General features: G+C 66.7%; 119 protein-coding genes, 2 tRNA genes and 3 pseudogenes (2 of these 124 cut by a window edge). 61 read left to right on the top strand and 63 right to left on the bottom strand.

From position 1 onward, the window contains the following. Both C1A30_RS28545 and C1A30_RS28540 read right to left on the bottom strand, forming a co-directional pair. Window positions 1–20, bottom strand: the start of a protein-coding gene (locus C1A30_RS28545) for an amidohydrolase family protein (protein ID WP_101951608.1). The gene continues 1762 nt to the left of window position 1, outside the view; 20 of the gene's 1782 nt are visible here — the first part of the coding sequence; its start codon is at window positions 18–20; its stop codon lies off the left edge, out of view. 29 nt (window positions 21–49) lie between these two features. Beyond that, window positions 50–994 (bottom strand): NAD-dependent epimerase/dehydratase family protein, encoded by a 945-nt coding sequence (locus C1A30_RS28540; protein ID WP_101951607.1) that lies wholly within the window; start codon window positions 992–994, stop codon window positions 50–52. A 44-nt stretch (window positions 995–1038) separates the two neighbouring features. Between C1A30_RS28540 and C1A30_RS36245 the strand changes: the two genes are divergently transcribed. The 4 genes from C1A30_RS36245 (at window position 1039) to C1A30_RS28520 (ending at window position 6436) form a co-directional block, all read left to right on the top strand. Further along, complete coding sequence (locus tag C1A30_RS36245; RefSeq protein ID WP_101951606.1) at window positions 1039–2802, top strand: hypothetical protein; 1764 nt, start codon at window positions 1039–1041, stop codon at window positions 2800–2802. Between the two features lie 24 nt (window positions 2803–2826). Beyond that, window positions 2827–5172: an EspA/EspE family type VII secretion system effector gene (locus C1A30_RS28530; RefSeq protein WP_101951605.1), complete on the top strand. Its 2346-nt coding sequence runs from the start codon at window positions 2827–2829 to the stop codon at window positions 5170–5172. Window positions 5173–5360: 188 nt separating this feature from the next. Continuing rightward, the gene (locus C1A30_RS28525; protein WP_101951604.1) at window positions 5361–6047 is read left to right on the top strand and encodes a hypothetical protein; all 687 of its coding nucleotides are present in this window, start codon (window positions 5361–5363) and stop codon (window positions 6045–6047) included. A gap of 20 nt (window positions 6048–6067) precedes the next feature. Beyond that, window positions 6068–6436: a carboxymuconolactone decarboxylase family protein gene (locus C1A30_RS28520; protein WP_101951603.1), complete on the top strand. Its 369-nt coding sequence runs from the start codon at window positions 6068–6070 to the stop codon at window positions 6434–6436. Here C1A30_RS28520 and C1A30_RS28515 read toward each other — a convergent pair. Then, window positions 6427–6499, bottom strand: a tRNA-Thr gene (locus C1A30_RS28515). The genes C1A30_RS28520 and C1A30_RS28515 overlap by 10 nt on opposite strands. A 56-nt stretch (window positions 6500–6555) precedes the next feature. After that, a complete protein-coding gene (locus C1A30_RS28510) occupies window positions 6556–7764 on the bottom strand; it encodes a DNA polymerase III subunit delta' (RefSeq protein WP_101951602.1) in 1209 nt (402 codons plus the stop codon). An 81-nt stretch (window positions 7765–7845) separates the two neighbouring features. On the opposite strand from C1A30_RS28510, the gene C1A30_RS28505 reads away from it, so the two are divergent. Next, window positions 7846–9450, top strand: coding sequence for an adenylate/guanylate cyclase domain-containing protein (locus C1A30_RS28505; protein WP_101951601.1), 1605 nt, complete (start codon window positions 7846–7848; stop codon window positions 9448–9450). On the opposite strand, the gene topA is transcribed toward C1A30_RS28505, so the two are convergent. From topA to C1A30_RS28490, 3 genes are all read right to left on the bottom strand, one after another. Beyond that, a complete protein-coding gene (topA, locus tag C1A30_RS28500) occupies window positions 9447–12269 on the bottom strand; it encodes a type I DNA topoisomerase (protein WP_101951600.1) in 2823 nt (940 codons plus the stop codon). The genes C1A30_RS28505 and topA overlap by 4 nt on opposite strands. 137 nt (window positions 12270–12406) lie before the next feature. Next, on the bottom strand, window positions 12407–12997 hold the full coding sequence (locus tag C1A30_RS28495) for a hypothetical protein (RefSeq protein ID WP_101951599.1): 591 nt from the start codon (window positions 12995–12997) through the stop codon (window positions 12407–12409). 123 nt (window positions 12998–13120) lie between these two features. After that, window positions 13121–13324 (bottom strand): cold-shock protein, encoded by a 204-nt coding sequence (locus tag C1A30_RS28490; RefSeq protein ID WP_006243848.1) that lies wholly within the window; start codon window positions 13322–13324, stop codon window positions 13121–13123. Window positions 13325–13601: 277 nt separating this feature from the next. Here C1A30_RS28490 and C1A30_RS28485 point away from each other — a divergent pair, with 277 nt between their 5' ends. Together C1A30_RS28485 and C1A30_RS28480 are read left to right on the top strand one after the other, a co-directional pair. Then, a complete protein-coding gene (locus C1A30_RS28485; protein ID WP_101951598.1) occupies window positions 13602–15941 on the top strand; it encodes a DEAD/DEAH box helicase in 2340 nt (779 codons plus the stop codon). Window positions 15942–16178: 237 nt separating this feature from the next. Continuing rightward, complete coding sequence (locus C1A30_RS28480; protein WP_101951597.1) at window positions 16179–17222, top strand: PAS domain-containing protein; 1044 nt, start codon at window positions 16179–16181, stop codon at window positions 17220–17222. Here the strand turns inward: C1A30_RS28480 and C1A30_RS36240 are convergent. From C1A30_RS36240 to ssd, 7 genes are read right to left on the bottom strand one after another with little or no spacing between them, the layout of a single operon-like run. Then, window positions 17219–17569, bottom strand: a complete 351-nt coding sequence (locus tag C1A30_RS36240; RefSeq protein ID WP_255413286.1) for an Rv3654c family TadE-like protein — start codon at window positions 17567–17569, stop codon at window positions 17219–17221. The two genes, C1A30_RS28480 and C1A30_RS36240, sit on opposite strands and share 4 nt — an antisense overlap. Continuing rightward, window positions 17556–17840 carry a TadE family type IV pilus minor pilin gene (locus tag C1A30_RS36235; protein WP_235010390.1) on the bottom strand — a complete coding sequence of 95 codons (285 nt, stop codon included), beginning with the start codon at window positions 17838–17840 and terminating at the stop codon, window positions 17556–17558. Before C1A30_RS36235 ends, C1A30_RS36240 begins: the two co-directional genes overlap by 14 nt. Before the next feature lie 41 nt (window positions 17841–17881). After that, window positions 17882–18085, bottom strand: a complete 204-nt coding sequence (locus tag C1A30_RS28470; RefSeq protein WP_101951595.1) for a DUF4244 domain-containing protein — start codon at window positions 18083–18085, stop codon at window positions 17882–17884. A 27-nt stretch (window positions 18086–18112) separates the two neighbouring features. Continuing rightward, complete coding sequence (locus tag C1A30_RS28465; RefSeq protein WP_101951594.1) at window positions 18113–18676, bottom strand: type II secretion system F family protein; 564 nt, start codon at window positions 18674–18676, stop codon at window positions 18113–18115. Next, window positions 18673–19458: a type II secretion system F family protein gene (locus C1A30_RS28460; RefSeq protein WP_101951593.1), complete on the bottom strand. Its 786-nt coding sequence runs from the start codon at window positions 19456–19458 to the stop codon at window positions 18673–18675. The genes C1A30_RS28465 and C1A30_RS28460 overlap by 4 nt, the downstream gene beginning before the upstream one ends. Continuing rightward, the gene (locus C1A30_RS28455) at window positions 19455–20621 is read right to left on the bottom strand and encodes a TadA family conjugal transfer-associated ATPase (protein ID WP_101951592.1); all 1167 of its coding nucleotides are present in this window, start codon (window positions 20619–20621) and stop codon (window positions 19455–19457) included. The genes C1A30_RS28460 and C1A30_RS28455 overlap by 4 nt, the downstream gene beginning before the upstream one ends. Further along, on the bottom strand, window positions 20618–21688 hold the full coding sequence (gene ssd / locus C1A30_RS28450; RefSeq protein WP_101951591.1) for a septum site-determining protein Ssd: 1071 nt from the start codon (window positions 21686–21688) through the stop codon (window positions 20618–20620). The genes C1A30_RS28455 and ssd overlap by 4 nt, the downstream gene beginning before the upstream one ends. 423 nt (window positions 21689–22111) lie before the next feature. Here ssd and C1A30_RS28445 point away from each other — a divergent pair, with 423 nt between their 5' ends. Then, complete coding sequence (locus C1A30_RS28445; protein WP_101951590.1) at window positions 22112–22969, top strand: HAD-IB family hydrolase; 858 nt, start codon at window positions 22112–22114, stop codon at window positions 22967–22969. Between the two features lie 428 nt (window positions 22970–23397). Here the strand turns inward: C1A30_RS28445 and C1A30_RS28435 are convergent, their stop codons facing one another. Further along, window positions 23398–24135 (bottom strand): oxidoreductase, encoded by a 738-nt coding sequence (locus C1A30_RS28435; protein WP_200828451.1) that lies wholly within the window; start codon window positions 24133–24135, stop codon window positions 23398–23400. A gap of 92 nt (window positions 24136–24227) precedes the next feature. Between C1A30_RS28435 and acs the strand changes: the two genes are divergently transcribed. Then, window positions 24228–26174: an acetate--CoA ligase gene (acs, locus tag C1A30_RS28430; protein ID WP_101951588.1), complete on the top strand. Its 1947-nt coding sequence runs from the start codon at window positions 24228–24230 to the stop codon at window positions 26172–26174. Here the strand turns inward: acs and C1A30_RS28425 are convergent, their stop codons facing one another. Next, window positions 26175–26876, bottom strand: coding sequence for a S1 family peptidase (locus tag C1A30_RS28425; protein ID WP_101951587.1), 702 nt, complete (start codon window positions 26874–26876; stop codon window positions 26175–26177). Between the two features lie 111 nt (window positions 26877–26987). Here C1A30_RS28425 and C1A30_RS28420 point away from each other — a divergent pair, with 111 nt between their 5' ends. Beyond that, a complete protein-coding gene (locus C1A30_RS28420; protein WP_067795927.1) occupies window positions 26988–27524 on the top strand; it encodes a phage holin family protein in 537 nt (178 codons plus the stop codon). Next, window positions 27524–28474, top strand: a complete 951-nt coding sequence (locus tag C1A30_RS28415; protein ID WP_101951586.1) for an alpha/beta fold hydrolase — start codon at window positions 27524–27526, stop codon at window positions 28472–28474. Before C1A30_RS28420 ends, C1A30_RS28415 begins: the two co-directional genes overlap by 1 nt. On the opposite strand, the gene marP is transcribed toward C1A30_RS28415, so the two are convergent. The 4 genes from marP to nth are packed head-to-tail and all read right to left on the bottom strand — an operon-like array spanning window position 28471 to window position 31775. Further along, window positions 28471–29664 carry an acid resistance serine protease MarP gene (marP, locus tag C1A30_RS28410; protein WP_101951585.1) on the bottom strand — a complete coding sequence of 398 codons (1194 nt, stop codon included), beginning with the start codon at window positions 29662–29664 and terminating at the stop codon, window positions 28471–28473. The two genes, C1A30_RS28415 and marP, sit on opposite strands and share 4 nt — an antisense overlap. Continuing rightward, the gene (locus tag C1A30_RS28405) at window positions 29661–30443 is read right to left on the bottom strand and encodes a CoA pyrophosphatase (protein ID WP_101951584.1); all 783 of its coding nucleotides are present in this window, start codon (window positions 30441–30443) and stop codon (window positions 29661–29663) included. The genes marP and C1A30_RS28405 overlap by 4 nt, the downstream gene beginning before the upstream one ends. Then, the gene (locus tag C1A30_RS28400) at window positions 30440–31084 is read right to left on the bottom strand and encodes a TlpA disulfide reductase family protein (protein ID WP_101952938.1); all 645 of its coding nucleotides are present in this window, start codon (window positions 31082–31084) and stop codon (window positions 30440–30442) included. Before C1A30_RS28400 ends, C1A30_RS28405 begins: the two co-directional genes overlap by 4 nt. 10 nt (window positions 31085–31094) lie before the next feature. Continuing rightward, on the bottom strand, window positions 31095–31775 hold the full coding sequence (gene nth, locus C1A30_RS28395; RefSeq protein WP_200828553.1) for an endonuclease III: 681 nt from the start codon (window positions 31773–31775) through the stop codon (window positions 31095–31097). 240 nt (window positions 31776–32015) lie between these two features. Between nth and C1A30_RS28390 the strand changes: the two genes are divergently transcribed. Next, entirely contained in the window at window positions 32016–32309 is a 294-nt protein-coding gene (locus tag C1A30_RS28390) for a hypothetical protein (RefSeq protein WP_235010238.1), read from the top strand. Window positions 32310–32438: 129 nt separating this feature from the next. Further along, window positions 32439–33113, top strand: a complete 675-nt coding sequence (gene crp, locus C1A30_RS28385) for a cAMP-activated global transcriptional regulator CRP (protein ID WP_041312815.1) — start codon at window positions 32439–32441, stop codon at window positions 33111–33113. A 48-nt stretch (window positions 33114–33161) separates the two neighbouring features. Here the strand turns inward: crp and C1A30_RS28380 are convergent, their stop codons facing one another. From C1A30_RS28380 to C1A30_RS28370, 3 genes are read right to left on the bottom strand one after another with little or no spacing between them, the layout of a single operon-like run. After that, complete coding sequence (locus C1A30_RS28380; RefSeq protein WP_101951581.1) at window positions 33162–33938, bottom strand: MBL fold metallo-hydrolase; 777 nt, start codon at window positions 33936–33938, stop codon at window positions 33162–33164. 48 nt (window positions 33939–33986) lie between these two features. After that, complete coding sequence (locus tag C1A30_RS28375; RefSeq protein ID WP_101951580.1) at window positions 33987–34442, bottom strand: RidA family protein; 456 nt, start codon at window positions 34440–34442, stop codon at window positions 33987–33989. Beyond that, entirely contained in the window at window positions 34439–34600 is a 162-nt protein-coding gene (locus C1A30_RS28370; protein ID WP_013472940.1) for a DUF4177 domain-containing protein, read from the bottom strand. Before C1A30_RS28370 ends, C1A30_RS28375 begins: the two co-directional genes overlap by 4 nt. A gap of 48 nt (window positions 34601–34648) precedes the next feature. Between C1A30_RS28370 and C1A30_RS28365 the strand changes: the two genes are divergently transcribed. Further along, a complete protein-coding gene (locus tag C1A30_RS28365; protein ID WP_101951579.1) occupies window positions 34649–35668 on the top strand; it encodes an ArsA-related P-loop ATPase in 1020 nt (339 codons plus the stop codon). After that, the gene (locus C1A30_RS28360; protein ID WP_101951578.1) at window positions 35668–36810 is read left to right on the top strand and encodes an ArsA family ATPase; all 1143 of its coding nucleotides are present in this window, start codon (window positions 35668–35670) and stop codon (window positions 36808–36810) included. The genes C1A30_RS28365 and C1A30_RS28360 overlap by 1 nt, the downstream gene beginning before the upstream one ends. Here C1A30_RS28360 and C1A30_RS28355 read toward each other — a convergent pair. Further along, complete coding sequence (locus C1A30_RS28355; protein ID WP_067795898.1) at window positions 36807–37163, bottom strand: WhiB family transcriptional regulator; 357 nt, start codon at window positions 37161–37163, stop codon at window positions 36807–36809. The genes C1A30_RS28360 and C1A30_RS28355 overlap by 4 nt on opposite strands. Before the next feature lie 302 nt (window positions 37164–37465). On the opposite strand from C1A30_RS28355, the pseudogene ponA2 reads away from it, so the two are divergent. The 11 genes and pseudogenes from ponA2 to C1A30_RS28295 all read left to right on the top strand — a co-directional run. After that, window positions 37466–39799, top strand: a pseudogene (ponA2, locus tag C1A30_RS28350) (transglycosylase/D,D-transpeptidase PonA2); the annotation flags it as partial. Between the two features lie 79 nt (window positions 39800–39878). After that, window positions 39879–40835: a metallophosphoesterase gene (locus tag C1A30_RS28345; protein WP_101951577.1), complete on the top strand. Its 957-nt coding sequence runs from the start codon at window positions 39879–39881 to the stop codon at window positions 40833–40835. After that, the gene (locus C1A30_RS28340) at window positions 40832–41938 is read left to right on the top strand and encodes a PLP-dependent cysteine synthase family protein (RefSeq protein ID WP_101951576.1); all 1107 of its coding nucleotides are present in this window, start codon (window positions 40832–40834) and stop codon (window positions 41936–41938) included. The genes C1A30_RS28345 and C1A30_RS28340 overlap by 4 nt, the downstream gene beginning before the upstream one ends. A 262-nt stretch (window positions 41939–42200) precedes the next feature. Beyond that, window positions 42201–42274 (top strand) — tRNA-Pro (locus tag C1A30_RS28330). A 223-nt stretch (window positions 42275–42497) separates the two neighbouring features. Beyond that, window positions 42498–42968 carry a hypothetical protein gene (locus tag C1A30_RS28325; RefSeq protein ID WP_101951574.1) on the top strand — a complete coding sequence of 157 codons (471 nt, stop codon included), beginning with the start codon at window positions 42498–42500 and terminating at the stop codon, window positions 42966–42968. After that, window positions 42965–43891, top strand: coding sequence for an FAD:protein FMN transferase (locus C1A30_RS28320; protein ID WP_101951573.1), 927 nt, complete (start codon window positions 42965–42967; stop codon window positions 43889–43891). Before C1A30_RS28325 ends, C1A30_RS28320 begins: the two co-directional genes overlap by 4 nt. Next, entirely contained in the window at window positions 43888–44451 is a 564-nt protein-coding gene (locus C1A30_RS28315) for a ferric reductase-like transmembrane domain-containing protein (protein ID WP_101951572.1), read from the top strand. The genes C1A30_RS28320 and C1A30_RS28315 overlap by 4 nt, the downstream gene beginning before the upstream one ends. A gap of 95 nt (window positions 44452–44546) precedes the next feature. Then, entirely contained in the window at window positions 44547–45638 is a 1092-nt protein-coding gene (locus C1A30_RS28310) for an NADH-ubiquinone oxidoreductase-F iron-sulfur binding region domain-containing protein (protein ID WP_235010237.1), read from the top strand. After that, window positions 45635–45901, top strand: a complete 267-nt coding sequence (locus C1A30_RS28305; RefSeq protein WP_101951570.1) for a ferredoxin — start codon at window positions 45635–45637, stop codon at window positions 45899–45901. The genes C1A30_RS28310 and C1A30_RS28305 overlap by 4 nt, the downstream gene beginning before the upstream one ends. Before the next feature lie 43 nt (window positions 45902–45944). Beyond that, window positions 45945–46625 carry a response regulator transcription factor gene (locus tag C1A30_RS28300; RefSeq protein WP_101952937.1) on the top strand — a complete coding sequence of 227 codons (681 nt, stop codon included), beginning with the start codon at window positions 45945–45947 and terminating at the stop codon, window positions 46623–46625. Next, the gene (locus tag C1A30_RS28295) at window positions 46622–47872 is read left to right on the top strand and encodes a HAMP domain-containing sensor histidine kinase (RefSeq protein WP_101951569.1); all 1251 of its coding nucleotides are present in this window, start codon (window positions 46622–46624) and stop codon (window positions 47870–47872) included. Before C1A30_RS28300 ends, C1A30_RS28295 begins: the two co-directional genes overlap by 4 nt. Window positions 47873–47879: 7 nt before the next feature. On the opposite strand, the gene C1A30_RS28290 is transcribed toward C1A30_RS28295, so the two are convergent. After that, window positions 47880–48119: a hypothetical protein gene (locus C1A30_RS28290; protein WP_101951568.1), complete on the bottom strand. Its 240-nt coding sequence runs from the start codon at window positions 48117–48119 to the stop codon at window positions 47880–47882. Window positions 48120–48267: 148 nt separating this feature from the next. Between C1A30_RS28290 and C1A30_RS28285 the strand changes: the two genes are divergently transcribed. Next, the gene (locus C1A30_RS28285; RefSeq protein ID WP_101951567.1) at window positions 48268–49284 is read left to right on the top strand and encodes an iron-containing redox enzyme family protein; all 1017 of its coding nucleotides are present in this window, start codon (window positions 48268–48270) and stop codon (window positions 49282–49284) included. On the opposite strand, the gene C1A30_RS28280 is transcribed toward C1A30_RS28285, so the two are convergent. Both C1A30_RS28280 and C1A30_RS28275 read right to left on the bottom strand, forming a co-directional pair. After that, on the bottom strand, window positions 49264–49482 hold the full coding sequence (locus tag C1A30_RS28280; RefSeq protein ID WP_101951566.1) for a CDGSH iron-sulfur domain-containing protein: 219 nt from the start codon (window positions 49480–49482) through the stop codon (window positions 49264–49266). The genes C1A30_RS28285 and C1A30_RS28280 overlap by 21 nt on opposite strands. Beyond that, window positions 49479–50171: a HemK2/MTQ2 family protein methyltransferase gene (locus C1A30_RS28275; protein ID WP_369974214.1), complete on the bottom strand. Its 693-nt coding sequence runs from the start codon at window positions 50169–50171 to the stop codon at window positions 49479–49481. Before C1A30_RS28275 ends, C1A30_RS28280 begins: the two co-directional genes overlap by 4 nt. A 120-nt stretch (window positions 50172–50291) precedes the next feature. On the opposite strand from C1A30_RS28275, the gene C1A30_RS28270 reads away from it, so the two are divergent. After that, on the top strand, window positions 50292–50966 hold the full coding sequence (locus tag C1A30_RS28270) for a phosphodiesterase (protein WP_101951564.1): 675 nt from the start codon (window positions 50292–50294) through the stop codon (window positions 50964–50966). Here C1A30_RS28270 and C1A30_RS35870 read toward each other — a convergent pair. After that, the gene (locus C1A30_RS35870) at window positions 50963–51100 is read right to left on the bottom strand and encodes a hypothetical protein (RefSeq protein WP_200828450.1); all 138 of its coding nucleotides are present in this window, start codon (window positions 51098–51100) and stop codon (window positions 50963–50965) included. The two genes, C1A30_RS28270 and C1A30_RS35870, sit on opposite strands and share 4 nt — an antisense overlap. Window positions 51101–51203: 103 nt before the next feature. Between C1A30_RS35870 and C1A30_RS28265 the strand changes: the two are divergent. Continuing rightward, a pseudogene (locus C1A30_RS28265) lies at window positions 51204–51787 on the top strand (hemerythrin domain-containing protein). A gap of 45 nt (window positions 51788–51832) precedes the next feature. On the opposite strand, the gene C1A30_RS28260 reads toward C1A30_RS28265, so the two are convergent. From C1A30_RS28260 to C1A30_RS28245, 4 genes are all read right to left on the bottom strand, one after another. Further along, the gene (locus tag C1A30_RS28260) at window positions 51833–52726 is read right to left on the bottom strand and encodes a manganese catalase family protein (protein ID WP_101951563.1); all 894 of its coding nucleotides are present in this window, start codon (window positions 52724–52726) and stop codon (window positions 51833–51835) included. A 74-nt stretch (window positions 52727–52800) separates the two neighbouring features. Next, window positions 52801–53787 carry an LLM class F420-dependent oxidoreductase gene (locus C1A30_RS28255; protein ID WP_101951562.1) on the bottom strand — a complete coding sequence of 329 codons (987 nt, stop codon included), beginning with the start codon at window positions 53785–53787 and terminating at the stop codon, window positions 52801–52803. A 36-nt stretch (window positions 53788–53823) separates the two neighbouring features. Then, window positions 53824–54288, bottom strand: coding sequence for a GatB/YqeY domain-containing protein (locus C1A30_RS28250; RefSeq protein WP_101951561.1), 465 nt, complete (start codon window positions 54286–54288; stop codon window positions 53824–53826). Between the two features lie 10 nt (window positions 54289–54298). Next, window positions 54299–54973, bottom strand: a complete 675-nt coding sequence (locus tag C1A30_RS28245) for an SIMPL domain-containing protein (protein ID WP_101951560.1) — start codon at window positions 54971–54973, stop codon at window positions 54299–54301. A 75-nt stretch (window positions 54974–55048) separates the two neighbouring features. On the opposite strand from C1A30_RS28245, the gene C1A30_RS28240 reads away from it, so the two are divergent. From C1A30_RS28240 to C1A30_RS28220, 5 genes are all read left to right on the top strand, one after another. Then, on the top strand, window positions 55049–56251 hold the full coding sequence (locus C1A30_RS28240; protein ID WP_200828449.1) for a hypothetical protein: 1203 nt from the start codon (window positions 55049–55051) through the stop codon (window positions 56249–56251). A gap of 1 nt (window position 56252) precedes the next feature. Beyond that, on the top strand, window positions 56253–56906 hold the full coding sequence (locus C1A30_RS28235; protein WP_101951558.1) for a DUF4129 domain-containing protein: 654 nt from the start codon (window positions 56253–56255) through the stop codon (window positions 56904–56906). Next, window positions 56903–58054 (top strand): DUF4350 domain-containing protein, encoded by a 1152-nt coding sequence (locus C1A30_RS28230; protein WP_101951557.1) that lies wholly within the window; start codon window positions 56903–56905, stop codon window positions 58052–58054. The genes C1A30_RS28235 and C1A30_RS28230 overlap by 4 nt, the downstream gene beginning before the upstream one ends. Window positions 58055–58194: 140 nt before the next feature. Further along, entirely contained in the window at window positions 58195–59118 is a 924-nt protein-coding gene (locus C1A30_RS28225; protein ID WP_101952936.1) for a MoxR family ATPase, read from the top strand. Beyond that, window positions 59118–60440: a DUF58 domain-containing protein gene (locus tag C1A30_RS28220; protein WP_101951556.1), complete on the top strand. Its 1323-nt coding sequence runs from the start codon at window positions 59118–59120 to the stop codon at window positions 60438–60440. Before C1A30_RS28225 ends, C1A30_RS28220 begins: the two co-directional genes overlap by 1 nt. Here the strand turns inward: C1A30_RS28220 and C1A30_RS28215 are convergent. Further along, on the bottom strand, window positions 60437–61429 hold the full coding sequence (locus C1A30_RS28215; protein ID WP_101951555.1) for a stage II sporulation protein M: 993 nt from the start codon (window positions 61427–61429) through the stop codon (window positions 60437–60439). The genes C1A30_RS28220 and C1A30_RS28215 overlap by 4 nt on opposite strands. A 28-nt stretch (window positions 61430–61457) precedes the next feature. Here C1A30_RS28215 and C1A30_RS28210 point away from each other — a divergent pair, with 28 nt between their 5' ends. Then, window positions 61458–62306: an RDD family protein gene (locus C1A30_RS28210; RefSeq protein WP_101951554.1), complete on the top strand. Its 849-nt coding sequence runs from the start codon at window positions 61458–61460 to the stop codon at window positions 62304–62306. Between the two features lie 7 nt (window positions 62307–62313). On the opposite strand, the gene C1A30_RS28205 is transcribed toward C1A30_RS28210, so the two are convergent. After that, window positions 62314–62808 carry a DUF1772 domain-containing protein gene (locus tag C1A30_RS28205; RefSeq protein WP_101951553.1) on the bottom strand — a complete coding sequence of 165 codons (495 nt, stop codon included), beginning with the start codon at window positions 62806–62808 and terminating at the stop codon, window positions 62314–62316. Between the two features lie 67 nt (window positions 62809–62875). After that, window positions 62876–63541 (bottom strand): DUF998 domain-containing protein, encoded by a 666-nt coding sequence (locus C1A30_RS28200; RefSeq protein ID WP_101951552.1) that lies wholly within the window; start codon window positions 63539–63541, stop codon window positions 62876–62878. 89 nt (window positions 63542–63630) lie between these two features. Here C1A30_RS28200 and C1A30_RS28195 point away from each other — a divergent pair, with 89 nt between their 5' ends. After that, the gene (locus C1A30_RS28195) at window positions 63631–64263 is read left to right on the top strand and encodes a TetR/AcrR family transcriptional regulator (protein WP_101951551.1); all 633 of its coding nucleotides are present in this window, start codon (window positions 63631–63633) and stop codon (window positions 64261–64263) included. A gap of 9 nt (window positions 64264–64272) precedes the next feature. Continuing rightward, the gene (locus C1A30_RS28190; RefSeq protein WP_101951550.1) at window positions 64273–65232 is read left to right on the top strand and encodes an AraC family transcriptional regulator; all 960 of its coding nucleotides are present in this window, start codon (window positions 64273–64275) and stop codon (window positions 65230–65232) included. A 208-nt stretch (window positions 65233–65440) separates the two neighbouring features. Here C1A30_RS28190 and C1A30_RS28185 read toward each other — a convergent pair whose 3' ends face one another. Next, window positions 65441–66619, bottom strand: coding sequence for a cation:proton antiporter (locus C1A30_RS28185; RefSeq protein ID WP_101951549.1), 1179 nt, complete (start codon window positions 66617–66619; stop codon window positions 65441–65443). Window positions 66620–66685: 66 nt separating this feature from the next. Next, on the bottom strand, window positions 66686–68017 hold the full coding sequence (locus C1A30_RS28180) for a carotenoid oxygenase family protein (protein WP_101951548.1): 1332 nt from the start codon (window positions 68015–68017) through the stop codon (window positions 66686–66688). Window positions 68018–68073: 56 nt separating this feature from the next. Between C1A30_RS28180 and C1A30_RS28175 the strand changes: the two genes are divergently transcribed. The 5 genes from C1A30_RS28175 to C1A30_RS28155 all read left to right on the top strand — a co-directional run bounded on the left by C1A30_RS28175 (window position 68074) and on the right by C1A30_RS28155 (window position 71246). Beyond that, window positions 68074–68601 (top strand): PadR family transcriptional regulator, encoded by a 528-nt coding sequence (locus C1A30_RS28175; protein WP_200828448.1) that lies wholly within the window; start codon window positions 68074–68076, stop codon window positions 68599–68601. Between the two features lie 95 nt (window positions 68602–68696). Next, window positions 68697–69071 (top strand): hypothetical protein, encoded by a 375-nt coding sequence (locus C1A30_RS28170; protein ID WP_235010236.1) that lies wholly within the window; start codon window positions 68697–68699, stop codon window positions 69069–69071. A 139-nt stretch (window positions 69072–69210) separates the two neighbouring features. Then, window positions 69211–69942 carry a PadR family transcriptional regulator gene (locus C1A30_RS28165; protein ID WP_101951546.1) on the top strand — a complete coding sequence of 244 codons (732 nt, stop codon included), beginning with the start codon at window positions 69211–69213 and terminating at the stop codon, window positions 69940–69942. Window positions 69943–69996: 54 nt separating this feature from the next. Further along, window positions 69997–70869, top strand: coding sequence for an oxidoreductase (locus C1A30_RS28160; protein WP_101951545.1), 873 nt, complete (start codon window positions 69997–69999; stop codon window positions 70867–70869). A 152-nt stretch (window positions 70870–71021) separates the two neighbouring features. Continuing rightward, window positions 71022–71246 carry a hypothetical protein gene (locus C1A30_RS28155; RefSeq protein WP_200828447.1) on the top strand — a complete coding sequence of 75 codons (225 nt, stop codon included), beginning with the start codon at window positions 71022–71024 and terminating at the stop codon, window positions 71244–71246. A 4-nt stretch (window positions 71247–71250) separates the two neighbouring features. Here C1A30_RS28155 and glpK read toward each other — a convergent pair whose 3' ends face one another. Then, a complete protein-coding gene (glpK, locus tag C1A30_RS28150) occupies window positions 71251–72798 on the bottom strand; it encodes a glycerol kinase GlpK (protein WP_200828552.1) in 1548 nt (515 codons plus the stop codon). A gap of 8 nt (window positions 72799–72806) precedes the next feature. Here glpK and C1A30_RS28145 point away from each other — a divergent pair, with 8 nt between their 5' ends. After that, entirely contained in the window at window positions 72807–73577 is a 771-nt protein-coding gene (locus tag C1A30_RS28145; protein ID WP_200828551.1) for a class I SAM-dependent methyltransferase, read from the top strand. Here C1A30_RS28145 and C1A30_RS28140 read toward each other — a convergent pair. Beyond that, window positions 73567–74367, bottom strand: coding sequence for an MBL fold metallo-hydrolase (locus C1A30_RS28140; protein ID WP_101951543.1), 801 nt, complete (start codon window positions 74365–74367; stop codon window positions 73567–73569). The two genes, C1A30_RS28145 and C1A30_RS28140, sit on opposite strands and share 11 nt — an antisense overlap. A gap of 80 nt (window positions 74368–74447) precedes the next feature. Here C1A30_RS28140 and C1A30_RS28135 point away from each other — a divergent pair, with 80 nt between their 5' ends. Together C1A30_RS28135 and C1A30_RS28130 are read left to right on the top strand one after the other, a co-directional pair. Beyond that, window positions 74448–75926 (top strand): glutamate--cysteine ligase, encoded by a 1479-nt coding sequence (locus C1A30_RS28135; protein ID WP_101951542.1) that lies wholly within the window; start codon window positions 74448–74450, stop codon window positions 75924–75926. Window positions 75927–75936: 10 nt separating this feature from the next. Next, window positions 75937–76617, top strand: a complete 681-nt coding sequence (locus C1A30_RS28130; protein WP_101951541.1) for a class I SAM-dependent methyltransferase — start codon at window positions 75937–75939, stop codon at window positions 76615–76617. On the opposite strand, the gene egtE is transcribed toward C1A30_RS28130, so the two are convergent. From egtE to C1A30_RS28070, 12 genes are all read right to left on the bottom strand, one after another. Continuing rightward, on the bottom strand, window positions 76618–77742 hold the full coding sequence (gene egtE / locus C1A30_RS28125; protein WP_101951540.1) for an ergothioneine biosynthesis PLP-dependent enzyme EgtE: 1125 nt from the start codon (window positions 77740–77742) through the stop codon (window positions 76618–76620). It lies immediately after the preceding gene. Continuing rightward, window positions 77739–78704, bottom strand: a complete 966-nt coding sequence (gene egtD / locus C1A30_RS28120; RefSeq protein ID WP_101951539.1) for an L-histidine N(alpha)-methyltransferase — start codon at window positions 78702–78704, stop codon at window positions 77739–77741. Before egtD ends, egtE begins: the two co-directional genes overlap by 4 nt. Further along, window positions 78701–79405, bottom strand: coding sequence for an ergothioneine biosynthesis protein EgtC (gene egtC, locus C1A30_RS28115; RefSeq protein ID WP_101951538.1), 705 nt, complete (start codon window positions 79403–79405; stop codon window positions 78701–78703). The genes egtD and egtC overlap by 4 nt, the downstream gene beginning before the upstream one ends. After that, on the bottom strand, window positions 79405–80691 hold the full coding sequence (gene egtB, locus C1A30_RS28110; RefSeq protein WP_101951537.1) for an ergothioneine biosynthesis protein EgtB: 1287 nt from the start codon (window positions 80689–80691) through the stop codon (window positions 79405–79407). Before egtB ends, egtC begins: the two co-directional genes overlap by 1 nt. Then, a complete protein-coding gene (gene egtA, locus C1A30_RS28105) occupies window positions 80688–81974 on the bottom strand; it encodes an ergothioneine biosynthesis glutamate--cysteine ligase EgtA (protein WP_101951536.1) in 1287 nt (428 codons plus the stop codon). Before egtA ends, egtB begins: the two co-directional genes overlap by 4 nt. Before the next feature lie 125 nt (window positions 81975–82099). Next, the gene (locus C1A30_RS28100; RefSeq protein ID WP_101951535.1) at window positions 82100–82741 is read right to left on the bottom strand and encodes a sensor domain-containing protein; all 642 of its coding nucleotides are present in this window, start codon (window positions 82739–82741) and stop codon (window positions 82100–82102) included. Between the two features lie 4 nt (window positions 82742–82745). Beyond that, window positions 82746–83174 (bottom strand): organic hydroperoxide resistance protein, encoded by a 429-nt coding sequence (locus C1A30_RS28095; RefSeq protein ID WP_200828446.1) that lies wholly within the window; start codon window positions 83172–83174, stop codon window positions 82746–82748. Window positions 83175–83255: 81 nt separating this feature from the next. Further along, on the bottom strand, window positions 83256–83660 hold the full coding sequence (locus tag C1A30_RS28090) for a hypothetical protein (protein ID WP_101951533.1): 405 nt from the start codon (window positions 83658–83660) through the stop codon (window positions 83256–83258). 44 nt (window positions 83661–83704) lie between these two features. After that, a complete protein-coding gene (locus tag C1A30_RS28085; RefSeq protein WP_101951532.1) occupies window positions 83705–83983 on the bottom strand; it encodes a hypothetical protein in 279 nt (92 codons plus the stop codon). A gap of 367 nt (window positions 83984–84350) precedes the next feature. Then, window positions 84351–85403, bottom strand: coding sequence for a DUF4185 domain-containing protein (locus C1A30_RS28080; RefSeq protein WP_235010386.1), 1053 nt, complete (start codon window positions 85401–85403; stop codon window positions 84351–84353). 106 nt (window positions 85404–85509) lie between these two features. Continuing rightward, entirely contained in the window at window positions 85510–86553 is a 1044-nt protein-coding gene (locus C1A30_RS28075) for an aspartate-semialdehyde dehydrogenase (protein ID WP_101951531.1), read from the bottom strand. Further along, the gene (locus C1A30_RS28070; RefSeq protein ID WP_101951530.1) at window positions 86553–87818 is read right to left on the bottom strand and encodes an aspartate kinase; all 1266 of its coding nucleotides are present in this window, start codon (window positions 87816–87818) and stop codon (window positions 86553–86555) included. Before C1A30_RS28070 ends, C1A30_RS28075 begins: the two co-directional genes overlap by 1 nt. Before the next feature lie 79 nt (window positions 87819–87897). Between C1A30_RS28070 and C1A30_RS28065 the strand changes: the two genes are divergently transcribed. After that, a complete protein-coding gene (locus C1A30_RS28065; RefSeq protein WP_101951529.1) occupies window positions 87898–88524 on the top strand; it encodes a nitroreductase family protein in 627 nt (208 codons plus the stop codon). Here C1A30_RS28065 and C1A30_RS28060 read toward each other — a convergent pair. Then, window positions 88484–88936 (bottom strand): hypothetical protein, encoded by a 453-nt coding sequence (locus C1A30_RS28060; RefSeq protein ID WP_101951528.1) that lies wholly within the window; start codon window positions 88934–88936, stop codon window positions 88484–88486. The genes C1A30_RS28065 and C1A30_RS28060 overlap by 41 nt on opposite strands. Window positions 88937–89049: 113 nt before the next feature. Between C1A30_RS28060 and C1A30_RS28055 the strand changes: the two genes are divergently transcribed. The 8 genes from C1A30_RS28055 (at window position 89050) to C1A30_RS28020 (ending at window position 97677) form a co-directional block, all read left to right on the top strand. Further along, window positions 89050–90303: an ammonium transporter gene (locus tag C1A30_RS28055; RefSeq protein ID WP_101951527.1), complete on the top strand. Its 1254-nt coding sequence runs from the start codon at window positions 89050–89052 to the stop codon at window positions 90301–90303. A gap of 70 nt (window positions 90304–90373) precedes the next feature. Continuing rightward, on the top strand, window positions 90374–91675 hold the full coding sequence (gene glnT, locus C1A30_RS28050; RefSeq protein ID WP_101951526.1) for a type III glutamate--ammonia ligase: 1302 nt from the start codon (window positions 90374–90376) through the stop codon (window positions 91673–91675). 17 nt (window positions 91676–91692) lie between these two features. After that, window positions 91693–92565, top strand: a complete 873-nt coding sequence (locus C1A30_RS28045; RefSeq protein WP_101951525.1) for a glutamine amidotransferase — start codon at window positions 91693–91695, stop codon at window positions 92563–92565. Continuing rightward, a complete protein-coding gene (locus C1A30_RS28040; protein ID WP_101951524.1) occupies window positions 92553–93239 on the top strand; it encodes a protein glxC in 687 nt (228 codons plus the stop codon). The genes C1A30_RS28045 and C1A30_RS28040 overlap by 13 nt, the downstream gene beginning before the upstream one ends. Next, window positions 93239–94546 carry an FMN-binding glutamate synthase family protein gene (locus C1A30_RS28035; protein ID WP_101951523.1) on the top strand — a complete coding sequence of 436 codons (1308 nt, stop codon included), beginning with the start codon at window positions 93239–93241 and terminating at the stop codon, window positions 94544–94546. Before C1A30_RS28040 ends, C1A30_RS28035 begins: the two co-directional genes overlap by 1 nt. Then, entirely contained in the window at window positions 94543–95727 is a 1185-nt protein-coding gene (locus tag C1A30_RS28030; RefSeq protein WP_101951522.1) for an FAD-binding oxidoreductase, read from the top strand. Before C1A30_RS28035 ends, C1A30_RS28030 begins: the two co-directional genes overlap by 4 nt. An 11-nt stretch (window positions 95728–95738) precedes the next feature. Beyond that, the gene (locus C1A30_RS28025; RefSeq protein WP_101951521.1) at window positions 95739–96386 is read left to right on the top strand and encodes an XRE family transcriptional regulator; all 648 of its coding nucleotides are present in this window, start codon (window positions 95739–95741) and stop codon (window positions 96384–96386) included. Between the two features lie 160 nt (window positions 96387–96546). After that, complete coding sequence (locus tag C1A30_RS28020) at window positions 96547–97677, top strand: alpha/beta hydrolase fold domain-containing protein (protein WP_369974213.1); 1131 nt, start codon at window positions 96547–96549, stop codon at window positions 97675–97677. A 35-nt stretch (window positions 97678–97712) separates the two neighbouring features. On the opposite strand, the gene C1A30_RS28015 is transcribed toward C1A30_RS28020, so the two are convergent. Beyond that, entirely contained in the window at window positions 97713–98267 is a 555-nt protein-coding gene (locus C1A30_RS28015) for a cupin domain-containing protein (protein ID WP_101951519.1), read from the bottom strand. Window positions 98268–98398: 131 nt separating this feature from the next. On the opposite strand from C1A30_RS28015, the gene C1A30_RS28010 reads away from it, so the two are divergent. Together C1A30_RS28010 and leuA are read left to right on the top strand one after the other, a co-directional pair. Further along, window positions 98399–98965 carry a TetR family transcriptional regulator gene (locus C1A30_RS28010; RefSeq protein ID WP_101951518.1) on the top strand — a complete coding sequence of 189 codons (567 nt, stop codon included), beginning with the start codon at window positions 98399–98401 and terminating at the stop codon, window positions 98963–98965. A gap of 195 nt (window positions 98966–99160) precedes the next feature. Continuing rightward, a complete protein-coding gene (leuA, locus tag C1A30_RS28005) occupies window positions 99161–100978 on the top strand; it encodes a 2-isopropylmalate synthase (RefSeq protein WP_101951517.1) in 1818 nt (605 codons plus the stop codon). On the opposite strand, the gene C1A30_RS28000 is transcribed toward leuA, so the two are convergent. The 5 genes and pseudogenes from C1A30_RS28000 to C1A30_RS27980 all read right to left on the bottom strand — a co-directional run bounded on the left by C1A30_RS28000 (window position 100975) and on the right by C1A30_RS27980 (window position 103808). Then, a complete protein-coding gene (locus C1A30_RS28000; protein WP_101951516.1) occupies window positions 100975–101541 on the bottom strand; it encodes a TetR/AcrR family transcriptional regulator in 567 nt (188 codons plus the stop codon). The two genes, leuA and C1A30_RS28000, sit on opposite strands and share 4 nt — an antisense overlap. Next, the gene (locus C1A30_RS27995) at window positions 101541–101990 is read right to left on the bottom strand and encodes a hypothetical protein (RefSeq protein WP_235010233.1); all 450 of its coding nucleotides are present in this window, start codon (window positions 101988–101990) and stop codon (window positions 101541–101543) included. Before C1A30_RS27995 ends, C1A30_RS28000 begins: the two co-directional genes overlap by 1 nt. Next, the gene (locus tag C1A30_RS27990; protein WP_142392678.1) at window positions 101983–102198 is read right to left on the bottom strand and encodes a hypothetical protein; all 216 of its coding nucleotides are present in this window, start codon (window positions 102196–102198) and stop codon (window positions 101983–101985) included. The genes C1A30_RS27995 and C1A30_RS27990 overlap by 8 nt, the downstream gene beginning before the upstream one ends. A 131-nt stretch (window positions 102199–102329) precedes the next feature. Then, a pseudogene (locus C1A30_RS27985) lies at window positions 102330–102691 on the bottom strand (VOC family protein). 82 nt (window positions 102692–102773) lie between these two features. Beyond that, window positions 102774–103808: a YncE family protein gene (locus C1A30_RS27980; RefSeq protein WP_101951514.1), complete on the bottom strand. Its 1035-nt coding sequence runs from the start codon at window positions 103806–103808 to the stop codon at window positions 102774–102776. A 187-nt stretch (window positions 103809–103995) separates the two neighbouring features. Between C1A30_RS27980 and C1A30_RS27975 the strand changes: the two genes are divergently transcribed. Further along, complete coding sequence (locus C1A30_RS27975) at window positions 103996–105246, top strand: cytochrome P450 (protein WP_101951513.1); 1251 nt, start codon at window positions 103996–103998, stop codon at window positions 105244–105246. Here the strand turns inward: C1A30_RS27975 and C1A30_RS27970 are convergent. Further along, on the bottom strand, window positions 105243–106232 hold the full coding sequence (locus C1A30_RS27970; RefSeq protein WP_101951512.1) for a DEDDh family exonuclease: 990 nt from the start codon (window positions 106230–106232) through the stop codon (window positions 105243–105245). The two genes, C1A30_RS27975 and C1A30_RS27970, sit on opposite strands and share 4 nt — an antisense overlap. 99 nt (window positions 106233–106331) lie before the next feature. Here C1A30_RS27970 and C1A30_RS27965 point away from each other — a divergent pair, with 99 nt between their 5' ends. Together C1A30_RS27965 and C1A30_RS27960 are read left to right on the top strand one after the other, a co-directional pair. Then, window positions 106332–107558 carry a Mur ligase family protein gene (locus C1A30_RS27965; protein WP_101951511.1) on the top strand — a complete coding sequence of 409 codons (1227 nt, stop codon included), beginning with the start codon at window positions 106332–106334 and terminating at the stop codon, window positions 107556–107558. Then, window positions 107551–108267, top strand: a complete 717-nt coding sequence (locus tag C1A30_RS27960) for a type 1 glutamine amidotransferase (protein WP_101951510.1) — start codon at window positions 107551–107553, stop codon at window positions 108265–108267. Before C1A30_RS27965 ends, C1A30_RS27960 begins: the two co-directional genes overlap by 8 nt. On the opposite strand, the gene C1A30_RS27955 is transcribed toward C1A30_RS27960, so the two are convergent. The 3 genes from C1A30_RS27955 to C1A30_RS27945 all read right to left on the bottom strand — a co-directional run bounded on the left by C1A30_RS27955 (window position 108264) and on the right by C1A30_RS27945 (window position 110147). After that, a complete protein-coding gene (locus C1A30_RS27955) occupies window positions 108264–109103 on the bottom strand; it encodes a hypothetical protein (RefSeq protein ID WP_101951509.1) in 840 nt (279 codons plus the stop codon). The genes C1A30_RS27960 and C1A30_RS27955 overlap by 4 nt on opposite strands. Before the next feature lie 119 nt (window positions 109104–109222). Next, complete coding sequence (gene recR, locus C1A30_RS27950; protein ID WP_067796821.1) at window positions 109223–109822, bottom strand: recombination mediator RecR; 600 nt, start codon at window positions 109820–109822, stop codon at window positions 109223–109225. Continuing rightward, the gene (locus tag C1A30_RS27945; protein WP_101951508.1) at window positions 109815–110147 is read right to left on the bottom strand and encodes a YbaB/EbfC family nucleoid-associated protein; all 333 of its coding nucleotides are present in this window, start codon (window positions 110145–110147) and stop codon (window positions 109815–109817) included. Before C1A30_RS27945 ends, recR begins: the two co-directional genes overlap by 8 nt. 146 nt (window positions 110148–110293) lie before the next feature. Here C1A30_RS27945 and C1A30_RS27940 point away from each other — a divergent pair, with 146 nt between their 5' ends. Continuing rightward, on the top strand, window positions 110294–111019 hold the full coding sequence (locus C1A30_RS27940; protein WP_101952930.1) for an Rv3717 family N-acetylmuramoyl-L-alanine amidase: 726 nt from the start codon (window positions 110294–110296) through the stop codon (window positions 111017–111019). Here the strand turns inward: C1A30_RS27940 and C1A30_RS27935 are convergent. Beyond that, entirely contained in the window at window positions 111016–111456 is a 441-nt protein-coding gene (locus C1A30_RS27935) for an SRPBCC family protein (RefSeq protein WP_101951507.1), read from the bottom strand. The genes C1A30_RS27940 and C1A30_RS27935 overlap by 4 nt on opposite strands. A gap of 64 nt (window positions 111457–111520) precedes the next feature. Here C1A30_RS27935 and C1A30_RS27930 point away from each other — a divergent pair, with 64 nt between their 5' ends. After that, window positions 111521–111591, top strand: the start of a protein-coding gene (locus C1A30_RS27930; RefSeq protein ID WP_101951506.1) for an FAD-binding oxidoreductase. Its footprint extends 1309 nt past the window's final position; the window shows 71 of its 1380 coding nt (coding positions 1–71); the start codon lies at window positions 111521–111523; the stop codon falls past the right edge of the window.

Genomic DNA, 111591 nt, shown 5'->3' with positions numbered 1-111591 from the left:
ACGATGACGTCGTAGGACATGACGCCACCCTACGATAGAAAGTGAGCGCTTACAATCTTTCTTCGGATCGGAAGTACTCGACGGTCTTGGCGACGCCCTCGGCGATGGCGACCTGCGGGGCCCACCCCAACACCTGCTTCGCGCGACTGATGTCCAGGCTGGACCGCTTGAGTTCGCCCAGTCGCGGAGGGTGAAACTCCGGCTCGTCGGGTGCACCCGCGGCCGCGGCGACCAACGAATGCAGTTGCCGCACCGACGTTTCCACACCCGTGCCGACGTTGAACCGCTGCCCGCCGCCGGCCTCGCCGGAGGCCTTGACGAACGCGTCGACCACGTCGTCGACGAACACGTAGTCGCGGGTGTCGGTGCCGTCGCCGAAGATTTTGGTCGGTCGGCCCGCCAGCAGAGCCCGAGAGAAGATGGCGACCACCCCGGCCTCGCCGTGCGGGTCCTGGCGCGGGCCGTACACATTGCCCGGCGCGATGTGCGAGCACTCCAGGCCGTAGAGGTTGCGGAACATGTTCAGGTACACCTCGCCGGCCACCTTGCCCGCGGCGTACGGCGATGCGGGGTCGGTCGGGATGGTCTCCGGCGTCGGGAAGGTCGTCGGCGTGCCGTAGATCGAGCCGCCGGACGACGTGTGCACGATCTTGCGGACGCCGGCCTGCCGGGCGGCCTCGGCCAGGCGCACGGTGCCGACCACGTTGACCGTCGAGTCGAACTGGGGGTCGGTCACCGAACGACGCACATCGATCTGGGCGGCCAGGTGAAAGACCACCTCGGGTTTGGTCTCGGCGAGCAACCCGATCAGGTCGGCGCTGGTGATATCGGCCTTGGCGAACTCGAACCCGTCGTGCCGCTCGGCCAAGACGATGTTCTCGCTGCGGCCCGAGCTGAGATCGTCGACACCGACGACGCTGTGCCCATCCGCGAGAAGGCGGTCTACCAGCGTCGATCCGATGAAACCTGCCGCTCCCGTGACCAGTGTGCGCATCGGCTCACCATACCGAGGACCGCTGTCCGTACTCTCGACGAGCGATGAACTGGGTCGCCCGTACCGCCGCCGTGCTGATCGCGGTGCAGTTCGTCGTCCGGGCGGTGTTGGCCTTCCAGGGCTACTTCTACTGGGACGACCTGATCCTGGTCGGCCGGGCGGGCACGCAGGGTCTGCTGTCGCCGGGGTATCTGTTCGACGACCACGACGGGCATGTCATGCCGGGCGCTTTCCTGGTGGCCGGCGGCATCACCCGGCTGGCGCCGCTGAACTGGATCGGGCCGGCCATCAGCCTGGTGGTGTTGCAGCTGCTGGCCTCGCTGGCATTGCTGCGGGCGCTGCATGTGATCCTCGGTTGGCGGCCCGTGCTGTTGCTGCCGTTGACGTTCGCGTTGTTCACCCCGCTGTCGGTGCCCGCGTTCGCCTGGTGGGCGGCGGGGTTGAACTCGCTGCCGATGCTGGCCGCGCTGGCGTGGGTGTGCGCGGACGCGGTGCAACTGGTGCGTACCGGTAGCCGGCGGTATGCGGTGACGGGACTGCTGGTCTACTTCGGCGGGTTGTTGTTCTTCGAGAAGGCGGCGGTGATTCCGTTCGTGGCCTTCGCGATTGCGGCGCTGTACTTCCACGTCACGTCGACGTATTCGGTGCGCGACGTGTGGCGGCGCGGCCTGCGGCTGTGGGCCTCGGCGTTGGCGGTGACCGTGGCGTGGATCGGTGTCTACCTGCTGGTGGTGGATCAGAAGCGGTGGAGCGGCGACGTCGCGATGACGTGGGACCTGTTGCGCCGCTCGGTGACTCACGGGATCGTGCCGGGTTTGGTTGGCGGCCCGTGGGATTGGCAGCGGTGGGCGCCAGCGTCGCCGTGGGCGACGCCGGGTGTTGCGGTGATGGTGCTGGGCTGGGTGGCGCTGGCGGTGGCGGTGGTGGTGTCGGTGGCGCGCAAGCGGCGGATCGGTGCGGTGTGGCTGGTGGCGGTCGGCTATGCGGTCGCGTGCCAGGTTCCGATTTACCTGATGCGCTCGTCGCGGTTCACCGCGCTCGAATTGGCGCAGACGTTGCGGTATCTGCCCGACCTGGCGGTGGTGCTGGCGCTGCTGTTGGCGGTGGGGCTGTGCGCGCCGAATCGGGACTGGTCGACGCGGCTGGATGCGTCGCGGGGCAGGACGGTGGTAGTCGCCATGGCCACAGTGCTTTTCGTGGGTAGCAGCTTGTATTCGACGGCGACGTTCCTGACCAGTTGGCGGGACAATCCGGCGCAGCCGTACCTGCGGAACGCGCAGGCCGGGTTGGCGGCGGCGCACGAACAGTCCAGTGCGCCGATGCTCGACCAGGAAGTCGACCCGTTGGTGTTGCAGCGGGTGGCGTATCCGGAGAACTTGGCGAGTCACATGTTCGCGCTGTTGTCGAACCGGCCGGAATTTGCGGGCGCGACAACGGATTTGCGGATGCTGGATGCGAGCGGGCACGTCGTCCCGGCGAAAGTCACGTGGGTGCGCTCGATCGTGCCGGGACCGGCGCCGAATTGCGGGTATCTGGTGCAACCGGACTTTCCGGTGACGATGAAACTTGACGGTCCGCTGCTGCCTGCGGACTGGACGGCGGAGATCAACTACCTGGCCAACAGTGACGGGTCGCTGACGATGGCGTTGTCGGAGGGGACCGAGACGAAGGTGCCGGTGCATCCGGGACTGAATCGGGTGTTCGTCCGGCTGCCGGGGGCGGGTGACGTGGTCAAGGTGCGCGCGAACACGGCGGCGCTGTCGGTGTGCGTGGCGGCGGGCCCGGTCGGATTTGTGGCACCGAGGTAGTCGGGGGGTTGGGATAATGGGTAGGTGAGTGTGCTCAACGCGTTTTTGTCGACGTGGTCGAATGCGCGGCAGACCTTCGGTGAGGGCACTCCGGCCACCGGTGAGCAGTACGACAACAGCGCAGCGTTGCGCGGGTTGAAGTCGACGGTGGACTCCGCGGCGCCCGGGTCGAAGTGGACCGGTGGTGCGGCCAACGCCTACGGCACGGCCAACACCGAACACGCCCGAGTCTTTGAACAGCTCGCCGGCCTCGATCAGCGGTTGGCGTCCCATGTCGGCGAATCAGCACAAGTGGTGGCCGCCGGGCGACGCGATCTGGAATCGGTGCGCAAATGGGTCATCGACGCCGCGGCCAGCACCCCGCAGGGCCAGGCCGGTGAACAGATGCGGCTGGCCATCGTGCAGAAAGGCATCGCCCAAGTCCAACAGATCGTGCAGCGCTCCAACGGCGAACTCAACACCATCGGCGGCAAGATCCGCGGCCTGGACCCCGAATACCAAGCCCTGGGCAACCAAAAATTCGCTAAAGAAGGCCCCGCATTCGCCACCGGCCAGGGCGAGGACGACAAAGAGAAGAAGTCGCCGGACGAGGTCGGCAAGGAAGACTCCGAGGCGCTGCAGAACGGGCAACTCACACCCGAGCAACATCAGCGGCTGGTCGAGAACACCACGCTGAACCCGGAACAACAAGCCGCACTCAACAACGGGAACCTCACGCTGCCGCCGGAGCAGATGTCCTATCTGCAAGGCTTCTCACGCGCGTTCGGGGACAAGACGCCGGCGGAGATCAAAGCGGTCATGGACAAAGCCGGTCCCGATGGTGGCCGGGTCGCCGACGTATTCCAACTCGCGTCCAACCCGAACATCAAGACGGGGCTTCCTGGCACGGAGCCGCCGTCGACCACCAATCCGGCAAGCGGCGGGAAATACGCACTGCCAGAAGGCATTCAGAAGGTGCTGGACGGACCGGTGTTGACCCCGTTGGGTTACGGAGAACCGACCCACAATCCCGACGGTTCGATCGGTCTCCCCGAGTTGAAGACAGCTTCGACGCCGGTGGCGGGGTTAAACGATCTGGCTGATGTGATCCAACGTGGGAACCGCGACCTCCAAGTCGGTAGCGCATTGGATTCCGGCATGTTTGAGAAGAGTCGGCAGTTACTCGAGCAATCGAACGGTTGGCCTGTGCCCGGAAATGATCCGATGGCCGACCGGCCGCGTTGGTATCACCAAATGGTCGATCCGACACTGCAGAATATGTTCAATGCGGTCAACTCCGACGACATGGTGATTCACGACGTGGTGACTGGGTCGGGCGGTGAGAAGTTCTTGAACAACCTCACGCAGCACCAGTGGCAGGATGACGGGCTGGCGGCGGGCGGTCTCTTCGATTGGGTAGGCGAATCAGCGGCTCATGATTCAACTGGGCGCGCCGCCTCTACGGCGCACGCCTTGGCGGAATACACGAGCAGTCACTCCAACCAATTGTTGAATCTTCCCGACGCCCAAGGGCAGTCGCTCGGACAGGTTAATCCCGAACTGACACGCGACTGGGCGCGGGCGTTCTCGCCGTACATGGACGACATGGTCGGTATGGACACAGGTGACAGTAATGGTCGATTCGCGCCCCTCGATCCAGATGGAGGCAATCTCGAACCAGTCAACACCCGACACCTGATGAGCGTTCTCAACTCAGATCACCCTTCCCTAGATCAGCCAGTAGATTCCAACGCCCCGAAGACAGCCAGCCAAATCGCAATGGAGAGTTCACAAGCGCACATGAACAAGATGTTCGACATGGCGGCGCACTCAGTGACCGATAGCACACCAGGCGAGAACAACTACGCGATGAAGGCGGCCGGAAAGCTTCAGGCGGCTATGGATCTCGGTTCCTATGACGAGCGATTCGACGCGACGCACGACGCTGCGACCGCCGCCCACGAGTCTTACGAATTACGTTCGAAATTGTGGGATCTCGGCAAGGATCTGGCCGGCGAATTTCCAGGAGGCTCCGCTGCCGGCGGAATCGCCAACCTCGGCAAGGACTTCTTCATCGGCTCAGAACCAGTCATGCCGGGAGTCGACAACGTCCACGCCCGCGATATGTTTCCAGTCCAGATGCACATGGCCGCCGCATTGGTGGCCGACGGCGCAGGCGACCCTTACTTGCGTGCCCAACTCCAAGAACGGCTTGTCAACGGCCAGTTCAATGTTCCCGAGCAGGGGGGAGACAACCGTTATCCGGAGTTCTACGGAGCCATCACCAGCTATCTCGCAACGGTCGGCCACGACAACGTTCTCAACACAATGACCGACGAGTACTGGCGGGCGTATTCGGGTGCGATCACGAATGCGACGCCGCCGCAGTGAGGTTCACACGCATCATTCTGGTGGCCGCTCTCGTTGCCCTCGGCGGTTGCGGCGTGCCCGCTCAAACGCCAACCCCTCAGACCTCATCTCGACCCGATCAGTTGTTCCCCAATTGGCCCCCTCTACTGAACAATTTCCGCTTCCACTGGACGGCAGAACCAGGAATCGACGTCACCACTGGTCCCGCAATGGTCGTGCGGGCCTACCTCGAGTCCTATGGCGTCGCAGAACTGACCCTCAACGCCGAAAACGGATATCCGGGTTTCGACCGAGCGACGCCCGAGAACCTTCCGAGGGTCGGGAACTACCTGTTCCAACTGGTCAATGTCCGCCCGTTGGGTTATCCCAGTAAATCTGCCCCGGCAGATGCTGTTCCATATTTCGGTTTCGAGGCGCTGCACTTCTTGGAGCTCACCCCCGTGGGGAACGGCTACCGCGCAATCGTGTGCAGTGGGGATTACGCCAAGTTCGTCGCGAGTAAGACCCGGCCCGGGAAATTCATTTCCGTCGTCAGCGATAAGGATGGTCAACCGTACGCGCGAGGATCTAGCGGCGTCTTCGTAAATCAAGTCGAGTTGACGCAGCACGATCCCCGAGTCGGTGCGAATCCTCCTGCACCACAGACTGTTCCACAGATCGGCCCCCTACCCGCGCCGGACCAGGACGTCTTCGGCAATTGGTTCATCACGGGCGCGGACGGCTCGTTCTGGGGCCCGAAGAACGACCCCAAATCGTTCCGACACGACTTGGAGGCACGCTGTGAAGCGGCCATGCCGACGCCCGCAGCAGAACGCATCGCCATGATGACCGGCTTCAAAGACCAACCGCCACCTCACGGCGAAGCGATACCGGGATGGCCCGCCAAAGCTCAATAAGCCATGCCAGTCTGGACGGCATGACAGACGTGCGTACACAAGGTCTTCAGGTCTTCCGCGAGCTGCTCCCCGGCGTGCTGCAGGACGACGACCTCCGCGACGGCAAGTTCGCCGACGAGCTACTCGAGATCGGCATCGACAACATCTTCGGTCGTCTGTGGACCCGCGAAGGCTTGAGCCGCCGCGACCGCAGCCTCGTCACGCTCGGCATCCTCATCGCGTTGCGCGCGACCGACGAACTCAAGTTCCACGTCCAGATCGCCCGCACCAACGGACTGAGCGAAGAGGAGATCGCCGAAGTCATCTACCACGCCAGCGGGTACGCCGGCTTCCCCGCCGCCAGCACTGCCCGCGCAGTCGCCCGCGAGGCGCTCAACGGAGCCACCTAGGAGAATCGAACTCCTGACCTGCTCATTACGAGTGAGCCGCTCTACCGACTGAGCTAAGGTGGCGTGCCCGGTCTAGCCAGGCGGGACGAGTCTACGGCAGGCCGATGGCGCAGCCCAACTCAGTTCCGCAGCGCCTGCCCGACCGTGGCCACCATCGCGTCGACCGCGAACTTGGGCTTCACATTCGCCGCCAGCGCCTCCCGGCACTCCAGCACCGCCTCGATGCATCGCAGCAGGTTGTCCGGTGACGCGTGCGCGGCCATCGCCTCGATCCGATCCGCCATATCCGGATGATTCGCCTGGACCGCGCCCGCACCGGACGACACCAGCAGCGCGTCACGGAAGTACGTCGCCAGATCGATCAGCGCCCGGTCCAGCGCGTCCCGCGACGCCCGCGTCTGCCGCGACTTCTGCCGTTTCTCAAGGTCTTTGATCGCACCGGTGGCACCGCGCAGCGTGCCCGCCGTGCCCTTGCCGGTGCCGCCTGCCCCCAGCGCCGTGCGCAATTCCTCGGTCTCCGCCTCGTTGCGCCCCTCGGTCAGCGCCCGCGCTTCGGCCTCGGCGGTGGCCACCAACTCCTCGGCCGCCGCATACGCCCGCGACGGCGTCGCCGCGTCCCGGGCCAACATCAGTGCGCGCTGCCTGCGGTCCCGCGCCTGCTCATCGGTGGCCAACCGGCGCGCCCGCCCGACGTGGCCGCCGCTGACCGAGGCCGCCCAGCGCGCCTGGTCCTCCGGCAACCCATCCGTGTCGATCAGCACCTGGGCGATCGCATCGACCGGCGGCGTCACCAACGCCACATGCCGACACCGCGAGCGCAGCGTGATCGCGATGTCCTCAGGATCCACCGACGGCGCGCACAGCAGGAACACCGTCGACGGCGGTGGCTCCTCGACCACTTTCAGCAGCGCGTTCGCCGCGCCCTCCGTCAGCCGGTCGGCATCCTCGACCACCACGATTTGCCAGCGCCCCGTCCCGGGCCGCCGCGAGGCGATCTGCACGATGTTGCGCATCTCGTCGACGCCGATCGACAGGCCCTCGGGGATGATCCGCCGCACGTCGGCGTGGGTGCCTGCCATCGTCGTCGTACACGCGCGGCATTCACCGCAGCCCGGCACACCGTCGGACGTGCACTGCAAAGCCGCCGCAAAGCACAGCGCCGCGATCGAACGGCCCGATCCGGGCGGCCCGGTGATCAGCCACGCGTGTGTCATGGTCCCGGTGGCCGACGGATTGTGAGCTGAATCACCGCGCGCAGCCTGCGCCGCAGCTACCAACTCCGTTTCCACGGCGTCCTGACCCACCAGACGCGAAAACACCCCGGTCATCGAGATAACAGTAATGCTGCGAACCGACACGTCCGTCCCACAGCACCCTTTTCCGTCCGTACAGCCCGATACGGTTGACCTGTGACCTCCGATGCCATCCCGATTGGGCGAATCAGCGCATTCGTCCGCTGGGCGGCGCGCACGCCGTGGCCGGTGTTCACCCTGGGCATGCTGCAGAGCGACATCATCGGCGCGCTGTTCGTGCTCGGCTTCCTGCGCTTCGGCCTGCCGCCCGAGGACCGGATCCAACTTCAGGACCTGCCCGCCTTCAACCTGGCGGTGTTCCTGGGCTACCTGTTCTTGTCGTTCACCGTCGGCTCCTACCTGAGCCTGCGGCTGCTCATCCCGGTGATGCGGTGGCAACGCCGCGACACCCTGCTCGGCGACTCCGACCCCACCAGCACCGAACTGGCACGGGCCCGCGCGCTGAAGATGCCCTTCTACCGGACCGTCATCAGCGTCACCAACTGGTGCCTGGGCTCGATCGTCTTCATCGTCGCCAGCTGGCCGGTGGCCAGCAAGTCGGCGCCGGTCGTCGCCGTCGCCACCGGCCTCGGCGCCACCGCGACGGCGATCATCGGCTACCTACAGTCCGAACGCGTGCTGCGGCCCGTTGCCGTGGCGGCCCTACGCGGCGGGGTGCCGGAGAACTTCCGCGCACCGGGCGTCATCCAGCGCCAGGTGCTCACCTGGGTGTTGTCCACCGCCGTTCCGGTGCTGGCCATCGTGCTCGCGTTGGTGGCCAGCAAGTTCCAGATCCTCACCGCATCCGCCGACCGCCTCACCACGCCGATCCTGCTGCTGGCCATCGCCGCATTGGTGATCGGCCTGTTCGGCACCGTCCTGGTGGCCATGTCCATCGCCGACCCGCTGCGCCAATTGCGTTGGGCGCTGGGCGAAGTGCAGCGCGGTAACTACAACGCGCACATGCAGATCTACGACGCCAGCGAGCTCGGTTTGCTGCAGGCCGGCTTCAACGACATGGTCCGCGACCTGGCCGAGCGGCAACGGCTGCGCGACCTGTTCGGCCGCTACGTCGGTGAAGACGTGGCCCGCCGCGCCCTGGAGCGCGGTACCGAACTCGGCGGCCAGGAGCGCGACGCCGCCGTGCTTTTCGTCGACCTGGTCGGCTCCACCCACCTCGCGTCCACCATCCCGGCATCCGAAGTGGTCAACCTGCTCAACGAGTTCTTCCGCGTCGTCGTCGACACCGTCAACCGGCACGGCGGCTTCGTCAACAAGTTCCAGGGCGACGCGGCGCTCTGCATCTTCGGCGCGCCCATCGAACATCCCGACGCTTGCGGCGCCGCACTGGCCGCATCGCGCGAACTGCACGACGAACTCATCACCGTCCTCGGCGAGACCGAATTCGGCATCGGCGTCTCGGCTGGCCGTGCCATCGCCGGCCACATCGGCGCACAGGCGCGCTTCGAGTACACCGTGATCGGCGACCCGGTGAACGAGGCCGCCCGACTCACCGAGTTGGCCAAGCTCGAACCCGGCCACGTGCTCGCGTCGGCCATCGCCGTGAGCGGGGCGCTCGACGCCGAGGCGCTGTGCTGGGACGTCGGCGAGATCGTCGAACTTCGCGGCCGCACCGTGCCCACGCAGTTGGCCCGACCACTGAACCTGGTGTCGCCCAACGCAGCCGACGACGTCGACGAGGTCTCCAGCGACGCGCGCTAGCTCTTCTTCGCCCTGCCTGATGTCGCCGACTTCGCGGCTCCGGCCTTCTTGGTTGGCGCCTTCTTCTTCGCAGCGGCCTTCTTGGTCCGCTTGACCGGGCCCCGTGCGCGGCGGTCGGCCAGCAGTTCGGCGGCGCGCTCGTCGGTGATCGACAGCACGTCGTCGCCCTTGCGAAGGCTCGCGTTCGTCTCGCCGTCGGTGACATACGGCCCGAATCGCCCGTCCTTGATCACCATCGGCTTGCCCGTCGCCGGATCACTGCCGAGCTCACGCAGCGGCGGCGCTGCAGCCCGTTGTCCGCCACGGCGTTTCGGTTCCGCGTAGATCTTCAGCGCCTCGTCGAGCGTGATGTCGAACATCTGCTCCTCGGTCGCCAGTGAGCGAGAGTCGGTGCCGCGCTTGAGATATGGGCCGTAGCGACCGTTCTGCGCGGTGATCTCTTCTCCGGTGTTCGGATCGACGCCGACCACCCGCGGCAGCGACAGCAGCCGCAACGCATCGTCGAGCGTCACCGTCTCCAGATCCATCGACCGCAGCAACGAACCGGTACGCGGCTTGGGGCCGGTCGGCTTCTTGCCCTTCTTCGCGGTCGAACCTGCGCCGTCGTCCGGTTCGTCCGGCTCCGGCAGCACCTCGGTGACATACGGGCCGTACCGGCCATCCTTCGCGACGACCTCGTGGCCCGTGGCCGGGTCGATCCCCAGCGAACGACCCTCTTGCGGTGTGGCGAAAAGCTTTTCGGCCAGCTCCAGCGTCAACTCGTCGGGGGTGAGCTCGTCTTTCAGATTCGCCCGCTGCGGCTTGAGCTCGCCGTCCTCACCGGCGACCATGCGCTCCAGATACGCGCCGTTCTTGCCGACCCGAACATAAATGGGCCGACCCTGCTCGTCGTCAAAAAGCTTGATGGAGTTGACTTCTCGGGCGTCGATGCCTTCGAGGTTCACGCCGACGAGCTTCTTCAGCCCGCCCGACCTGGCGATCGAGTCCTGCACACCGTGCTCGCCGCCGAAGTAGAAGTTGTTGAGCCAGTTGGTCCGTCGCTCGTTACCCGCGGCGATCTCGTCGAGTTCGTCCTCCATGGCGGCGGTGAAGCCGTAGTCGACGAGCCGGCTGAAGTGCTGCTCCAGCAGCCCGATCACCGCGAACGCCACCCACGACGGCACCAGCGCGCTGCCCTTCTTGTGGACGTAACCGCGGTCCTGGATGGTCTTGATGATCGACGAATACGTCGACGGTCGCCCGATGCCGAGGTCTTCCAGCGCCTTGATCAGCGACGCCTCGGTGTAGCGGGCGGGCGGCGAGGTCGTGTGCCCGTCGGCCGTCAGTTCCTTGGCGTCGACGCGCTGGCCCTGGTGCAGGTTCGGCAGCCGGCTCTCGGCGTCGTCGGCCTCGCCGCCTGCCTGATCGTCGATGCTCTCGACGTACGCCTTGAGGAAGCCCGCGAACGTGATGGTGCGGCCACTCGCGCTGAACACCACCTGTTGGCCATCGGAGGACTGACCGGAGATCCGCAGCGACAGCGTCGTGCCGCGCGCATCGGCCATCTGCGAGGCGACCGTGCGCTGCCAAATCAGTTCGTAGAGCCGGAACTCGTCGTTGTCGAGCTGGCTGTGCAGCTGACCCGGCGTGGAGAACACGTCGCCCGCGGGCCGGATCGCCTCGTGGGCTTCTTGCGCGTTCTTCACCTTGCGGGTGTATTGGCGCGGGGTCGGATGCACGTACTCCTCGCCGTACAGCTGGCGCGCCTGGTTGCGTGCGGCGTTGATCGCCGACTCCGACAGCGTGGTCGAGTCGGTACGCATATAAGTGATGTAGCCGTTCTCGTAGAGCCGCTGCGCGATGCTCATCGTGCGCTCCGAGCTGAACCGCAGCTTGCGGCCCGCCTCCTGCTGCAGCGTCGAGGTCATGAACGGCGCGTACGGCCGGCGGGTGTACGGCTTCTGCTCCACCGACGACACGGCCAGCTGCGCGCCCCGCAGGCCGGCCGCCAGCGCGCCCGCGCTGGACTCGGTGAGCACCAGCACCTCGTCGGGCTTCTTGAGCTCGCCGAGCGAGTCGAAATCGCGCCCGGTGGCCACCCGACGGCCGTCGACGGAGTTCAGCTTGGCGGTGAACCTGGGCGGCTGCGCCTGCGGGTCCGAGACGCTGGCGTCGAGTTCGGCGGTGACGTCCCAGTAGCCCGCGCTGCGAAACGCCATCCGTTCGCGCTCGCGGGAGACGATGATCCGGGTCGCCACGGACTGCACGCGCCCGGCCGACAGCTTCGGCGCGACCTTCTTCCACAGCACCGGACTGACCTCGTAGCCGTACAGCCGGTCCAGGATGCGCCGGGTCTCCTGCGCGTCGACCAGGTCGTTGTCCAGGTCGCGCGGATCCTCCGCGGCGGCGCGGATGGCCGGTTCGGTGATCTCGTGGAACACCATCCGCTTGACCGGGATTCTCGGCTTCAGCGTCTCGAGCAGGTGCCAGGCGATGGCCTCGCCCTCGCGGTCGCCGTCCGTGGCCAGATAGAGCTCGTCAACGTCCTTGAGCAGGTCTTTCAGCTCCGCGACGGTGCTCTTCTTCTCCGGGCTGATGATGTAGAGCGGTTCGAAGTTGTCCTCGACGTTGACGCCGAGCCGGGCCCACGGCTCCGATTTGTACTTCGCGGGCACGTCGGCGGCGTTTCGCGGCAGGTCACGGATGTGTCCGCGGGACGACTCGACGATGTAATTGGAGCCCAGGTAACCGGCGATTTTCCGCGCCTTGGTAGGCGACTCGACAATGACGAGCCGCCTCACGCTGCCGTTGCGGCCGCTTCCGCGGTCCCCCTCAGCCACCTCTGTTTACGCTCCACTTCATCCTGTTGCAACGGGCCCAAGATATATAACGCCTCGGTCATATCCAGACCCGCTGGCAACTGACAATTTCGCACCCCGCGCCATCCGACGCAAACTGACCCCCTTGTCGAGGCGCGTCACAGACGGGGCCATTGTTCAAACGCCTCGACGCTCCCCGGTGGTTCCCCTACGTTCTCTACCAGGCGCGATAGCCGTCGGCGGCCACTGATCCGCAGGGCCGGATGCGTCCCCCTGGTGCCGATCAATGTGGGGGCTATCCCTACCCGCATCATGGCCGACGCCAGGGCCGCGTGCGTGTCCGGCGCGTGCGGGTCCAGGCCCAGCAAGTACCGGTCGGCTTCGGGGGTGCCCGCTGCCAGTGTCCAGGCCCGCAATTCGCGGGGCCCCGGCAGCCAGTAGGGCGGCACGGTCTTGACGGCTCCGAGGGTCCAGTCCCGCGCGATCACCATCAGACGAGGGTCCGCCGCGGTACGGACGAGCGGCGTGTTCTCGTCGGTGCGCCCGATCTCTGCCTGCAGGCCGGCCTCGGTGATCATCTCCGCGAGGCCCTCGGCTCGCCACAGCTGGTCGACGACGACCGATAGACGCGCTGCCCGCTCTGCGCCACTGCCGACCAGGACCACCTGGCCCGGCGCAGCGAGGATTCCGGTCAGGTCGGCGACCGCGGGCGGCACCGACTCTGCCGAGAAGAACGACAGCTGGCTCACGTCACCGACAGTAAGCCAGTGGTGCGGCACAGATGTGTCGCCGGGCCGCGCACGGCCCCAAAACGAAAACACCCCGCGCCGTCCGGTAGTGGATGACGCGGGGAGTTGTTCAGTTTCGCTTGCTCAGACGGCCCGAACACCCGTGGCCTGCGGCCCCTTGGGGCTTTGGCCTACTTCGAACTCAACCTTCTGGTTCTCCTCCAGGGTGCGGAATCCGCTGCCCTGAATCTCCGTGTAATGAACGAACACGTCCGCAGAGCCGTCCTCCGGGGCGATAAAGCCGAAGCCCTTCTCCGCGTTGAACCACTTCACAGTTCCCTGTGGCATTTCCTTGATCTTTCCTTTTCTTTTTTCCGGGTGCGGTCCACCGTGTTTCGGTACACCGGGCCCGTTCCGACCGCTTCACCTTCGCGGAGTAATCGGAACTGACCCGACCTACATTCCTCGCAGGAACCGCGATCGCAACGTCGATCCTGCGAGTGCTAATACACGAACACAGAAGCTGCGACCGCGCTAAGTCAATCATGTTCCGAGCTGGTGCGACAGTCTCGGCGGGATCGAGTGGGGAACAATTCACTTACGTAGGTGTTTCGGGAGGCGGTCTGTGTCAAATCCGAGCTCGGATTTCGGGCGCGCTCTGCTCGCCTGTGCGATCGAGGGCACGGCTCCCGATGAACAACCGTTACGGCACGTCGCAGACCTGCCGGCACGTCGGGGACAACCCCGGGCGTGGCCGCAGTGGGCCGACCCAGATGTCGTGCGGGCGTTCGTTGATCGGGGTATCGAGACGCTCTGGTCGCATCAACTCGCCGCGGCGAATTTTGCGCGCGACGGACGGCATGTCGTGCTCAGCACCGGCACCGCGTCGGGTAAATCGTTGGCCTACCAATTGCCGATATTGACGGCGCTGAAAGAAAACTCGCGCGCGCGGGCGCTTTATCTGTCGCCGACGAAAGCGCTCGGCCACGACCAATTACGGACGGCGGTGGCACTCACCGAAGCCGTCCCGGGATTAGCGGATGTCGCACCGAGTTCGTATGACGGCGACAGTCCCAGCGAGGTGCGGCGTTTCGCCCGCGAACGGTCGCGGTGGATTTTCTCCAACCCGGACATGATCCATTTGTCGCTGCTCCGCAACCACGCGCGGTGGGCGGTGTTCCTGCGCAACCTCCAATTCATAGTCGTCGACGAATGTCATTACTACCGCGGTATTTTCGGTTCCAACGTGGCGATGGTGCTGCGGCGCCTGCTGCGGCTGTGCACGCGGTATTCGGCCACCTCCTCGATGCCGACGGTGATCTTCGCCAGCGCCACCACATCGCAGCCCGCGGCCACCGCGTCGGAGCTCATCGGGCAGGCCGTCGCGGAGGTCACCGACGACGGTTCGCCGCACGGCGCACGCACGGTCGCGCTGTGGGAGCCCGCGTTGCGCGAGGACATCTTCGGTGAGAACGGCGCGCCGGTGCGACGTTCGGCCGGCGCCGAGGCCGCGCGGGTGATGGCCGATCTAATCGCCGAGGGCGCAAGGACGTTGACGTTCGTGCGTTCGCGGCGTGGCGCGGAGTTGACCGCATTGGGTGCGCGCGCCCGACTCGAGGACGTCGCTCCCGACCTCGCCGACCGGGTGGCGTCCTACCGCGCCGGCTATCTGGCCGAGGACCGCCGCGTGCTGGAACGCAAACTGGCCGACGGGGAATTGCGGGGCATGGCCACCACGAATGCCCTGGAATTGGGCGTGGACATCGCCGGTCTGGATGCGGTGGTGCTGGCGGGCTTTCCCGGTACGGTCGCATCGTTCTGGCAGCAGGCCGGCCGCTCCGGACGGCGCGGACAGAGCGCGTTGATCGTGCTGATCGCCCGCGACGACCCGCTCGACACCTATCTCGTCCATCACCCCGCTGCGCTGCTGGACAAGCCGATCGAGCGTGTGGTCATCGATCCGGGTAACCCGTATGTGCTTGGCCCACAACTGCTTTGCGCCGCAGCTGAACTGCCGCTGACCGAGGCCGAAGTGCGCATGTGGAACGCCGAGGCAGTGGCGGAGACACTCGTCGACGACGGTCTGCTGCGTCGCAGGCCCAGCGGCTACTTCCCCGCGCCGGGCATCGATCCGCATCCCGCGGTGGACATCCGCGGTTCGTCGGGCGGCCAGATCGCGATCCTGGAGGCCGACACCGGCCGACTGCTCGGCAGTGCCGGCGTCGGCCAGGCGCCTGCCTCGGTCCATCCCGGTGCGGTGTATTTGCATCAGGGTGAGAGTTATGTCGTCGACTCCCTGGATTTCGAGGACGGGGTGGCGTTCGTCCACGCCGAGGACCCCGGCTACACGACGTTCGCGCGCGAACTCACCGACATCGTCGTCACCGGACCGGGTGAGCGAAATACGTACGGCCCGGTGACAGTTGGCGTCGTGCCGGTATCGGTGACCAATACCGTCATCGGCTATCTGCGCCGTCGCCTGGACGGTGAGGTGATCGACTTCGTCGAACTCGACATGCCCACCCGCACCCTGGACACCATGGCGGTGATGTGCACCATCACCCCGGAGGCGTTGCAGCACAATGGGATCGAGTTGCTGCAAGTCCCGGGGGCGCTGCACGCCGCTGAACACGCGGCGATCGGCCTGCTGCCGTTGGTCGCCAGCTGCGATCGCGGCGACATCGGCGGATTGTCGACGGCGGTGGGTCCGGTGGGAGAGCTTCCGACGATCTTCGTCTATGACGGCTATCCGGGTGGCGCGGGCTTCGCCGACCGCGGGTTCCGCAAGATCGACACGTGGTGGGCGGCGACGGCGGCGGCAATCGAGGCATGTGAATGCCCGTTGGGCTGCCCATCGTGTGTTCAGTCGCCGAAGTGTGGCAACGGCAACGACCCGCTCGACAAGGCGGGCGCAGTGCGGGTCCTGCGCCTGGTGCTCGACGAACTGCACCGACCCCGGCTATGAGCATGGGGGCGACCCACCCCTCGACGGTCGCCCCCACGGGCCGATGGCCCGACAACTCGATCCGTTCCCAGGCCCCGAAGTAGGACGCAGACGCAAACTACCTCGTGAGCGAGGCTAGCTGCAACATTTTGACGAGCGCCCACCGCCCGGTCACGCCCTTTCAGCTGGACGGCCTTGCGGATTCCGTAGCCCGCCTCGCCCGCCGGGCCCCCGATGGCCCAGCGGTAAAATGCCGCTATGACCCACGACTGGCTGCTCGTGGAGACACTTGGCAGCGAGCCCGCCGTGGTGGCAGAAGGCCCTCGGACCAAGAATCTCATCCCGATCAGCGCGTTCTTGAGACGCAACCCCCACCTGATGGCCGTTCAGTCGGCCATCGGTGAAACCGTGCGCGCCGGCCTCGGGCTGAGCAGCATCACGCCGAAGAACGACCGCGTGATTCGTACTGAAGTGATCAAGATGTCCGACGGAGTGATCCACGGTGTCCACCTGTGGATCGGTCCGCCGGACCTCGATCCGCCCGAACGGCCGATACCCGGACCGCTGATCTGGGACCTCGAGACGGGCATCGCCACCGACACCCGCGAGTCGCTGTGGAACAGCGGATGGGACCCCGACCGGACGCCGACGCAGGGCAGGGCGTTCGCCGACGATCTGCCGCGCCGTGAGCTCAATCCGAGCGAAGCGAAGGTGCTGTGCATGGCGATCAAGCCCGAAGTCGGCACGACGTTCGCCAGCACCTGGGACATCAGCGATTTCAATCGTGAGCCGATCACCATTGGATTCGTGTCGCGGGTGGTGCAGGAAAGCCAGGATGACGGCACCGAGAAGCTGATCTGCCGAGCGATGAATTGGCGCAGCATTCCCGAGGATTCTGATGCGCCACGCGACCAGCTGGCGCAGCGCATCCTCGACGGTCTGGCGCAACCCGGCGTGCACCGGTGCCTGGTCGATCTGCAGAATTGGACGCTGTTGAAGTGGCTGGACGACCCGGCGCCGTTCTTCGACTGGCGCGCCACCATGACCGGCAACCGCGCCGTGCATCCGGCCGACCGCGGCCGAATGCTGGAGATGACAGGTGATTTCGTTCCAACGGGCACCGCGTCGGGTGTCCTTCGGATGGTGGCCAACGGCGGCGGATGGACACCGGTTCACGTGACAGTCAATAGGATTCAGCTCGACAACGACGTCTACGCGGGCCTGGCGACGCTGCGTGTCCCCACCGAGACGGAAATCGCCGCCGCCAAACTGGTCGACATCGGCGACACCGCCAGGCGTTAAGCCTCGGCCGGGCCCGCTTTCGCGGTGGCACGGGCCGGGCCCACACCGAACCTGCCCAACGGCACCGCCGCGGCGACGGTGACGACGACGTCGAGGTCTTCGACCACGCATCCGGTCATGGTCGTGCCCATGGCGTCCGTGAGCGCGGCGGCGCGGGCGCACGCCGTGTCCGCACCGTCCGCGAGATGCGCCGCGGCGGCCAACGCCGCCAGGTCAGCCGCCGCCTGAGCCCGGTGCCGCGCGACCACCGCCGCGCCGACGTAGACGCCACCCGCGGTGAGCGCCAACAGGATTGCCATCACCGCGACCGCGATCAGGCTCGCTGATCCACGTTCAGCCCATGCCAGGTTCGGCCGCGGCGACCGCCTCCGCCGCGATGCTGACAGCCGGCAACATCGGCGACCGGGCCGTGACGGTGACGACGACGTGCCCACCGTCGCGCCGTATCCGCACGACCGCCCCGTCCGGTGCAATGCGTTGCGCCGCAACGGTGGCCGACTGATCACCGCGCGCGGCGAGGCGGGCCGCCTCGCGCGCGGCGTCGATGCACCGCACCTGCATCGAGACAGCGGTGAGCCCCGCGACGCACAACACCAGCACAACCACCAGCGCAGCGATAGCGAAGGCCGCTTCGACCGTGACGCCGCCCGACTCATCGCCTAGACGTTGGTGTTCAACGCCCTGGTGATGATGTTGGTCAACGCGCTGACAATCGAGTCGCCGGTGATCACCGTGTACAGGATCGCCCCGAACGCCGCCGCGGCGATGGTCCCGATCGCGTACTCGACCGTCGACATCCCGTCGTCGGCGACTGCCAGCAGCGTCAACCGGCCCCACAGCGTGCGAATCTTGTCCCCTGCCATGCTGTTTCCTCTCACTTCCGTCGGCGGTCACACGATCCCCGACCGCAACACGTCACCGGCCAACCCGGCGACCACGGGCACGATGCCCAAACACACGAACGCGGGCAGATAGCACAGGCCCAGCGGACCGGCGATCAACACCGAGGCCCGCTCGGCGGCGGCGTTCGCCGCGGCAGAAGCCTGATGGCGTGACTGGTCTGCCAACTCCGCGACGCCCTGCGCGAGCGCGGTGCCCGACGACGCGGAGCGCCGAGCCAACCGCATCAGCGCGTCCGCGCCACGGCTGTCGGCGCCTGTCCACGCCGCCGCCGGCTCGGCGCCCAACGCCAACAGATCAGCGGCACGGTTGAGCAGTCGCGCCAACGGGGCGGGCGCCGACGCCGCGGTGGCCGACGCCGCCGTCGACACCGCCATCCCCGAACGCAGGCACGCCGCGAACACGTCGAAACTGGACGCGGTGGCCAACGGATCGTCGACGATCTGCGCCGCCCGACGTCGCGGGCTGACGGGAGCGGCCCGTGCCCGCATCAGCGGCCGCGAATCGGCACCCAACATCAACGCGGCCGCCAAAAGCAGAGCAGCCCAACTCATCTCAACACCCGCGCAGTGATGTGATCCGACCACAGCAGGCCGCTGCACGCGAGCGTGACGCCGACGGCCAGCAACCAGCCTCCCACGGTGCTGGAGAACAGGAAGCCCAGCGGCTGTGCGCCGATCAGCTCGCCGAGTCCGACACCGAGCACCGGCAGCCCGGCGAGCACGGCGGCGGTGGTCCGCGCGCCTGTCATTCCGGCGTCGACATCGATGAGGAATCGTTCCCGCGCGACGATGTCCCGCTGGGCGGTCTGCATCAGCGTCGCGATGGACAGACCATGGTCCTGCGCCAGTTGCCAGCAGACGGCCAACCGTTCCCAATGCGCAGGCAGCAACGATCCGTCGGACACGCCGCGGAGGCCCGCGGCGACGTCGGCGCCGAGCCGACCGCGCGCCGCCACCGCGCGCAGCGACTCCGAGACCGGGCCGTCGACCTCTGTGGCCGCGACACCGAACGCGGCGACCGGGTGGGCACCGACGCGCAGTTCAGCGACGAGAACATCCAGCGCTCCCTGCAATGCACGCGATTCGGTGGCACGGCGGCCCGCACGTATCCGCCGTCGTCGGCGCACCCAAAACGTCACCCCGATGACAGCACAGGCCGCGACGGCGCCGACCGGCAACATCACCGCGAGCGCCACGCCGGCCACCACCGCGCCGGGAAGCACCAGTGACCGGCGTCGACGCGATTGCCGAAGGCCAACCGCTTCGCACCTGCCGTCCGGGGCCGCCGGTGCCACAAGCAGGGCAAGCGCGAGCGCCAGCGCCGCGCCACTCACAGCACTCCCCTTTCGCGCACCAGCGACACCAATGCCTCTTGGCCGCAACCAAATCCGTTGTCGATGTGCCACGCCGTCACGACGCGGACGCGGTCGTCACTGCCGCGTCGCAGCACTGAAATCTCGGTCAGCTTGCGCCCCCCATCAGGAGCCCGGCTGACGTGTAATACCACCTGCACGGCCGCGGCCAACTGGCTGTGCAACGCCGCACGGTCCAGACCGCCGAGGGCGGCCAAGGCCTCGAGTCGCGCAGGCACCTCCGACGGGCTGTTGGCGTGCACTGTGCCCGCGCCGCCGTCGTGGCCGGTGTTGAGCGCGGCGAGCAAGTCCGCCACCTCAGCGCCGCGCACCTCCCCGACGACGATCCGGTCGGGCCGCATCCGCAACGCCTGTCTGACCAGGTCCCGGACCGTCACCTCACCCACGCCCTCGACGTTGGCGGCGCGCGCGACGAGCTTGACCAGATGCGGATGCGCGGGCGCGAGTTCGGCGGCGTCCTCCACACAGACGATGCGTTCGGTGCGGGCGACGGCGCCCAGCACGGCCGATAGGAGTGTGGTCTTGCCTGCACCCGTTCCGCCGGAGATCAGGAACGCCAACCGTGCCGCGATGATGTTCTCCAGCAGCGAGCGAGCCTCGGTGGCGATGGCGCCGAGGCGAGTCAGCGCGGCGAGATCCTGGGTGGCCGGGCGCAGCACCCGCAGCGACACACAGGTTCCGCCCGCCGCGATCGGCGGCAGTACCGCATGCAGTCGGACGCTGAACTTCCCGGTGCCCAGCCCCGTCAATTGGCCGTCGACCCAGGGTTGCGCCTCGTCGAGGCGCCTGCCCGCCGACAGCGCGAGGCGCTGCGCCAGCCTGCGCACAGCGGCTTCGTCGGGGAAGCGAATCGAACTGCGCCGCAATCCGTTTCCGTCGTCGACCCAGACCGCGTCGGGCGCGGTGACGAGCACGTCGGTGGTGCCCTCGGCGCGCAACAACGGTTCCAGAATGCCTGCGCCGGTCAATTCGGTCTGCAGGACGCGCAGGCTGCTCAGCACCTCGCTGTCACCAACCACCCCGCCGGATTCCGCCCGGATCGCGGCGGCCACCACGTTGGGCCGCAACGGACCGGACTCCGCGGCCAGGCGCTCGCGGACCCGGTCGACCAACGAGGCGCTCATGCCGCCGACACCCTGCGCTGGTGCAGCACCGCGAGAACCCGCCGCGCCGCCGCGGCCAGAGGCGATCGTCGTCGCAGGCGCAGCCCGCCGCGTTCGAGCGCATCGGCCACCCGGGGTTCCGCCCGCATCGTCGCCAACAACGGCAACTCGACGATCTCCGCCACATCGCGCGGTCTCAGGCCGCCCGGTGACGGTCCCCGAACGACGACGCCCGCGTTGGGATTCGCCGTCGACACCCATGGACCGATCGCCGCGGCGGCAGCGCACGACCGCACGTCCGCCGGGGTGACCACGACGACGAGATCGGCCGCGTCCAGCACCGCCTCCACAGCACCGGTCGACCGCCGCGGCAGGTCGCAGATCACCGTCGCGCCGCCGCGACTGCCCGCATCGAGCACTGCGCTCAGCGGCACGGCGTCGATATCGATCCCGGCGCGTCCACCGGACAGCACGCGCACCCCGTGGCGTTGCGGCAAGGCATCCCGCAACGCCGAGTAGTTCAGCCGGCCGCCTTGCAACGCCAGCTCGGGCCAACGCAGCCCCGACTCGCGTTCGCAGCCCAACACCAGATCGATTCCGCCGCCCCACGGGTCCGCGTCGACCAGCAGCGCATCGGAGTCGGCGCCGGCCGACTGGGCCAACGCGGTCGAGAACACCGATGCGCCTGCCCCGCCACGCCCCGCGATCACCCCGATGATGGCGCCACGTCGGGCGTCGTCTCGACAGTCTTCGGCGGCGTCGGCCAGTTGGGCCATCAGCTCACCGTCGCCGCCGGGCAGCGTGACGACCTGAGCTGCGCCCACGGCGAGCGCGGCGTGATAGTCGCCCGGGTGGGGGTCGGCACCGACCACCAGCACCACGCGGCCGCGCCGGGGCAGAGCACGCTGTGCGCACCTGCGGGCGGCGGGCGCATCGAGCACGACCGCGCCGGCACCCGACCATGCGTTGCGTCCGGACGGGTCGGCGGCGTGCACGACGGGCAGGCCGACGGCGGCCGCGACGCGGTCGACGTCGTCTCGTAGCGAAGGATCGGCGACCAGCGCCAAGACCCCGGTGGTTGCGGTCATGGCCTCAGGCTGCTGCCGGTGACCGACAGCCCGCTACCGGCGCGACGGCATCTGTGGATGAAAGCGAGTCTGTGGACAACCTGACAAACCAATTGGTATGTCCGGTGAAAATCGCATTCCGCAACTACTCAACGCGAAGGTGTTGTCCCATTTGCGAAAGAACCCCACAAAAAGGGACGACCCCCGCCAGGGGGGGAGGAGGCGGAGGTCGTCGTGTATCAGCCCCGGGGGGTCGGGCTGATGCACACCCGGCATAAGCCGAGTAATGCTCACTATACACACGGCACTGCGGGCGGGCGCAAGTGCTGCTTGCCAGAGAAAGCACAAGACAGCAGGAAGAGTGCAGTTACCGGCACGTGTCGTGAACTGCCAGTTTGTACACTCTGTCGCCAATTGTCACGCACCGCCCCCTATGCTGGCGGTGTGACCGCATCCGAGCAGGCGGCCGACCGGGCGATTGCACCGCAGACGACACCGACGCCCGGCAAACCAATTCGGACGGCCGCCTTCTTCGACCTCGACAAGACGGTCATTGCCAAATCCAGCACCCTGGCCTTCAGCAAACCTTTCTTCGACCAAGGGCTAATCAATCGGCGCGCAGTTCTCAAGTCGACTTACGCGCAGTTCCTATTCCTGATGTCGGGCGCCGATCACGATCAAATGGATCGAATGCGGTCGTACATCACCAATATGTGCGCCGGCTGGGATGTCGAACAGGTCAAGTCGATCGTCAACGAGACGCTGCACGACATCGTCGACCCGCTGGTGTTCGCCGAGGCCGCCGAGTTGATCGCCGATCACAAGCTGTGCGGCCGCGACGTGGTCGTGGTCTCGGCATCTGGTGAGGAGATCGTCGCGCCGATCGCGCGGGCGCTGGGCGCGACGCATGCCATGGCCACTCGGATGGTGGTCGAGGACGGCCGCTACACCGGGGAGATCGCGTTCTACTGCTACGGCGAGGGCAAGGTCGAAGCCATCCGGGCGCTGGCTGCCCGGGAGGGCTATGCGCTCGAGCATTGCTATGCCTACTCCGACTCGATCACCGATCTGCCGATGCTCACCACCGTCGGCCACCCATGCGTGGTGAACCCCGACCGCGCGCTGCGCAAAGAGGCCGCGGCCCGCAACTGGCCAGTGGTCAACTTCTCCAGACCGGTGTCGCTGCGCGATCGCATCCCGGCGCCGTCGGGAGCCGCCGTCGCAACCACCGCTGCGGTCGGGGTGAGCGCCCTCGCCGCGGGCGCGCTGACGTACTCGCTTCTGCGTCGCTTCGCATTCTGACCAACGCGACTTCGGAGTAGCGAAGTCAGTAGCTGACGGCCCGGTGTAACGATCGCGAGACACCGGCAATTGGGCCTTGATGTGACGAGTGTCACGGGGTACAAAGGAAGCACGGAAGCCAGGGGCGGCCAAGACCGAGCCGGAAGAGAAGGCTCGATCTCCCAAACCCGGCCTCCCAGCACGGATCCCGGCACCCACGCGGAGCACATACCGCGGAATAGGTAAAAGTGTTGCGGGCCTGCGTGATTGCGAAGAGCGGACGGCCACGACGACCCTTTGGGTGGGGTTGCAGTCGTAGCGCATCGCACGGACGCCGAGGCCACCCACGCAACCCACAAAGCACGCTTGGTAACCGGAGTCCGTGCTAGCGGGCGGCGAGCCGAATCAGTTCGGAGCGTCGCCCGCTTCGCGTTGCTGAGCCGGTTGACTCACGCCTGAGCCTTTGCGATCGCCAACGCTTCTCGCGCGCCGGCGTGCAGCGCTTCGGCGCTCAACACCAGCCATGCCGTCAGGCCGTCCGGCGTGCCCGACGCGAAGCCTCGCGCCGCCGCCCGGTAGTCCCCGGAACGCTGCATCCAATACATCTCGGGTACCCCGAGGCCGTGCGGATCGAGCCCACTGGCGATCGTCACCAGCCGTGAGACCGCCCGCGCGACCACGCCGTCGGCCGTGCCGAACGGCGCCAGTGTCAGCAACTCCCCGTGCACCACCGCGGCCAACACCGGGGCGGGGACCATCGTTCCGCCGGTGACGATGTCTGCCAACAGCGCCAGCCGCTGACCGACCTCGGCGTCGCCGCGCGGCCTGCCGAGCCTGTCCTCGTCGGCCAGGTCGGCCGCCGCCAATGCGTGGAGCCGCGCGATGGCCTGCAGCGGCGCCCGCTGCCACACGCCCACCAACGAGCTCTCCCCGCCCTCCAGGGCCTCCGCCACCCGCAACGCGCCTGCCAGCACGGGATCGGCCGCACCGTCTTCGGACAGTGTCAGTGGCCCGCCGTCGAGTACCGACGATGCGCGGGCGGCCCGCAGCGCGGCCTCCGCGGCGGTCGCGGGCCAGCCACGCAAGTTGACCCGATGGCGGTGCGCGCGGCCCAGCGCCTCACGGGCTTCGTCACCCGCGGCGGCCACCCCGGGCAGCTCGGCCAACGGGGCCAGCGGATCGGTCACGGCAGCACAGGCTACCGAACACGGTCGGCCACACATCGAGCGCGACCGCAACCCACCGTCGGCGCAACAGCCCGGTGACTAGGCTCACAGATATGTCCGACGCGCACACCGAAGTTCAGTCCGTCTACCCGCCCTCACCAGAGTTCGCCGCTGCCGCAAATGCCACCGAGGAGATGTACCGCGAGGCCGAACAAGATCGGCTGGCGTTCTGGGCGAAACAGGCCAACCGGTTGTCCTGGGCCACGCCGTTCGACGAGGTGCTCGACTGGTCGGGCGCGCCTTTCGCGAAGTGGTTCGTCGGCGGCAAGCTCAACGTGGCCTACAACTGCGTCGACCGCCATGTCGAGGCGGGCAACGGCGATCGGGTGGCGATCCGATGGGAGGGTGAGCCCGGCGACAGCCGCGAGATCACGTATGCCGACCTGCTCGCCGAGGTGAGCAAGGCCGCCAACACGCTGACCGACCTCGGACTGGTCGCCGGCGATCGGGTGGCCATCTACATGCCGATGCTGCCGGAGGCGATCGTCGCGATGCTGGCCTGCGCCCGCCTCGGCGTGCTGCATTCGGTGGTGTTCGCCGGCTTCTCGTCGGCGGCGCTGGCGGCCCGCATCGAAGACGCCGAAGCCAGGCTGGTGATCACCTCCGACGGCCAGTACCGGCGCGGCCAAGCGGTGTCGCTCAAGGAGTCGGTCGACGAGGCCGTCAAGGGACAAGACTCCGTCGAGCACGTACTTGTGGTGCGCCGCACCGGAATTGACACACCATGGACCGACGGCCGCGATCTGTGGTGGCATGACACCGTCGAGAACGCCTCCGCCGAGCACACTCCTGAGGCGTTCGATTCCGAGCACCCGTTGTTCCTGCTGTACACGTCAGGCACCACCGGCAAGCCGAAGGGCATCATGCACACCTCCGGCGGCTTCCTGACGCAGGCCTCTTACACGCACTACTACGTCTTCGACATCAAGCCCGAGACCGACGTGTTTTGGTGCACAGCGGATATCGGTTGGGTCACCGGACACACCTACATCGTCTACGGCCCGCTGTCGAACGGCGCCACCCAGGTGGTGTACGAGGGAACCCCGAACTCGCCCAACGAGCACCGGCATTTCGAGATCATCGAAAAGTACGGTGTCACTATCTATTACACCGCCCCGACATTGATCCGGATGTTCATGAAGTGGGGCCGCGAGATCCCCGATGCCCACGATCTGTCCAGCCTGCGACTGCTCGGCAGCGTGGGTGAGCCGATCAACCCCGAGGCGTGGCGGTGGTATCGGGATGTCTTCGGCGCCAACAAGACTCCGGTGGTCGACACCTGGTGGCAGACCGAGACCGGCGCGATCATGATCTCGCCGCTGCCCGGGTTGACCGCGGCCAAGCCCGGATCGGCGATGCAGCCGTTGCCCGGCATCTCGGCAAAGATCGTCGACGAGGAGGGCAACGAGCTGGTGCCCGGCGCCGACGAGGGTGAACACGTCACCGGCTACCTGGTGCTGGATCAGCCGTGGCCGTCGATGTTGCGCGGCATCTGGGGCGACCCGGAGCGGTACAAGGAGACCTACTGGTCGCGATATGCCGACAAGGGCTGGTATTTCGCCGGCGACGGTGCCCGGGTCGACTCGGACGGTTCCATCTGGCTGCTGGGCCGCATCGACGACGTGATGAACGTGTCCGGCCACCGCATCTCGACCACGGAGGTGGAGTCCGCATTGGTCGGACACTCCGGCGTCGCCGAAGCAGCGGTGGTCGGCGCCTCGGATGAGACCACAGGGCAAGGCATTTGCGCGTTCGTGATCCTCGAATCGCACGCCAAGGACAACGGCAACATGGTCGAGGAGCTACGCAACCAGGTGGCCAAGGAGATCGGCAAGATCGCGCGGCCCCGCGAAATTCACGTCGTGCCGGAGTTGCCGAAGACGCGCAGCGGCAAGATCATGCGTCGACTGCTGCGCGACGTCGCCGAAGGGCGCGAACTCGGTGACACCTCGACGCTGGTGGACCCCAGCGTGTTCGAGGCGATCAGGGCAAGCAAGTAGTCAAGAAGCCGAGGCGCCGACCGGGACGAAGCCTGAGCCCGGTCGGTTCTTCGCGGTGATGTCGGCCAACTGCGTGTTGAACGACATCGTCACCGCCGGCGTATGCAGCGGGATGTATTTCACGACGCACGTTGGCAATTCCTCGCTGAAGGCGCCGTGGATCATGCCGACCAGCCGGTTGTTGACGGTCACCGGCGCACCGGAGTCACCGGGCTGGCCGCACACCTGGTTGACGATCGTGCCGGGCTGCTCCCCCGGCCCCCACGTCACCCCGCACGAATAGCCGGTCGTGCGGCCGAGTTTGCATGCGATGTCGCCGAACACCGGATCCGGGCCGAGGCCGTCGATCTGGAAACCGTTGACGTTGTTGACCGGCTGCACCTTCTGCGGGTCGAACTGAATCACCGCATAGTCCAGCACGTCGTTGCCTGCCACCATGGTGCCGAGCACCCCGGCGGCATCCTGTCCTTCGGCCGACACCCGTTCCCCTGGTCCGCCGCAGTGCGCGGAGGTGAAGCCGACCAGGTTGCCGCGATTGTCGTTGCCGATCGCGGTGAGCGTGCAGAATGTGTCGCCCTCGATGACGATGCCCGAGCCGCCGCCCAGCGGCACCAACCCGTCGGCGTGAGCGGACGGGACCACGAGCGCGCACAGCGCCGCGATCACCGCGGACACCGTCAGGCAGCGGACGCTGGTCCTCAAATGTCAAACTCCCGTCCACGTGCCGCCTGACCATGCAACGCCGTCAGTCTAACTTCGGCCCGGATCGTTTCCGTGGACGCCACGTGGCAACATGAACGCGACTGACACCGGATGCCGGGGAGGAAGTGTTCCGTGAGTGATCGCAGGGATGGCGTGCCGACGACCGTGACCTCGATACCGCTGGTCGACCCGCATGCGCCCAAGGAGAACCCGTCGATCGGTGACCTCGTCAAGGATGCGACGGCCCAGGTGTCGACGCTGGTCCGCGCCGAGGTGGAACTGGCCAAGGCCGAGATCACCCGCGACGTCAAAAAGGGCCTCACCGGCAGCGTCTACTTCATCCTCGCCCTGGTCGTGTTGTTCTACTCGACCTTCTTTTTCTTCTTCTTCCTCGCCGAACTGCTCGACACCTGGCTGTGGCGATGGGTGGCGTTCCTGATCGTGTTCGCGCTGATGCTGGTGGTCACCGGCGGGCTGGCCCTGCTCGGGTACCTCAAGGTGCGCCGCATCCGCGGGCCGCAGAAGACCATCGAATCGGTCAAGGAGACCCGCGAGGCCCTCACCCCGGGCCACGACAAGGACAAGGCCATCACGGCATCGCCCAACGGTGAAGGTCCCGGCGCGCAGACCGATCCGTCAGGCTGGTAATGGCCCCGCCCGACCCGTCGGTGGTCCGCATCGACGGTCCCTGGCGGCATCTCGAGGTGCACGCCAACGGGATTCGCTTCCATGTCGTGGAGGCGGAGTCGGCTCAAGCGGCGAAGGCTCCGGTCACGGACAGGCCGCTGGTGATTCTGTTGCACGGCTTCGGATCATTCTGGTGGTCCTGGCGCCATCAATTACGCGGGCTGTCCGGTGCCCGGGTGGTCGCGGTCGACCTGCGCGGCTACGGCGGCAGCGACAAACCGCCGCGCGGATACGACGGCTGGACGCTGGCGGGCGACACCGCAGGCCTGGTGCGCGCGCTGGGCCACAAGGCGGCAACGCTGGTCGGGCATGCCGACGGCGGGCTGGTGTGCTGGGCGACCTCGGTGCTGCACCCGCGGATGGTGAGGGCCATCGCCCTCGTCAGCTCACCGCATCCCGTCGCGCTGCGGGCGTCGACGCTGACCCGACGCGACCAGGGCGGCGCCCTGCTGCCGTCGATGCTGCGCTATCAAGTGCCGATGTGGCCCGAACGTTCGCTGACGCGCAAGGACGGCGAGGAGCTGGAGCGCCTGGTGCGCAGCAGGGCCAGCGACAAATGGCTTGCCTCAGAAGACTTTTCGGAGACGATCGGGCATATGCGGCGGGCCATCCAGATTCCGTCGGCCGCACACTCGGCGCTGGAATATCAACGCTGGGCGGTACGCAGCCAACTGCGCGGTGAGGGACGGCGGTTCATGCGTTCGATGAAGCGACCGCTGGCCGTACCTGTGCTGCACATGCGTGGCGACGCCGATCCGTACGTGCTGGCCGACCCGGTGTACCGAACCCAGCACTATGCGCCGCACGGACGTTACGTATCCATCGGCGGCGCAGGACATTTCGGCCACGAGGAAGCGCCTGAGCCGGTCAACGAGCAGCTGTCGAGGTTCCTGAAGCAGGTGTACGGCTAAGCGCCGCCGACGCAGGTGCCCGTCGGGACGCGTTCGGTGTTGCCGATCTTCGCCATCTGCCTGGAGACTTCCTTGGCGGTCAGCACGAAGCCGGTGTCGGCGTCGTCGACGGCGGCACCGAACACCACGCCGAGCACCTGGCCCGACCGGTTGATCATCGGACCGCCCGAATTCCCTTGCCGCACAGTCCCTCTGATCGTATACACCTCGCGGGTCACGGTCGCGGAGCGGTAGATGTCGGGGCCGTTGAGTTCGATGATCTCGCGAACGCGGGCCGGGGTGGCGACGAAGTCGCCGCCGCCCGGATACCCCATCACGATCGCGTCGGTGCCCGTCGGCGCGGCACCCTCGGCGAACTGCAGCGGCTGCGACGGCAGATTCGGCACGTCGAGGATCGAGATGTCGGCTTCGGGATCGTAGGACACCACGCTCGCGTCGTACGTCTGGCCGTCGACCTCGACCGTGACGCTGTCGGAGCCCGCCACCACGTGCGCGTTGGACATCACCCGATTGGGTCCGACCACGAAACCGGTGCCTTCCAACACCTTTTGGCAGCTGGGTGCGACTCCGCGGATCTTGACGACGCTGGGCCTACTGGCGGCGACCACGGCGTCGTTGGCCAGCGCGGCGTCCGGCGCGTCGACCGCGATGATCGGGGTGCGGCCGTACTCCGAGAGCACGTCGGGCAGCCCGGATGTGTCGAGCAGGGCCGACAGCCGCGTCGGCACGGACTTCAGCCAACTGGGCGCCACCTCATCCACCTGGGCGAGCACCTTCGAGCCGCGCACCGCGGCGGCCAGGTTCGGCTGATCCGAGGACGTCAGCGGGGTGGCCAGCATCCACGCGGCCACCAGCACGGCGACCAGTTGCAGGCCGACACCGATGATCGAGTCGAAGGTGCGCAGCGCGCGGTTGCGCAGCGCACCGCGGACCGCGCGACCGAGCACCACCCCGGCGATCTCACCGATCACCACCAGCGCGAGGATCAAGAACAACGTCACGAACAGCTTGGTGCGCGGCCCGCTGATGTGGGAGACGATGTGCGGGGCAAGCAGCACCCCGGCGACCGCGCCCAGCACCACACCGACGAAGGACAGCAGCGAGCCGAGCGCGCCCGAGCGCCACCCGGAGATGGCGGCCACGAACGCGATCGCGAGGACGGCGAGGTCAAGCCACTGTGACGATGTCATTGTTGAGCTTCACCGTAGCTGTCCTCGCGCCCGACGAGCGCCATTGCCTCCTCGAGTTCTCGAACGTCGTCGGTGTTCCACGGCTTGGCCCACCCGGCGACATCGAGCATCGCCGAGATCACCTGACCGGTGAATCCCCACACCAGCATCTCGTTGAGCAGGAATGCCGGGCCCGCGAAGCGGCGGGTGTTTTCCTTGCGGTACACCATGATTCGGTTCTCGGGGTTGATGAACGCGCGCACCGGCACCCTGGCAACGATCGCGGTCTCGTGTTCGTCGACGACGGCCACCGGCCCAGGATCCTGTGAATACGCCAAAACCGGGACGACGTGAAAACCCGACGGCGGGATGTACATCCGCTCCAGCGTGCACAGTGGCTGCAGCCTGCCGGTGTCGATGCCGGTTTCCTCGTTGGCCTCGCGCAGCGCGGTGTGCACCGGGCCGGCGTCGCCGGGATCGGCGGCCCCGCCGGGAAACGCCGCTTGACCGGCGTGGTGGCGCAACGTCGAGGCGCGCACGGTGACCAGCAGGTCGGCGTCATCAGGCAAGCCGCCGGACGCCGATTCGGCCGGGCCGGAGAACAGCACCAGCACCGCGGCGTCGCGCTTCTCCCCGGTGATCGCGGCCTTGGTGTTGGCGGCGGTGACCAGGGCCAGCACCTCCGGCGGCACCCGCCTGCGGTAGGCGCGTTTGACGTCCCTGCAGTTGTCGGTCAGCGGTTTGAGCCAGGACGGGGCCGAGCCGGGGTCCAGATCCCCCGCAGCCGCACCCCAACTCACGCCGGTACTCCTATCTGGGGGTCCACCGCCGCGGCGATCTCGTCGGCGTTCGCGAACGACCTCGGCAGAACTTCGGCAACGCTACCGTCCGCGCGCAACACCACGGTGGCGGGCATCACGTTCGGTACCCGCAGGGCCGCGGCGATCAGCCTGCGCCCGTCCTGCAGGGTGGGCAGCCGGACGCCGAGTTCGGCCAGCCGCAGCAACGCCGCTTCCTCGTTCTCGTCCTGATGCACGGTCAGCACGGTGACCGCGGATCCGGCGCGGCGCTGATACTCGGCCATCGCGGGCAGTTCCTGGGCGCACGGCCCGCACCAGTAGGCCCACAGGTTGAGCACTGTCGGGCGACCGGCGACGGCGGTGGCCACGTCGACGCGCTCGCCATCGCCTGCGCATTCGAGGGTGATGTCGCGCAGAGGCGCGGGTCCTGGCCCGGTGCCGACCGGACATGGCGGCAGGTCGGCGCGCGCCCGCGGGCCCGCGAGCGCTTCCGGCGTGTCGGCATCGCGATGCTCACGTGCCTGGAACTGCCCGGCAGGCGACGTGGGACCGGGCTGGTCGCCGAGCTGGGTCCACAGCGCCACCCCCAACGCGACCACGACGACCAGCACGGCGACGGTCCACCGGGTCGACGTGCTCATTCCGAGCACATTAGAGGCCGGCCAGCGCCAGCAGGTGTTCGGTCTCGGGGCCCTTGACCAGCGGGGCGGCGATCAGCGGATCGGTCGGCCCGATGCCGAACGACGGGCAGTCCTTGGCCAGCACGCATACCCCGCAGGCGGGCTTGCGGGCGTGGCACACCCGGCGGCCGTGGAAGATCACCCGGTGGCTGAGCAGGGTCCACTCGCGCCGCTCGATCAGCTCGCCGACGGCGTGTTCGACCTTGACCGGGTCCTCTTCGGCGGTCCAGCGCCAGCGCCGCACCAGCCGGCCGAAGTGGGTGTCGACCGTGATGCCGGGGATGTCGAAGGCGTTGCCGAGGATGACGTTGGCGGTTTTGCGGCCGACGCCCGGCAGCGTCACGAGTTCGTCCATGGTGTTCGGCACGTTGCCGTCGAACCGCTCGACCAGTTCCTGGCCCAGCCGGATCAGCGAGTTGGCCTTGTTGCGATAGAAGCCGGTGGGCCGGATGAGCTCTTCGAGTTCGGCGCGGTCGGCCTGCGCATAGTCGAGGGCCGTGCGGTATCGCTTGAACAACGCCGGAGTGGTCAGGTTGACCCGCTTGTCGGTGCTCTGCGCCGACAGGATGGTCGCCACCGTCAGCTCCAGCGGATTGGTGAAGTCGAGTTCACAGTAAACATGCGGAAATGCTTGCGCGAGCGTGCGATTCATCCGACGCGCGCGACGGACCAGGCCGACGCGGGTTTCGTTGTCCCACTTCCGCGAAGAGGCCTGCTTAGTCGGCTTGGAAGTCTCACCCACCGTCACGGATGCCAGCGTACGCAGGGGGTACGACTGGTTCGGCGCGGACGCGTGCGGACCGGTGACAATTCGTAATCCCGCTGAGACCTTGGCCGTGTTTACTTCACCCTTGTGTCTTGGTTGCTCGCAGCGTTCATCCCAGCGTTGCTGATGCTGGCGACATTCGGGCTGCAGCGGCTGGAATCGAGCCTCGACACCGACACCGTCTCGGCCGCGGACGTCGCCGAGTTTCTTCATCAGGCCGAGCCGCGTGACGTCGACACGCTGGCACGAGAAGGCATGAGCCGGGCGCTCAACGGGATGCACCAGCGACTGGGCGAAAACGACTGGACACCGCCTGCGCCGGTGCGAGACCGTGAGTTGTCAAGTTTGCCAAATCGACTGGTGATGCATCATCGGGCCAATCCTGAATTTCAGCCGACCCGACATGCCAATCGTGTGTAGCGTGGGCTAGTCGCGCTGGAGGCTCAATGCCGACAACGTCGGCGTGGCCTACCTCTAGACTGATCACGCTAACCAGTAAGAGGGCGGCTGGCGCATGTCATGTCACCGAACAGCTTAAGAGGGGCCAACGTGGACGAGATCCTGGCGAGGGCCGGAATCTTCCAAGGGGTCGAACCCAGCGCCGTTTCCGCGCTGACCAAGCAACTGCAGCCGGTCGATTTCCCCCGCGGACACACCGTGTTCGCAGAGGGTGAGCCCGGCGATCGGTTGTTCATCATCATTTCGGGCAAAGTCAAGATCGGCCGCCGCTCGCCTGACGGTCGCGAGAATCTGCTCACCATCATGGGCCCGTCGGACATGTTCGGCGAGTTGTCGATCTTCGACCCGGGCCCCCGGACATCGAGCGCCACCACCATCACCGAGGTGCGCGCGGTGTCCATGGACCGCGACGCGCTGCGCGCGTGGATCGCCGACCGGCCTGAAATCGCCGAGCAGCTGCTGCGGGTGTTGGCCCGCCGACTCCGTCGCACCAACAACAACCTGGCCGACCTGATCTTCACCGACGTGCCGGGCCGGGTGGCCAAGCAGCTGCTGCAGCTGGCTCAGCGGTTCGGCACCCAGGAGGGCGGCGCGCTGCGCGTCACCCACGACCTGACGCAGGAAGAGATCGCCCAGTTGGTCGGCGCGTCACGCGAGACGGTCAACAAGGCGCTGGCCGATTTCGCCCACCGCGGCTGGATTCGCCTGGAGGGCAAGAGCGTGCTGATCTCGGACAGCGAGCGTCTGGCCCGCCGAGCGCGCTAGCGATTTGTGTGCACTTACGAGCGGTGAGCGCTCGTTAACGCACACAAATCATCCGCGTAGGTAGTCCAGCTGCGCTTGGACGCTCCATTCGGCTGCGTCCCATAGCTTTTCGTCGACGTCGGTGTAGACGTGCTCGACGATCTGCCGCGCGGTGGCGTCGTCGCCCAGCGCACGCAACGCGTCGCGCACCTGCTCCAACCGCTCCTCGCGGTGGGCCAGATACATCGCGCTGACGGCCGCCAGGTCGTCGAGGTCCGGACCGTGGCCGGGCAGCACCGTGCGCTGCCCAAGACCGTGCAGCCGGCGCAGCGACTCCAGGTACGCACCGAGGCTGCCGTCTTCGTTGTCGATCACGGTGGTGCCGCGACCCAGCACGGTGTCGGCAGTCAGCACCGCATCGTCGAGCAGAAACGACACCGAGTCGGCGGTATGGCCCGGGGTGGCCATCACCGTGATGCGCAGCCCCGCCGCGTCGATCACCTCACCGTCGACGAAGGGCCCGCCGAGGCCGCGCAGGAACCCGCTGCCCACCGAGCGGACCACCGCGCCGGTGCGGTCGACGATCTTGTCGATGCCGCCGGTGTGGTCGTCGTGTTTGTGGCTGATCAGCACCAGCGGAATCTTGCCGAGTTCGGCGATCCGCCCGATGTGCTCGTCGTCGTCCGGCCCCGGATCGACGATCACCATCTCGTCGCTACCGCGGCCGCGCAGCACCCACGTGTTCGTGCCGTCCAGCGTCATCAGGCCGGGGTTGTTGCACAGCAGCACCGACGCGGTCTCGGTGACTGGCCGCAGCAGCCCGTACGCAGGATGCTCGAGCGTCACTCAACCTCTGCCTGATCGTCGCTCACGCGACCTCTGCCTGATCGTCGCTCACGCGACCTCGACGATGATCTCGACCTCAACCGGCGTGTCCAGCGGCAACTCGGACACCCCGACCGCGGAGCGGGCATGCTTACCCGCCTCGCCGAACACCTCACCGAGCAGTTCCGAGGCCCCGTTGACGACGCCCGGCTGACCGTTGAACCCCGGCGCGGACGCGACGAACCCGACCACCTTGACCACCCGGGTGACGCTGTCGATGCCGACCAGCGAGTGCACCGCCGCCAAGGCGTTCAGCGCACATATCCGGGCCAGCGCCTTGGCGTCCTCGGGGCTGACCTCGCCGCCCACCTTGCCGGTCTGCGGCAGCTTGCCCGCCTGCATCGGCAGCTGACCTGCCGTGTAGACCAGGTTGCCGGTGCGGACCGCCGGCACGTAGGCACCGGCAGGGGGGACCACAGTCGGCAGCTCGATGCCCAATTCGGCAAGCCGCTGCGAGGCACTCATTTCGCGCGCTTCAGATATGCGACGTGCTGCTCACCGGTCGGCCCCGGCAGTACCGACACCAGTTCCCAGCCGTCCTCGCCCCACTGATCGAGGATCTGCTTCGTCGCGTGCGTCAACAGCGGGACGGTGGCGTATTCCCAACGGGTCGGTTCGCTCATGACGCTGAGCTTATCGGGCACCGAATTGCTCCCAGCTAGCATGCAGGGGTGGCTACCTCAGCGAATAGCGGTAGACCGGTCGGCTGGCCGTCTCGCCTGACCAAGGCGCGTCTGCATTTCGTCACCGGCAAGGGCGGTACCGGTAAGTCGACGATCGCGGCGTCTCTGGCGCTGGCCCTGGCGTCCGGCGGACGCAAGGTGCTGTTGGTGGAAGTCGAAGGGCGCCAAGGCATTGCGCAGCTGTTCGACGTTCCGCCGTTGCCCTACGCCGAGGTCAAGATCGCGACCGCCGACGGCGGCGGCACCGTGAACGCGTTGGCCATCGACACCGAAGCCGCGTTCCTCGAGTACCTCGACATGTTCTACAACCTGGGGTTGGCGGGCCGCGCCATGCGCAGGATCGGCGCCGTCGAGTTCGCGACGACGATCGCTCCCGGCCTGCGTGACGTGCTGCTCACCGGAAAGATCCGGGAGATCGTCACCCGCGCCGAGAAGGGCAAGCAACCCGTCTACGACGCCATCGTGGTGGACTCGCCGCCGACGGGCCGCATCGCCCGGTTCCTCGACGTCACCAAGGCGGTGTCAGACCTCGCGAAGGGCGGTCCGGTGCATTCGCAGGCCGAAAGCGTGGTCAAGGTGTTGCATTCCGACCTGACCACCATCCACCTCGTCACACTGCTCGAGGCGCTGCCCATCCAGGAGACGGTCGAAGCCATCGAGGAACTCCGCGAACTCGACCTGCCGATCGGCAGCGTGATCGTCAACCGCAACATCCCGGCCTATCTGAACGCCGACGACCTGGCCAAGGCCGCCGAGGGCGACATCGACGCCGACGCCGTCCGCAGCGGGTTGGAAAGCGTCGGAATCACCTTGTCCGACACCGACTTTGCCGGTTTGTTGACAGAGACCATCCAGCACGCGACCAGGATCACCGCGCGCGCCGAAAGCGCGGAACAACTCGACGCGCTCGACGTGGCACGGCTGGAGCTGCCGCAGATAGCCGACGGCGTCGACCTCGGCAGCCTCTACGAACTCGCCGATGCACTTGCCCACCAAGGGGTCCGATGATGAGCACCACACCACCCGCCCTCGACATGGGCTCGATCCTGCGGGACACCTCCAACCGCGTCGTGGTGTGCTGCGGCGCGGGCGGTGTCGGCAAGACCACCACCGCGGCGGCAATGGCGTTGCGGGCGGCCGAATACGGCCGCACCGTCGTCGTGCTGACCATCGACCCGGCCCGACGACTGGCCCAGGCGCTCGGCATCAAGGATCTCGGCAACACCCCGCAGCGGGTGCCGCTCGCGCCGGAGGTGCCCGGCGAGTTGCACGCCATGATGCTGGACATGCGTCGCACGTTCGACGAGATGGTGATGCAGTACTCGGGACCCGAACGCGCACAAGAGATTCTGGACAACCAGTTCTATCAGACGGTGGCCACGTCGCTGGCGGGCACGCAGGAATACATGGCGATGGAGAAGCTCGGCCAACTGCTCGCCCAGGATCGCTGGGACCTGGTGGTCGTCGACACCCCACCGTCGCGCAACGCGCTGGACTTCCTGGACGCCCCAAAGCGGTTGGGCGGCTTCATGGACAGCCGGCTGTGGAAGCTGCTTCTCGGCCCCGGCCGCGGCATCGGCAGGCTGGTGACCGGCGCCATGGGACTGGCGATGAAGGCGCTGTCGACCGTGCTCGGCTCGCAGATGCTCTCGGACGCGGCGGCGTTCGTGCAGTCGCTGGACGCGACGTTCGGCGGATTCCGGGAGAAGGCCGACCGCACCTACGAACTCCTCAAGCGGCGCGGCACGCAGTTCGTGGTGGTATCGGCCGCCGAACCCGACGCGTTGCGGGAGGCGTCGTTCTTCGTCGACCGATTGTCACAGGAGCACATGCCGCTGGCCGGCTTGATCCTCAACCGCACGCACCCGATGCTGTGCGATCTGCACGCCGAGAAAGCCGAGGAAGCCGCCGAGGACCTGGAGAAGAAGGATCCCAACGCGGTGGCGGTCGCGGTGCTGCGGATCCATGCCGACCGGGCGATGACGTCCAAGCGCGAGATCAGGCTGCTGTCGCGATTCACCGGCGCCAATCCGCACGTCGCGATCGTGGGGGTGCCGTCGCTGCCGTTCGACGTGTCGGATCTCGAGGCGCTGCGCGCCATCGCCGATCAGATCACCGGCGAAACCACCGCAGCTACTGAGACGGCCTAAACCGCGCTGCGGTGCTTGCGCTGGGCGGCAAAGAACTCAGCCCAGGAAACCACCTCGGGGTGCTGCTTGAGCAGTGCGCGGCGCTGGCGTTCGGTCATGCCGCCCCAGACGCCGAATTCGACGCGGTTGTCCAGCGCGTCGGCACCGCATTCCAGAATCACCGGGCAGTGCCGGCAGATGACCGCGGCCTTGCGCTGGGCCGCGCCTCGTACGAACAGCTCGTCGGGATCAGCTTGACGGCAACGCGCCTGGGACACCCAGGCGATCCTGGCCTCGGCCTCCGCGCCGTGGACGATGCTGTGTGCTGACATGTTCGGGGTTGTCCTCCGCGCCGCGGGCCTCGTACCTGACACCAGCGATCCCTTCGTTCCAAGCCGTCGAGCTAGCACAGCGACGGCGTGATCCTCCGGAGTAGAACGCTGATGCGATCTACGCCACATTGCGAGGGTCGGGTGTGACCTGCATCGCACTGTTAGCTCAACTTAGGTGGTCAGGGCGCTTCTTGGCAACAGTCTGGGAGGCACTTTTTTGGGACGACCGTGCCGTCAGACCGCAAAATTGACGCAACCGCAGGTCGGCGCGGACAGCGAACCCGGCAATCGACCGGCATGAACTGCCATTTTGTCGCTCGAGCGGCGTAGTTAGTCTGTACGTCATGCCGGAGCAGCGCCCGACCAGACCAGCTGCCGTGCCCCCCACGGTTACGGTCATCAAGCTCGCCTGGTGCTGCCTTCTTGCCAGCGTGGTCGTCGCGGGACTGCTGTTTCCTGTCGTCGGGGGCATCGGTTTGTTGTCGAACCGAGCGTCCGATGTGGTGGCCAACGGGTCGGCGCAGCTCGTCGAGGGTGAGGTGCCGCAGGTGTCGACGATGGTCGACGCCAAGGGCAACGTGATCGCGTGGCTGTATTCGCAGCGCCGGTTCGAGGTGCCCAGCGATCAGATCGCCAACACCATGAAGCTGGCCATCGTCTCGATCGAGGACAAGCGGTTCGCCGAGCACAACGGCGTGGACTGGCAAGGCACCCTGACGGGTCTGTCGGGCTATCTGACCGGAAATTTGGACACCCGCGGTGGCTCGACGCTGGAACAGCAGTATGTGAAGAACTATCAACTGCTGGTGGTCGCCCAGACCGACGCCGAGAAGCGGGCCGCCATCGAGACCACCCCCGCGCGCAAGCTGCGCGAGATCCGCATGGCGCTGACCCTGGACAAGACGTTCACCAAACCGGAGATCCTGACGCGCTACCTGAATCTGGTGTCGTTCGGCAACGGGTCGTTCGGCATCCAGGACGCCGCGCAGACGTACTTCGGGATCAACGCCTCCGAGTTGAACTGGCAGCAGGCGGCGCTGCTGGCCGGCATGGTGCAGTCGACCAGCACGCTCAACCCGTACACCAACCCCGACGGCGCGCTGGCACGTCGAAACCTGGTGCTGGACACCATGATCCAGAATCTGCCCGAGCACGCCGACGAACTGCGCGCCGCCAAGCAGCAGCCGCTCGGCATCCTGCCGCAGCCCAACGAGTTGCCCCGCGGTTGCATCGCCGCGGGTGATCGCGCGTTCTTCTGCGACTACGCGCTGGACTACCTGGCCCGCGCGGGCATCAGCAAGGAGCAGGTCGCCAAGGGCGGCTACATGATCAAGACGACGCTGGATCCCGACGTGCAGATACCGGTGAAGTCGGCGATCGACAGCATCGCGGCACCGGACCTCCAGGGCGTGGCCAGCGTGATGAGCGTCGTCAAGCCCGGCAAAGACTCGCATCAGGTGCTGGCAATGGCCAGCAACCGCACCTACGGGCTGAACACCGATGCCGGGGAAACCATGCAGCCGCAACCCTTCTCGCTGGTGGGTGACGGCGCCGGATCGGTGTTCAAGATCTTCACCACGGCCGCCGCACTGGACATGGGCATGGGCATCAACGCCCAGTTGGATGCGCCGGCCCGCTTCGAGGCCAAGGGCCTGGGCAGCGGTGGCGCCAAGGGTTGTCCGCCCGCCACCTGGTGCGTGCAGAACGCGGGTAACTACCGCGGCCAGATGAGCGTCACCGACGCGTTGGCCACCTCGCCGAACACCGCGTTCGCCAAGCTGATCTCTCAGGTGGGCGTGCAACGGACCGTCGACATGGCGGTCAAGCTGGGCATGCGGTCCTACGCGCTGCCCGGCACCGCCCGCGACTACGACCCGCAGAGCAACGAAAGCCTGGCCGACTTCGTCAAGCGGCAGAACCTCGGCTCATTCACGCTGGGCCCGATCGAGGTCAATGCGCTCGAATTGTCGAACGTCGCGGCGACTTTGGCGTCGGGCGGCACCTGGTGTCCCCCCAATCCGATCGACAAGGTCACCGACCGCAACGGCAAGGACATCGCCGTCACCACCGAAACCTGCGAGCAGGTGGTGCCCGAGGGGCTGGCCAACACGCTGGCCAACGCGATGAGCAAGGACGACACCAACGGCACGGCCGCGGGGTCGGCCAGTTCAGTGGGCTGGGACCTGCCCATGTCGGGCAAGACGGGAACGACCGAGGCGCACCGCTCGTCGGCCTTCCTCGGGTTCACCAACCACTACGCCGCGGCCAACTACATCTACGACGACTCCACGACGCCCGGTGACCTGTGCTCGTTCCCGCTGCGGCAGTGCAGTTCGGGAAACCTGTTCGGCGGCAACGAACCGGCCCGCACCTGGTTCACCGCGATGAAGCCGATCGAGAACAACTTCGGCCCGGTCGCGCTGCCGCCGACGGATCCGCGCTACGTCGACGGGGCGCCGGGATCCCGCGTGCCGAGCGTCTCGGGCATGACGCAGGACACCGCGCGGATGCGCCTGAAGGAGGCCGGTTTCCAGGTCGCCGACCAGGCCACGCCGGTCAACAGCACCGCGCCGTACGGTGCGGTGGTCGGGACCTCTCCGGCCGGGCAGACGGTGCCGGGTTCGATCATCACGATCCAGATCTCCAACGGCATCCCGCCTGCGCCGCCGCCACCGCCGCCGGGATAACGCTGTGCAGTTGACCACGCTGCGGCGGTGGAAGTCGGTGCCTGCCAGCAACTGGCAGTAGGCTCTCTGCATGCCCGCCCCTTCGACGGTATTCAAGAACACCGCCGCCGTGACCGCTGGCTCGGTCCTGGCCGGGATCGGTTACGCGTCGCTGATCGAGCGGAACGCGTTCGTGATGCGTGAAGTGACCATGCCGGTGTTGTCGCCGGGGTCCTCGCCGCTGAAGGTACTGCACATCAGCGATATCCACATGCTGCCCCGGCAGCGGCGCAAACAGGCCTGGCTGCGTGACCTGGCCCGCTGGGAGCCCGACCTGGTGGTCAACACCGGCGACAACCTGGCCCACCCCAAGGCGGTGCCCGCCGTGGTGCAGGCGCTGAGCGAACTGCTGGCCGCGCCAGGCGTGTTCGTGTTCGGCAGCAACGACTACTTCGGGCCGCGGCCGAAGAATCCGGCCAACTACCTGACCAACCGTGGCCACCGCGTGCACGGCGAGCCGTTGCCGTGGCAGGACCTGCGGGCGGCGTTCACCGAGCGCGGCTGGCTGGACATGACGCACACCAAGCGCGAACTCGAGGTGGCCGGCCTGCGGATCGCGGTGGCCGGCGTCGACGATCCGCACCTGTCCCGCGACCGCTACGACACCATCGCCGGACCCGCCAGCCCCGCGGCCAACCTGACGCTGGGACTGGCGCATTCGCCGGAGCCGCGGGTGCTGGACCGCTTCGCCGCCGACGGCTACCAGCTGGTGATGGCCGGCCACACCCACGGCGGCCAGCTCTGCCTGCCGTTCTACGGCGCGATCGTCACCAACTGCGACCTCGACCGGTCCCGCGCCAAGGGGGCGTCGCGCTGGGGCGCGCACACCCAGCTGCACGTCTCGGCGGGTCTCGGCACGTCGCCGTACTTCCCCGCCCGGTTCTGCTGTCGGCCGGAGGCCACGCTGCTGACGCTGGTGGCCGCCCCGATCGGCGGGCGTGACGCCGGGACGCACGTGGAGTCACACCCCAGCGTCTCGGTTCGGTGACCGAGAAGGCCGAGACAGCTGCACGCAGCCAGCCACGCGCGTGGGTGGACAACGCGGTCCGACTGATCGAGGCCGACGCTCGTCGTAGCGCCGACACCCATCTGCTGCGTTATCCGCTGCCCGCGGCGTGGTGCGACGGGTGCGACGTTCAGCTGTATCTCAAAGACGAGACGACGCACATCACCGGCAGCCTCAAGCATCGGTTGGCGCGGTCGTTGTTCCTCTACGCGCTGTGCAACGGATGGATCGGTGAGGGCACCACGGTCATCGAGGCGTCGTCGGGGTCGACGGCGGTGTCGGAGGCGTACTTCGCCGCGCTGCTCGGTCTGCCGTTCATCGCGGTGATGACGTCATCGACCAGTGCCACAAAGATCGCCTTGATCGAATCACAAGGCGGCCGTTGCCATTTCGTCGCCGAGGCGTCGCAGGTGTACGCGGAGGCGGAGCGACTGGCCGAGGAGACCGGCGGCCATTACCTCGATCAGTTCACCAACGCCGAGCGCGCGACCGACTGGCGCGGCAACAACAACATCGCCGAGTCGATCTTCGAGCAGATGCGCCAGGAGTCTCATCCGATCCCGGAGTGGATCGTGGTGGGCGCGGGCACCGGCGGTACCTGCGCGACCATCGGCCGCTACATCCGGTATCGGCGGTACGCGACAAAGTTATGCGTGGTGGACCCGGAGAACTCGGCATTTTTTCCGTCGTACGCGCAGGGCAGTCGCGACGTCGTGACCGGCAAGTCGTCGCGCATTGAAGGCATCGGACGTCCGCGTGTCGAACCGTCGTTCCTGCCCAGCGTGGTCGACCGCATGGTCGCGGTGCCCGACGCGGCGTCGATCGCGGCGGCACACCATGTCAGCAAGGTGCTGGGGCGACGAGTGGGACCGTCGACAGGAACGAATTTGTGGGGGGCGTTCGGGCTGTTGGCCGAGATGATCGCCGACGGGCGCAGCGGTTCGGTGGTGACCCTGCTGGCCGACAGCGGGGACCGCTACGCGGACACCTACTTCTGCGACGAGTGGCTGAACAGCCAGGGCATGGACCCGTCGCCGTCGGCCGAGGTGCTGGTGGAATTCGAGCGGTCGGGCCGCTGGCCCTGATCGTCGGAACCCCCGGTGAGCGGGCCATCGGAGGTCAGAAACAGCCACAACGCGGCCAAGGCGAAGAATCCCAGGTAGATCGAAGCTCCCAGCCCAGTCATTTCTGCCTCGATTCGTAGTTACTGCTGTCAGTGTGCATAACGTCACCGACAACTCACATCCATCCCGAGGCGTGTCGTGATCTACGCCTCTGCTGGCAGACGGCATGAAAAGCCGTTTGGCTTCACCGCCGGTCGGTGCGATACGCTGTCGTGGCTTCACGCGGGGTGTGGCGCAGCTTGGTAGCGCGCTTCGTTCGGGACGAAGAGGTCGTGGGTTCGAATCCCGCCACCCCGACTGAGCCGAGAGATGAGCGAGCTTGCTCGTTCATCCGAGGCGATGGAGGGGGTCGAAGACACGAAGTGTCAAGACCCCGACTGAGCCGAGAGATGAGCGAGCTTGCTCGTTCATCCGAAGCTGTACAGGGCCCTGACCGATCGACACGGTCCGGGCCTTGTTGCTGTCGCCAGCCCGCCAGTTCTTGGAAGGCTCGAAGAAGCGCTTGCCAGCATCGGCAGGTATGAACTCACCGCGATCGGGATTCCGCAGGGCCACGGCTGCGTCGTGGGCGTTGGCCGGCCTCGGCATCGCAGGCGTCGCAGGCGCTTCGGCACTGGCCTACGCGGACACAGTGCAGCCACCGCCCGCCGAACCGCCAACCGTGGTGGAGCAGGCGGCACCGAGTCAACAACCCGTCACCACGCCCCCACCTCCCCTCGCGCCGATTCTGACGGCCACAAACACAACGCCGCCGCCCGCTCCGCCGCCGCCACCACAGCCGGAGACCACGGTCGAGCAGGCACCGGTCAGCACCTATACACCCGCGCAGACGTACGTCCCCGAGACGACCGCCATACAAGCCCCCGCCACGCATTCGAGCCAGGCGCCCAAGGCGACGGCGCCGCGGACGACGCAGCGGCGCGCACTGACCCCCACAACCGTGATGGCTCCGAACTTCTCGCCCCGGATCTCACGGTCGCGCGGATCATGACCGTCGCGGAAGGACTCGCGACCGCCGAGTGGCAACGGTGGAGCACCGACATGCAGGTCGTCGTCACCGATTCTCCTAGCCTGCTTGCCGCGCGTCGCGAAGTCGATGCCGAACTCGACGCCATCGAAGCCGCCGCGTCGCGGTTTCGGCCCGACTCCGAAATCAATACGCTGGCAACCACTGCCGGGAAACCGACCGAAATATCTGAGCTCCTTGCGGACCTGCTCGACGCGTCGTTGTCTGCAGCCCGGTTGACCGATGGTGATGTCGATCCGACCGTCGGTGCGGCTTTGATCGAGCTCGGATACGACCGCGACTTCGACGCACTCGCCGACAACCGTCCGCTCGCAGACCCGATGACGACCGCGCCGACGTGGTCGATGGTCGCTTTGCATGACCGCATGGTGACCGTACCGCCAGGCGTTGTGCTCGACCTCGGCGCGACAGCGAAGGCGGTTGCCGCTGACCGATGCGCTCGGCGCGTGCTATCCGCAACAGGCTGCGGAGTTTTGATCAACCTCGGCGGTGACATCGCAACGGCGGGCACAGCACCCGAGGACGGTTGGCAGATCCTGGTTGAGGACGGCGACGGCGAGCCGGCGAGCGCGATAGCACTGCCTGCGGGCGCCGCGGTGGCGACGTCGAGCACGCTGCATCGTCGATGGCGCCATGGCGGCAAACCCGTTCATCACATCCTCGACCCACGGACCGGCCGGTCGTCAACACCGGTGTGGCGCACGGTGAGCGTCGCAGCACAATCCTGTTTCGCCGCCAACACCGTCAGCACAGCGGCGGTCGTTCGCGGGCTACGGGCGCCGGAATGGATTGCCGCCCTTGGCATGCCGGCGCGATTAGTGGACAGCGACATGTTGGTGCGCACGATGGGCGGTTGGCCAGACGAAGGACCGGCGGCCCGCTCATGACCGACGAAGCGCTCTGGGCCGTCGGCCGCGGTTGCGGGATCACCGCCCTTGCCTTCCTGACGATTTCAGTGGGTCTCGGCATCGCAACGCGATCGGGACGACCGCTGTTGGCCTTGCCTCGGTTCGCCGTCTCAGATGTACACCGTTTCACCGCACTTGCGGGAACGCTCCTCGTGGTACTGCACGTGACGCTGTTGTTCCTTGATCCCTACGCACAACTGAGGTTGGTCGACTTCGTCGTGCCGTTCCTCGGAGAGTATCGCCCTCTCTGGCAAGGGATCGGAACACTAGGTTTCGATCTGATGCTGGTCATCGTCGTCACCAGCCTGCTGCGCCAACGTATCGGAGTGCGTGGGTTCCGCGCGATCCACTGGGCGACCTACGCGTTGTGGCCGATCGCTTTCACGCACGCCCTCGGCAACGGAACCGATGCGTACCGCGTGTGGTTCGTCGCATTCGCCGGCGGCTGTGCCGCGATTGTCGGCGCTGCGCTGCTGTGGCGGGTGCGGTCCGGCTTCGCCGAGTACGCCGACGCGCGAGTGTCTGAGCGGGCAAGATGATCGTTTCTCCCACACCACCCCCGATGCCGCGGCTGTTGGCCGCTGACGGACCCAGCTTGGCCACACACCGTAGCCGGTTCGGTGCATTGCCCGAAATGACTGGCGCCGAATTGATTTCGGCGGTTGATGCGGCGGGACTGCGCGGGCGTGGCGGCGCGGGCTTTTCCGCGGGTCGCAAGATCGCCTCCGTGAACGGCAACAAGTCCGTCGTGGTGGCGAACGGCGCCGAGGGCGAACCACTGAGCCGCAAAGATGCGGTCGTTTTGACCCGTGCACCACACCTGATGCTCGACGGGCTCGAACTCGCGGCCGGGGCGGTCGGCGCCACGAAGGTCTACCTGTACGTGCCCACCCACGTCGTGGCCACCGCGGAGCGTGCGCTCTCGGAACGGCGCGCAGCGAAGATCAACCGGCACAACGTAACTGTGGTCGAGGCGCCCAACACGTTTGTCGCGGGAGAGGAATCAGCGCTCGTCAGGCGTATCGAAGGAGGTCCGGCATTACCGCGCGACCGCAAGGTGGTTACCGCCGTATCCGGCGTGCGGCGCAAGCCGACTCTGGTCAACAACGTCGAGACGTTGGCACAGATGGCCCTGATCTCACGCTTCGGACCGGACTGGTTTCGCTCAGTGGGCGCCGCGGACAATCCGGGCAGCATGTTGGTCACGTTGTCCGGGGCCATCGCGAACCCGGGCGTCTTCGAGGTGCCGACGGGTGCCGTGCTGGCGGATGTCATCGAGCAACACGGCGCCACTGACCCGACGACAGTGCGCGCCGTTCTGGTCGGCGGCTACCACGGCACATGGGTTACTGGGCATGCACTCGGGAACACCCCGGTGTCGGGTACCGGCATCGTCCACGCGCTCGGCGGGCGCGAGTGCGGTCTCGACCGCACGGCGATGATCGCCGAATATCTCGCCGGCCAGAGCGCTCGGCAATGCGGGCCGTGCCTCAACGGACTCCCAAGGCTGGCATATCTGCTCAACGAGCTCGCATCCGATCGGGCCCAGAACACTCACATCAGGGAGATCCGCCGATTGGTCGACCTGGTCGACGGCCGCGGGTCGTGTCGACACCCCGACGGAACCGCGCGCCTGATCCGCAGCGCGCTGACGACTTTCGCCGATGACATCGACCATCACCGTCATCGGCGCTGCGAGGTAGGAGTGGAGGCAACGAGGAGATGAAGGCGGCCAGCAGAACACCTTCGCGACTGCACATCGACTGGACGCGCTGCGACGGGCGCGGGCTGTGCGCGGAGCTGCTCCCGCAGGTGCTGCGCCGCGACCCGTGGGGCTACCCGCTCGTCCGCGACGGGACTCGCGAGCCGGCCATACCGGCAACGGCGGTGGGCGATGCGCGTGCTGCTGTGAGCCGGTGCCCGCGGCTGGCATTGTCGCTGATCAAATCCACACCGAAAACCCATGAGCAGCAATCCCGGCGACGATAACAAATATCATGTCGTGGGCAGGTTGGCGTGGCACCCTCGCAACGTGTCCACACCGCAGTCTCCTCCCGCGTTGCTGCTGGTGGAGGACGACCGCGCACTGAGCGCGATGCTCGTCGAACTCTTCGAAAAGCAGGATTACCGGGTCGATACTGCCTTCGACGGCCAGCAGGCGCTGCACCGCGCCCTTACGGGCACGTATGACGCATTGATCGTCGATCGTGGTCTGCCGGTGATGGACGGCTCCGAACTGATATCGCTGCTGCGAGCCCGCGGGGTGACAACACCGGCGCTGATCCTGACCGCCCGCGGTTCGGTGACCGATCGGGTCGACGGCCTCGACGCCGGGGCGCAGGACTATGTGGTCAAGCCATTCGAAATCGAAGAATTGCAGGCCCGGGTGCGGGCGTTGCTGCGGCGCACCGACAACGCGGCGAGCACCGTGTGCGCCGGCGGCCTGCGGTTGGACCGGGTCACTCGGCGGGTAACAGGTTCGACCCCAACGGGCTCGGAGGTGGAGTTGTCCGCGCGCGAGGCGTCGCTGCTGGCGATGTTCATGACGGCGCCCAAGCGGGTGTTCAGCCGTGCGCAATTGCTCGATTCAGTCTTCGATGATGCCGAAACGCCAGGCGCCGTCGACTCGTACGTGCATTATCTGCGGCGAAAGCTGGGCAAGCAGGTCGTCCGCACCGTCCATCGGACGGGTTACCGATTCGGTCTGGAATGAACCTCTTCGGGGGCACTCGCAATTCCGCTGAGCGGCCGCTGCCGGCAAGCGATTTGACCGTCGTGCGCCGCGCAGGACGGATTGCCGGCGTCCAAGCCTCGTTGGCGTTGGCGGCGGTGCTGGTCGTGGTCGGTGCGGTGGTTTTTGTTGTTGATGTTCGCGTGCAGAACAGGCAGATCGCCAGCCAATTGCAGGCTGTGGCATCGACTGCCGATGACGTCAACGACCCACCCCCGGGTATGGAGTTGGTCCTGCGAGACAACGGCGGCACTGTATCGACCAGCGACGGTGGCCAGCCAGGAATTCCATTGCTCAGCGGCCCAACGGGTTTCACGGACGTCGACGCGCACGGTACCGAGCTGCGTGCGCTTGTCATCGATCGCGCACAAGGCAGAGTGGTGGCACTTCTCGATATGGCGCCGTACCACGCCAGCCGTAAGCGCCTTCTGCTCTCCCTCGGATTCGCGGAATTGGCAGGCATTTTGGCGTCGATCGCCGTTGTCGTACTTTTCACGCGGCGATCGGTGCGGCCGCTCGCCACGGCGCTCGCACTGCAACGCCGTTTCGTCGCGGACGCGTCTCACGAATTGCGGGCACCGCTGACAGTGCTGCATACCCGCGCGCAGTTACTGGCGCGACACGCCCACGAGGGTGATGTCGAAGCGTTGCAGGGGGACGCCGATGCCTTGGTGGCCGACACCAGGGTGCTGGCGGACATCGTCGACGATCTGCTCGCATCGGCGACGATGACGGCCGGCGCGGCACCGTCTGATGTCGTAGACCTGTCGACTCTTGCGGCAGACGTCTGCGACAGCATGAGGCCTTACGCCACATCTCTCGACGTCACGATTGGCTACGAATGCACGACGTCCGGCGGCTCGACGCTGCGTGTGGTCGGATCAGGGGCCGCGCTCCGGCGCGCATTGACGTCACTGATCGACAACGCGCTTGCCCACGGGCACGCCGGGGGGCGGGTCGACGTGCGGGTGGGACGTCAAGGCCGACGGGCCACCATCACTGTCGCCGACGATGGAATCGGCATCGATCCGGAAACGATGTCCATCCTGTTTACGCGGTTCGCACACGGCGAGGGTCACACGGGGCTCGCCCGGCGGGCACCGTACGGTATCGGGTTGACGCTGGTGCGCGAGATCGCCCAAGCCCACGGCGGCGACATCACGGTCACTTCCGCCCCTGGCCAGGGGGCGACCTTCACCCTCCGGCTCCCCGTCATGGAGAACGAATGACGGGTTGCTACGCGTAGATCCCGAGGCTCGGCCGCGGCTTCGACGGCACCTTCGTCAGCACGATCACCGAACTCAACTCAACCAACCCGATCAACAGCAGCGGCCAGACCGCGCCTGCGGCGACACTGACCAACAACGGGTGCACGGCAGGCGACTGCCGGTGTGAAAGACGCTTGCCTGCCGCATACGCGGCGAAACCCGTGACAATCCAGCCAGCGAAGTAAATGGCGATCATGGTGCCGACCACGACGTCCCCCCTGCGACTCGACAACTCTGGGAGTCGACTTCCCCGCCAACAGTAGAACTAAACAGACCCGCACGACATGAGGCGCGCGAGCCCGTAGCAGGCTATCTCCTTAGTTTGGCTACCCCGGCCATGGGGAATTACATCGGGCGTGACTTTGCCGTCTACTTCTGTCGAACCCAAACTGCCCCACGCGGTCGGACCGCTGTCCTCTGCCATCATCGAGGCGCTGCGTGGCCGCCCAGCCCTCAATGACAGCCACATCGACGTCCCCCTCTACGAGGCGGACCCGTACGGCCTCGACCTGCAGGTGGCGCTGTACATCTGCTACGAGCTGCACTACCGCGGATTCGACAACGTCAATCCGCGCTGGGAATGGAATCCGTCGCTGCTGCGTGCCCGCGGCCGACTCGAGGACGCCTTCCTGGACGCGGTCCGTCAGGATGTCGGCGAGATCACGCGCGACGAGACCGCGGCCGATGCGATGGATGCCCTTTCGGTCGAGCCCGTCGACGGCACCGGGCCCTCGTACTACCTGCGTGATACCGGCACCTGGAATCAGATGCGTGAGTACTTCGTGCACCGCTCGCTGTACCACCTCAAGGAGGCCGACCCACACGCCTTCGCGATCCCGCGGCTGATCGGCCAGGCCAAGGCCTCGTTCGTCGCCGTCGAGTTCGACGAATACGGCGGCGGCAGAGGGCATTTGGTGCACCAGCAGCTGTACGGCGATCTGATGGAGGCCGCCGACCTCGACTCCACCTATCTGGCGTACTTCAACGACGTGCCCGCCGACGCGTTGGCATCGGTCAACCTGATGTCGTTGTTCGGTTTGCACCGCGAGTTCCGCGGCGCAGCCATCGGGCATTTCGCGTCGACGGAGATCACCTCATCGCCGGGTTCGCGCCGACTGGTCGAGGCGCTGGAGCGGATGGGCGCACCCGAACCGTGCATCCGGTTCTACCGCGAGCACGTGGTCGCCGATGCGGTCCACGAACAGGTGGTGCGGACGGACGTCGTCGGGGATCTCATTGCGCGCGAACCACATCTGGAGCGCGACGTGGTGTTCGGGATCAAGGCCCGCGACGTGGTGGAGGACCGACTCGCCGACCACGTGATGCGGTGCTGGCAAGCAGGCCGGTCATCGCTACGCCGGCCGCTGGGCTGACCGCTTCGGCCGTACCCGGCAGCGATGGCTGGTGTCGCACAACGGGTAGTCCTTACTGCGGCGGCAGGTGCAGATCGCGACCATGAACCGGTCGGATTCCACCACACTGCCGTCGGCCATTTCGATTCGTACCGGACCCTGCACCATCACCGGCCCGGACGGCACCACCCGGACGACCCGGGCTTCCTCGTCGCTCATGGCTTGTCCGCCCTGATCACCAGCAACTCTTCCTCTCGGCGGCCCGGTTGGAGCCTGCCCGTCTCCTCGAGCCACTCGGCCCGCGCATTCAGCACCGGCCCAAACGGAATCCATTGCCAGGCGATGATTTCAGCGTCGAGACCGGCGCCTGCCAGCTGCGCCAACGTTTCCCGCGGGCCTGCGAACTCGGATTGCACCACCAGCATGGTGCCACCGTGCGCGAGTAGCTGTGTCGCCGTGGTGCACAACGGATCGAGCACCATGCGTCCGTTGTACCCGGCGTCCCACGCCCGGGACGGCCCCACATGCGCAGGCAAGCGCATGCCGTCGGCGCCGGGATCGTGCGGCACGTAGGGCGGGTTGCACACCACAAGGTCGTAGGGGCCGAATTCGACTGCGCGCGCCCATGACCCGAGGTGCACCGCGACGTCGACGCCTGCAGTTGCGGCGTTGGTCCTCGCGCAGTGGACGGCTCGGGGGCAGATGTCGAATGCGCTGACTTCGGTCGCGCCCTGCTCGTATGCGGCGATCGCCGCCACCCCGCTGCCGGTGCAGAGGTCGGCGACGCGGTGACCGCGCGCCAACCCGGTCTTCTCCATGACATCGATGAGCAGCTGCGAGTCTTCTTGCGGCGTATACACGCCCTCGATGACGGCTGGCTGATCCAGGTCGGTGTATGCGGTGGTCAACATCGGCCTTTCGACAGGGTTAGCTTGCGCGACGTGCGCTGCTTGATTAATGCCCGGTATCGCCACGGTTAAACCCGTGGTCGGAGTTTTGCGCGCAGGCGTTTCGGGCACCCCTAGGCCGTGCATGCTTCAGATATCGCCGCGTTGCCGATCCGGATCGGTGCGGCCGCCCGCCACCACCGCCGCCTGTTTCACCCGGACGGCGTGCTCGCCGAGGGCTACCTGGAACGGCTGGCACCACCGGACGGTGGGCTGCCGATGCAGTCGTGTGACGTGATCGCCCGCGTCTCGAAGGGCATCGGACTACCCGGCGCCATGGCCGACGTCGCAGGCCTGGCATGGCGTGTCCCGCCACCGCAGGATCTGCGGTCGTGCATGCCGTGGGATGTGCTGTTGGCCTCCACGATCGCCAATAGCCGCGTCGTTTTGGCACCCACCCGGTCCTGGACGAGCACGACGTTCTCCAGCCTGATGCCGCTTCGCTTCGACGGCGGCCTGTGGTGGATTCGCGCCCGGCTGTCCACTCAGATCGATGAGCCGGGGTTGTCGCTGGACACCATCAGGAACCAAATTGACTCCGGCATACTCGAATTCGACGTCGAGCAGGCCCGCGGGCTCAGCGGGTTCTCACCGTTGGCCCGGCTGACGTTGCGGCACCTCGATCCGAGCACCGACGACATCGCGTTCGACCCGGTCCTGCACAGCGACGAAGACGTGCAGTTGGCCCCGAGTTGGCTCGCCGACATTCGGCGCGCGGCGTATCGGCGTAGCCGGGAAGGCCGAGACGCCGATTAACCCGTCGGTTCCTGATCGGTGTCTGCGACGTCAGGCGTGTTCTCGTCGGTGGTGTCGGCATCGCCCGTATCGCTGGTCGTGCCGGTCTCCTCGACGGTCTTCTCCTCGTCGTAAATCCCTTTGCCGCGTGGCATCACAATCCTTTCGTCCACGCTGAACTACCCGTTGACGTTTCGTTTCAACCTGTCCGCCCCGGGTATGCGCTGCGAACTGTCACATCGGCGAAAGGCGGACACTATGGATGCCCTGGCGTTCCTTCGTGGGGACCACAAAAGCGTGCTCGGCATGTTGGAGGTGCTCGACGGCGCGCCATCCGGTTCCGGTGCCGACGCCAGCGGACTGGCCACGATGGTGACCAATCTGATCATCGCGGAATCCCAGCACGAGGCCGTCGAGGAGCAGTTCTTCTGGCCGGCGGTCCGTGACGCCGTCGAGGGCGGTGACGAACTCGCCGACGTCGCGTTGACCCAGGAGCAGGAGGGCAAGAAACTGCTCCAGGCACTCGAAGACGGCAAACCCGGTGACCCGGAATACCAACAGGCACTTCAAGACTTCGTCAAGGCGGGTCGCGAGCACATCAAATACGAGCAAGATGTCGTGTGGCCTGCGTTCGAGGCAGCGGTCAGCCGCGAACACCGCGAGAAGCTAGGTGAAAAGCTCGAGGCGGCCAAGAAGATCGCCCCACCCGGCCGCATCCCGACACACCGCCCAACGCAACCGTGCAGAAGACCATGGGAACCGTCGCCGCGATGGCAGACCATCTGCGCGACGCCGCCAGCGGCCGCGCCGACAAGAACCCACCCGACCCGCAACAGCACTGAACGCGACGAGGGCCGGCACCTGGCCGGCCCTCGCTGACGCGCGAATCAATCTGTGGGCGTGCGCTGTTCGTGAGTGAACGGCTTTTCGCTCTGCACCGCAGGCTGTCCCTCCGGGCTGCGCTCAGCACCCTTGTTCTGCCGTTTGGTGCCGCCGAGCCACTGCTGCTCGGGCTTCTCGACGTACTCCCACTCCATGCCTTCGGGCCACGGTCCCTGACCCTCGTTCCACGGCCCGCGCACCGACCCGTCGCCATTGGACATGTTGAACGCGACATTCTGGAACCGATCGTCCCCGGCGAGTTGACCGGGCGGGAAGTTCACCGGCAATTCGTTCAACGCCGCCGTGAACTGTTGGTAATGCGCGACTTCCCGCGTCATCAGGAACGTCAGGGTGTCCTGCACGCCCGGATCATCGGTGAACTGCTTCAGGTACTCGTACACGATCTTCGCGCGCGACTCGGCCGCGAGATTGCTGCGCAGGTCCACCGTCGGATCGCCGTTCGCGTTGACGAACGTGCCTTGCCACGGCACGCCCGCGGAGTCCTTGACGTCGGGGCCGCCGCCGCTCAGCGCAAAGTACAGGGGATTCACTGCGACGCTGTGGATGATGGCGTCGCGGCCGTCACGGCTGGCGACGGCGGGCATCCAATCGCACCGCTCGTTGGCCATCTTGAGGTCGTCGTTGAGGCCGTCGAGCAGCATGGTGATGATCGACCCGACCATCTCCAGATGGCTGAACTCCTCGGTGGCGATGTCCATGAACAGGTCGTACATCTTCGGGTTCTTCTGCCGCAGCACGAACGCCTGCGTGAAGTACTGCATCGCTGCCTTCAGTTCACCGTTGGCGCCGCCGAACTGTTCCTGCAGCAGTGTGGCGAAACGCGGGTCGGGTTCGCTGACCCGCACCTCGAATTGAAGGTCTTTGTTGTGGATGAACATGGGCGCCTCCCGGGCTGTCGACGATGTGGGCAGGTCGCCGGCGAATACCCGGGATCAGGTGCACCAAACGGCAATCAGCCCGCCGCCGTCCGGAGTTTCTCGAGCAGCGCGCCCGCCGCCTCCTTCAAAAACAACTCTTGGCCGTCGTCGCCGATCTGCACGAGTGCGATGTCGGTGAAACCGGCCTCCCAGTACTTGCGCACCGCGTCCACGATGGCGTCCAGATCCGGCCCGCACGGAATGGATTCCGCGACATCCTCCGGTTTCACGAACTGAGTGGCCCCCTCGAAACCCGCCGTGGTCGGCAGATCGGCGTTCACGGCCCACCCGCCGCCGAACCAGCGGAACTGATCGTGCGCGCGCTGCACCGCGCGGTCGCGGTCGGGGTCCCAACAGATCGGTATCTGCCCGATCACCCTGACGTCGCCCGGCAGCCCGGTCGCGCGGCGCGCATCATGCCATTCGTCGACGAGAGCCTTCTTCGGCTCCACAGCGATCAAATGGTCGGACAACGGCGCGAACATCTCCACCGAACGTTCACCCGACACCGCCGTGGCGATCGCGACGGGAATGTCAGGGAGATCCCAGATCCGCGCCGAATCCACCTCGAAATACTCGCCTTTCCAGTCGACCAGCTCGCCCGTGAACAACTCACGGATGATCTGGATGGCCTCTTTGAGCATCAGCTGACGACGCGACACCGTCGGCCATCGCCCGCCGACGACATGTTCGTTGAGGTTCTCGCCGCTGCCGAGGCCGAGCGTGAAGCGGCCGTCGGCAAGGATCTGCAACGTGGCGGCCTTCTGCGCGACCACGGCCGGGTGGTAACGCATCGTCGGGCACGTCACGTAGGTGAACAGCTCCACCCGTTCGGTGACCTGGGCGACGGCGCCCAGCACCGACCAGGCATACGGCGCATGCCCCTGCGACGCCAGCCACGGGAAGTAGTGATCGCTGGACACCTCGAAGTCGAAGCCCGCGCGTTCCGCCGAAACGGCATACCGGACAAGCTCTTTAGGTCCGCTCTGTTCTGTCATCAGGGTGTAGCCAAACCGCGTCATGGCACTCGGATACCCGAGCCCCTGATCACGAAACGACTACAGCCTGTCCTTGACGGCCGCCGACAGCCTGGCACCGTCGGCTTTTCCTGCGGCGATGGCGGTCGCGGCCTTCATCACCTGACCCATCTGCCGCATGCCCGGCCGCTCACCGATCTCCTCGGCGACTTGGGCGATCGCGGTGTCGGCTACATCGGCCAGTTCGGCTTCGGTGAGCTGGGTGGGCAGATAGTCGTCTATGACGCGCGCCTCCGCATGCTCGTTCGCGGCGAGCTCACCGCGACCGTTCTGCGTGTAGATCTCGGCCGCCTCGCTGCGCTTCTTCGCTTCGCGCTGCAGGACTTTGATCAGGTCGGCGTCGGACAGTTCGCGCGGCGCGTCACCGGCCACCTCTTCCTTCTGGATCGCCGCCAGCAGCATCCGCAACGTCGCGGTCCGCAGCTTGTCCTGCGACTTCATCGCGCTGGTCAGGTCGGCGCGCAGCCGATCTTTGAGTTCCGCCATGGCGCAAACGCTACGCCGGGGGCGCCGACTCGGCGCCGGCAAGGAACCGCGCGTCGACCTCCGCCGACACTTCGATGTGCTCCGGCACCAGCTCGACATCGGAGGTACCGCCGACGGCCGCTGCACGCATGTACGCGGCAGCGGGACCGGTTTCGGGTCGCGCACCGAGCATCCCGGCGTCGGCGACGGCCACGGGCCTGATCGCGCCCAGACCCAGCGCGTCGGCGTACGCCTGCGCACGGGTGACCGCGTCCCGCACCGCGCGGGTGCGTACTTCCTTGGCCAGTGCTTCGCGACGTTTCTCGGTCAGCGCCCACTCGACCCGCGCGACGCGGAATCCTTCGATATCCGCTATCTGCCTGCTCACCCAACGGGACAGCGCGCCGAAGTCGCGGAACTTCACCTCCACGTCGACGCTGGCGTGGTGCACCAGCGGCAGCTGTTTACCGTCCTTGTTCCACGGCCGCTGCGACCAGGTGCGCAGTTGATCTGCCGACCACCACGTCACCGAACCGTCGTCCTCCAGCGCTGCCAGGGAAGCCTTGACGGCATCCAAGTCACGCGCGACGCGGCTGTAGACCGGCTCCATCGCAGCGCCCTCGTAACCGATCATGGCGTGCACGGTGGCGCGTTCGGGCCGCTCGAAGGCGGAGAAGGAACCGCGCACGGTGATCTCAGTCGACATGTCGTCACGGTAGCGGCTGGCGCGGGCGGCCCGACCACGTTGTCAATTTGCGGAGTCATCGACAGGATGGTGATCATGAGCAACGACGCCGGCGGGTTTCCCCCTGCAGGTCCGCCGCCGCCGGGCTATCCGCCTCCCGGCTACCCACCACCGGGTTATCAGGGTCATCCGACGCCGGGCTACGGCGCTCCAGGTGGTTATCCGCCCCCGGGCTACGGCGCTCCAGGTGGTTATCCGCCCCCGGGCTACGGCGCTCCAGGTGGTTATCCGCCCCCGGGCTATCCAGGGTACGGCGCACCGCTGGCTCTCAAGCCGGGTGTCATTCCCCTCCGCCCCTTGACAATGTCGGACATCTTCAACGGCGCGGTGGCCTACATCCGCGCCAATCCCAAAGCGACGCTGGGTTTGACGACCGTCGTGGTGGTGGCCGCTCACCTTCTTGGGCTCGTATTGTCGGTGGGCCCGCTTGCAATCGCCGGGCAGCTGACGCCCACCCTCGGCGGCGAGCCGGTGCAGACGGGTGTGCTGCTCGGTTCGTCGCTGTCGAGTATTGCCGGGGCGGCGGCCACCTGGCTCTCGTCGATTCTGCTGACCGGCATGCTGACCGTGGTCATCGGTCGCGCGGTGTTCGGGGCGCCCATCACCATCGGCGAGGCGTGGCGACGGCTGAAGCCCCGGCTGTGGGCGCTGATCAGTTTCACCCTGCTCGAGATAGTCGGCGCCGCGATGCTGATCGGGGTTGTCGTCCTGATCATCACCGGTGTCGCGATGGCTGTCGGCGGCGTCGCGGCCGTCGTGGTCGGTGTGCCGTTGGGGTTGGCCCTGATCGTCGGGCTGATCTATTTGGCGACGATACTCAACTTCACGCCTGCACTCATCGTGCTGGAGCGGCTGCCGATCGTCCCCGCGATGGCGCGCTCGTTCAAGTTGATTCGCAGGGACTTCTGGCGAGTGTTCGGCATCTGGCTGCTCGCAGGCATCGTGGCCGTTTTCATCTCCGGCGCGGTTTCCATCCCGTTCAGCTTGGGCGGTCAGCTTGTGCTCGCTTCAGCGTTTTCCACGTTGGGTTTGATTGTTGCGCTGACACTGCTGTCCGTCGGCAGCGCCATCAGCCAGATCATCACCGCGCCTTTCTCGGCCGGTGTCGTGGTGCTGCTTTACGCGGATCGCCGGATCCGTGCCGAGGCGTTCGACCTGGTGCTGCAGGCCGGTGCGACGTTCGGGCCAGGCGCTCCGTCCGATTCGACTGACCACCTCTGGCTGACCCCCCAAGTTTGACGTGCCGACGATAGACATCGATCGCGATGCTGCGCACGAGGCGGCACAGCATGAACTTTCGAAGCCGATCTACCCCAAGCCGTCGCTGACCGAACGCCTCCTCCATTGGCTCGAAGAAGTGCTTTACAAACTCGCGGACGCAAGCGCCTCCCTGCCCGGTGGATGGTTGACGATCACTGTGCTGGCGATGCTGCTGATCGTCGCGATCGTGGTAGCGATCCGGGTCGCGCGCCGGACCATGCGCACCAACCGCGGCGGCGAGTCAGCCTTGTTCGGCGAGCATGAACTCAGCGCAGCTGAGCATCGCGCGACCGCGGAACAGTTTGCCGCCGTGGACAACTGGTCGGCCGCGATTCGTCATCGGCTCAGAGCCGTTGCGCGGCAGCTAGAGGAGAGTTCAGTCCTCGAACGCGTGCCCGGTCGCACGGCGACCGAATTGGCCAGAGACGCCGGCCGTGCCATACCACCGCTTGGCAACGAGTTGCGCAGGGCCGCTGAGGCTTTCAACGACGTCACGTACGGCGAGCGACCCGGCACTGAAAGCTCGTACCAAATGGTCGCCGAACTCGATGACCACCTGCGGTCACGCATACCTGCCGTCGACGTCAGCGGGTCGGCACCTACCGCCTCCGGCGGCTGGGCGGACGTGCGATGACGTTCTCCCGCACGGCCGTCGGGCCCACGCTCGGGCAGCGGTGGCGCAGCGTTCGCTGGGGCTTGTTGGCGTTGGCGGTGATCGTCGGCGTGGCACTGCTCAGCGCATATCTGACCACACCGCGGCCAGGCGGACCGATGGATCCGAGGTCGACGTCACCCGACGGCGCTGGAGCCCTCGTCACCATTCTGCGCGAGCATGGCGCGGACGTCGTCGTGGCCGACGACATCGCCGCCGTGGAGCGCGCCGCCCGCCCTGACACGATGATCCTGATCGCGCAGACCTTTTATCTGTTCGACGATGATCTGCTGCGTCGGTTGGCTGCCCTGCCCGGTGATCGACTGCTGGTGGAACCGATATCCCGGACGCGCGAGAAGCTGGCTCCGGAAATCCGGCCCGGCGACGAAACCACCTTCGGTGATTCGAAACCCGGCTGCGACCTTCGCGAGGCGCAGCGTGCGGGCGAGGTACAACTCGGTCTCGCCGACGGCTACGAGGCGGCAGGCGACGTACCCGTGACGCGGTGCTACGGCGGCGCACTGATCCGCTACAGCCACAACGGACGTCAGATCACAGTCGTGAGCTCCGGCCGATTCATGACCAACGGCGGTCTGCTCGATGCGGGCAATGCCGCGCTGGCGATGAACCTCGCGGGCTCTCATCCACGACTGATCTGGTACGCGCCGCAGCACAGCGAAGCGGGCGCTGAATCTCCAGGTGCCGCAAGGCTGACCGATTTGATGCCTTCACAAGTGCAATGGATCGTCCTCCAACTGTGCCTCGTCGTCGCTTCACTGGCCCTGTGGAAGGGCCGACGAATCGGCCCGCTGGTGGCAGAGCAACTGCCCGTGGTGGTACGCGCTTCGGAGACGGTCGAGGGCCGCGGTCGGCTGTACCGCTCGCGCCGGGCCCGGGACCGTGCGGCCGAGGCGCTCCGCACTGCGGCACTGCAACGGATGGCACCACGCGTCGGCCTCGGATCCGACGCTCAACCGCCCGATGTCGTGGCCGCCATATCGGAGCGATGCGGATTGCCCGGGCACGCGGTGGCGCACATACTGTTCGGCCCCGCGCCCGCCAGCGACCCTGATCTGGTGAACCTCGCGAACGAACTCGACAACATCGAAAGGCAGGTCGCTCAATCGTGACGCAGCCAACAGCAGACAGCACGGCGACATCGGAGACCGGAGCCGCGGCGGCGGCGACATCGGAGACCGGAGCCGCGGCGGCGGCGACATCGGAGACCGGAGCCGCGGCGGCGGCGACATCGGAGACAGCGCGAAATGCCCTGCTGGCGCTGCGCGGTGAGATCGCGAAGGCCGTGGTCGGTCAGGACGCCGTGGTCAGTGGTCTGGTCATCGCGCTGCTGTGCCGCGGCCACGTCCTGCTCGAAGGCGTGCCGGGGGTGGCCAAAACCCTGTTGGTGCGCACGCTGGCCGCCGCGTTGCAACTCGACTTCAAACGAGTGCAGTTCACTCCAGACCTCATGCCGGGCGACGTCACCGGATCGCTCGTATATGACGCCCGCACAGCGGAATTCGAATTCCATTCCGGCCCGGTGTTCACCAACCTGTTGCTGGCCGACGAAATCAACCGGACCCCGCCCAAAACACAGGCGGCGCTGCTGGAGGCCATGGAGGAGCGCCAGGTCAGTGTCGAGGGGGAACCGCGGCCGCTGCCGGACCCGTTCATCGTCGCCGCGACCCAGAATCCGATCGAGTACGAGGGCACATACCAACTGCCCGAGGCGCAACTGGACCGGTTCCTGCTCAAACTCAATGTGCCGCTGCCGCCGCGCGATCAGGAGATCGCGATCCTCGACCGACACGCACGCGGCTTCGACCCGCGTGAGCTGTCGGCGGTGAAACCCGTTGCAGGCGCGGCGGATCTGGCGGCAGGACGGGCGGCTGTGCGCACGGTCCTGGTGGCCGACGAGGTGTTGGGCTACATCGTCGACATCGCCGGCGCGACGCGGCGCTCCCCGTCGCTGCAGCTTGGGGTGTCGCCACGCGGCGCGACTGCATTGCTGGCCACCGCGCGGTCGTGGGCGTGGTTGTCCGGCCGAAACTACGTCACGCCCGATGACGTCAAAGCGATGGCCAAACCGACGCTGCGGCACCGAGTGTCGTTGCGGCCGGAGGCCGAGTTGGAAGGCGCCAATCCGGACGGCGTGCTCGACGGCATACTTTCGGCCGTACCGGTGCCGCGCTAGTGGTGCTGACCGGCCGCGTCGGCCTCGTCGCGTTGATCTGCGTGTTGCCGATCGCGTTGGCGCCGTCGCCCGCGCTCGCGTTCGTCGTGCTGTTGGCAGCGTTGGTCGCGGTCGTCGCGGCCGACATCGCGCTCGCCGCCAGCCCGCGTCGGCTCAACTGCAGCCGGCTGGGCGATACCGTGGCCCGGCTCGGTCAGCCGGTCGACGCCGTTCTGGTGGTCGGGAACTCCAACCGCAGGCGGTTCCGCGGCCAGATCCGCGACGCCTGGGCGCCGAGCACCCGCGCCGAACCCCGCACGCACGCCGTCAACATTCCTGCGGGTCAACATGTTCGGCTTGTCACCCGGCTGAGTCCTGTCCGGCGCGGCGATCAGCACAGCGCGCTGGTCACCGCACGCTCGATCGGGCCGCTGGGCCTGGCGGGCCGCCAAGGCTCTCACCGGGTACCGTGGCAGATCCGCATTCTGCCTCCGTTCCTGTCGCGAAAGCATCTGCCGTCGCGGCTGGCGAAACTGCGTGAGCTCGAAGGCATGACGCCCGTGCTGATCCGGGGTCAGGGCACCGAATTCGACTCGCTACGCGAGTACGTCATCGGCGACGACGTTCGCTCCATCGACTGGCGCGCCACCGCGCGACGCGGGGATGTGGTGGTGCGGACATGGCGGCCGGAGCGGGACCGCCGGGTAGTCATCGTGCTGGACACCGGGCGCACGTCGGCGGGCCGGGTCGGAGTCGATCCGACCCTTGCCGATCCTGGCGGCTGGCCCCGGCTGGACTGGTCGATGGACGCCGCGCTGCTGTTGGCGGCGCTGGCGGCCCGCGCAGGCGACCACGTCGACTTCATCGCCCACGACCGGGTGACCCGCGCAGGCGTGTTCAACGCGTCGCGCACCGAACTCCTCTCACAATTGGTCGACTCGATGGCGCCGCTGGAACCCGCCCTGGTGGAGTCCGACGCGCGGGCGATGTCGGCCACCGTGCACCGGCGGATCCGACGCCGCGCGCTCGTGGTGCTGTTGACGGACCTGAACGCGTCGGCACTCGACGAGGGTTTGATGGCGGTGCTGCCGCAGCTGTCCGCCAAACATCAACTGCTGATCGCCGCCGTGGCGGATCCGCGGGTCGACCAGCTGGCCGCCGGGCGCGCCGACGCAGCTCAGGTCTACGACGCGGCCGCGGCCGAACGCGCCCGCAACGACCGGCGGGCGATCGCATCGCGGTTGCGGCGGTCAGGAGTCGACGTGGTGGACGCGCCTCCCGACCAGTTGGCGCCTGAACTCGCCGACCACTATCTGGCCATGAAGGCAAGCGGCAAGCTCTAAGTCGTAGGGACCAGGTCAGGCGCATCCTCGACGTCGCCGCTCTCGCCCGCCCTCACCGCTTTGCGCCCGAAGTGGAAAACGTAACCGAGAAAAGCTATTTCGGCTGCGACACCGATACCTATGCGGACCGCCGTTGGTAGCGGCGACGGCGTCACCAACGCCTCGATGAGCCCTGAAACCAGCAGCACGACAACCAGTCCGACAGCAACGGCCACCACGGCTCGGCCCTGTTCGGCCAGAACCTGACCGCGCGGCCGGTTTCCCGGCGAGACCACCGACCAGCCGAGTCGCATGCCGACCGCGCCTGCCAAGAACACCGCGGTCAGTTCGAGCAACCCGTGCGGGGCCAGAAGACCGAGGAACACGTCCCCCTTGCCCGCGTCGAACATGAACGCCCCGATGACACCGAGGTTCGCCGCGTTCTGGAACAGGATGTACGGGATCGGGATACCGAGCAGGATTGCAAACCCGATGCACTGCGCGGTCACCCATGAGTTGTTGATCCACACCTGCAGCGCAAACGATCCAGCCGGATGCTCGCTGTAGTAGGACGCGAAGTCGTGGTTGACCAGTTCCTCGATCTCGCTCGGGGTTTTCAGAGCTGCCTGCGCTTCGTGGTTCCCGGACAACCACAACGCGATCAGCACCACGACGAGGAAGAACGCGATGGCAGTGCCGAGCCACCACCGCCATGACCGGTACGCAACGACGGGGAACGACACCGTCCAGAACCGGACGAACTCACGCCACAGCGGCGCGTGCGCGCCGGTCACCACCGAACGCGCCTGCGCCACCAGGCCCGACAACCGACCGATGAGAATTCCGTCGGTGGACACACTGCGCACCATCGAGAGGTGGGTGGACACCCGCTGGTAGAGGTCGACCAGTTCGTCGACCTCCGCGCCGGTCAGCCGGCGGCGCTTCTTGACCAGCACCTCGAGTCGGTTCCACGTCGGGCGGTGCGCCAGCACGAACGCATCGACATCCACGTGGCAAATCCTAGTAGCCTGGCGCAGTATGGTCGGCCAGCAAGAACCAGTGGTGACCGGCGATGCCGTAGTCCTGGATGTTCAGATCGCTCAACTCCCGGTGCGCGCGTTGTCGGCGTTGATCGACCTGACGGTGGTGTTCGTAATCTACGTGATCGGCGTGATGTTGTGGGCGACCATGCTGTCCCAATTCGACGATGCATTGTCGGCCGCGGTGTTGATTATCTTCACCGTGCTGGCACTGGTCGGTTACCCACTCGTGTTCGAGACAGCGACCAGGGGTCGGTCACTGGGAAAAATGGCGTTGGGGCTGCGGGTGGTTTCAGAGGACGGCGGTCCAGAACGCTTCCGCCAGGCGCTGTTTCGCGCGCTGGCGGGTGTGATCGAGATCTGGACTCTGGTCGGCGGCCCTGCGGTGATCTGCAGCATGCTGTCGCCGAAGGGAAAGCGCATCGGCGATATCTTCGCCGGCACCGTGGTGATCAGCGAACGCGCCCCGAAGCTGAGCCCACCGCCGCCGATGCCGCCGCAGCTCGCATGGTGGGCGTCTTCGTTGCAGTTGTCCGGACTCGGTCCAGGACAGGCCGAGCGTGCCCGCCAATTCCTTTCGCGCGCAGCACAACTGGATCCCGCTATCCGTGACCAGATCGCATACCGGATCGCCGCCGAGGTGGCCGCTCAGATCTCACCGCCACCTCCACCCGGCGTGCCGCCGCAGTTGGTGCTGGCCGCCGTGCTGGCCGAGCGCCACCGCCGTGAGTTGGCGCGCTTGCAGGCGCGCACAGCCCAGAACGCTGCTCCGCCACCGGTCCAGCCCACCTATCGGCCGCAGCCAGCGGCACCGCCCGATCCCGGCGGCTTCACCCCGCCGAGTTGAGATCGCCTCAGCGGTAACGCAACCCGAAAAGCATCACCGCGGCACCGATCAAGCTGGTGGCGGTGCGTACGTGGTTCCACGCCGTCCACACCGAGAAGTACGCTCGCCACTCGCCCGCGGCGTCGGTCAGCGATAGGCCATCGGGGTTCACAGCGTCGAGGTGATTGTTGAGCGGCACGTTGAAGGCGATCGTGACGACCGCTCCGAGGATGCCGAGCACCGCACCGATGAGCAGCCACCAACTGCCCGGCTGATTCAGGCGGGTCAGCGCGGCGACTCCGACCGCGACGGCCAGGACCGTCGCGCCGAAGTATCCGAGCAGGAACACGGGATTCCCGTTGGCCTCGGCGTTGATACCTCGCATCGCGGTGATGGCATCGGCGGGTCCGGTGCGATCGAGGCCGCGCATCACGAACGTCGAGAACGCGTACATCATCCCGCCTGCGGCGGCGCTCGCGAGTGCTGCCAGCGAGGTCAGGACGACGACGGGACTGGTGTTCATGCGAGAAGTCAACCGATCCCGCGCGCCGGGTGCCATCGCTCAGCGTCCCGACTACATACGCGGGCGTCTACGTGGCCGCGACACCGCTGTACAACTTGGCCGATACCGCGGCCAGCCACCCCCATGCCAGTACGACAGCCGCCGTGAACACCAAAATGGTTGCCGCCGCGCCCCTTCCGGACGCCAACGCCAAGAAGCTGGCTGCGAAGACCACGCCGGTGATCCGGGAGAACCACGCCCACGACGCCTGACCGGTGCGCACAAACCACGCCGCCAGCACAAAGCACGCCGCCACCAGGCAGAGGAACCCGACACTCGCCACCGCGAAATGCGTCAACCCGTGCCAGCTGACCTCACCCATGCCCGCGGGTGTGCCCGGCGGGAAGCCGTCGGACGGATCGGCCCGGAAGATGCCGGCGGCGATCAAGGCCACACCGTAGGCACCGAGCAGCCCCGACGCCCATCCGGAGAGCCGACCGGGCCCGAGCGCCCGTCGCACGCCGATGGCCGCAGCGACCGTCATCGCACCGGTCAGCAGGAAGGTGGCGATCTGGATCCAGCCCAGATCACCGTTGGCGAGTTGGCTGGCAGCATGCCGGGTCGGGTCGAACCCGTCGCGAAGGACCATCTGGAATGCCACCGCTGTTACGTAGATCGGCCCCGCGATCACCCCGTAGCCGAGCAGCGACTTCGTCACCCGAATCGGCAGCGGCGGGCAGTCAGTCGTCGTCATGTCGCACCTTCCGAGCCAAATCAAACTAGACTGTCCAGTACCCTACGACCTTCGGAACTAGACTGTCCAGTACTGATCAGGGAGCCGACATGGTGCAGCCGCTAGGACGCTCGGCGCAGAAGCGCCAGACCATCCTCTCGGCGGGCCGGGACTTGTTTCTGAGCAACGGTTATCAGGGCACCAGCGTCGACCAGATCGCGGCGGGGGCCGAGGTGTCCAAGCAGACCGTGTACAAGCATTTCGGCGACAAGCACGAACTGCTACTGGCCATCGTGGACGGCGCGCTGCAGAGCACGGTCACGCCGGTCCTGGAAAGAATCCGAGGACTCGGCGACACCACCGACCTCGAGGCCGATATGACCGCGCTGGCGGCAGATTATCTGCGTGCAGTGCTGCAGGAGCCGGTGGTCCAGTTGCGCCGACTGGTTGTCGGAGAGGCCAATCGGGTTCCCGACCTGGCCCGGCTGTACTACGACCAGGCGCCGGCCAGAGCGCTGGCCGCATTCGCCGACTGCTTCGCCGCCCTGCACCGGCGCGGGTTGCTGCGCGTTGTTGAACCCGACTGCGCGGCAGAGCATTTCGCGTTCCTGGTGGTCGGCCGGTGTATCGATCAGGCGCTGTTCTGCGGCGGACCGCAGGTGCTGGCTTCCGTCGACGTCGACAGCCACGTCCGCAGGGCGGTGCAGGTCTTTCTCGCCGCGTACCGGCCCGAGGAACGTTAGGCTCCCGGCGTGGACGCCGTGGTCGGCCTGCTCGACGGGGTGCGGGCGCGGGGCGCATTCGTCCTGCGGATGATGATGGATCCGCCATGGTCGATGAGCATCGAAGATGAAGCGCCGCTGACTGTCATCTGCCAGACCCACGGCCGCGCGGCGCTCGTCGGCGAGGCCAGCGGGACAGCCTGGCTGGGCCCCGGTGACGTCGCGCTGACCCGAGGCACCGAACGATATGTGTTCGCCGATCATCCGACGACGGCGCCGCTGGTCGTCATCCACCCGGGCCAGCGCTGCACCACACGCTCGGGTGAGGATCTGAGATTCGAGATGTCGCTTGGCCTTCGCACCTGGGGCAACAGCGCATCGGGCGCGACGCGCTCGGTAATCGGCGCGTATGAGGGCCGCAGCGAGGTGAGCGCCCGCCTGCTCGACGCGCTTCCCCCCGTGCTGGTGCTGCGCGCCGACGAATGGAAAACGCCGTTGGTGGAACTGCTCGCCGCCGAAGCGACCGGCGAAGGTCCAGGGCAGGAGGCGTATCTCGATCGCTTGCTGGATCTGTTGTTGATCGGGGTGGTCCGCACATGGTTCGACCGCGACGACAACGCGCCACCGTGGTGGTACGCCGAATACGACCCGGTTGTCGGGCCTGCGTTGAAGCTGATCTACAACAATCCGGCTCATCCGTGGACCGTGGCGAATCTTGCTGCGGCCGTTGGCAGCTCGCGTGCGGCCTTCGCCGGCAGGTTCACCGAGCAGGTCGGCGAACCACCGATCGCTTTTCTGACCAACTGGCGGTTGGCGCTGGCTGCTGACCTGCTGCGGTCCAGTGAACTCACCATTGCGGCGGTCGCCAAGCGGGTCGGCTACAGCACGCCGTTCGCGCTGAGCAGCGCCTTCAAGCGGGCCTACGCTGTCAGCCCGAACACCTACCGTGCGGATTATCCGGGCGAGGCATTGGGCTCATCGGCGCTCTGAGCCCGAGGTCGGGCGCGCCCTGAATCCGGAACCCGCTGCAACTGAACCCCCATAAGGTGCCTCCGATAGGCCGCCACAGCGCCGGTGCAAGGGAGGACTTGGTAGTAGTCCAGGACCAGGGCGACGCGACATTCAGTAAACACCTTGTTTTCGTTTTACGGTGCTCTTTTCGTTTTTCAGGTAACAGCTCAAGTACCGACCACGCGGGCTACTCGGGCCTCTCCAGCTGAGGTGCTGCCTTCGACTCGTCGGCGTGTTGACGGTGTGCGGCCACTGCGCCCGCCAGTGACGTGGCCGCCACGGTGACAAGCGCGCCGAGCATCAGCGCCGACGGCTCACCGGGTCCCAGCAGATGCTGTTCGGTGCCAAGCGTCGCAGCGGCAACCGGTACCCCCAGTTGGGCGGCCGACAACACGGCGAGCGTCACCGGCTGACCGAAGAGCACGCCCACTGCGTGGGCGATCAGCGCACCGGCACCGAGGCTCAGGCCGAGCAGGATCAGCCAAGGGTGCTCACCGAGTTCACGCACCTGCAGCGAGGCGCCGAGCCAGACGAAGAACAGCGGACTGAAGAATCCTTCGGTGATGCCGAACAGTTGGCGTGCGAGCCGACGTGGTGTGCCGACCGCCGAGACCACCAGCCCCAGTGCGAAACCCGCCAGCATGATCGACACCCGAGACGTCATCGCCAGTGCGCAGAGACCGAACAGCAGGATCAGGCTGAGCCGAAGCTCCAGCGCCAGCCTGCGCTTATGCGACCAGTGATGTAGCTGTCTGCGCCAGCCACGGCGGTTGGCCATCCGTAACACGACGAACAGCACCGCGGCGCAGCAGGCGATCGCGAGCGCACCGAGCGCGGCCCGCGCTGTTTGTGCGGGATTGATCACCAAGGGCAGCAATACAATTGACGCCGCATCGGCGATCGCGATCTGTGTGGTCACCGACAGCACCGGCGGGCCAGTTAGCCGTAGCGAGTCGATCACCGGTAGCGCCAGCGCCGCCGACGAGGACGCCATCAGCACCGCATAAACCGCCGCGTGGCCGGTGCCGAATACCCGCGCCAACACCACACCGAGGAGGGCGGCCACCGCGCCGACAGCCACCGCTCGAAGCAGCGCCCGGGGAATCTGGGACCGCAGTGTCTCGTCGCGCGCCGGGACATGGGTGCCGACGACGAACATCACCAGCGCGAAGCCGATGTTGGCGAGCAGGGTGAACGTCGCATCGGCGTGATCGACGAGCCCGAAGCCGGTTCGGCCGACGACCAGACCGGCGACCAGTTCGCCGATGATCACCGGGATGCCGAACCGCCGCAGCGAGGCCAGCAGTGGGCCTGTCATGCCGACGACCGCGATCAGCGTCAGCGTCTGGAACCCGAACGCGGACATCTACTGCCACGACGCCAAACAGCAAGGGATATCGGTGTTCTTCACGGCCATGGCCGCACACGTTACTCAGTCTGCTATCCAATTTCCGTGGAAGCCGTATGGAACTCGCTGGGGCAGTTTGATTCTGGCAACGGGCGGGCCTGCGAAGTCCGACGCGTCGATGATCACCAGGTCGCTGCCGTCGCGGGCCGGGTCGTAGACGTAGCCCAGGTACCAGCCGCTGCTCTCATCCGCGGGTCCTGACGTCGACGGCACGAACACCGCCTCCCCCGGCCCACCCGGCGACTGCTCGGTGCCGAACGCGTGCTCGACGGCGTCACCGGACGTCAGGTCGTAGCGGATCAGGCGGCCGTCACCGACGGACACCGCGTAGCGGGCGGGCAGCGTGGCCAGCCTGTCGTCGACGCGGGGGAATTCGACCGCGCGGTCGTCGAGTTGGCGTTCGGACACCGCGCCGCTGCTCAGGTCGATCGTCCAACTCCACAGCACCCCGTCGGCGTCGAACCCACCGTTGTCGCGCCACAGTTCGGGGTATCGAACTGCCTGCAGCACAACGGAATTGCCGTCATCGTAGGCGTTGGCCACATGGAAGACGTAGCACGGGTCGATCGCGAACCAGCGCACCTCGCCGAACGGGTCGTCGCGCCGCAGCACTCCGAGTCGGGCGCCGTAGTCGTCGTTCCACCGGTACGGCATGTCGCCTTCGCCCTTGAGCGCGATATCGAGGTTGAACACCACCGGCAGGTCCATGAAGACGACATGCTCGGCGGTCAGCGCGAAGTCGTGCATCATCGTCAGCGCGGGCACGTCCAGCGGCCGGTTGATCGTCAACTCGCCGTTGGCGTCCGCCCGATGGTAGGTGACGTGCGGCGCGAAGATGTTGCCGTATCCGAAGAAGTGCAGCTCGCCGGTGGTCGGGCAGATCTTCGGATGCGCGGTCATCGAATCGACCAGTTTGCCGCCAAAGTCGTAGGCGCCCAACGTCTCCAGGTCGTTGGAGATCTGGTACGGCAGCGACGATTCGACCAGCGCGAGCGTTTTACCCGCGTGGTTGACGACGTGGGTGTTGGCGACGCTGGCCCGCAGGTTGCGAGTGCCGTCGGCGTTGTAGAGCGGGAAGTCCTCGACGAAGCTGTCGGTGCGCACCCAGCGGTTGCGGTACCAGGCCGCGCGCCCGCCCTCGATGCGCACGCCGTGGATCATGCCGTCGCCGGTGAACCAGTGCGCCGTCGCCTGCCGCGGGTTGGGCCCGTTGCGCAGATACCAGCCGTCGAGTTCGGCGGGGATGGCGCCCTCGACAGGCAGATCGGATTCGGTTAGTTCATCGGTGACCGGTGCGTAGTTGTCGCGCTGAAAGAACTCACCTGTGCCGAACAGGGTCGAAGAGGTGTCCGTCATAGGTCAAATCTGACATGTCTGTAGTGACATGTCAATAGTGGAGGTACGATCTGTTGGTGAGTTTGCGTATCGCAGCGTTGGGCCTGCTGGCTCAGGCGCCCGCCAGCGGCTACGACCTGCTCAAGCACTTCGAGAAATCGATGGCCAACGTGTGGCCTGCCACCCAGAGCCAGTTGTACGGCGAGCTGAACAAACTCGCCGACGCCGGGCTGATCGAGGTTTCCAACATCGGCCCGCGCGGCCGCAAGGAGTACCGCATCACCGATGCCGGCCGCGCCGAACTGCGGCGCTGGGTGGCCGACGCGCAGGACGACCCGCCGTTTCGCGACGCCGGCCTGTTGCGGGTCTTCCTGCTGGGGGAAGTGCCCCGCGAACAGGCCCGCAAGCATGTGGTCGCGATGGCAGAGCATGCCGAGTCCGAAGTGAAACGCCTCGAGGCACTGCGCGACTCGATCGACTGGACCGCCGACGCCGGGTCGTTCTACGGCCGGGCCGCGCTGGAGTGGGGTCTGCGCAAGAACGCGATGGCTGCGGAGTGGGCGAATTGGCTGGCCAAGGCCATCGACGAGGACGCAGAGAAATAGTTCTCCCGAAAAGTGTCAGAGCACACAACGCTCGGTGCTCCTAACCGATGAGAGCGGCTCAACTGGAGTCGCGACCACGTGAAAAGGAGCAGGACATGACGAAGAAGATCAATCGCAAGAAGTCGGTCATCGCCGCGGTCGGCGCGGTCGCAGCCGCTGTCGCGGCGCCGGCGCTGGCATTCGGAGCGGGCACCGCGCAGGCGGCGTCCACGCTGGACACGGCCAGTGACGCGCTGGGCGTCACGGTCAGGGTCAACTCGACCGGAAGCCAAGGCCTGTGCTTCTACAGCGCCGAACCGTGGTTCGGATGGGACACCGTGAAGCCGTTGCCGGTCTACAAGGTGCCGTTCTATCTGCAGGCCAACCAGTCCTACAACCTGTGGTTTCCGGGCGTCCAGACCGGGACCACCTGGAAGGCGAAGGTCGAATGCCCGATCGGCGGCGTCGACTTCTTCAACCCCGTGTACTGACCCTCCCGGGCGCGGTGGTCGTGGCACAGGTCATGACCACCGCGCCCTTTTGTCGTTGCATCGCGATAGGTTCCGATATATCGTCAACGTATCGGAAGCGCATCCGGCGCTTCCTTCCCCGAACGTGAGGAACCAATCCATGACCAACCCCTTCACCCCGCCGCCCAGCCCCTTCGGGTTCGGCTTCGGCCCCGACGATCGGCGCGCCTTCCATCAACAGCGGCGGCAGGCCCGTCGCGAACTCCGCGACCATCTCCGCGAGAACCTGCGCGACCATCTCCGTGAACACGACGGCGGACCCGGCTTCAGCCCCGGCTTCGGCCCTGGCCGCGGCTTCGAGTTTGGCTTCGACCCCCGCGGTGGCTTCGGCTTCGGCTTCGGTGGCCCCGGCGGTCCGCGTGGACGTGGCCGCGGCGGCCGCGGTCGCGGGAAGCGCGGCGATGTGCGCTCCGCGATCCTGAAGCTGCTCGCCGAACGGCCGATGCACGGCTACGAGATGATCCAGGAGATCGCCGAGCGTAGCCAGAACCTGTGGCGGCCCAGCCCCGGTTCGGTCTATCCGACGCTGCAGCTACTGGTCGACGAGGGCCTGATCGTCGGCACCGAAACCGAAGGCAGCAAAAAGCTTTTCGAGCTCACCGACGACGGGCGCAGCGCGGTCGAGAAGATCGAGACGGCACCGTGGGACGAGATCACCGAGGGCTGGAAGGACGAAGCACCCGGCCATCTCAACCTTCGCGCCGCCATCGGTCAGCTGATGGGTGCCGCCGCGCAGGCGGCGCACACCGCGACCGACGAGCAGCAACAGCGGATCGTCGACATCCTCAACAACGCCCGCCGCGAGATCTACGGCATCCTCGGCGAGGATTAGCGGTTTGCGCGCGTCGGGGAGCGGTGAGCGCTCCTCGACGCACACAATTCACATATGGACACCTACTCGATTGGCTCGTACACAGTTGGCCGCGTCGGCTTCGGCGCCATGCAGCTACCCGGTCCCGGTGTGTTCGGACCGCCGCGCGACCACGACCAGGCGCTGGCCGTACTGCGAAGGGCAATCGAGTTGGGTATCAACCACATCGACACCGCGCAGTTCTACGGTCCCGATGTGGCCAACCAACTGATTCGCGAGGCGCTGCACCCCTACCCCGCCGATCTCGCACTGGTCAGCAAAGTCGGTGCGCGCCGAGACGATACCGGCGCGTGGCTGCCCGCGCAGCAGCCCGACGAGTTGCGCGCAGACATCGAGCAGAATCTGCGCACCCTGGGTGCCGACCGCCTCGCCGCGGTGAATCTGCGCATCCACGCCGGCGATGCCGGCTCGATCGGCCCGGTCGACCGCGAGCTGTTCGACGCCCAGTTGACCGCGATGATCCAGGCCCGCGACGACGGGCTGATCGATGGAATCGGGTTGAGCAGTGTCAGCCTCGAGCACTTGCAGATTGCGCTGGAACGCACCGAGATCGTCTGCGTTCAGAACGCCTACAACCTGATCGACCGGACGTCACAGTCTGTCCTCGACGCGTGCCTGGAACGCGGCATCGCCTTCGTGCCGTTCTTCCCGCTCGGGTCCGCCTTTGCTGCCGACAATCCGGTGCTGGGTCATCCCGCCGTTCAGAGTGAGGCGGCCAAGCTGGGCCGCACCCCTGCCCAGATCGCGCTGGCATGGACTCTTTCGGTGGCGCCCAATGTGTTGCTGATCCCCGGCACGTCGTCGGTGGGGCATCTCGAAGAGAACACGGCGGTCGCCGAAATCGAATTGGATGACGACACCAGGACCCAACTCGACGATGCGGCGTAGCTCACCCGAGGGAATACCCAACCACTGCGCGACGCTGAATCCCTTTGTCTGACAATGGGCAACAAGGTATATTTAAGCTAGCTAACTAATCTAGCGATAGAGACCGCGGAAGGAGTTGCTCAACAATGAAACCCGCAAAGTTTTTCGCAACAATGGCAATCGCCGGAGGCCTCGCCGCAGGCGCACTCGGCCTCGGCGCAGGCGTCGCGAGCGCCGACCCGGGACCGTGGTACGGCAACGGACACGGGTGGCATGGCGGCCATGGTTGGGGACACGGCTGGGACGACCGCGGTTGGCGCGGCGATCCGGTACCTGGCGGCTGGAACGGCGGTTGGGAACCGTGGGGCGGCGTCTGCGTTTTCGGCGCCTGCATCTAGCGATTCAGTCCACGTCCACCCAGTCCAGTGTGCGCTGGACGGCCTTCTGCCAACCGGCGTAACCGGTCGAGCGCTGGTCCTCGCTCCACGCGGGTGACCAGCGCTTGTCTTGTTGCCAGTTGGCCCGCAGATCCTCTGTGTTCTCCCAGAATCCGACGGCGAGGCCCGCGGCATAGGCTGCGCCAAGCGCAGTCGTCTCGGCGACGACAGGTTTGACCACGTCGACCCCGAGCACGTCGGCCTGGATCTGCATGCACAGATCGTTGGCGGTGATTCCGCCGTCCACCTTCAAAACCTCAAGGTGCACACCGGAATCCGCTTCCATTGCATCGACGACGTCGCGGCTCTGGTAGCAAATAGCCTCCAGTGTCGCTCGTGCCAGGTGGGCGTTCGTGTTGAAACGCGACAGCCCGACGATCGCGCCGCGGGCATCCGACCGCCAATACGGTGCGAACAGTCCGGAGAACGCGGGCACGAAGTACACCCCGCCGTTGTCCTCGACCTGACGGGCCAGCGCCTCACTCTGCGCAGCACCGCTGATGATGCCCAACTGGTCGCGCAGCCACTGCACCGCCGAACCCGTGACCGCGATCGAACCCTCCAGAGCGTAAACGGGTTTGGCGTCAGCGAACTGGTAGCAGACCGTGGTCAGCAGACCGTTCTCGGACCGCACCATCTTCTCGCCGGTGTTGAGCAACAGGAAATTGCCTGTGCCGTAAGTGTTCTTGGCTTCACCGGCGTCCAGGCATACTTGGCCGACCATCGCGGCCTGCTGGTCGCCGAGGATTCCGGTGATCGGCACCTGCCCCGACACCGCCCCGTCATCGCGGGTGATCCCGTACGACTCGGGGAACGACGACGCCTTGATCTCCGGCAGCATCTGACGCGGAATCCCGAAGAACGACAACAGTTCGTCGTCCCAGTCGAGGGTCTCCAGATTCATCAGCATGGTCCGGCTGGCGTTCGTCACGTCGGTGACATGCACGCCGCCGCGAGGCCCTCCGGTGAGGTTCCACAGCACCCAGCTGTCGGGCGTGCCGAACAGCGCGTCGCCTTTTTCCGCGTCGGCACGCACACCGTCGACGTTCTCCAGGATCCACTGCACTTTGCCCGCCGAGAAGTATGTGGCGGGGGGCAGGCCCGCCTTACGTCGGATGACGTCGCCGCGGCCGTCGCGGTCCAGTGCGGAGGCGATGCGATCGGTGCGGGTGTCCTGCCAGACGATCGCGTTGTAGTACGGGCGCCCGGTGCGCCGATTCCACACCAGCGCGGTCTCCCGCTGGTTGGTGATGCCGAGGGCGGCCAGATCGGTCGTCGACAGCTTCGTCTTGTTCAGCGCCGACTGGATCACCGACGCGGTCCGCTCCCAGATCTCCACCGGGTTGTGCTCGACCCAGCCGGCCTTGGGCAGAATCTGCTCGTGTTCGAGTTGATGGCGGCCGACCTCGGCGCCGTCGTGGTCGAAGATCATGCACCGCGTGCTGGTCGTGCCCTGGTCAATGGCCGCTACGAACTCCGCCACCCATGCGCTCCCTTCTCCGGCTGCTCCAATCGACCATCATGGTCTACGTGGCTTCGCAGACATTGGACATTGACCGCATGCCCAGGGGCGGCCCGGACGCCTCCTGCCTCGACCGGCTGCTGCAGACGAACGTCGGAGAATATCTCGACCGCGACTCCGATCTCCCTGCGGACGCCGCACGTAAGCGCAGTGTGATCCGCGCGCTGGAGTGGACGGGCGAATTCTTCGGCAACACCGACAGGTTCGCGAAGATCGTGCTCGACGAGGTGGCCGACGTGCCCGACCCGAAGATCCTGGAGCTGGGCTCCGGCCACGGTGGACTGTCCCGCAAACTGCTCGACTGGCACCCGACGGCGCAGCTGACCGTCACCGATGTGGAGAAGCAGTCGGTCGCGGCGATCGAGGCTGGCGACCTCGGCGATCATCCCAGGGCTGTCGTGCGGGAGATGGACGCGACCGCCATCGATGCCGCAGACCGGCAGTTCGACCTGGCGGTGTTCGCGTTCTCGTTCCATCATCTGGCGCCCGCGGCGGCCTCGCGGGTGTTCGCCGAAGGCACGCGGGTGGCCGACAAACTGGTGATCATCGACCTGCCGCGGCCGCCGGCGCCGCTGCACCTGATCCGGTTGGCGACCATGCTTCCGCTGGCGCCGCTGGTGCCGTTTTTGCACGACGGCGTCATCAGCTCGCTGCGCTGCTACAGCCCGTCTGCGCTGCGCGCATTGGCCGCACACGCCGACCCGGCCATCGAGGTGCAACTGCGCGGCGGCCTGATGAGCCCGCAGGTCGCGGTGGCCACTAGATCGTGACCGAAGATCCGCGCTCGAGTTCGATGACGCGGTCGGCCAACCCGCGTCGCTTCATCTCGTCGGTGAAGTCCGACAGCGGCGATGCGAAGACGCCGTAGTCGTCGAAGTGCACCGGGATCATCCTCGGCACGGCGAGCAGTTCGACCAGGTCCGCTCCCTGTCGACCGTCCATGGTGACCGTGAGACCGAACGGCAGATGTTTCCCGAACGGCAGCCGGGTGCCACCGAGGTGCAGTACACCAACGTCTATCGATTCGAAACGCACTGGGATTTCCCGTAATTCGTCGACCAACAGGGTGTCGCCGGAGACGTAGATGCGCCGTCGCGCCGAACCGTCGGCGAATTCCAGCATGCTGCCCATCACTGGCGGCAGCAGCCTGTCCACCGGGGTCGGCGCGTGTCTGCCCGGCAGCGCCGTGACGGTGACGCTGGTTCTGCCCTTCACGATCTCGTGGCTCTGCCACGTGGCCAACCCGAGCGGGCGGCCGAAGCCGCGGCGTGCCAGCCGCTTGGCCGCGTGCGGAGTCGTCAAGATGGGCAGCGCGTGGTCCAGGCGACGCTGCGACACCCGGTCCCAATGGTCGCCGTGCATGTGTGAGAGCACAACCCCGTCCAGCACGGGCAGGTCACCGATGTCCATGGCCGGTCCGTGGCGCCGCTTGGAGACCAACCCGTAACCCAGGTAAGCGTGCTGGCCCCGGTGCAGGAAGTTCGGGTCGGTCAGCAGGTTGATGCCGGGGACCGAGATGAGCGTGGTGGCGTTGCCGATGAAGGTCACCGTGATGTCCATCGCGACGGACTACCCGGCAGTTGCGGGTTTATGCGGCGATTTGCTTGCGCGGTCGTCACCAACGCTGAACCATCGGCGTTGTGGGCGAAGAGGTGAAGCAGACCGACTTTTCTCGCGCACAGCGGCGGGAGTACCGGCGCAAGGTGCAGCTGTGCCTCGACGTGTTCGAGACGATGCTGGCCCAGTCCAGCTTCGAATTCGACCGGCCGCTGACCGGTATGGAGATCGAGTGCAACCTCGTCGACGCCGAGTACCAGCCGGCGATGAGCAATCAGGAGGTACTCGCGTCGATCGCCGACCCGGCCTATCAGACCGAATTGGGCGCCTACAACATCGAATTCAACGTGCCGCCGCGACGACTGCCCGGTCGCGCCGCGCTCGAATTGGAATCCGATGTGCGGGCCAGCCTGAACGCCGCCGAGGCGAAGGCGAACTCCAACGGCGCGCACATCGTGATGATCGGGATCCTGCCCACGCTGATGCCCGAACATCTGGCGGGCGGCTGGATGAGCGAGTCGACCCGTTATCAGGCGCTGGAGAACTCCATCTTCACCGCCCGCGGCGAGGACATTCTGATCGACATCGAGGGCCCGGAGCGGCTGAGCCTGCAACTGGCGTCGATCGCCCCCGAATCGGCGTGCACCAGCATGCAACTGCATCTGCAGGTCTCCCCCGCCGATTTCGCCGACAACTGGAACGCGGCTCAGGTGCTGGCGGGCCCGCAACTGGCGCTCGGCGCCAACTCGCCGTACTTCTTTGGTCACCAACTGTGGCCGGAAACCCGAATCGAGCTGTTCACGCAGGCCACCGACACCCGGCCGGACGAACTGAAGTCACAGGGCGTGCGCCCGCGGGTCTGGTTCGGCGAGCGGTGGATCACGTCGATCTTCGACCTGTTCGAGGAGAACGTCCGGTACTTCCCGTCGCTGCTTCCCGAACTGTCGGACGAGGATCCGGTCGCCGTGCTCGCCGAGGGCCGCACACCGCAACTGGCCGAGCTGAGGTTGCACAACGGCACGGTCTGGCGGTGGAACCGGCCGGTGTACGACGTGGTGGACGGCAAGCCGCATCTGCGGGTGGAGAATCGCGTGCTGCCCGCAGGGCCGACCGTGGTGGACATGATGGCGAGCGCGGCGTTCTACTACGGCATGCTGCGGACGCTGTCCGAAGAAGACCGGCCGCTGTGGACGAAGATGAGTTTCGCTGCGGCACACCATAATTTCGTCGCCGCCGCACAGCACGGCATGGAGGCCAGGCTGTATTGGCCCGGCTTGGGTGAGGTCACGCCCGACGAGTTGGTGTTGCGCAAACTCTTACCGATGGCAGATGAGGGCCTGCGACGCTGGGAGGTGTCCGGCGATGTGCGCGATCGCTATCTCGGGGTCATCGAGGGCCGCGCCAAAACCGGTCGCAACGGCGCGGTCTGGCAGGTGTCCACCGTGCACGCGTTGCAGGAACGGGGGATGACGCGCCCCAAGGCGCTGGCCGAGATGCTGCGGCTGTACTGCGAGCGGATGCACAGCAACGAGCCGGTCCACACCTGGGATGGCCCCGACTAGATTGGTCGCCATGACTTCTGACGACGTGATGGATTGGGACGGCGTGTATCGGCAGGAGGGAGCGTTCACGGGGCCGCCGCCGTGGAACATCGGTGAGCCACAGCCCGAATTGGCCGCGCTGCACCGCGAGGGCAAGTTCCGCAGCGATGTGCTCGACGCCGGCTGTGGGCACGCGGAGTTGTCACTGGCCTTGGCCGCCGACGGTTACACGGTGGTGGGCGTCGACCTCAGCCCGACCGCGATCGCCGCCGCCACCGCCGCCGCGCAGGAGCGGGGGCTGATCAGTGCGACGTTCGTGCAGGCCGATATCACCGATTTCACCGGATTCGACGGCCGCTTCAACACGGTCATCGACAGCACGCTGTTCCACTCACTGCCGGTCGAGGGCCGCGAAGGTTACCTGCGTTCGGTGCACAAGGCCGCCGCCCCCGGCGCCTCCTTCTTCATCCTGGTGTTCGCCAAGGGCGCGTTCCCCACCGAGATGGAACCGAAGCCGCACGAGGTCGACGAAGACGAACTGCGCGAGGCGGTTTCGCAATACTGGCAGATCGACGACATCCGGCGGGCCGCCATTCACGCCAATGCGATCGAGGTGCCCGACGCGCCTTTCGAGATGCCGGTCCACCCGACCGACGACAAGGGCCGGATCAAGTTCCCCGCGTTCTTGTTGACCGCCCACAAGGGCGATTAGTCACACCTGCGCGGTGGCCGCGGCCAGCGCCTCGGCGAATTGCTCGAGATCCTCGGCGGTGGCGTCGACGTGCGGGGACACCCGCAGCACCGGTGCCGTCATCTCGAACGGCGCGCGCTGCACTTCCGCGTTGGTGGTGACGATCGCCCGCTCTGCGATCAGCCACGACCGCACCCGCTGCGGATCGGCGCCGTCGCAGGGCGCCAACGTGGTGATCGCGGTGGGCTCGTCGACCGGCTCGACCACCCGCCAGCCTTTGACGTCGGCCAGCACGGTGCGCGTCATCCGGCCGACGCGCGCCAACTCATCGCGGATGCGCTGTGGCCCGATGGCAAGGTGTTCACCCAGCGCCACCGAATAGCCAATGCGCGCAGCGACATTCGTCTCAGCGTGGTCGAGGCGCTGCAGCACCGGTATCGGCAGGTTCCACTCCGGCGGTGGCAGCCGCGGCCGCAGCCGCTGAGCCAGTTCCGGTGCGACGGCAAGCATTCCGACGCCGCGCGGGCCTGCGATCCACTTGCGCGATGAGCTGTAGACAGCCGTTGCGCCCACCGCACAGTCGAGATGCCCGAACGCCTGCGCGGCGTCGACGACCAGCGGCACACCCAGGTCGCGGCACACGTCGGCCATCCGCGCCAGCGGTTGAGCCAGGCCGCGGTGGCTGGCCAGCGGTGTCAGATGCACCAACGCAGGCGGGTTGTCCGCCAACTGCCGGGCGGCGTCGTCGACGGCGAGCCTGCCGAGTTCGTCGGCGGGCAGCGCGGTGACGTCAAACCCGTTGGCGGCCATCACGGCAAGGTTCGGGCCGTACTCGCCGGGCAGGCAGGCCAGCGTGCGCTCGCCCGGCCAACTGCTGAGCAGCAGATCCAACGCACTGTTGGCACCGCTGGTGAACACCACGTCGGCGGCGCGCATAGCGGTCAGTGCGCCGATGGCCGCGCGGCCCGCGTCGAGCACCGGCGCCGCTGCCTCGGCGGCGACGTACCCGCCCACCTCCGCTTCATGTCTGGCGTGCTGTGTGGCCGCATCGATCACCGCGAGACTCTGCCGGGAGCACGCGCCGCTGTCGAGGTGCAGTCCGGCGACCTTCGGCCTGGCCGTCCGCCACTGATCGGCGAGGGTCATCTGGTCGACAGCGACAGCCCGAAGTCGCCCGCCGGATCGGTCCACCAGTGGGTTCTGCGCAGGCCCGCGGCGGCCAGTTCGGATTCGACACCCTCGGGTCGGAACTTGCACGACACCTCGGTGAGCATCTCCTCCCGCGCGGCGAAGTCCACGGTCAGGTCCAGGTCCGCGATGCGCACTCGCTGCGCGGTGGCGGCGCGCAGCCACATTTCGATGCGCTCTTCCTCGGCGTTCCACTTGGCCACGTGCTCGAACGCGTCAAGGTCGAAGTCGGCGTGCAGTTCCCGGTTGACGACGGCCAGCACATTGCGGTTGAACTTCGCGGTGACCCCGGCGCTGTCGTCGTACGCGCGGACCAGCCTGTCGACGTCCTTTACGAGGTCGGTGCCCAGCAGCAGGCTGTCACCCGGCTGCAATGTCTCCGACAGCGTGGACAGGAACTGGGATCGCGGGCCGCGCGTCAGGTTGCCGATGGTCGAACCGAGGAACACCACCAACCGGCGGCCGACGCGCGGGATCTTGCCGAGATGTTCTTCGAAATCGCCGCATACGGCCTCGATTTCGACGCCGGGATACTCGCGTTGGATCGCGGAACCCGCCGCGGTGAGGACTCCCGCGTCGACGTCGAAAGGGATGAATCTGCGCAGGGATCCGCGCTCGTGCAACGCGTTCAGCAGCAGCCTGGTTTTCTCCGATGTGCCGCTGCCCAGTTCGACCAGGGTGTCGGCGCCCGATGCGTCGGCGATCTCGGTCGATGCGGTTCGCAGGATCTGCGCCTCCGCGCGCGTCGGGTAGTACTCGGGTAGCCGGGTGATCAGGTCGAACAAGTCGCTGCCGACGGAATCGTAGAACCATTTGGGCGGCAACGATTTCGGCGTCTTCGTCAACCCGTCGCGGACGTCTTGCCGCAGCGCCCGCGCTGCGGAGTCTGCGGCCAGGTAGTTGGACAGCGAGATGGTCATGGGGATCCTTTCAGCGGGATCAGGTCGACTGCAGTGCCGTCGACCACCACGAGGTGGCGGTCTGGAATCTCCTGCCAGTCGGGGTTGTCGTCGTACGGTTCGCTGGCCAGCACCACACCGTCGGCTTGGCGCAACACCGACAGGGTGTCGCCCCACGTGGTGGCCCGAAGTTGAGATCCGTTGGCGGCCAAGATGTTCAGTCGGGCGTTGGGGTCGGCGGCTGCCACCTCGACGATGGTGTCACCGAGCGCATCGAGGCCGCGGTCGAAGATCAGCGCGGCCAGCAGGGCGCTGTCGACGGTGGACTCCGCCTGCCGGGACAACGGCAGCACGCCGCGGTCCACCAGCCCGTTGTGCGACAGCAGCCACTGGCCGTCGCTGAACGGCGCCGCCGCCGACGGTTCGATCGGCATGCCGATGCTGGCCGAACGTACCGCGGCCACAACGCATTCGCTGACCAACGCGGGCGCGACGGATGCGAACGAGGCATCACCCCACAGCGGTGCGGCACTGCGCCACCGGCAGGGCGTGCCGGTAGGCACACTAGGCGAGAAGAAGCCGACGCCCCACCCGTCGGCGTTCATCAGGCCGTGCTTCTGCCGCCGCGGCGCGTACGACTGAACCAGCAGCCCCGACGGCGGTTCGAGCACCAGCGACGCGATGGATCGCGGTTCACCGAGCCAGCCCAGATGACGGCACATCAAGCGTCCCAGGCCAGCCGCACGCCCGAGAAGATCTGCCGCCGGAACGGGTGATCCCAGTTGCGGAAGCTCGGCCGCATGATGCCGGGCGCGACGGCCCACGATCCCCCGCGCAACACCTTGTAGTCGCCGGCCCCGGAGCCTTCGAAGAACGGTTGCGAATACTGCTCGTAGAGCATCGGGGTGAAACCCGGCCATGGCCGCAGCGGTGACGACGTCCATTCCCACACGTCGCCGAGCATCTGTTCGGCGCCGTACGCGGACGCCCCTGCCGGATAGGCCCCGACCGGTGCGGGCCGCAACGCGTCGCCGCCGAGGTTGGCCAGGTGCGGTGTGGGTTCGGTTGCGCCCCATGGGAATCGGCGACGTTTTCCGGCCGTCGGATCCCAGGCGGCCGCCTTCTCCCATTCCATCTCGGTGGGCAACCGCGCGCCAGCCCAGGCGGCGTAGGCTTCGGCTTCGAAGTAGGTGATGTGCTGGACGGGCTCGTCGGCGGGGATCTCTTCGACGTGACCGAATCGGGTGCGGGTGCCGTCGGGGTTCCAGAACTGCGGTGCGGTCAGGCCCGCCTCCTGCCGGTGCGTCCACCCGCGCTCAGACCACCACCGCTGCTGTCCGTAGCCGCCGTCGTCGACGAAGTGCCGCCACTCGCCGTTGGTGACCGGCACCCGCCCGATGCGGAACGCCGGCAAGTCGACCACGTGCGGTTCACGTTCGTTGTCCAGCGAATGCGGTTCGCTCACCGCATCCACGCCGAGCACGAACTCACCGCCGGGCACCAACGCCGATTCGCCTGCGAGACCGGCGCGGCCGTGCGGCAACGCGGATCCGCGACCCAGCAGCGGTGCGCCGGTTCGCAGGTTCAGCGCCTGCAGCATGGTTTCGTCGTGCTGGTTCTCGTGGCTGATCACCAGGCCGAAGTTGAAGCCCGGGTCGTCGGCGGGCAGCGCGTCCAACGTGTCGAGCACTTTGTTGCGGACCGTGTTGCAGTAGGCGCGGGCGTCCGACGGCGGCAGCAGCGGCAGGTCGATCCGGCTGGCGCGAGGGTTGCGGAACGCGTCGTAGCAGCGCTCAACGCGTGGCTCGAGCATGCCGGGCCGGTCCGGGTTGTTGCCGCGCAGCAACCACAGTTCTTCCTGCCAACCGATGTGCGCGAGATCCCACACCAGCGGGCTCATCAACGGGTTAAATTGGCGGTGCAGTTCGGCGTCGTCGAAATCGACCAACCGCAGCGTGCGGTCCCTGGCCGTTGTCAGCTCACGGGCGAGCGTTTCGCGTGCGGTCACGTTTCCCCTTGCGCCAGTTGGGTGATCGCCGTTTCGATCCCGTATTTGACTGCCCGATCGGAGAAGTCGTCGGCCGGACAGCGTCCTACTTCGACTGAACGCACCAGTTGCTGCATCGATTCCACGAGTTCGGCAGGCGCGCGTTCCGCGGCTATCTGCACGCAGCGGTTCGCGGCTTCGTGCAGTCGTCGATCACCGAGCCCGATCTGGGCCGCGCGGTCCCATGCCGTCGCCACCCATTCGGTGGCCTCGGCGGCGGCGTCGGCGGCCGCCGGATCGTCCAGCAGGGTGGCAAGCGTGAACACCACCGCGGGCCACAGCGTGTCCGGCAGGCTGTCGAGATAGCGGATCTCCAGCCAGCGGCGGGGCCGCACGGGCGGGAACAGCGTGGTCAGGTGGTAGTCGAGATCGGCGAGCGTCGGCCTGCGGTCGCCGAGCAGCACCCTGCCGTCGGCCCAGTCCGCGAACGGCACCCACTGGGTCACCGGAATCGCCTCGGGGCCGGGCACCAGCATCACCGGGGCCTTCAACGCATATCCGGCCCACTCGCCGGCGGGATCGTCGCCGTTGACGCCGAGAACCGGGCCGCAGCGCGCCGAATCCAGTTGGCTCCACACCCGTTGGCGCGTCGACTGCCAACCGGAGAACTGGCCGCCGAGTAGCGGCGAGTTGGCGGCGATCGCGATCATCGTGGGGCCGAGGGCGTGCGCCAACCGGACCCGGTCGGCCCATCCGTCACGGGGCCCGGCTTCGAGGTTGACCTGAATGGACGCCGTCGACGTCATCATCGCCGCGCCTGCCTCGCCGGTCTGGCTGGCGTTGAAGAACTGCTCCATGGCGAGGTACCGGTCGCCGGGGTTGACCCGTTTCGCCGGTCGCAGCGGATCGGCGCCCAGCAGCACCAGTCCCAGCCCCGCTTGCGCGAACGCCGACCGCAGCGTCGCCCGGTCGGCGGTCATCGCCGTGATGGCCGCCATCAGGTCGTCGGTGGGCGGCCCGGACAATTCGACCGCGCCGCCGGGTTCGACGGTGATGGTGCTGGCGCCCGGCAACGGCGGCACCTGCGCTATCACGTCGGTCAGTTCGGCCCAGTCCGGGCGACGCATCGGATCGGCGAGGTCGAAACAGTGCGCCTCGACCTCGAGGCCGACCCGGCCGACCTCGCCGTCGGCGAGGGACGTCTCACTGATGTAGGCGGCGGCGGTCTCCGCGCTGGTCAGTTCGTCTGCATCGGCTTGCCGTGGGTGGGCGTCGTCCACATCGGACGAGATGGCGGAGGTCATGTCTTCCGGCCCCTTCCGGGTAGGGAATGATCGCGGCCCTTTCGTCCATCTTCCAGAGCCGACCGACAAAGTCTCGTGCTTTTTGAGTGACGGCTTCGTGACGTGAGCTTGCGATTCGTTGCTCGCTACTGCCCCAGCGTGTTCTGCATCGCCCCTGCCAGCACATTCACGGCGGGTCCGGCGTTGCCGGATTGACAGACTTTCGCTTGAAGAAGAACGTTCTCCCGCTTGCGGGTGGTGGTGAAACAGCGGCGGTCGCTGCCGGCCTCCTGCTTCACCCAGTCGGCGTCGGTCGCGCTGGCGGGCCCACCGGAGAAGCTCCACACCTGGGTCGTGAAGTTGTCCAGATGCATCGCGGTGGTCTGCCCGCTGCAGCCCACGGTCCGGTCGACCACCCGGTGAAACGCCCGATCGGCTGCGTCGGCGGTGGCGAACACACCGACCGCCTGTTTGGCGAAGTGGCTCTGATCGTTGTCGGCCGTCTGCGCGACCGCTCCGTTGAACGACGCGAGATCCGGGTCGAGGAACACCTCGGGCAGGCCGATGTCGGCCCAGTTGTTGCATACCGGGTTGTCGACGTAATACGACTGGACCGGGTCGGTGTACGTCCACGCGAATCGCATTGGCGCGCCGACGATATTGCTGACCGAGCCCTTGCCAAGCACGGCGTAGTTCACCACGCCGGGGTCGGAAGGTCGGGCTTGCGCCGGCGCCGCGACTGACAGACCAACGGCCAGACCGACGCCGATAATTGCGGCGGTCCGCACGGGCTCAGACCTTCGCCGACAGCGTGACGTCGATGTTGCCGCGGGTGGCCTTGGAGTACGGGCACACCTGGTGCGCCTGGTTCATCAGATCGTCGGCGACGCTCTGCTCGAGCCCGGGCAGATAGCCGATCAGGTTCGCGTTGATGCCGAATCCGCCTGCGGGGTCCTTACCGAACCCGACCTGTGCGGTGATGCCGCTCGCATCGTCGAGGTCGATCTTGTTATTGCGGGCCACCAGCCGAAGCGCGCCGAGGAAACAGGCCGCGTAGCCGGCCGAGAAAAGCTGTTCCGGGTTGGTGCCCTCGCCGTTGCCACCCGCCTCTTTCGGTGGGCGGGTGTCGAGGTCGATCCTGCCGTCCGAAGACTTCACGTGGCCGTCCCGGCCGCCGCCGGTTGCCGTGGACTCTGCGGTGAAAACGACTTCGATGCTCATGCGGATGATCATGCCAGCCCGTCCGGAGACGGCAAGGCGCCCCGGTCGAGGGTCAGACCGGGACGCCTTGGGGTGCGGTCGCTAGGACGGTCTGGGTGCCGTCGTGGTCGGGCCGCCGGGCTGCTGAGGTCCCTGCGGGCCCTGGAAATTCGGTCCGCCCGGCGGGAAGGGGCGGTCGAAGTCACCGCGCGGCGGGCCCATCGGGAACATCATCGGGCCCCGGTGCATGAGACCGAACTCGTGGTGGCGGTCGCCGCCGTGGTGCCAGCCGCGATGGCCGCCGCCGGTATGCGCGCCGAGGAAGAAGCCCGAGAAGAAGATCACGGCGACGATGAACACGACACCCGCGACGATTCCCACCCACGCAGCCACCGCAGTGAGTCTGCCGTGGCGGCGCGGCTCGGCGACGACGGTCGGTGACGCGGCAGGCGGCGTGGTGGTCAGCGGGCCGGTTTCCGGTTCAGCGGAGGGGGTTGTTTCGCTCATGCTTAGAGAATGCAAGCGTCGTCGATGCGTCTGTCATGAATAACTTATGAATCAGCTGTGAACGCTCCAGCCGCGGACCCTCCGTCCTCCTCGATCCCCAATCTGGCGACTCGCTGGCGCAGGCGGGCTGATCTCTCGAGGCTCACCGCCGCCCTCAACGCCGCCTGCCTGGCTCGTATGCGGGCGTCCTCGGCCCTGCGGCGCGCCTCGCAGATCTCCTCGTCGGAGGCGCTCGGCGCCGAAACCTCGTCAGCCAGCCGTTGCAGTCCGGCGGCGCGCAACGCGGCGCGCTCGATCTCGGTTCTGACCTGTGGCGCGACCATGACGGGCGGATACCCGCAGTCAGGCTGGGGCAAGCATCAACGGGCCGGTTCTGTCCCAGAAATGATTGACCCTTCCCAGTGGTGGGTAACACAGCGACAACGCGGATTGAGCTTTACCGCGTTGGGATGGCCGGCAGCTTCGGCGTATAGCTGTCGGTCATGTCCGGCTGTCACGAAACACGTTGACACGCTGGCGTTTTCGTGCCAGGGTTCGGCGGGGCGGCAGACGGGTACAGATCTGGTCATGAACAGCGACACGATCATGGCGATGTCGGGCCTGATGGCCCTTGCCGTCGCGGCGCTGACTGGGGCGATGTGGGGTGCGCCGCCGGTCAGGGCGTCGTTCCGGTGGTTCCTGCGGTGATGGCTACGGCTGGAACGGGTTCACGGCGAACTGGATCACGCGGTATGGCGTGTTGTCGCCCGGACCGGTGTTCCACTGGCTGACGAACACCCGCAGTTCGTCGAGCGTCGAACCAGGTGAGAGGTAGCCGCCGTACGGCTGCGCGAGCCGGTTGTTGTCCGGTGGCCCCAGGTCCTCCGCGGGGTCGGGCCACGTCCCCGCGACGACGACGGTGGTCACCGGTGCGGTGCCGAGGCCGGTCGGATCGTCGGCGACCCGGACTTCCATGTTGCCGGTGCTCGCGTTGAAGTAGGAGAGCACCGTCTTGCCGTCGACCTGCCGCACGCTCATCTCGCCGAGCCGGTCCGGCCACAACGGCGTCGGCGGTGTGCCCCACCCCTTGGTTGACCAGCCCTGCCAGCTGGCCCGGTCGGTGAAGGTCTCCCGTTTCGCGCGGTACAGCACCGCCGGGCTGCTGCGATCGAAGTTGTTGGCCACGATGTACACCCAGCCGGTTGGCGAATCGGGTTTCGGGATCGGGTCGTAGTAACCGCTGATCTGCGACTGCATGCCGCCCTGATAGGACGCGGGCCGCAGCGAGTCGGGTACCGTCGGCCAATTACCTTGCCCTGCATTGGCTTTCACCAGTCGCGAGTTCTGCGGCACCAAGTCCTTGACAGTGGTGACCATCAGATAGTTGTCGCGGTTGATCTGCACCACGCCCGCAGGCAACTGGGACATCCCCGCGGGCGTCGGTTCGGCGAGGAGCGGATTGAAGTTGCCGGTGACCCGGTCATAGCGCACGCCCGTCGGATCGTCGACGGAGTCCGTGTCGACGTGCAACGCGATCGGCGAATGCCATGGGCCGAACCCGACGCCCTGGCCCGCGAAGCTGTCGCCGCAGACCTGCAGGACGCCGTCGGGAAACTCCATGAACTCGCAGAGGTCGGTCGCGCCGATGTCGTAATCGCTTGTCGGAGTTCCCGTTCCAGCCGCCGGGGCGATCCGGACGACCTGGCCCGGCGCCAGTGGCGGCAACACGGGCCCAGGGATGGGTTCCGGCTCGGCATGCGCGATGCCCGCCGAAACGGTATTCCAGCAGAGAAAGACCGAGAAGAGGCCTGCTGGAATACGCCTTAAGTATCCGCTAAAGCGGATACTTAAGGGGTCCCGGCGCAAGGTATCAGAGTTCCTTGGCCAGTAACTCAGCGATCTGAATGGTGTTGAGCGCCGCGCCTTTTCGCAGATTGTCACCGGAGACGAACAATGCGAGGCCGCGACCTTCTGGCACCCCGGGGTCCTGCCGGATCCGCCCGACCAGCGACTCGTCCACACCGGCCGCGGCCAGCGGCGTCGGCACGTCGACCAGCTTCACCCCTGGCGCCGCAGCCAGCAGGTCCCGTGCGCGCTCGACGGACAGCGGCTTGGCGAATTCGGCGTTGATCGACAACGAGTGACCGGTGTACACCGGCACCCGCACACACGTTCCACTCACCAGCAGGTCCGGGATGCCGAGGATCTTTCGGCTCTCATTACGCAGCTTCTGGTCTTCGTCGGTCTCGCCGGAACCGTCGTCGACGTAGGAGCCGGCCAGCGGCACCACGTTGAACGCGATCGGCGCGACGTACTTGTCGGGCGCGGGGAATTGCAGCGCCGAACCGTCGGCCACCAACTCCTTGCTGTTGCCCACCACCGCGCTGGCCTGACCGTAAAGCTCCTCGACGCCGGCAATTCCGCTGCCGGACACCGCCTGATACGTCGACGCGATCATCCGCACCAACCCGGCGTCGTCGTGCAGCGGCTTGAGCACCGGCATCGCGGCCATCGTCGTGCAGTTCGGGTTGGCGATGATGCCCTTCGGGCGAGTGCGCGCATCAGCGAAGTTGACCTCGCTGACCACCAACGGCACATCGGGGTCCTTGCGCCACGCCGACGAGTTGTCGATGACCGTCACGCCCGCCGCCGCGAACCGCGGCGCCTGCACACGCGACATCGTGGCACCCGCGGAGAACAACGCGATGTCCAGTCCTGCCGGATCAGCGGTGGCGGCGTCCTCGACCTCGATCTCCTGGCCGCAGAACGACAACTTCTTGCCCTGCGAGCGCGCCGACGCGAAGAACCGCACACTGGTAGCGGGAAACTCGCGTTCCTCCAACAGCTTTCGCATCACCTGGCCGACCTGGCCGGTCGCGCCGACTATCCCAATTTGCAATCCGACGCCTACCATCAACGTCCCGTTCCCGCATACACCACGGCCGCTTCGTCGCCGCCGAGCTCGAACGCCTCGTGCAGGGCCAGCACCGCCTTGTCCAGCTCAGTGTCCTTGATCAGCACCGAGATTCGTATCTCCGAGGTGGAGATCAGATCGATGTTGACGCCGACCCCGGCCAGCGCCTCGCAGAACTTCGCGGTGACGCCGGGATGGCTGCGCATGCCCGCACCGACCAGCGACACCTTGCCGATGTGATCGTCGTAGAGCACCTTGGAGAATCCGATCTCCTCCTGCAGCGAGGTCAGCTTCTCCACCGCGCCAGGCCCGCTCTCCCGCGAGCAGGTGAAGGTGATGTCGGTCTTGCCGTCTTCGATCTTCGAGATGTTCTGCAGCACCATGTCGATGTTCACGTCGGCGTCGGCGACCGCGCGGAACACCTTGGCGGCGTAGCCGGGTACGTCGGGGATGCCGACGATCGTCACCTTCGCCTCGCTGCGATCGTGGGCGACTCCGGTGATGATGGCGTCTTCCATTGGGATGTCCTCTATCGATCCGGTCACAATCGTGCCGGGCTTATCTGAATACGACGACCGGACGTGTACCGGGACGTTGTAGCGGCGGGCATATTCGACGCAGCGCAGCATCAGCACCTTGGCGCCGCACGCCGCGAGTTCGAGCATCTCCTCGAACGACACGGTGTCCATCCGCTTGGCGTTGGGCACGATGCGCGGATCGGCGGTGAAGATGCCGTCGACGTCGGTGTAGATCTCGCAGACATCGGCGTTCAGTGCGGCGGCCAGCGCGACGGCGGTGGTGTCCGACCCGCCGCGGCCGAGCGTGGTGACGTCCTTGCTGTCCTGGCTGACGCCCTGGAAACCGGCGACCAGCACGATCAGGCCCTCGTCCAGCGCCGACTGCAGCCTGCTGGGCGTGACGTCGATGATCTTGGCGTTGCCGTGGGTGCTGGTGGTGATCACCCCGGCCTGCGACCCCGTGAAGGAGCGGGCCTGGGCGCCCAGCGAGTCGATGGCCATCGCGACCAGCGCGTTCGAGATCCGCTCCCCCGCGGTCAGCAGCATGTCCATTTCCCGGGCCGGCGGCGCCGGGCACACCTGCTTGGCCAGATCCAGCAGGTCGTCGGTGGTATCGCCCATCGCGGAGACGACCACGACCACGTCGTTGCCCTGCTTCTTCGTCTCCACGATGCGTTCGGCGACTCGGCGGATCCGCTCGGCATCAGATACCGAGGATCCGCCGTACTTTTGCACGACGAGCGCCACTGTCAAACCTTCCGGAGCTGGGTTCACCTAAGAATAAGGGTTTCGCGCACCCCATTTATCCCGCCGGTAGCGTCAAGACGTGGTCAAGACTGCTGCAGAGCGCCGCGCACAGACCCGGGTACCGATTCACGCCGACCTCGCCGCCAGGTGGAGTCCGCGGCTGTTCGACGCGGAAGCCGAGCTCACGGCCGACGATCTGGTCGCGTTGCTCGAGGCCGCGCGGTGGGCCGCTACCTGGGGCCATCGCCAGCCGGTGCGATTCCTGGTCGGCCTGCGTGGTGACGAAACCAACACGGGCATCGCCGGGCTGCTCAAGCGCGGCAACGCCTACGCGAAGGCGGCGGGGGCGCTGATCATGGTCTGCGTCGACGAGGGCGAGGATGCGCGGACGGCGCGGTACGCGGCGGTCGACGCAGGGGCGGCGATCGCGCAGTTGACCGTCGAGGCGGTGTCCCGCGGACTGATCGCCCATCCGATGGCCGGCTTCGACGCCGATGCCGCCCACGAGGCGTTCGGCATTCCGGACGGCGTGCGGCCCATCGCCGTGGTGGCCGTCGGATCGCTCGGCGACTACGACAACGCGCCACCGCAGATCGTCGAGCGCGACGCCAAGGGTCGGCAGCGCCTGCCGCTGTCCGAAATCGCGTTCACCGGCCGCTGGGGATCTACGAGCACGCCTTTGACAGCTGGGCGAGGTTGTCGCTGAGCCTGGCGTTGAGCGCCGCCATCTCGAAGGCCGCGGGCGGCGCGGGTGCGCCGGGGGCCCTGGTCTCGGCCTGGGCGCGCAACTTGGAGAACTGCCCGACGAAGTCGTTGGCCAGCGTCGCGACGGTCGTGGCGGTGCGCGCCAGGTCGGGCGAGGTCACCTTCTGCGCCCGTTCGGCCATGCCGTCGGCCCACGCCTGATACGCGGTCTCCTCCGCGGCGGTCGGAATGCCTTCTGAGTCACCGGTCTTCGACGCGATGTGCTCACCCTGGGCTCGGTTGTAGTCCAGCAGTTCCTTGACCGGCTGGCACTCCTCGGACGTGCGGTCGAACACGGTGGACCGCAAGCCGAGGGCGATCGCCACGACCACGACGACACCGATATAGACCCACAACCGCCGACTACGAAACATCGCAGGGAACTGTAACCCGTGCGAAACACCTCAAGCGTGTCCACGTAACAGAAACGTCGGTTACTGACAGTGAACGGCTCTACACCGCAGCCGCATCACTTCAGGAGTTGTATATGGATACAGGAACCACGGCATTCATGCTGTGCTGCATCATCGGTCTCACGCTGATGATTCCCGGTCTGGCGCTGTTCTACGGCGGCATGGTCTCTGTCAAGAGTTCGACCAACATGATGATGATGACCTTCGGCGCCGTGGCGATTGTCGGTGTGCTGTGGGTGTTGTTCGGCTTCTCGATGACATTCGGCACCTCTTACGGCGGATTCGTCGGCAGCTTCACCGAATTCGCCGGAATGAAAGATCTCCTCGAGTCGAACACCACCATCAGCGGGTTGCCGGTCAGCCTGTTCGCGTTGTTCCAGGCGCTGTTCGCGGCGATCACCGTCGCCCTGGTCTCGGGCGCGGCCGCCGACCGGATGAAGTTCGGTGCATGGATGGTCTTCGCCGCGGTGTGGGCGGTGCTGGTGTATTTCCCTGTCGCACACTGGGTATTCGCGTTCGACGGCACGGTCAGTAAGGACTCGGTCGGCGGTTGGATCGCCAACAAGCTGCATGCGATCGACTTCGCAGGCGGCACCGCGGTGCACATCAACGCCGGCGCAGCCGCGTTGGCCGTCGCAATCGTGCTCGGTAAGTCCGCGCTGTGGGGTCAGCTGCGTAAGCCGCACAACGTACCGCTGACGCTGCTCGGCGCTGGACTGCTCTGGGCGGGCTGGTATGCGTTCAACGGCGGTTCGGCACTGGCCGCGGGCAACTCGGCCGCCATCGTCATGGTCACCACCTTTGTCGCCACCTGCGCGGCGACACTTGCCTGGATCACCGTGGAGAAGTTCAAGGACGGGCACGTGACCGGTGTCGGCGCGGCCTCGGGCGCCATCACCGGACTGGTCGCCATCACTCCCGCCTGCGGTGCGGTCACTCCAGTCGGCGCCATCGTCCTCGGTGCGATTGCGGGCGCCATCTGCGTGTACGCAGTCGGCCTCAAGGCGCGATTCGGTTATGACGACACCCTCGACGTGGTCGGCGTGCACCTGGTCGGCGGCGTCATCGGCACGCTGCTGATCGGTTTCCTCGCCAGCAAGTCGATGCCCAACGCCACCGACGGCCTGTTCTACGGCGGTGGGTTGTCTCAGCTGTGGAAGCAGGCGGCAGCGGCGGGTGCGGTGATGCTCTACTCGTTCGTCGTCGCATACATCATCGCGTTCGCGATCAAGAAGACGATGGGCATCCGCATCTCGCCCGACGATGAGGAAACGGGTATCGACGCCAAGCTCCACCGCGACGCGGCGTACGAACTGCAGCCCGCCTAACGGACCCCGGCCGGCGCGGAACCACTCGCCCGCGCCGGCCGGCCCTTTCACAACCATGGATTGGAAAAGCATGTCCGAGCTCGCCACCCTGGCCGAACAGTCAGGAACGAAGTTCATCCTCGCGCTGTTCGTCGACCTGCGAGGCAAGCCGTGCGCCAAGCTCGTTCCGGTCGAGGCTGTCGACCTCCTGGCAACCGAAGGCGTCGGGTTCGCCGGATACGCCGTCGGCGCGATGGGCCAGGAACCCAAAGACCCCGACTTGATGGCGATTCCGGATCCCGCGTCGTTCACGCCGATTCCGTTCATCAAGGACGGCCTGGCCATCGTGCATTGCGATCCGCACGTCAACGGCGCGCCGTGGCCGTACGCGCCGCGCGTCATCCTCAAGGCGCTGATCCAGCAGGCCGCCGACGCAGGATTCGAGCCGTGGGTCGGCGCCGAAGTCGAGTACTTTCTGTTGCGCCGCAACGGCGATGGCACCTTGTCGGTGGCCGACGTCGCCGACACCGCGGCACAGCCGTGCTACGACGCCCGCGGCGTCACCAGGATGTACGACCATCTGACCGCGATCTCGGCGGCGATGAACACGCTCGGCTGGTCGAACTACGCCAACGACCACGAGGACGGCAACGGCCAGTTCGAGCAGAACTTCGAGTACGCCGACGCGCTCACCACGGCCGACCGGGTGGTCACCCTGCGTTACCTGCTGTCGATGATCGCCGCCGAACGCGACATGGTCGCCACCTTCATGCCGAAACCGTTCGCCGAGAAGACCGGCAGCGGTCTTCACCTGCACCTGTCGCTGACCAGCGCAGGCACTCCCGTGTTCCCGGCCGACGACGACTCCCGCGGACTGGGGCTGTCCGACGCCGCATATGCGTTCATCGGCGGCATCCTCGAACACGCCGGCGCACTGCAAGCCGTGGTAGCGCCAACGGTCAACTCCTACAAGAGAACCGGTGCCACGACCACGGCTTCCGGGGCGTCGTGGGCCCCGCGGACGCCGACCTACGGCGGCAACGACCGCACGCACTACATCCGGGTACCCGACTCCGCGCGCATCGAGTTGCGCGGCAGCGACGGCAGCGCCAACCCCTACCTGGCGATCGCCGCCGCGCTGGGAGCGGGCATCGACGGGATCAAGCGCAGTGCCGACCCTGGCGCCATCGGCGGGCAGGACCGTTCGCCGTTGCCGCCGACCCTGCTGCACGCGGTCGACGAGTTCGAAGGCGACCCCGTGGTCGCCGGTGTGCTCGACGCCGTCGGCGATGGCGTCGCACGGTATTTCGGCAACCTCAAGCGCGAGGAGTTCTTCGCCTACCACAGCGCGGTGACGCCGTGGGAGATCGAAAACTACCTCGCCGCGTTCTGAGTCAAAGGAGACAAACCATGTGTGGCATCGTCGGGTTGCACCTGCGCACCCCGGAGTTGTATCCGCGGCTGGGGGAACTGTTGACCGGGATGTTGTGCGAAATGGGCGACCGCGGCAGCGATTCGGCGGGTGTCGCGGTGTACGGCGATCCGCTTCTCTGTCCGCCGGGGCACAGTTGCGTCTCGGTGCTGGAGGCCACCCCGACGGCAGAGGCGATCGGCTACGGCGTAGCCGTGCACCGGGTCGGTCAGACGCATCTGGTCACCGGGGAGGCGCCAGCGGAGGTGCTGCTCGAGGCGATCAAGACCGCTTATCCGCGTGCGTTGATCGCGGGCTTCGGCGCGGACATGGCCGTGCTCAAGGGAGTTGGGCATCCGCGCGCGCTCACCGACGCGTGGGGGTTGACCGCAGCGCAGGGTTGGCAGGGCGTCGGGCACACCAGGATGGCGACCGAATCCGCCGTCACGCCCGCGGGCTGTCACCCGTACGCGGTGGGACCCGAACAGTGCATGGTGCACAACGGTTCGTTCGCCAACCACGCCACGATCCGCCGCGACCTGCGTGCTGCCGGTGTGGAATTCGACAGCGAGAACGACACCGAGGTGGGTGCGCGCTTCATCGCCAAGCAGTTGTCCGACGGCCGTGACGTCGAAACCGCACTCAAGGAACTGTGTTCGACATTCGACGGCTTCTACACACTGCTGGTGTCGAACCGCGATTCGTTCGCGGTGGTTCGCGACGCGATCGCCTGCAAGCCCGCCGTGATCGCCGAAACCGCCGACTGGGTGGCCATGGGCAGCGAATACCGCGCGCTCGCAGGGCTTCCCGGCGTCGAGAACGCCAAGATCTGGGAGCCGGAACCCGAGGTGATCTACGCATGGACACGCTAGTGCGCTATGACCTCCGCACCGTTCCGCTGCGCGAGGTCAACTCGGCGCTGCACGCGCCGGATCTCTCCGGTGAGTTCGTGATCACCCATCCCGACGGTGCCCACAACGTCGCGGTCGGCGTCGACGCGCCGGTGAAGGTGACCGTCGAGGGTCACGTCGGCTACTACGGCGCAGGCATGAACCAGCGGGCTGAGATCACCGTCAACGGCAATGCGGGCACCGGTGTCGCGGAGAACATGATGAGCGGCACAGTCTGGGTCAAGGGCAACGCCTCGCAGTCGGCGGGCGCCACCGCCCACGGTGGACTGCTCGTGATCGAGGGCAATGCCGCTGCCCGCTGCGGCATTTCGATGAAGGGGGTCGATATCGTCGTCGGCGGCGACGTCGGCCACATGAGTGCATTCATGGCGCAGGCCGGTCGGCTGGTGATCCGCGGCGACGCCGGTGAGGCGCTGGGCGACTCGATCTATGAGGCCCGGCTGTATGTCCGCGGTGACGTCGCCTCGCTCGGTGCCGACTGTATTGCCAAGGAGATGGGGCCCGAACACCACAAGGAACTCGAATACCTGCTCAAATCTGCGGGTTTCGAGGGGGACGACACCGCTGCCTACACCCGGTACGGGTCGGCTCGCAACCTCTACCACTTCCACGTCGACAACGCCTCGAGTTACTGATGACCAACTGGGACCTACGCGAATCCGCCACCTTCGACCGCCCGACGATCGCCGCCATCCAGCGCGCCGCAGAGACAGGCATCTACGACATCCGCGGCTGGGGCGCCAAACGCGCGCTGCCGCACTTCGACGATCTGCTGTTCCTCGGCGCGTCGATGTCGCGCTATCCGCTGGAGGGCTACCGCGAACGGTGCGGCACCGACGTGGTGCTCGGCGACCGGTTCGCCAAACACCCCCTGCACGTTGACATTCCGGTGACCATCGCGGGCATGTCGTTCGGTGCGCTGTCCGGACCCGCCAAGGAGGCACTGGGCCGGGGTGCCAGCGAAGTCGGCACGTCGACCACCACCGGCGACGGCGGCATGACCCCCGAGGAGCGGGGGCAGAGCAAGTACCTCGTCTACCAATACCTTCCGTCGCGGTACGGGATGAACCCCGACGATCTGCGCAAGGCCGATGCGATCGAAGTGGTGCTCGGACAGGGCGCCAAACCCGGTGGCGGCGGAATGCTGCTCGGCCAGAAGATCTCCGAGCGCGTCGCGGGTATGCGCACGTTGCCGGAAGGCATCGACCAGCGCTCGGCATGTCGGCATCCCGACTGGACCGGACCCGACGACCTCACCATCAAAATCAACGAACTGCGTGAGATCACCGACTGGGAAAAGCCGATCTACGTCAAGGTCGGCGCCACCAGGACGTACTACGACGTCAAGTTGGCCGTGCACGCAGGCGCCGACGTCGTGGTCGTCGACGGCATGCAGGGTGGCACGGCCGCCACGCAGGAGGTGTTCATCGAGCACGTCGGGATCCCGACGCTGGCAGCGGTGCCCCAGGCCGTGCAGGCGCTGGCGGAACTAGGGGTGCATCGCAAAGTGAAGTTGATCGTGTCGGGCGGGATCCGCACCGGCGCCGACGTGGCCAAGGCGCTGGCGCTGGGCGCCGACGCGGTGGCGATCGGGACCGCAGCGCTGATCGCGCTGGGCGACAACCATCCTCGCTACGCCGCCGAATACGAGAAGCTCGGCAGCGCGGCGGGTTTCTACGACGACTTCCAGGACGGCAGGGACCCCGCCGGGATCAGCACCCAGGACCCTGAACTCGCCGCGCAGTTCGACCCGGTCGAAGGCGGTCGCAAGCTGGCCAACTACCTGCGGGTGCTCACCATGGAGGCCCAGACCATCGCCCGCGCATGCGGTAAGGCCCACGTGTGTCACCTGGAACCCGAAGACCTTGTCGCGGTGACCATCGAGGCAGCGGCGATGGCGCGGGTGCCGTTGGCGGGGACATCGTGGATTCCTGGCAAGTGAGCACCGCGGATGTCGTCATCGTCGGCGGTGGCATCGAAGGGGCGGCGGCCGCGTGGGCACTGAGTCAGCGCGGCGTCAGCGATGTCGTTGTGGCTGAACGCAATACCGTCGCCTCCGGAATGACAGGCAAGTCCAGCGGGATCGTCCGCTGCCACTACGGGGTCACGTCGCTGGCCGCGATGGCCACCGTCGGGCTGGAGGTGTTCGAGCAGGCCGAGGAGATCTTCGGCGCCGACATCGGTTTCCGGCAGACCGGGTATGTCGTCGGCGTCGGCGAGCCCAACGTCGAATCGTTACGCAAAAGCCTTGCCGCCCAACGTGCCGTCGGTGTGCAGACCGAGGAGATCGATTCCTCCGAGGTCGCCCGCATGTGGCCGTTCGCCGACCTGTCGCCGTTCGAGGCGTTCGGCTGGGAGGCGCGCGGCGGCTACGGCGACGCGTACATGACCGCGCAGGCGTTCGCGACCGCGGCGCGGGCGGCGGGCGTTCGGATCCGGCAGGGCGCCACCGTGACCGAACTCCTCGTCGACGGCGACCGCGTCACCGGCGTCCGGCTGGCCGACGGCACCGAAATCTCGGCGGGCACCGTCGTCGTCGCGACCGGAGTCTGGACCCGACCGTTCCTCGCGCCGTACGGGATTGACGTGCCGATCCGGGTGGTGCGTGAGCAGATCGTCACGATCGCGCCCGGCGTAGAGGTGGGCGCCGTTCCGGTCTTCTCCGACCTGGTCTCGCTGCAGTACGTCCGCCCGGAGGTCGGCGGCGACATCCTGTTCGGCAACAGCGACCTGTCCGACGTCGAAGAGGCCGATCCCGACAACTACCTCAACCGCGCCACCGACGCGTTCGTCGACCTCACCGTCGACAAGGTGGGCACCCGTTTCCCCGGTTTCACCGATGCGGCCATCAGCAGCAGCTACGCCGGCTGCTACGACGTCACCCCGGACTGGAATCCGGTGATCTCCGCCACCGGCCTCGACGGCCTCGTCGTCGCAGCGGGTTTCAGCGGCCACGGGTTCAAGATCGCGCCCGCGGTGGGCCGGTTGATCGCCGACCTCGTCGTCGACGGACACAGCAGCGATCCCCGCATCCCGCACTCCGATTTCCGGTTGGCCCGGTTCGCTGAGGACGACCTGTTGAAGTCGCCGTATCCGTATGTCGGCGCGGGCCAGATGCGCTAGACAGGACGGCCGTGACTGACATCCCGCTGCTGCGCAACAAGTCGGGCACCGCCCGCGACCGCGATCCTCATGAGCCGGTTGAAGAACTGGAGATCGAGGCCGCGATCGCCCGCAACGTCCGGCAACTGCGACAGCAGCAGGGCCTCACGGTCGCGGAAATGGCTGTCCGCGTTGGCATCTCCAAAGCGATGATGTCGAAGATCGAGAACGCACAGACGTCCTGCAGCTTGAGCACACTTGCCTTGCTGGCCAAGGGTTTCGACGTGCCGGTCACCTCGCTGTTCCGCGGCGCGGACGTCGAGCGCCCCGCCGCGTTCGTGAAAGCGGGCACGGGCGCGCGGATCGTGCGCAACGGCACCAAGGAGGGCCACGAGTACCAACTGCTCGGATCGCTACGGGGCGAACACAAGCGGCTCGAATGCCTGCACGTCACGCTGTCGGAGAAGAGCAAGACCTATCCGCTGTTCCAGCATCCCGGCACCGAGTTCATCTTCATGCTGGAAGGCGTGATGGAGTACAGCCACAGCAGGTCGGTGTATCGGCTGCACCCCGGAGATTCTCTGCAGTTCGACGGCGAAGGCGCGCACGGCCCCATCGACCTGGTCGAGGTGCCCATCCGTTTCCTGTCGGTGATCGCATTCCCGGACTCGCAGGTCTGAGCGCCTGCGGTTTCACTTCGACGGTAGCTGGGTACCAAAGGCGCACGCCGCAGCCAGTCGGCGCTCGGGATCGGAAGGCGGCGCACGTGCTCGAGTTCATCTGCCCAAGTTGTGGCGCATTCGGCCTGGACGAATCGGTTTGCGAGTCGTGCTCCGGCCGATCCGAAGCGGACCCGGCCCAGTGATCCGGTCGCTGCATCCCGTCGACGTCGTTCTGGCGTCGACCCGGTTGTACTCGTCGCTGCCCGTCGTCGGCAAGCATCTGCAACCGTTCGCCGGGCTCACCGCGATGGCGCTGTGGGGTGGTCACTACGCGCCCGCCGCCATCCGCGGCGCGGTCACCCGCCGGTTCGGCGCCCACCCGTCGGCGCCCGCGGCCGAGGCGCAGACCGTGGTGGCGAAGCAGCGTGGCACCAAGATGCCGCCGTACCTGCTGTTCCGTGCCCAGCGGCAACGCTGCCTGTACCGCAGTTCCGTGCAGTACGGCAGTCACCCCGCTCAACTGCTCGACGTGTGGCGTCGACCCGATCTGCCCCCTGATGCGCCCGTGCTGTTGTTCGTGCCCGGTGGAGCGTGGGTGCAGGGCACCAGGGTGTTGCAAGGCCACACGCTGCTGTCGCATCTGGTCAAACAGGGCTGGGTGTGCCTGACGATGGATTACCGGGTGTCGCCGGTGCATCGCTGGCCGCGGCACATTGCCGACGTCAACGCGGCGATCGCGTGGGCCCGCGCGAACGTCGATCAGTTCGGCGGCGACAGGAACTTCGTGACGATCGCCGGTTGTTCGGCGGGCGGTCATTTGGCCGCCCTGGCAGGGCTCAGTCCCGGCGATCCGGCGTTCCGCGGGGAACTCGACGACGCTGCCGACACCTCGGTGGACGCGGTGGTCGGCATCTACGGCCGCTACGACTGGCAGTGCCGGTCGAATGCCACGCACCCCAGCTTCCAGGGCTTCCTCGAACGAGTTGTGGTGGGCCGCAGCGCTTCTCGGCATCCCGAGATTTACACCGCCGCGTCGCCGCTTGCCCGCATCCACCAGGACGCGCCGCCGTTCCTGCTCATCCACGGCGATCAGGACGCCATCATCCCGGTCGACGAGGCACGCGAGTTCCATGCCGAGTTGCAGGCGGTGTCGAAGAACCCGGTGAAGTTCTGCGAGATACCGCGGGCTGGGCACGCCTTCGACCTGGTCGACATGGGCCTGGCACGTCGCTGCGCCCGCGAGGTCGGCGATTTCCTCACCGGCGTGCACACCCGCCACCTCGAAATCCGGTCAAGCGTCGCGGTGTGACAGTGCCCCGCGTTCCTGTCGTGTATCCGACTGTCTCACTTGAGATTTGGGTCGGGCATCGAGAAATCCCAGGTGCCCTCGGCGATGTCGGCCAGCCGTTGCAGATACGCATCCCGCTTCGGTCCAGAGGTGCCCTGGCGTTCCCGATCCAACTCCGAGACCCCTAGATCGGCAGGCGGAAGAGACCGCGCCGTGGCTTGCGCGCCGTAGTACGGAAGATGGTCATCGAAGCCGCCCGGCGTGTAGAAATTCAGGACCCGGGCGTCCTCCTCGGAAACCACGCGAAACGCGTGCCTCGTCGATTTCGGAACCCACACCGCAGCACCCGGTTCGGCCCGCACCACCTCATCGTCGGGTCCGACGACGAATTCGACCTCACCGGAAAGCAGATAAAACCCCTCAGCCTGACGCTCGTGGACGTGCGCAGGCGGGCCTGCTCCGGCGGGAATGATCTGCTCGATGAACGTGAACTCGCCGAGCGTCTGGTCGGCGGACATCAGGACGTCCCACAGCACCCCGCGGTACCAGTACGCGGGCGATTCCCCCGCTCGCCCCAGCAGCACTTGAGCCCGGCGCTCACTTCTCGCCATTTGCATCTCACTTTCGTCACGTCCGCGTGATGTCGCGGCGTGACATCACGATAACACTGATGTCGCGGCGTGACATGAGTGCGCGAGTCCGGCGTTGTCACGCCGTGTCATCACCGGAGTACCGTGCGGCTATGCCTCGGTGGGAGAAGGGCAGTAAAGAGCGCCTTCAACGGGCCGCCATGGAGTTGTTCCAGGAGCAGGGGTTCGAGGACACCAGCGCGGTTCAGATCGCCGAGCGCGCCGGGCTCACTACCCGCACGTTTTTTCGGTACTTCCCGGACAAGGAAGAGGTGCTGTTCGCGGACGAGGAGGTGTTGCGCAAGGCGCTGGTAGCAGAACTTCGTCAGGCCGACGTGGCCGAGCCGCTGCTGGCGGTGATCCGCGTCTTGGTCGGTTTCGACTGGGAAGGTCTGGCGCCACGCGAATTTCTGCGCCGGCGAGAAGCGATGATCGCATCGACGCCCTACCTGCTCGAGCGCGAGCTGATCAAACAGCATCAAATGGCCGACGAGTTCCACAGCGCATTGCGGGCGCACGGAGTCGGCGCAGAAGTGGCGAAACTGGCCGCGCGCGTGGGGGTCAACGTGTTTCGTGAGGCTTACCGGCACTGGCTGGCGGCGGATAACGACGTCGATCTCGCGAGGTCTACCGACAAAGTGGTGGCGGTCCTTCGCGGTCTCGTGCCGGGGGCAAGTTAGAAAGCGGCGAAGACAACGCCAGCGCGGTGACACGACCTGGAGTTTTGGCCTGCCAGTTCGACTTGCTACAGTGGTCGCGTGCAGCGGGTGCTCCTTCTCGGCAGCCGCGACGGGGTCTGATCAAGACTGGCCTCCCGTCGCGGGTAGTCGCGATGCGCCGGTCGAGTCCCGTCTATAACTCCCGGAGCAATCCCAATGACTACCTTCTCGAAACCCTCTCCTGAGTCGCCCGACGCCTTTTCCTCGGTACGCAGCATCAACAAGCCATCCGGCCCGGCCAACCCCGGCCAGCCCGCCTGGAACACCCAGCGCACCACGTCCATGCCGATCAGTCGGTACCGCAGCTTCGCCGAGGAAGTCGAACCGGTTACGCTGCCCGACCGCACGTGGCCGGACAAGGTCGTCGACCGCGCGCCCATGTGGTGTGCGGTGGACCTGCGCGACGGCAACCAGGCCCTGATCGACCCGATGAGCCCGGCGCGCAAGCGCCGCATGTTCGACCTGCTGGTCCGCATGGGCTACAAGGAGATCGAGGTCGGCTTCCCGTCGGCCAGCCAGACCGATTTCGACTTCGTCCGCGAGATCATCACCGAGGGCGCCATCCCCGACGACGTCACCATCCAGGTGCTGACGCAGTGCCGGCCCGAGTTGATCGAGCGGACGTTCGAGGCGTGCGAGGGCGCGCCGCGCGCGATCGTGCACTTCTACAACTCGACGTCGATCCTGCAGCGGCGGGTGGTGTTCCGCGCCGACCGCGAGGCCGTCAAGAAGATCGCCACCGACGGCGCGCGGATGTGCGTCGAGGAAGCCGAGAAGTACCCGGGCACACTGTGGCGCTACGAGTACTCACCCGAGTCCTACACCGGCACCGAACTGGAATACGCCGTCGATGTGTGCAATGCCGTCGCCGAGATCATCCAGCCGACGCCGGACGTGCCGCTGATCGTGAACCTGCCCGCCACGGTCGAGATGGCGACGCCGAACGTGTACGCGGACTCGATCGAGTGGATGCACCGGCACCTGACCCCGCGGGACTCCATCATTCTGAGCCTGCATCCGCACAACGACCGCGGAACCGCCGTCGCCGCAGCCGAATTGGGCTATCAGGCCGGTGCCGACCGGATCGAGGGCTGCCTGTTCGGCAACGGTGAGCGCACCGGCAACGTCTGCCTGGTGACGCTGGGACTGAATCTGTTTTCCCGCGGCGTCGACCCGCAGATCGACTTCTCCAACATCGACGAGATCCGGCGCACGGTCGAATACTGCAACCAGCTGCCAGTGCACGAACGCCACCCGTACGGCGGCGATCTCGTCTACACCGCGTTCTCGGGCAGCCACCAGGACGCCATCAACAAGGGTCTCGACGCGATGAAAAGCCAAGCTGACGACGTCGGCTCGGATGTTGATGACCTCCTCTGGCAGGTGCCGTATCTGCCGATCGACCCCAAGGACGTCGGCCGTACCTACGAGGCGGTCATCCGGGTCAATTCGCAGTCCGGCAAGGGCGGCGTGGCCTACATCATGAAGGCCGACCACGGCCTGGCCCTGCCGCGCAGGCTGCAGATCGAGTTCAGCCAGGCGATCCAGAAGATCACCGACGGCGAGGGCGGCGAGGTCTCACCGAAGGAGATGTGGGACGTCTTCGCCGAGGAGTACCTGGCGCCGATCCGGCCGCTGGAGCGCATCCGGCAGAAGGTCACCGCCGCCGAGGTCGACGGCGGGACGGACACCATCGACGCAGTGGTCAAGGTCGACGGCGTCGAGCGCGAGATCGTCGGCGCGGGCAACGGTCCGCTCGCCGCGTTCGTCGACGCACTCGGTGCGATCGGGATCAACGTCTCTGTGCTGGACTACTCCGAGCACGCCCTGTCAGCGGGCGAGGAGGCGCAGGCCGCGGCCTACGTCGAGGCATCCATCGGCGGTAAGACCGTGTGGGGCGTCGGCATCGCGACGTCGATCACCACCGCATCGCTTCGCGCGGTGGTGTCGGCGGTCAACCGGGCTAGCCGCTAATCCAGGAAGGCACTCAGCAGTCGGTCCACAAGACCGGCGGCATCTAGCGCGCCCGGTTCGGGCGGCATGGTGAGGTTGCTGAACACAAAGCCGTTGAGCAGTCTGCTGAGTAGGTCCATCCGTTGCGGCGTCGGGGTGAAGCCGGCGGCCTCGATGATGAGTGTCGCCGTCTTCACCGCGGCCGCCTGCAGTTCTTTCATCAGCGGCCGAAGCTCTTCGCGCCGTGTGCTTTCCATGAACAGTTCGTACCGCGCCAGCGTGAACCGGCGCATCTGCTCATCCGGTTCGAGCATGCGAACCATCAAGGCTTTCAACGCATCTCGGGACAGCGGGCCGATCGCTGACTGCATCGCCTCGACCCGCTGCCAGTGCAGATCGACCGTCCGCTGGGCCGTCGCCTCCAGCAGCGCCTGGCGGGTCCGAAAGTAGTTCGAGGTGGTGCCCGCGGGCACGCCCGCGCGGCTGTCCACCTGGCGATGCGTCAGACCCCCGACGCCGTCGTCGCACAGGATGTCGATTGCGGTGTCGAGGATCTGCGTCCGTCGTTCGGGATTGGGTGGCATCAGTTCCTATATTGCAGCTTGGCGAACAGCGTCAGGAACGCCGGGTACACCACGATCAGCAGGAACCAGCTGAACCACATCGGAAACCACGTCATCAGGCTGGTGTCCCAGACGATGTAGCTGCAGTAGATGTGCAGCGGCACGCTGCCTGCGATGTAGACCACCGACCCGGTGAACAGCGCACGGTGGGGCTTGTTGACGAACCGCACGCGGTGCTGAGCAAGCAGCATGATGCCGGTGATGCCCGCGTAAGTCATTGGCACAAGCAGGATCTTGTCGGTGGTCGGGGTCATCACGTACTGCATCGTCATGGCGTCCCCGAGGATCACCCGCAGCAGGTGGATGACGACGCCGAGGCCGATGGTGAGCATCGCCGCTTCGCGGAAGAAGTAGCCGTGCCGCCGGTACGTGTCGCGCCACGTCGGTGTGGCGAGCTGGGTGCTAGTCATTGCGATAGCTCACTTTCCAGAGCATGACCAGGAACGCCGGATACACCAGGCAGAGCAGCAGATAGCTGAACCAGTAACCGGCCATGTGGACGTAGAAGCTGACGTCTTTCAGCACGAACAGCACGTAGAGATGCAGTGGGACGCTCGCGGTGATGTACACCAGCGACGCGGTGACCGCGATCTTGTGCGCCCGGTTGGCGAATGCCATTCGGCGGTAGCTTGCGATCCCGGCGACGGCCGCATAGGTCATCGGGATCGGAAGAAGTAGCCATGCACTACATGCGTAGTGGTCCTCATGGGCCGACGGTACCACTACGGATGTAGTGAAAGCAATAGTGGCTACGGCCGCGGTGGCAGGTTGGCCAGCCACGTATCGGGAAGCAGTTCGATCAGCTGGCCGTCGGGGTCGCGGATCATCGCGAACTGCGCGGTGACCGTCTCATCGACCACCGAGCCGCCGAAGTCGTCGACCTTGGCCAGCACCGCGGGCAGGTCGGACACCGACAAGGAAATGTGGGTCAGCCCGACGTCGTTCATTGCGCGCCGATGGGCCGCTTCAGCTGCAGCAGCTTCTCGGTGCCGTCGTCGGGCAGCTCGAGTTCCCACCAGAACTGGGAGCCAAGCAGACCTTCGTAGAAGCGCCGCGAGCGTTCACGATCAGAAACGCATAATCCGATGTGGTTGAACACCGTTGGATGCAAAGCCGCCTCCGGCCGTGGAGCGCGCTGGACCCAGACACGGCTCCTATTCGATCCGGCGAACGCAGCGCAAGGGGCCTGCAGACTACGACTTGCTGACGTTGTCTACCTCGACCTTGTTTGACTGGTTCAAATAGGCGTAGGCGAGGTGTGCGCCTGGCAGATAACCCTCGGTATGGAACCCCGACTCCGTCTTGACATCGGTGATGTTTTGGTGGGTAGCGAGGTCGACGACCCCCATGACGCCCGCCTTACTCTCGCCGAGGAAGAGCAAGCCATCATCGGTGTCCGCCGCGAGTTGGTCCATGCCGGATGCGGTCTTCACGGTGTAGACGACATTGCCCGTGTCCGGGTCGATCGCGAGCACCTTGGGGTCGGACGTCCCCACCCAGAGCAGGTGATGCGCCTGGTCGTAGTACATGTCCTTCGTCGCGACATCGGCGCCGACCGGCGTGAAGACCTTCTGGATCGTCCGGGTCTTCGCGTCGATGACGTCTATGTTGTTGTCGTCGGATTGATAGATCTTGTCGTCGACGCTCGAATAGGTTCCCAAGTCAGGTCCGGTTTTAGGCTGTGCCGGAGCAAGATTCAGTGTCCCTTCGACGGCGAATGGCGCAGCGGCGGAGAACTGTTCGATGTTGTTCGAGTCGTCATTGGCGACGAAGACACTGTTCTCATGCGGGTCGTAATAGACGGCGTCGGGCGTCTTTCCGCCCGAGGGCACGGTAGCCACGACCTTCCAGCTGGGTTTCGCGATGACCGCGATGGCTCCAGCGTCTGCTTCCGCCGCGAAGACATAGGAGTCGCTGAAGGCGATGCCATTCCCGTTCACTATCTGGGGCACCACCGCTTTCACGCTGTTGGCGGTCGTGTCGATGACGACAAGGTTGTTGTCCGGGCTTTGGGCAACGTACGCGGCGTGGGCTTCCGGGTCGACAACCACCTCATCTCCGTGACCACCCACACCGGGTAGTGCGATGGTCTGCCCGGTGACGACCTTCACCTTCGGTGCGGGCGGTTGACTGACGGGCGCAGCCGGTGCGGCGGTCGGTGTGCTGCAGCCGGCTGTGAGGAGAGCGGCGGCGGTGATGGCCCCCACTCCTGCGACGAGTTTGAACACGGAACGCCTCTCGTGTCGTCGGGCGCCAAGCGGCACATGGGCACGAGTTCGGGATTTCAACCCGCGCAAGAGATTGCATACCGTATAACACATACTTGTGTGATGCAACTCACTATTTCTGTGAAGTAGCTGGTCAATGCGGCCTTCACCTCGCGACTTAACTCCCTAAAAATGCAAAGATGGCCCAATGGGCCGGCCAGACGTCAGTGCCGGCGTAGCCGTCGACTTCGATCACCATTCCGAAGCGTTCAGCCGCGACGAGTTGGAGATCAACGCCGATCTGCGCCGCCGGTGCCCGGTGGCGTGGAACGAGAAGTACGGCGGCTTCTGGTACGTCTGCGGTTACGACGCGGTCGAACAGGTGGCGCGCGACGGCGACACCTTCGCCCACAAGTACGAACCCGACGCGTCCGACGGCGTGAATTATCAAGGCGAGATGGGCATTCCGCGTCCCGAGGGCCAACCGCCGCTGGGCATCGGCGAGGTCGACGGTCCGTACCATCTGGCGCTGCGCAAGGCGCTCACGCCGTACTTCTCGTCGGGCGCCGTCGAGAAGATGCGGCCGTTCATGGAACAGTCGGCGCACTGGTTCCTCGACCAGAAGATCGCTGACGGTCGGATGGACCTGGTGCTTGACTACGCCAGCCCCGTGCCGGCCATCCTGACGATGCGGTTGATGGGCCTGCCGTACGACAACTGGCGGTTGTACGCCGATGTGTTCCACGGGGTGATGGATGCCGCCGACACGGCCGCCTACCGCACGGTGATCGCCGAAGTGCCCGCGATGATCGACGGGCTGCTGCGCTTCGCGGCGGCCCGACGCGCCGAGCCCGCCGACGATCTGACCAGCTTCCTGGTGCAGTTCCAATTCGAGGGCAGGCGGTTGGACGACAACCAGCTGATCGACATCCTGTGGAACCTGATCGGCGGCGGCGTCGACACCACGACGTCGTTGACGGCGCTGAGCCTGCTGCACCTCGGCACGCATCCGGATCTGCGGCAGCAACTGATCGACCGTCCGGAGCTCTACCGCACCGCGGCCGATGAGTTCCTGCGGTTCTGCTCGGTCAACAAGACGCTGAGCCGCACCGTCAGTCGCGACGCAACCCTTGGCGGACAACAACTTCGGCGCAACGATCAGGTGCTCATCAGTTGGTTCTCGGCCAATCGCGACGAGGAGGAGTTCGAGCGCGCCGACGAGGTGGTGCTGGACCGGGCCCCCAATCGTCACGTGGCGTTCGGGCTCGGTCCGCACCGCTGCATCGGCGCCCCGCTGGCGCGGGTGATGTTCCAGGTGATGGTGAAGGCGGTGCTCGACAGGATTCCGAATTACCGGGTCGATGTCGGCGGTGTGCACCGCTACTCGGGCAATCCGAGCATGACCGGGCTGAGCCGGCTGCCGGTCACGTTCACGCCCGACGAGCCGCTGGCGAGTTAGAAGAGCGCGAACTGCTCGCCGGCCAGCGTGGTGTCGGTGAACTCCTCGATGTTGATGCCGCCGACGACGCCGTCGAGTAACCGCATGAAATCGGCGTCGCTGACCAACGGCACGCCGAGTTCGACCGCCTGATAGCCCTTGCCGTGCTCGGGTTCGGCCGCGTTGCAGATCACCAGTGAGGTCTCGGGGTCGACGTTGTCGGTGTACGACAGCCCGGCGTGCACGATGCGCTCGATCAGCTCCTCATGCGTGCGATCGACCTCGGCGGACAACGCGATCCGCATGCCCTGTACCAGTGGGCGGCCCGCGACGAACCGGCCCGGGTTGACGTACGGGCACGGCAGCCGCGACGCGAGCAATTTCAGCGGCCGCAACTCGTCGTGGGTGACCTGGCCGTTGGGCCACTGCCTGCGCTCCACCGACCGCACCGGCAGCCAGACCTTGCGCTCCCTGGCGCGGACCAGCACGGGCTTGAGGATCTGGGCGAGCACCATCGCGTCGTCGAGCGCGTCGTGCGGTTTCATCTGCGATACACCCCAGTGCGCGGCGAGTGTCCCCAGTTGCAGGTTCTCGGTGCCGAGATCGAGGCGGCGGGCAAGTTCGACCGTGCACATCACGGTGTCGACGGGTAGCTCCGCGCCGACGAGTTCGGCCTCGGCGGCCAAGAAGGCGTAGTCGAAGCCGACGTTGTGGGCCACCAGCGTCCGGCCCCGCAACAGGTCGATGAGGTCGCCGACCACGTCACCGAAGCAGGGCTGACCCTCGAGCATGTCGGCGGTGAGCCCGTGCACGTGCGTGGGGCCCGGGTCGACGCCGGGATTGAGCAGTGTGTACAGGCTTTGCTCGACGTTGCCGTCGTCACCGAGGGCGAGCGCGGCGATGCTGACCATCCGGGCCTGTCCGGGGCGGAAACCCGAGGTCTCGACGTCGACGACGGCCCAACCCGCGCCGGTGTCGGTTGCCGGCCGACCCCAGGTTTGGCTCACATTTCGAGGATGGCACGGGGGGCCGACAATTCCGTTGAAGGCCTGGATCGCTGGGAGCGCGTGTCGGCTCCCTGCTACTGCCCTTTTAGACTGCCGGGGATGGTCACCGCTCGTGGACGTGTCGCACTCGCGGCAGGGGCAGGCGCACGCTGGGCGTCACGCGTCACCGGCCGTGGTGCGGGCGCGATGATCGGCGGCCTGGTGGCCCTTGCGCTGGACAAATCCCTGCTGCGTCAACTCGGCGAAGGCCGTCGCACGGCCGTGATCACCGGTACCAACGGCAAGTCGACCACCACCCGGATGACCGCGGCGGCGCTCGGCACCCTTGGGCCCGTCGCAACCAACGCCGAGGGCGCCAACATGGATGCCGGGCTGGTGGCTGCGCTGGCGGGGTCGCGGTCGGCGCCGTTGGCGGCGCTCGAGGTCGACGAGATGCATGTGCCGCACGTGGCCGACGCGGTCGATCCGGCGGTGATCGTGCTGCTGAATTTGTCGCGCGACCAGTTGGACCGTGTTGGCGAGATCAACCACATCGAGCGGACGCTGCGCGGCGGGTTGGCGCGACATCCGTCGACGGTGGTGGTGGCCAATTGCGATGACGTGCTGATGACGTCGGCGGCCTACGACAGCCCGCATGTGGTGTGGGTGGCGGCAGGCGGCGGGTGGGCCAACGACTCGGTGAGCTGCCCGCGGTCGGGCGAGATCATCGTCCGCGACGGCAGCCACTGGTATTCGACGGGAACCGACTTCAAGCGGCCCACTCCGCAGTGGTGGTACGACGACACGAATATCCATGGGCCGGACGGTCTTTCGCTGCCGATGACGTTGAAGCTGCCGGGAAATGTCAACCGCGGCAACGCCACACAGGCGGTGGCGGCAGCGGTGACACTGGGCGCGGACCCGGCGGCGGCGGTCGCGGCGGTGTCGGGTGTCGACGAGGTGGCGGGCCGATACCGCACGCTGCAACTCGGCGAGCACACCGTACGAATGTTGTTGGCCAAGAACCCCGCCGGTTGGCAGGAGGCGCTGTCGATGGTCGACAGCGACGCCGGTTCGGTGGTGATCTCGGTGAACGGTCAGGTACCCGACGGCGAGGATCTGTCGTGGCTATGGGACGTCAACTTCGAGCACTTCGTCGACAAGCCGGTGGTGGCGGCGGGTGAACGGGGCACCGATCTGGCGGTGCGGTTGGGATACGCGGGGGTCGAACACACGTTGGTGCACAACGCGGTCGAGGCGATTCGGTCGTGTCCGCCGGGACATGTCGAGGTGGTCGCGAACTACACCGCGTTCCTGCAACTGAATCGGGCGTTGTCGCGTGGCTGAATCGACGGTGCGGATAGGGCTGGTGCTGCCCGATGTGATGGGCACGTACGGCGACGGCGGCAACTCGGTCGTGTTGCGGCAACGGTTGCGGCTGCGTGGTTTTGACGCCGAGATCGTGGAGATCACACTGGCGGATCCGGTGCCGTCGGAGTTGGATCTGTACACGCTCGGTGGCGCCGAGGACTACGCGCAGCGGTTGGCGACCAAGCACTTGATCCGCTATCCCGGTTTACAGCAGGCCGCCGCGCGTGGCGCGCCGGTGCTGGCGATCTGCGCGGCGATCCAGGTGCTGGGGCACTGGTACGAGACGTCGTCGGGTGAGCGGGTCGACGGGGTGGGTCTGTTGGACGTGACGACGTCGCCGCAGCAGCAGCGGACCATCGGCGAGGTGGTGTCACAGCCGTTGCTGCCCGGTTTGTCCGAGCGGCTCACCGGGTTCGAAAACCACCGCGGTGGAACAGTTTTGGGCTCTGATGCGCAGCCGTTGGCGAAGGTGGTCAGCGGGGCGGGCAACCGCGACGGCGACGGCATCGACGGTGCCGTCCAGGGCAGTGTGGTCGCGACGTATCTGCACGGGCCGTGCCTGGCGCGCAATCCGCAGTTGGCCGATCACCTGTTGTCGAAGGTGGTCGGTGAGTTGGCGCCGCTGGAGATCGACGAGGTAACGCAGTTACGTCGCGAACGCCTGGCGGCCCCGCGCCGCGTCTAGGGTTTCCATCCTCTCGAGACCAACGCATGCCAGGCGCGGTTGACGATGTCGGCTGGCTTGTCTTCCTTCACCACTTGATCGACGATCCAGCCCAGTCTCCTGGCCTTGCGCAGTGATTTGATGTCCTTGACGTACTGCTTGCGACTGGTCTGGTGGTGTTCCCCGTCGTACTCGGACACGGTCATGAACTCTTCCCAGCCGAGGTCGGCCATCCGGACGAGTCGCCCTCGACCCTCCACGATGGGGATCTGCGTTGTGGGCCTTGGCAATCCGGCGTCTATGTAGAGCAACCGCAGCCACGTCTCCTGCGGCGATCCGGAACCGCCGTCGACTAGTGGAAGAACGGCTCGCAGCGACTTCAGTCCACGTGCGCGTCGGTGGCGATCGGCTAGCAGCAAGACGTCGTCGATCGAGAAGATCTGCGCGTGCATGAGCGAATCGAGTCGCGCGACGGCTTCCCCGCGCGGTAGGTAGCGGCCCAGGTCGAACGCCGTGCGTACCCGCGTTGTCACAGCAATGCCAGCCACTCGGGTTATCTCGTCGTCGGCCAGTGCGTCTTTGCGGATGACCAATCCGGGCTGCGTGCGGAGTCTGCATATCAACTCGATCGGCGTGTCGTCGGGCACCCATTGCGCGCCGTGTAGCGCCGAGGCCGCCACACCCCCGATGACTCCGCTGCGGCCCGACGCCAACCATGCCGCGTAGATGCGGTCTCGGAGCGACGGTTGTTTTGGTCCGTGCACACCGCGAAAGATGGGCCGGTGCCACCGCTTCAATTGGTGCCGCGTCAAGCGACCGCTCGCGATGGCATCGCTCCCGATGAAGACCTCCCCCATGGCCGAATGGTGGCAGCGAGTACCGACATCCATCGAAAGTGACGTTTTGCAGAGAAAGTGCGAGTAGACCGCTGCAAAACGTCACTCTCGCGGCAAAACCCGAAAACGAGGCGAGACCCTCAGGCCATTGCGCGGCGGCCCGCCAGCGCACGGCCCAGCGTCAACTCGTCGGCGAACTCCAGATCGCCGCCCATCGGCAGGCCCGACGCGATGCGCGTCACCGTCAATCCGGGGATGTCGCGCAGCATCCGCACCAGATAAGTCGCGGTCGCCTCCCCCTCGGTGTTCGGATCCGTCGCGATGATCACCTCGGAGATGTCCGACTCGCCGAGCCGGTTCAACAACTGACGAATCCGAAGTTGTTCTGGCCCAATGCCGGACAGCGGATCCAGCGCCCCACCCAACACGTGGTAACGGCCGCGGAACTCACGCGTGCGCTCGACGGCCTGCACGTCTTTCGGCTCCTCGACCACGCAGACAAGCGACTCGTCGCGGCGGGGATCACTACAGATGCGGCACCGGTCTTCGTCGGAGACGTTGCCGCACTCCGCGCAGAACTTCACGCCGTCGCGCACCCTGTTCAGCACGGCGGTCAACCGGTCGATGTCAGGAGGCTCGACCGACAACAGGTGAAACGCGATCCGCTGCGCGCTCTTCGGCCCGATGCCGGGCAGCTTGCCAAGCTCGTCGATCAGATCCTGGACGGGGCCCTCAAACACCTGGCAATCCCAAACCGCCCATCCCGCCTGCGAGCGGTCCGAGCCGGTCGTGGGCCAGGATGGTGACCTGCTTGGCGGCATCGGCGATCGCGCCGACGACGAGGTCCTGCAGCGTCTCGACGTCGGCCGGGTCAACGACCTTCGGGTCGATCGACACCGCCACCACCTCACCGCTGCCCTTCATCGTGACCTGCACCAGTCCGCCGCCGGCCTGACCGTGCACCTCGGCATTGGCCAGCGCCTCCTGCGCCTCCATCAGCTGCTGCTGCACCTGCTGCGCCTGCGCGAGGAGTGCCGACATGTCGGGCGTGCCTCCGGGTTGCATGGCTGGTCCCCTTGCGTGTTAGTTGCAGATGGGTCTCGACTTGGTTGCGCTCATCCACAAGCGGCGGTTCGGGCTTTCAGCCTAGTCGGCCGTGCCGTTACCGTGGCGCCGTGCACGTCACAGCCTGCCTGCGTGTCGGCGCCGCGATGGCCACCGCTCTGCTCGTCGCCGCGTCGACACTCGCCAGCCCCGCCTCCGCCGCCCCCGCCAACATCGCCGGGATGATCGTGTTCCTCGACCCCGGCCACAACGGCGCCAACGACGCCTCCATCAGCAGGCAGGTGCCGACCGGCCGCGGCGGCACCAAGAACTGTCAGGAGAGCGGCACGTCGACCGACGACGGCTATCCCGAGCACACCTTCACCTGGGACACCACGCTGCGCATCCGCCAGGAACTGACCGCGCTCGGCGTCCGCACCGCGATGTCCCGCGGCAACGACACCGCGCTCGGCCCGTGCGTCGACGAACGCGCCGCTATGGCCAACGCTCTGCAGCCCAACGCCATCGTCAGCATCCACGGCGACGGCGGCCCGCCCACCGGCCGCGGCTTCCACGTGCTCTACTCGTCGCCGCCGCTGAACCAGACGCAGGCGGGCCCGTCGGTGCAATTCGCCAGCATCATGCGCGACCAGCTCGCGGCGTCAGGATTCGTACCGTCGACCTACACCGGCTCGAACGGCCTTGACCCCCGCTCCGATATCGCCGGCCTGAACCTGGCTCAGTATCCGTCGATCCTGGTCGAACTGGGCAACATGAAGAATCCCGTCGACTCCGGGCTGATGAAGACGCCCGAGGGCAGGCAGAAGTACGCCGAGGCCGTCGTGCGCGGCATCGCGGGCTTCCTGGGCACCCAGCCGCCCCGGACCAGCTAGCCCTTCTCGACTTGGGCTTTCAGATTCGCCAGCACTTCGTCCTGGATCTTGCGCAGCCCCAGCGGCGCGAACGTCTTCTCGAAGAAGCCGCCGATGCCGCCCGCGCCCTGCCACGACGTCTTGACGGTCACCGACGAGCCGGACCCGGCCGGGGCGACGGTCCAGTTGGTGATCATCGACGAGTTCGCGTCCTTCTCGATCACGGTGTGGCCCGCCACGTCGACGTTCGCCTTGACGTCACGCACCCGCGACTTGGTGGCCTGCAGCTTCCAGCTGGCGACGGTGCCCGCGCCCTGGCCGCCCTCGAGCACCTGGTAATCGCGGTAGTGCGACGACAGGATCTTCGGGCGCACGGTCGCGTAATCCGCCACCGCCGCCAGCACCACATCCGGTGCGGCGTCGATCAAGACGGTGCTGGACGCGCTGACCTGACCCATGAGATAGCTCTCCTGTCCTCTCGGTGCGGTCGCATCGGCTGCGACCGCGGACTAGCGTATATCCGTGTCTGTTGAGGGGAGCGACGCACAGGCTGCGCACGCTGCGGGTGTGCAGCGGCTGCTCGCCAGCTATCG

Source organism: Mycobacterium sp. 3519A (genome assembly GCF_900240945.1).
GTDB lineage: Bacteria > Actinomycetota > Actinomycetes > Mycobacteriales > Mycobacteriaceae > Mycobacterium.
Note: the sequence above shows the minus strand (reverse complement) of the source record. Positions and strands in the feature narration are given on the sequence as shown.

Bases quoted from the DNA above. Each gene is read 5' to 3' on its own strand.
- egtA (WP_101951536.1), bottom strand. From the start codon at position 81,974: ATGACCTCCGCCATCTCGTCCGATGTGGACGACGCCCACCCACGGCAA.
- C1A30_RS28015 (WP_101951519.1), bottom strand. From the start codon at position 98,267: ATGGCGAGAAGTGAGCGCCGGGCTCAAGTGCTGCTGGGGCGAGCGGGG.
- C1A30_RS27965 (WP_101951511.1), top strand. From the start codon at position 106,332: ATGGTCACCGCTCGTGGACGTGTCGCACTCGCGGCAGGGGCAGGCGCA.
- C1A30_RS28170 (WP_235010236.1), top strand. From the start codon at position 68,697: ATGACGAAGAAGATCAATCGCAAGAAGTCGGTCATCGCCGCGGTCGGC.
- C1A30_RS28130 (WP_101951541.1), top strand. From the start codon at position 75,937: ATGACTTCTGACGACGTGATGGATTGGGACGGCGTGTATCGGCAGGAG.
- C1A30_RS28255 (WP_101951562.1), bottom strand. From the start codon at position 53,787: ATGACGCGGTTTGGCTACACCCTGATGACAGAACAGAGCGGACCTAAA.
- C1A30_RS27995 (WP_235010233.1), bottom strand. From the start codon at position 101,990: ATGACTAGCACCCAGCTCGCCACACCGACGTGGCGCGACACGTACCGG.
- C1A30_RS28250 (WP_101951561.1), bottom strand. From the start codon at position 54,288: ATGGCGGAACTCAAAGATCGGCTGCGCGCCGACCTGACCAGCGCGATG.
- C1A30_RS28480 (WP_101951597.1), top strand. From the start codon at position 16,179: ATGACCCACGACTGGCTGCTCGTGGAGACACTTGGCAGCGAGCCCGCC.
- C1A30_RS28490 (WP_006243848.1), bottom strand. From the start codon at position 13,324: ATGCCACAGGGAACTGTGAAGTGGTTCAACGCGGAGAAGGGCTTCGGC.
- C1A30_RS36245 (WP_101951606.1), top strand. From the start codon at position 1,039: ATGAACTGGGTCGCCCGTACCGCCGCCGTGCTGATCGCGGTGCAGTTC.
- C1A30_RS28465 (WP_101951594.1), bottom strand. From the start codon at position 18,676: ATGAGTTGGGCTGCTCTGCTTTTGGCGGCCGCGTTGATGTTGGGTGCC.
- C1A30_RS28375 (WP_101951580.1), bottom strand. From the start codon at position 34,442: ATGAGTGCCTCGCAGCGGCTTGCCGAATTGGGCATCGAGCTGCCGACT.
- egtE (WP_101951540.1), bottom strand. From the start codon at position 77,742: ATGACCCTCGCCGATCAGTGGCGGACGGCCAGGCCGAAGGTCGCCGGA.
- C1A30_RS28315 (WP_101951572.1), top strand. From the start codon at position 43,888: ATGACCGACGAAGCGCTCTGGGCCGTCGGCCGCGGTTGCGGGATCACC.
- C1A30_RS28205 (WP_101951553.1), bottom strand. From the start codon at position 62,808: ATGAACACCAGTCCCGTCGTCGTCCTGACCTCGCTGGCAGCACTCGCG.
- C1A30_RS27955 (WP_101951509.1), bottom strand. From the start codon at position 109,103: ATGGGGGAGGTCTTCATCGGGAGCGATGCCATCGCGAGCGGTCGCTTG.
- leuA (WP_101951517.1), top strand. From the start codon at position 99,161: ATGACTACCTTCTCGAAACCCTCTCCTGAGTCGCCCGACGCCTTTTCC.
- C1A30_RS28245 (WP_101951560.1), bottom strand. From the start codon at position 54,973: ATGTCGACTGAGATCACCGTGCGCGGTTCCTTCTCCGCCTTCGAGCGG.
- C1A30_RS28185 (WP_101951549.1), bottom strand. From the start codon at position 66,619: ATGTCCGCGTTCGGGTTCCAGACGCTGACGCTGATCGCGGTCGTCGGC.
- C1A30_RS27935 (WP_101951507.1), bottom strand. From the start codon at position 111,456: ATGGGTCAGGTCAGCGCGTCCAGCACCGTCTTGATCGACGCCGCACCG.
- glnT (WP_101951526.1), top strand. From the start codon at position 90,374: ATGTCCGAGCTCGCCACCCTGGCCGAACAGTCAGGAACGAAGTTCATC.
- C1A30_RS28095 (WP_200828446.1), bottom strand. From the start codon at position 83,174: ATGAGCATCGAAGTCGTTTTCACCGCAGAGTCCACGGCAACCGGCGGC.
- C1A30_RS28085 (WP_101951532.1), bottom strand. From the start codon at position 83,983: ATGGTCGCGCCACAGGTCAGAACCGAGATCGAGCGCGCCGCGTTGCGC.
- C1A30_RS28210 (WP_101951554.1), top strand. From the start codon at position 61,458: ATGGTCGGCCAGCAAGAACCAGTGGTGACCGGCGATGCCGTAGTCCTG.
- C1A30_RS28165 (WP_101951546.1), top strand. From the start codon at position 69,211: ATGACCAACCCCTTCACCCCGCCGCCCAGCCCCTTCGGGTTCGGCTTC.
- C1A30_RS28370 (WP_013472940.1), bottom strand. From the start codon at position 34,600: ATGAGCGAACCGACCCGTTGGGAATACGCCACCGTCCCGCTGTTGACG.
- acs (WP_101951588.1), top strand. From the start codon at position 24,228: ATGTCCGACGCGCACACCGAAGTTCAGTCCGTCTACCCGCCCTCACCA.
- C1A30_RS28180 (WP_101951548.1), bottom strand. From the start codon at position 68,017: ATGACGGACACCTCTTCGACCCTGTTCGGCACAGGTGAGTTCTTTCAG.
- C1A30_RS28510 (WP_101951602.1), bottom strand. From the start codon at position 7,764: ATGACCGGGGTGTTTTCGCGTCTGGTGGGTCAGGACGCCGTGGAAACG.
- nth (WP_200828553.1), bottom strand. From the start codon at position 31,775: ATGAATCGCACGCTCGCGCAAGCATTTCCGCATGTTTACTGTGAACTC.
- C1A30_RS28155 (WP_200828447.1), top strand. From the start codon at position 71,022: ATGGCAATCGCCGGAGGCCTCGCCGCAGGCGCACTCGGCCTCGGCGCA.
- C1A30_RS28390 (WP_235010238.1), top strand. From the start codon at position 32,016: ATGCTGGCGACATTCGGGCTGCAGCGGCTGGAATCGAGCCTCGACACC.
- C1A30_RS28045 (WP_101951525.1), top strand. From the start codon at position 91,693: ATGTGTGGCATCGTCGGGTTGCACCTGCGCACCCCGGAGTTGTATCCG.
- C1A30_RS28035 (WP_101951523.1), top strand. From the start codon at position 93,239: ATGACCAACTGGGACCTACGCGAATCCGCCACCTTCGACCGCCCGACG.
- C1A30_RS28415 (WP_101951586.1), top strand. From the start codon at position 27,524: ATGGCCCCGCCCGACCCGTCGGTGGTCCGCATCGACGGTCCCTGGCGG.
- C1A30_RS28400 (WP_101952938.1), bottom strand. From the start codon at position 31,084: ATGAGCACGTCGACCCGGTGGACCGTCGCCGTGCTGGTCGTCGTGGTC.
- C1A30_RS28325 (WP_101951574.1), top strand. From the start codon at position 42,498: ATGAACTCACCGCGATCGGGATTCCGCAGGGCCACGGCTGCGTCGTGG.
- C1A30_RS27975 (WP_101951513.1), top strand. From the start codon at position 103,996: ATGGGCCGGCCAGACGTCAGTGCCGGCGTAGCCGTCGACTTCGATCAC.
- C1A30_RS27990 (WP_142392678.1), bottom strand. From the start codon at position 102,198: ATGGCATTCGCCAACCGGGCGCACAAGATCGCGGTCACCGCGTCGCTG.
- C1A30_RS28230 (WP_101951557.1), top strand. From the start codon at position 56,903: ATGACGTTCTCCCGCACGGCCGTCGGGCCCACGCTCGGGCAGCGGTGG.
- C1A30_RS28280 (WP_101951566.1), bottom strand. From the start codon at position 49,482: ATGAGCGACGAGGAAGCCCGGGTCGTCCGGGTGGTGCCGTCCGGGCCG.
- C1A30_RS27940 (WP_101952930.1), top strand. From the start codon at position 110,294: ATGGCCACCGCTCTGCTCGTCGCCGCGTCGACACTCGCCAGCCCCGCC.
- egtC (WP_101951538.1), bottom strand. From the start codon at position 79,405: ATGTGCCGTCATCTGGGCTGGCTCGGTGAACCGCGATCCATCGCGTCG.
- C1A30_RS28540 (WP_101951607.1), bottom strand. From the start codon at position 994: ATGCGCACACTGGTCACGGGAGCGGCAGGTTTCATCGGATCGACGCTG.
- C1A30_RS28320 (WP_101951573.1), top strand. From the start codon at position 42,965: ATGACCGTCGCGGAAGGACTCGCGACCGCCGAGTGGCAACGGTGGAGC.
- C1A30_RS28345 (WP_101951577.1), top strand. From the start codon at position 39,879: ATGCCCGCCCCTTCGACGGTATTCAAGAACACCGCCGCCGTGACCGCT.
- C1A30_RS28520 (WP_101951603.1), top strand. From the start codon at position 6,068: ATGACAGACGTGCGTACACAAGGTCTTCAGGTCTTCCGCGAGCTGCTC.
- C1A30_RS28310 (WP_235010237.1), top strand. From the start codon at position 44,547: ATGACTGGCGCCGAATTGATTTCGGCGGTTGATGCGGCGGGACTGCGC.
- C1A30_RS35870 (WP_200828450.1), bottom strand. From the start codon at position 51,100: ATGCCACGCGGCAAAGGGATTTACGACGAGGAGAAGACCGTCGAGGAG.
- C1A30_RS28140 (WP_101951543.1), bottom strand. From the start codon at position 74,367: ATGGACATCACGGTGACCTTCATCGGCAACGCCACCACGCTCATCTCG.
- C1A30_RS28260 (WP_101951563.1), bottom strand. From the start codon at position 52,726: ATGTTCATCCACAACAAAGACCTTCAATTCGAGGTGCGGGTCAGCGAA.
- C1A30_RS28060 (WP_101951528.1), bottom strand. From the start codon at position 88,936: ATGTTTCGTAGTCGGCGGTTGTGGGTCTATATCGGTGTCGTCGTGGTC.
- C1A30_RS28470 (WP_101951595.1), bottom strand. From the start codon at position 18,085: ATGGCAGGGGACAAGATTCGCACGCTGTGGGGCCGGTTGACGCTGCTG.
- C1A30_RS28145 (WP_200828551.1), top strand. From the start codon at position 72,807: ATGGTCTACGTGGCTTCGCAGACATTGGACATTGACCGCATGCCCAGG.
- C1A30_RS28420 (WP_067795927.1), top strand. From the start codon at position 26,988: ATGCCGGGGAGGAAGTGTTCCGTGAGTGATCGCAGGGATGGCGTGCCG.
- egtD (WP_101951539.1), bottom strand. From the start codon at position 78,704: ATGACCATCTCGCTGTCCAACTACCTGGCCGCAGACTCCGCAGCGCGG.
- C1A30_RS28000 (WP_101951516.1), bottom strand. From the start codon at position 101,541: ATGCCACCCAATCCCGAACGACGGACGCAGATCCTCGACACCGCAATC.
- C1A30_RS27945 (WP_101951508.1), bottom strand. From the start codon at position 110,147: ATGCAACCCGGAGGCACGCCCGACATGTCGGCACTCCTCGCGCAGGCG.
- C1A30_RS28195 (WP_101951551.1), top strand. From the start codon at position 63,631: ATGGTGCAGCCGCTAGGACGCTCGGCGCAGAAGCGCCAGACCATCCTC.
- C1A30_RS28305 (WP_101951570.1), top strand. From the start codon at position 45,635: ATGAAGGCGGCCAGCAGAACACCTTCGCGACTGCACATCGACTGGACG.
- C1A30_RS28055 (WP_101951527.1), top strand. From the start codon at position 89,050: ATGGATACAGGAACCACGGCATTCATGCTGTGCTGCATCATCGGTCTC.
- C1A30_RS28075 (WP_101951531.1), bottom strand. From the start codon at position 86,553: ATGGTAGGCGTCGGATTGCAAATTGGGATAGTCGGCGCGACCGGCCAG.
- C1A30_RS28200 (WP_101951552.1), bottom strand. From the start codon at position 63,541: ATGACGACGACTGACTGCCCGCCGCTGCCGATTCGGGTGACGAAGTCG.
- C1A30_RS28090 (WP_101951533.1), bottom strand. From the start codon at position 83,660: ATGAGCGAAACAACCCCCTCCGCTGAACCGGAAACCGGCCCGCTGACC.
- C1A30_RS28240 (WP_200828449.1), top strand. From the start codon at position 55,049: ATGAGCAACGACGCCGGCGGGTTTCCCCCTGCAGGTCCGCCGCCGCCG.
- C1A30_RS28360 (WP_101951578.1), top strand. From the start codon at position 35,668: ATGAGCACCACACCACCCGCCCTCGACATGGGCTCGATCCTGCGGGAC.
- ssd (WP_101951591.1), bottom strand. From the start codon at position 21,688: ATGACCGCAACCACCGGGGTCTTGGCGCTGGTCGCCGATCCTTCGCTA.
- C1A30_RS28525 (WP_101951604.1), top strand. From the start codon at position 5,361: ATGGTCGTGCGGGCCTACCTCGAGTCCTATGGCGTCGCAGAACTGACC.
- C1A30_RS28040 (WP_101951524.1), top strand. From the start codon at position 92,553: ATGGACACGCTAGTGCGCTATGACCTCCGCACCGTTCCGCTGCGCGAG.
- C1A30_RS28295 (WP_101951569.1), top strand. From the start codon at position 46,622: ATGAACCTCTTCGGGGGCACTCGCAATTCCGCTGAGCGGCCGCTGCCG.
- C1A30_RS28010 (WP_101951518.1), top strand. From the start codon at position 98,399: ATGCCTCGGTGGGAGAAGGGCAGTAAAGAGCGCCTTCAACGGGCCGCC.
- C1A30_RS28160 (WP_101951545.1), top strand. From the start codon at position 69,997: ATGGACACCTACTCGATTGGCTCGTACACAGTTGGCCGCGTCGGCTTC.
- C1A30_RS28455 (WP_101951592.1), bottom strand. From the start codon at position 20,621: ATGAGCGCCTCGTTGGTCGACCGGGTCCGCGAGCGCCTGGCCGCGGAG.
- marP (WP_101951585.1), bottom strand. From the start codon at position 29,664: ATGACATCGTCACAGTGGCTTGACCTCGCCGTCCTCGCGATCGCGTTC.